The 113,186-nt window shown below is 62.7% G+C and carries 110 protein-coding genes, 1 tRNA gene and 1 pseudogene (1 of these 112 running past the window's edge); 53 read left to right on the top strand and 59 right to left on the bottom strand.

The features are described 5' to 3' along the window. The 3 genes from PXK07_RS03395 to PXK07_RS03385 all read left to right on the top strand — a co-directional run. On the top strand, positions 1 to 4 hold the end of the coding sequence (locus tag PXK07_RS03395; RefSeq protein WP_274846782.1) for an enoyl-CoA hydratase/isomerase family protein. It extends 1,037 nt beyond the left edge of the window; 4 of the gene's 1,041 nt are visible here — the last part of the coding sequence; its start codon lies off the left edge, out of view; the stop codon is at positions 2 to 4. A 4-nt stretch (positions 5 to 8) separates the two neighbouring features. Further along, the gene (gene mmsB, locus PXK07_RS03390; protein ID WP_274846781.1) at positions 9 to 881 is read left to right on the top strand and encodes a 3-hydroxyisobutyrate dehydrogenase; all 873 of its coding nucleotides are present in this window, start codon (positions 9 to 11) and stop codon (positions 879 to 881) included. Positions 882 to 1,013: 132 nt separating this feature from the next. Beyond that, positions 1,014 to 1,205 carry a YgaP family membrane protein gene (locus PXK07_RS03385; RefSeq protein ID WP_274846780.1) on the top strand — a complete coding sequence of 64 codons (192 nt, stop codon included), beginning with the start codon at positions 1,014 to 1,016 and terminating at the stop codon, positions 1,203 to 1,205. Positions 1,206 to 1,254: 49 nt separating this feature from the next. On the opposite strand, the gene uvrA is transcribed toward PXK07_RS03385, so the two are convergent. The 7 genes from uvrA to PXK07_RS03350 form a co-directional block, all read right to left on the bottom strand. Beyond that, entirely contained in the window at positions 1,255 to 4,113 is a 2,859-nt protein-coding gene (gene uvrA, locus PXK07_RS03380; protein ID WP_274846779.1) for an excinuclease ABC subunit UvrA, read from the bottom strand. A 95-nt stretch (positions 4,114 to 4,208) separates the two neighbouring features. Continuing rightward, positions 4,209 to 5,384 (bottom strand): MFS transporter, encoded by a 1,176-nt coding sequence (locus PXK07_RS03375; RefSeq protein ID WP_274846778.1) that lies wholly within the window; start codon positions 5,382 to 5,384, stop codon positions 4,209 to 4,211. Between the two features lie 144 nt (positions 5,385 to 5,528). Then, on the bottom strand, positions 5,529 to 6,923 hold the full coding sequence (gene lpdA, locus PXK07_RS03370) for a dihydrolipoyl dehydrogenase (protein ID WP_274846777.1): 1,395 nt from the start codon (positions 6,921 to 6,923) through the stop codon (positions 5,529 to 5,531). A 127-nt stretch (positions 6,924 to 7,050) separates the two neighbouring features. Further along, positions 7,051 to 7,629: a DUF924 family protein gene (locus PXK07_RS03365; RefSeq protein WP_274846776.1), complete on the bottom strand. Its 579-nt coding sequence runs from the start codon at positions 7,627 to 7,629 to the stop codon at positions 7,051 to 7,053. Between the two features lie 139 nt (positions 7,630 to 7,768). Beyond that, positions 7,769 to 9,043 carry an MFS transporter gene (locus tag PXK07_RS03360; RefSeq protein WP_274846775.1) on the bottom strand — a complete coding sequence of 425 codons (1,275 nt, stop codon included), beginning with the start codon at positions 9,041 to 9,043 and terminating at the stop codon, positions 7,769 to 7,771. 213 nt (positions 9,044 to 9,256) lie between these two features. Further along, positions 9,257 to 10,327, bottom strand: coding sequence for a tRNA preQ1(34) S-adenosylmethionine ribosyltransferase-isomerase QueA (gene queA / locus PXK07_RS03355; RefSeq protein ID WP_274846888.1), 1,071 nt, complete (start codon positions 10,325 to 10,327; stop codon positions 9,257 to 9,259). 44 nt (positions 10,328 to 10,371) lie between these two features. Next, positions 10,372 to 13,857, bottom strand: a complete 3,486-nt coding sequence (locus PXK07_RS03350; protein ID WP_274846774.1) for a YhdP family protein — start codon at positions 13,855 to 13,857, stop codon at positions 10,372 to 10,374. A 46-nt stretch (positions 13,858 to 13,903) separates the two neighbouring features. Between PXK07_RS03350 and PXK07_RS03345 the strand changes: the two genes are divergently transcribed. The 6 genes from PXK07_RS03345 (at position 13,904) to PXK07_RS03320 (ending at position 21,034) form a co-directional block, all read left to right on the top strand. Beyond that, entirely contained in the window at positions 13,904 to 14,380 is a 477-nt protein-coding gene (locus tag PXK07_RS03345; RefSeq protein WP_274846773.1) for a peroxiredoxin, read from the top strand. A 283-nt stretch (positions 14,381 to 14,663) separates the two neighbouring features. Then, on the top strand, positions 14,664 to 15,506 hold the full coding sequence (locus PXK07_RS03340; RefSeq protein WP_274846772.1) for a ferritin-like domain-containing protein: 843 nt from the start codon (positions 14,664 to 14,666) through the stop codon (positions 15,504 to 15,506). Positions 15,507 to 15,679: 173 nt separating this feature from the next. Next, complete coding sequence (locus PXK07_RS03335) at positions 15,680 to 17,011, top strand: DUF5930 domain-containing protein (RefSeq protein WP_274846771.1); 1,332 nt, start codon at positions 15,680 to 15,682, stop codon at positions 17,009 to 17,011. Next, a complete protein-coding gene (locus PXK07_RS03330) occupies positions 17,001 to 17,519 on the top strand; it encodes a bactofilin family protein (protein ID WP_274846770.1) in 519 nt (172 codons plus the stop codon). Before PXK07_RS03335 ends, PXK07_RS03330 begins: the two co-directional genes overlap by 11 nt. Before the next feature lie 453 nt (positions 17,520 to 17,972). Continuing rightward, positions 17,973 to 19,514 carry a calcium-binding protein gene (locus PXK07_RS03325; protein WP_274846769.1) on the top strand — a complete coding sequence of 514 codons (1,542 nt, stop codon included), beginning with the start codon at positions 17,973 to 17,975 and terminating at the stop codon, positions 19,512 to 19,514. Between the two features lie 326 nt (positions 19,515 to 19,840). Then, on the top strand, positions 19,841 to 21,034 hold the full coding sequence (locus tag PXK07_RS03320) for a calcium-binding protein (RefSeq protein ID WP_274846768.1): 1,194 nt from the start codon (positions 19,841 to 19,843) through the stop codon (positions 21,032 to 21,034). An 87-nt stretch (positions 21,035 to 21,121) separates the two neighbouring features. Here the strand turns inward: PXK07_RS03320 and PXK07_RS03315 are convergent, their stop codons facing one another. Continuing rightward, positions 21,122 to 21,670 (bottom strand): peptidylprolyl isomerase, encoded by a 549-nt coding sequence (locus PXK07_RS03315; protein ID WP_274846767.1) that lies wholly within the window; start codon positions 21,668 to 21,670, stop codon positions 21,122 to 21,124. Beyond that, the gene (locus PXK07_RS03310) at positions 21,663 to 22,169 is read right to left on the bottom strand and encodes a peptidylprolyl isomerase (RefSeq protein WP_274846766.1); all 507 of its coding nucleotides are present in this window, start codon (positions 22,167 to 22,169) and stop codon (positions 21,663 to 21,665) included. The genes PXK07_RS03315 and PXK07_RS03310 overlap by 8 nt, the downstream gene beginning before the upstream one ends. Before the next feature lie 138 nt (positions 22,170 to 22,307). On the opposite strand from PXK07_RS03310, the gene PXK07_RS03305 reads away from it, so the two are divergent. After that, the gene (locus PXK07_RS03305) at positions 22,308 to 23,501 is read left to right on the top strand and encodes a phosphoglycerate kinase (RefSeq protein WP_274846765.1); all 1,194 of its coding nucleotides are present in this window, start codon (positions 22,308 to 22,310) and stop codon (positions 23,499 to 23,501) included. A 53-nt stretch (positions 23,502 to 23,554) separates the two neighbouring features. Here the strand turns inward: PXK07_RS03305 and PXK07_RS03300 are convergent, their stop codons facing one another. Next, complete coding sequence (locus PXK07_RS03300; protein WP_274846764.1) at positions 23,555 to 25,216, bottom strand: acyl-CoA dehydrogenase family protein; 1,662 nt, start codon at positions 25,214 to 25,216, stop codon at positions 23,555 to 23,557. Between the two features lie 253 nt (positions 25,217 to 25,469). On the opposite strand from PXK07_RS03300, the gene PXK07_RS03295 reads away from it, so the two are divergent. From PXK07_RS03295 to PXK07_RS03275, 5 genes are all read left to right on the top strand, one after another. Continuing rightward, positions 25,470 to 25,769, top strand: coding sequence for an FtsB family cell division protein (locus tag PXK07_RS03295; RefSeq protein ID WP_274846763.1), 300 nt, complete (start codon positions 25,470 to 25,472; stop codon positions 25,767 to 25,769). 199 nt (positions 25,770 to 25,968) lie between these two features. Further along, entirely contained in the window at positions 25,969 to 26,982 is a 1,014-nt protein-coding gene (gene pdhA, locus PXK07_RS03290; RefSeq protein WP_274846762.1) for a pyruvate dehydrogenase (acetyl-transferring) E1 component subunit alpha, read from the top strand. A gap of 14 nt (positions 26,983 to 26,996) precedes the next feature. After that, positions 26,997 to 28,376, top strand: a complete 1,380-nt coding sequence (locus PXK07_RS03285) for a pyruvate dehydrogenase complex E1 component subunit beta (RefSeq protein ID WP_274846761.1) — start codon at positions 26,997 to 26,999, stop codon at positions 28,374 to 28,376. 12 nt (positions 28,377 to 28,388) lie between these two features. Continuing rightward, positions 28,389 to 29,726 carry a pyruvate dehydrogenase complex dihydrolipoamide acetyltransferase gene (locus tag PXK07_RS03280; protein ID WP_274846760.1) on the top strand — a complete coding sequence of 446 codons (1,338 nt, stop codon included), beginning with the start codon at positions 28,389 to 28,391 and terminating at the stop codon, positions 29,724 to 29,726. Between the two features lie 324 nt (positions 29,727 to 30,050). Then, complete coding sequence (locus tag PXK07_RS03275; protein ID WP_274846759.1) at positions 30,051 to 31,769, top strand: methyl-accepting chemotaxis protein; 1,719 nt, start codon at positions 30,051 to 30,053, stop codon at positions 31,767 to 31,769. Between the two features lie 143 nt (positions 31,770 to 31,912). Here PXK07_RS03275 and cysE read toward each other — a convergent pair whose 3' ends face one another. From cysE to PXK07_RS03165, 22 genes are all read right to left on the bottom strand, one after another. After that, a complete protein-coding gene (gene cysE, locus PXK07_RS03270) occupies positions 31,913 to 32,722 on the bottom strand; it encodes a serine O-acetyltransferase (RefSeq protein WP_274846758.1) in 810 nt (269 codons plus the stop codon). A 206-nt stretch (positions 32,723 to 32,928) separates the two neighbouring features. Then, entirely contained in the window at positions 32,929 to 33,216 is a 288-nt protein-coding gene (locus tag PXK07_RS03265) for a DUF7742 family protein (RefSeq protein ID WP_274846757.1), read from the bottom strand. After that, the gene (locus PXK07_RS03260) at positions 33,213 to 37,166 is read right to left on the bottom strand and encodes a baseplate multidomain protein megatron (RefSeq protein WP_274846756.1); all 3,954 of its coding nucleotides are present in this window, start codon (positions 37,164 to 37,166) and stop codon (positions 33,213 to 33,215) included. Before PXK07_RS03260 ends, PXK07_RS03265 begins: the two co-directional genes overlap by 4 nt. Then, positions 37,166 to 37,627 (bottom strand): peptidase, encoded by a 462-nt coding sequence (locus tag PXK07_RS03255; protein ID WP_274846755.1) that lies wholly within the window; start codon positions 37,625 to 37,627, stop codon positions 37,166 to 37,168. The genes PXK07_RS03260 and PXK07_RS03255 overlap by 1 nt, the downstream gene beginning before the upstream one ends. Continuing rightward, the gene (locus tag PXK07_RS03250) at positions 37,624 to 38,511 is read right to left on the bottom strand and encodes a DUF2163 domain-containing protein (RefSeq protein ID WP_274846754.1); all 888 of its coding nucleotides are present in this window, start codon (positions 38,509 to 38,511) and stop codon (positions 37,624 to 37,626) included. Before PXK07_RS03250 ends, PXK07_RS03255 begins: the two co-directional genes overlap by 4 nt. Further along, positions 38,511 to 39,143 carry a DUF2460 domain-containing protein gene (locus PXK07_RS03245; protein ID WP_274846753.1) on the bottom strand — a complete coding sequence of 211 codons (633 nt, stop codon included), beginning with the start codon at positions 39,141 to 39,143 and terminating at the stop codon, positions 38,511 to 38,513. The genes PXK07_RS03250 and PXK07_RS03245 overlap by 1 nt, the downstream gene beginning before the upstream one ends. 35 nt (positions 39,144 to 39,178) lie before the next feature. After that, on the bottom strand, positions 39,179 to 39,835 hold the full coding sequence (locus PXK07_RS03240; protein ID WP_274846752.1) for a phage tail tape measure protein: 657 nt from the start codon (positions 39,833 to 39,835) through the stop codon (positions 39,179 to 39,181). Then, complete coding sequence (locus tag PXK07_RS03235) at positions 39,822 to 40,034, bottom strand: rcc01693 family protein (RefSeq protein WP_274846751.1); 213 nt, start codon at positions 40,032 to 40,034, stop codon at positions 39,822 to 39,824. Before PXK07_RS03235 ends, PXK07_RS03240 begins: the two co-directional genes overlap by 14 nt. Continuing rightward, positions 40,031 to 40,354, bottom strand: coding sequence for a gene transfer agent family protein (locus tag PXK07_RS03230; RefSeq protein ID WP_274846750.1), 324 nt, complete (start codon positions 40,352 to 40,354; stop codon positions 40,031 to 40,033). Before PXK07_RS03230 ends, PXK07_RS03235 begins: the two co-directional genes overlap by 4 nt. Positions 40,355 to 40,357: 3 nt before the next feature. After that, on the bottom strand, positions 40,358 to 40,771 hold the full coding sequence (locus PXK07_RS03225) for a phage major tail protein, TP901-1 family (RefSeq protein WP_274846749.1): 414 nt from the start codon (positions 40,769 to 40,771) through the stop codon (positions 40,358 to 40,360). Between the two features lie 56 nt (positions 40,772 to 40,827). Next, positions 40,828 to 41,235 carry a DUF3168 domain-containing protein gene (locus tag PXK07_RS03220; RefSeq protein WP_274846748.1) on the bottom strand — a complete coding sequence of 136 codons (408 nt, stop codon included), beginning with the start codon at positions 41,233 to 41,235 and terminating at the stop codon, positions 40,828 to 40,830. Further along, the gene (locus PXK07_RS03215; RefSeq protein ID WP_274846747.1) at positions 41,232 to 41,582 is read right to left on the bottom strand and encodes a head-tail adaptor protein; all 351 of its coding nucleotides are present in this window, start codon (positions 41,580 to 41,582) and stop codon (positions 41,232 to 41,234) included. Before PXK07_RS03215 ends, PXK07_RS03220 begins: the two co-directional genes overlap by 4 nt. Then, a complete protein-coding gene (locus PXK07_RS03210) occupies positions 41,579 to 42,178 on the bottom strand; it encodes a head-tail connector protein (protein WP_274846746.1) in 600 nt (199 codons plus the stop codon). The genes PXK07_RS03215 and PXK07_RS03210 overlap by 4 nt, the downstream gene beginning before the upstream one ends. A gap of 187 nt (positions 42,179 to 42,365) precedes the next feature. Then, positions 42,366 to 43,547, bottom strand: coding sequence for a phage major capsid protein (locus PXK07_RS03205; protein ID WP_274846745.1), 1,182 nt, complete (start codon positions 43,545 to 43,547; stop codon positions 42,366 to 42,368). A 25-nt stretch (positions 43,548 to 43,572) separates the two neighbouring features. Next, positions 43,573 to 44,133 carry an HK97 family phage prohead protease gene (locus PXK07_RS03200; RefSeq protein ID WP_274846744.1) on the bottom strand — a complete coding sequence of 187 codons (561 nt, stop codon included), beginning with the start codon at positions 44,131 to 44,133 and terminating at the stop codon, positions 43,573 to 43,575. A gap of 34 nt (positions 44,134 to 44,167) precedes the next feature. Next, on the bottom strand, positions 44,168 to 44,386 hold the full coding sequence (locus PXK07_RS03195; protein WP_274846743.1) for a GTA head formation protein, RCAP_rcc01685 family: 219 nt from the start codon (positions 44,384 to 44,386) through the stop codon (positions 44,168 to 44,170). Continuing rightward, a complete protein-coding gene (locus PXK07_RS03190) occupies positions 44,379 to 45,584 on the bottom strand; it encodes a phage portal protein (RefSeq protein ID WP_274846742.1) in 1,206 nt (401 codons plus the stop codon). Before PXK07_RS03190 ends, PXK07_RS03195 begins: the two co-directional genes overlap by 8 nt. A 117-nt stretch (positions 45,585 to 45,701) precedes the next feature. Next, complete coding sequence (locus tag PXK07_RS03185; protein ID WP_446728350.1) at positions 45,702 to 47,024, bottom strand: DNA-packaging protein; 1,323 nt, start codon at positions 47,022 to 47,024, stop codon at positions 45,702 to 45,704. Next, positions 46,972 to 47,400, bottom strand: a complete 429-nt coding sequence (locus PXK07_RS03180; RefSeq protein ID WP_274846741.1) for a recombinase — start codon at positions 47,398 to 47,400, stop codon at positions 46,972 to 46,974. Before PXK07_RS03180 ends, PXK07_RS03185 begins: the two co-directional genes overlap by 53 nt. A gap of 200 nt (positions 47,401 to 47,600) precedes the next feature. Beyond that, the gene (mltG, locus tag PXK07_RS03175; RefSeq protein WP_274846740.1) at positions 47,601 to 48,755 is read right to left on the bottom strand and encodes an endolytic transglycosylase MltG; all 1,155 of its coding nucleotides are present in this window, start codon (positions 48,753 to 48,755) and stop codon (positions 47,601 to 47,603) included. Then, a complete protein-coding gene (fabF, locus tag PXK07_RS03170) occupies positions 48,756 to 50,021 on the bottom strand; it encodes a beta-ketoacyl-ACP synthase II (protein ID WP_274846739.1) in 1,266 nt (421 codons plus the stop codon). Between the two features lie 396 nt (positions 50,022 to 50,417). Then, positions 50,418 to 50,651: an acyl carrier protein gene (locus PXK07_RS03165; RefSeq protein ID WP_065273474.1), complete on the bottom strand. Its 234-nt coding sequence runs from the start codon at positions 50,649 to 50,651 to the stop codon at positions 50,418 to 50,420. 248 nt (positions 50,652 to 50,899) lie between these two features. On the opposite strand from PXK07_RS03165, the gene PXK07_RS03160 reads away from it, so the two are divergent. Both PXK07_RS03160 and PXK07_RS03155 read left to right on the top strand, forming a co-directional pair. After that, positions 50,900 to 51,157 (top strand): hypothetical protein, encoded by a 258-nt coding sequence (locus PXK07_RS03160; protein ID WP_274846738.1) that lies wholly within the window; start codon positions 50,900 to 50,902, stop codon positions 51,155 to 51,157. Between the two features lie 239 nt (positions 51,158 to 51,396). Further along, positions 51,397 to 54,186, top strand: a complete 2,790-nt coding sequence (locus PXK07_RS03155; protein WP_274846737.1) for a bifunctional aconitate hydratase 2/2-methylisocitrate dehydratase — start codon at positions 51,397 to 51,399, stop codon at positions 54,184 to 54,186. 138 nt (positions 54,187 to 54,324) lie between these two features. Here PXK07_RS03155 and fabG read toward each other — a convergent pair whose 3' ends face one another. Continuing rightward, entirely contained in the window at positions 54,325 to 55,062 is a 738-nt protein-coding gene (gene fabG / locus PXK07_RS03150; protein ID WP_274846736.1) for a 3-oxoacyl-[acyl-carrier-protein] reductase, read from the bottom strand. Positions 55,063 to 55,130: 68 nt separating this feature from the next. Next, on the bottom strand, positions 55,131 to 56,063 hold the full coding sequence (gene fabD, locus PXK07_RS03145; RefSeq protein WP_274846735.1) for an ACP S-malonyltransferase: 933 nt from the start codon (positions 56,061 to 56,063) through the stop codon (positions 55,131 to 55,133). 197 nt (positions 56,064 to 56,260) lie between these two features. Between fabD and PXK07_RS03140 the strand changes: the two genes are divergently transcribed. Beyond that, positions 56,261 to 57,517, top strand: a complete 1,257-nt coding sequence (locus PXK07_RS03140) for a cytochrome b/b6 domain-containing protein (protein ID WP_274846734.1) — start codon at positions 56,261 to 56,263, stop codon at positions 57,515 to 57,517. Between the two features lie 171 nt (positions 57,518 to 57,688). Here the strand turns inward: PXK07_RS03140 and PXK07_RS03135 are convergent, their stop codons facing one another. After that, entirely contained in the window at positions 57,689 to 58,264 is a 576-nt protein-coding gene (locus tag PXK07_RS03135) for a YceI family protein (protein ID WP_274846733.1), read from the bottom strand. A gap of 325 nt (positions 58,265 to 58,589) precedes the next feature. Between PXK07_RS03135 and rpsF the strand changes: the two genes are divergently transcribed. The 4 genes from rpsF (at position 58,590) to PXK07_RS03115 (ending at position 60,412) form a co-directional block, all read left to right on the top strand. Next, positions 58,590 to 58,943, top strand: a complete 354-nt coding sequence (gene rpsF, locus PXK07_RS03130; RefSeq protein WP_274846732.1) for a 30S ribosomal protein S6 — start codon at positions 58,590 to 58,592, stop codon at positions 58,941 to 58,943. A 28-nt stretch (positions 58,944 to 58,971) separates the two neighbouring features. After that, positions 58,972 to 59,199 carry a 30S ribosomal protein S18 gene (gene rpsR, locus PXK07_RS03125; RefSeq protein WP_005982441.1) on the top strand — a complete coding sequence of 76 codons (228 nt, stop codon included), beginning with the start codon at positions 58,972 to 58,974 and terminating at the stop codon, positions 59,197 to 59,199. 12 nt (positions 59,200 to 59,211) lie between these two features. After that, a complete protein-coding gene (rplI, locus tag PXK07_RS03120) occupies positions 59,212 to 59,832 on the top strand; it encodes a 50S ribosomal protein L9 (RefSeq protein WP_274846731.1) in 621 nt (206 codons plus the stop codon). A 217-nt stretch (positions 59,833 to 60,049) separates the two neighbouring features. After that, positions 60,050 to 60,412 (top strand): hypothetical protein, encoded by a 363-nt coding sequence (locus tag PXK07_RS03115; protein ID WP_274846730.1) that lies wholly within the window; start codon positions 60,050 to 60,052, stop codon positions 60,410 to 60,412. On the opposite strand, the gene PXK07_RS03110 is transcribed toward PXK07_RS03115, so the two are convergent. Then, complete coding sequence (locus PXK07_RS03110) at positions 60,409 to 60,624, bottom strand: helix-turn-helix domain-containing protein (RefSeq protein ID WP_342455853.1); 216 nt, start codon at positions 60,622 to 60,624, stop codon at positions 60,409 to 60,411. The genes PXK07_RS03115 and PXK07_RS03110 overlap by 4 nt on opposite strands. Before the next feature lie 11 nt (positions 60,625 to 60,635). Then, entirely contained in the window at positions 60,636 to 61,145 is a 510-nt protein-coding gene (locus tag PXK07_RS03105) for a hypothetical protein (RefSeq protein ID WP_274846729.1), read from the bottom strand. Positions 61,146 to 61,331: 186 nt separating this feature from the next. On the opposite strand from PXK07_RS03105, the gene PXK07_RS03100 reads away from it, so the two are divergent. Beyond that, positions 61,332 to 61,700, top strand: a complete 369-nt coding sequence (locus tag PXK07_RS03100; protein ID WP_274846728.1) for a glycine zipper domain-containing protein — start codon at positions 61,332 to 61,334, stop codon at positions 61,698 to 61,700. Between the two features lie 404 nt (positions 61,701 to 62,104). Continuing rightward, positions 62,105 to 62,569 (top strand): transglycosylase SLT domain-containing protein, encoded by a 465-nt coding sequence (locus tag PXK07_RS03095; protein WP_446728347.1) that lies wholly within the window; start codon positions 62,105 to 62,107, stop codon positions 62,567 to 62,569. A gap of 111 nt (positions 62,570 to 62,680) precedes the next feature. Here PXK07_RS03095 and tig read toward each other — a convergent pair whose 3' ends face one another. From tig to PXK07_RS03075, 4 genes are all read right to left on the bottom strand, one after another. After that, positions 62,681 to 64,012 carry a trigger factor gene (tig, locus tag PXK07_RS03090; RefSeq protein WP_274846727.1) on the bottom strand — a complete coding sequence of 444 codons (1,332 nt, stop codon included), beginning with the start codon at positions 64,010 to 64,012 and terminating at the stop codon, positions 62,681 to 62,683. A gap of 205 nt (positions 64,013 to 64,217) precedes the next feature. After that, positions 64,218 to 65,333 (bottom strand): porin, encoded by a 1,116-nt coding sequence (locus tag PXK07_RS03085; protein WP_274846726.1) that lies wholly within the window; start codon positions 65,331 to 65,333, stop codon positions 64,218 to 64,220. A 407-nt stretch (positions 65,334 to 65,740) separates the two neighbouring features. Next, positions 65,741 to 66,277 carry a hypothetical protein gene (locus PXK07_RS03080; protein WP_274846725.1) on the bottom strand — a complete coding sequence of 179 codons (537 nt, stop codon included), beginning with the start codon at positions 66,275 to 66,277 and terminating at the stop codon, positions 65,741 to 65,743. 100 nt (positions 66,278 to 66,377) lie between these two features. Further along, positions 66,378 to 67,253 carry a LysR family transcriptional regulator gene (locus tag PXK07_RS03075; RefSeq protein ID WP_274846724.1) on the bottom strand — a complete coding sequence of 292 codons (876 nt, stop codon included), beginning with the start codon at positions 67,251 to 67,253 and terminating at the stop codon, positions 66,378 to 66,380. A 144-nt stretch (positions 67,254 to 67,397) separates the two neighbouring features. On the opposite strand from PXK07_RS03075, the gene PXK07_RS03070 reads away from it, so the two are divergent. From PXK07_RS03070 to PXK07_RS03055, 4 genes are all read left to right on the top strand, one after another. Beyond that, on the top strand, positions 67,398 to 68,831 hold the full coding sequence (locus PXK07_RS03070) for a form I ribulose bisphosphate carboxylase large subunit (RefSeq protein ID WP_274846723.1): 1,434 nt from the start codon (positions 67,398 to 67,400) through the stop codon (positions 68,829 to 68,831). 42 nt (positions 68,832 to 68,873) lie between these two features. After that, a complete protein-coding gene (locus tag PXK07_RS03065) occupies positions 68,874 to 69,230 on the top strand; it encodes a ribulose bisphosphate carboxylase small subunit (RefSeq protein ID WP_274846722.1) in 357 nt (118 codons plus the stop codon). Between the two features lie 85 nt (positions 69,231 to 69,315). Then, entirely contained in the window at positions 69,316 to 70,119 is an 804-nt protein-coding gene (locus PXK07_RS03060; protein WP_274846721.1) for a CbbQ/NirQ/NorQ/GpvN family protein, read from the top strand. After that, positions 70,085 to 72,400 carry a nitric oxide reductase activation protein NorD gene (locus PXK07_RS03055; RefSeq protein WP_274846720.1) on the top strand — a complete coding sequence of 772 codons (2,316 nt, stop codon included), beginning with the start codon at positions 70,085 to 70,087 and terminating at the stop codon, positions 72,398 to 72,400. The genes PXK07_RS03060 and PXK07_RS03055 overlap by 35 nt, the downstream gene beginning before the upstream one ends. 2 nt (positions 72,401 to 72,402) lie before the next feature. On the opposite strand, the gene PXK07_RS03050 is transcribed toward PXK07_RS03055, so the two are convergent. Continuing rightward, positions 72,403 to 73,338, bottom strand: coding sequence for a LysR family transcriptional regulator (locus tag PXK07_RS03050; RefSeq protein ID WP_274846719.1), 936 nt, complete (start codon positions 73,336 to 73,338; stop codon positions 72,403 to 72,405). A gap of 91 nt (positions 73,339 to 73,429) precedes the next feature. Here PXK07_RS03050 and PXK07_RS03045 point away from each other — a divergent pair, with 91 nt between their 5' ends. The 10 genes from PXK07_RS03045 to gph all read left to right on the top strand — a co-directional run bounded on the left by PXK07_RS03045 (position 73,430) and on the right by gph (position 83,299). Continuing rightward, a complete protein-coding gene (locus PXK07_RS03045; RefSeq protein WP_274846718.1) occupies positions 73,430 to 74,431 on the top strand; it encodes a class 1 fructose-bisphosphatase in 1,002 nt (333 codons plus the stop codon). Between the two features lie 24 nt (positions 74,432 to 74,455). Then, positions 74,456 to 75,328, top strand: a complete 873-nt coding sequence (locus PXK07_RS03040; RefSeq protein WP_274846717.1) for a phosphoribulokinase — start codon at positions 74,456 to 74,458, stop codon at positions 75,326 to 75,328. An 11-nt stretch (positions 75,329 to 75,339) separates the two neighbouring features. Then, positions 75,340 to 77,340: a transketolase gene (tkt, locus tag PXK07_RS03035; RefSeq protein ID WP_274846716.1), complete on the top strand. Its 2,001-nt coding sequence runs from the start codon at positions 75,340 to 75,342 to the stop codon at positions 77,338 to 77,340. Further along, positions 77,337 to 78,338: a type I glyceraldehyde-3-phosphate dehydrogenase gene (gene gap / locus PXK07_RS03030; RefSeq protein ID WP_274846715.1), complete on the top strand. Its 1,002-nt coding sequence runs from the start codon at positions 77,337 to 77,339 to the stop codon at positions 78,336 to 78,338. Before tkt ends, gap begins: the two co-directional genes overlap by 4 nt. Then, positions 78,338 to 79,549, top strand: coding sequence for a phosphoglycerate kinase (locus PXK07_RS03025; RefSeq protein WP_274846714.1), 1,212 nt, complete (start codon positions 78,338 to 78,340; stop codon positions 79,547 to 79,549). The genes gap and PXK07_RS03025 overlap by 1 nt, the downstream gene beginning before the upstream one ends. A 9-nt stretch (positions 79,550 to 79,558) precedes the next feature. Then, positions 79,559 to 80,614 carry a class II fructose-bisphosphate aldolase gene (gene fba / locus PXK07_RS03020; RefSeq protein ID WP_274846713.1) on the top strand — a complete coding sequence of 352 codons (1,056 nt, stop codon included), beginning with the start codon at positions 79,559 to 79,561 and terminating at the stop codon, positions 80,612 to 80,614. A 72-nt stretch (positions 80,615 to 80,686) separates the two neighbouring features. Then, entirely contained in the window at positions 80,687 to 81,370 is a 684-nt protein-coding gene (gene rpe, locus PXK07_RS03015; protein WP_274846712.1) for a ribulose-phosphate 3-epimerase, read from the top strand. Beyond that, on the top strand, positions 81,360 to 82,064 hold the full coding sequence (locus PXK07_RS03010) for an HAD family hydrolase (protein WP_274846711.1): 705 nt from the start codon (positions 81,360 to 81,362) through the stop codon (positions 82,062 to 82,064). Before rpe ends, PXK07_RS03010 begins: the two co-directional genes overlap by 11 nt. Before the next feature lie 15 nt (positions 82,065 to 82,079). Beyond that, a complete protein-coding gene (locus PXK07_RS03005) occupies positions 82,080 to 82,637 on the top strand; it encodes a thioredoxin family protein (RefSeq protein ID WP_274846710.1) in 558 nt (185 codons plus the stop codon). Further along, positions 82,634 to 83,299 (top strand): phosphoglycolate phosphatase, encoded by a 666-nt coding sequence (gene gph / locus PXK07_RS03000; protein ID WP_274846709.1) that lies wholly within the window; start codon positions 82,634 to 82,636, stop codon positions 83,297 to 83,299. Before PXK07_RS03005 ends, gph begins: the two co-directional genes overlap by 4 nt. Positions 83,300 to 83,311: 12 nt before the next feature. On the opposite strand, the gene PXK07_RS02995 is transcribed toward gph, so the two are convergent. Together PXK07_RS02995 and PXK07_RS02990 are read right to left on the bottom strand one after the other, a co-directional pair. Further along, positions 83,312 to 83,815, bottom strand: coding sequence for a hypothetical protein (locus tag PXK07_RS02995; protein ID WP_274846708.1), 504 nt, complete (start codon positions 83,813 to 83,815; stop codon positions 83,312 to 83,314). Between the two features lie 199 nt (positions 83,816 to 84,014). Beyond that, a tRNA-Leu gene (locus PXK07_RS02990) sits at positions 84,015 to 84,099 on the bottom strand. Positions 84,100 to 84,324: 225 nt separating this feature from the next. Between PXK07_RS02990 and PXK07_RS02985 the strand changes: the two genes are divergently transcribed. Further along, a complete protein-coding gene (locus PXK07_RS02985) occupies positions 84,325 to 84,858 on the top strand; it encodes a Hint domain-containing protein (RefSeq protein WP_274846707.1) in 534 nt (177 codons plus the stop codon). Here PXK07_RS02985 and PXK07_RS02980 read toward each other — a convergent pair. Then, positions 84,855 to 86,491 (bottom strand): annotated as a pseudogene (locus tag PXK07_RS02980) (NAD(P)H-hydrate dehydratase). The gene PXK07_RS02985 and the pseudogene PXK07_RS02980 sit on opposite strands and share 4 nt — an antisense overlap. A 172-nt stretch (positions 86,492 to 86,663) precedes the next feature. Between PXK07_RS02980 and PXK07_RS02975 the strand changes: the two are divergent. The 5 genes from PXK07_RS02975 (at position 86,664) to PXK07_RS02955 (ending at position 92,069) form a co-directional block, all read left to right on the top strand. Then, positions 86,664 to 87,002 (top strand): P-II family nitrogen regulator, encoded by a 339-nt coding sequence (locus tag PXK07_RS02975; protein WP_274846706.1) that lies wholly within the window; start codon positions 86,664 to 86,666, stop codon positions 87,000 to 87,002. Between the two features lie 92 nt (positions 87,003 to 87,094). Beyond that, a complete protein-coding gene (glnA, locus tag PXK07_RS02970) occupies positions 87,095 to 88,501 on the top strand; it encodes a type I glutamate--ammonia ligase (RefSeq protein ID WP_274846705.1) in 1,407 nt (468 codons plus the stop codon). Positions 88,502 to 88,634: 133 nt separating this feature from the next. Further along, a complete protein-coding gene (locus tag PXK07_RS02965) occupies positions 88,635 to 89,885 on the top strand; it encodes an Hsp70 family protein (RefSeq protein WP_274846704.1) in 1,251 nt (416 codons plus the stop codon). Between the two features lie 96 nt (positions 89,886 to 89,981). Continuing rightward, positions 89,982 to 90,779 carry a lytic murein transglycosylase gene (locus PXK07_RS02960; RefSeq protein WP_274846703.1) on the top strand — a complete coding sequence of 266 codons (798 nt, stop codon included), beginning with the start codon at positions 89,982 to 89,984 and terminating at the stop codon, positions 90,777 to 90,779. Positions 90,780 to 91,073: 294 nt separating this feature from the next. Beyond that, positions 91,074 to 92,069, top strand: a complete 996-nt coding sequence (locus PXK07_RS02955) for a hypothetical protein (RefSeq protein ID WP_274846702.1) — start codon at positions 91,074 to 91,076, stop codon at positions 92,067 to 92,069. 39 nt (positions 92,070 to 92,108) lie between these two features. On the opposite strand, the gene PXK07_RS02950 is transcribed toward PXK07_RS02955, so the two are convergent. Both PXK07_RS02950 and PXK07_RS02945 read right to left on the bottom strand, forming a co-directional pair. Further along, the gene (locus PXK07_RS02950; protein WP_274846701.1) at positions 92,109 to 92,888 is read right to left on the bottom strand and encodes a heme-dependent oxidative N-demethylase family protein; all 780 of its coding nucleotides are present in this window, start codon (positions 92,886 to 92,888) and stop codon (positions 92,109 to 92,111) included. A gap of 90 nt (positions 92,889 to 92,978) precedes the next feature. Next, a complete protein-coding gene (locus tag PXK07_RS02945) occupies positions 92,979 to 93,521 on the bottom strand; it encodes an NUDIX hydrolase (RefSeq protein ID WP_274846700.1) in 543 nt (180 codons plus the stop codon). A gap of 102 nt (positions 93,522 to 93,623) precedes the next feature. Between PXK07_RS02945 and PXK07_RS02940 the strand changes: the two genes are divergently transcribed. The 6 genes from PXK07_RS02940 to PXK07_RS02915 all read left to right on the top strand — a co-directional run bounded on the left by PXK07_RS02940 (position 93,624) and on the right by PXK07_RS02915 (position 99,668). Beyond that, entirely contained in the window at positions 93,624 to 94,844 is a 1,221-nt protein-coding gene (locus PXK07_RS02940) for a bifunctional alpha/beta hydrolase/OsmC family protein (protein WP_274846699.1), read from the top strand. A 116-nt stretch (positions 94,845 to 94,960) separates the two neighbouring features. Then, the gene (locus PXK07_RS02935; protein ID WP_274846698.1) at positions 94,961 to 95,218 is read left to right on the top strand and encodes a DUF6455 family protein; all 258 of its coding nucleotides are present in this window, start codon (positions 94,961 to 94,963) and stop codon (positions 95,216 to 95,218) included. A gap of 154 nt (positions 95,219 to 95,372) precedes the next feature. Continuing rightward, positions 95,373 to 96,677 carry an adenylosuccinate lyase gene (gene purB / locus PXK07_RS02930; protein ID WP_274846697.1) on the top strand — a complete coding sequence of 435 codons (1,305 nt, stop codon included), beginning with the start codon at positions 95,373 to 95,375 and terminating at the stop codon, positions 96,675 to 96,677. Positions 96,678 to 96,851: 174 nt separating this feature from the next. Continuing rightward, on the top strand, positions 96,852 to 97,385 hold the full coding sequence (locus PXK07_RS02925) for a tetratricopeptide repeat protein (protein WP_274846696.1): 534 nt from the start codon (positions 96,852 to 96,854) through the stop codon (positions 97,383 to 97,385). A 76-nt stretch (positions 97,386 to 97,461) separates the two neighbouring features. Beyond that, positions 97,462 to 98,595: a flagellar motor switch protein FliG gene (locus PXK07_RS02920; RefSeq protein WP_274846695.1), complete on the top strand. Its 1,134-nt coding sequence runs from the start codon at positions 97,462 to 97,464 to the stop codon at positions 98,593 to 98,595. 131 nt (positions 98,596 to 98,726) lie between these two features. Next, complete coding sequence (locus PXK07_RS02915) at positions 98,727 to 99,668, top strand: lysophospholipid acyltransferase family protein (protein WP_274846694.1); 942 nt, start codon at positions 98,727 to 98,729, stop codon at positions 99,666 to 99,668. A gap of 3 nt (positions 99,669 to 99,671) precedes the next feature. On the opposite strand, the gene PXK07_RS02910 is transcribed toward PXK07_RS02915, so the two are convergent. Continuing rightward, positions 99,672 to 100,379: a DUF1223 domain-containing protein gene (locus tag PXK07_RS02910; protein WP_274846693.1), complete on the bottom strand. Its 708-nt coding sequence runs from the start codon at positions 100,377 to 100,379 to the stop codon at positions 99,672 to 99,674. A 275-nt stretch (positions 100,380 to 100,654) separates the two neighbouring features. Between PXK07_RS02910 and acnA the strand changes: the two genes are divergently transcribed. After that, on the top strand, positions 100,655 to 103,342 hold the full coding sequence (gene acnA / locus PXK07_RS02905; protein ID WP_274846692.1) for an aconitate hydratase AcnA: 2,688 nt from the start codon (positions 100,655 to 100,657) through the stop codon (positions 103,340 to 103,342). A gap of 81 nt (positions 103,343 to 103,423) precedes the next feature. After that, entirely contained in the window at positions 103,424 to 103,771 is a 348-nt protein-coding gene (locus tag PXK07_RS02900; protein ID WP_274846691.1) for a DOPA 4,5-dioxygenase family protein, read from the top strand. 60 nt (positions 103,772 to 103,831) lie between these two features. On the opposite strand, the gene PXK07_RS02895 is transcribed toward PXK07_RS02900, so the two are convergent. From PXK07_RS02895 to yajC, 10 genes are all read right to left on the bottom strand, one after another. Further along, the gene (locus PXK07_RS02895) at positions 103,832 to 104,371 is read right to left on the bottom strand and encodes a DsbE family thiol:disulfide interchange protein (RefSeq protein ID WP_274846690.1); all 540 of its coding nucleotides are present in this window, start codon (positions 104,369 to 104,371) and stop codon (positions 103,832 to 103,834) included. Beyond that, the gene (ccmD, locus tag PXK07_RS02890; protein ID WP_274846689.1) at positions 104,364 to 104,525 is read right to left on the bottom strand and encodes a heme exporter protein CcmD; all 162 of its coding nucleotides are present in this window, start codon (positions 104,523 to 104,525) and stop codon (positions 104,364 to 104,366) included. The genes PXK07_RS02895 and ccmD overlap by 8 nt, the downstream gene beginning before the upstream one ends. Further along, positions 104,522 to 105,253, bottom strand: coding sequence for a heme ABC transporter permease (locus PXK07_RS02885; protein WP_274846688.1), 732 nt, complete (start codon positions 105,251 to 105,253; stop codon positions 104,522 to 104,524). The genes ccmD and PXK07_RS02885 overlap by 4 nt, the downstream gene beginning before the upstream one ends. 70 nt (positions 105,254 to 105,323) lie before the next feature. After that, positions 105,324 to 105,980, bottom strand: coding sequence for a heme exporter protein CcmB (gene ccmB, locus PXK07_RS02880; RefSeq protein WP_274846687.1), 657 nt, complete (start codon positions 105,978 to 105,980; stop codon positions 105,324 to 105,326). Next, positions 105,977 to 106,594: a heme ABC exporter ATP-binding protein CcmA gene (gene ccmA, locus PXK07_RS02875; protein WP_274846686.1), complete on the bottom strand. Its 618-nt coding sequence runs from the start codon at positions 106,592 to 106,594 to the stop codon at positions 105,977 to 105,979. Before ccmA ends, ccmB begins: the two co-directional genes overlap by 4 nt. A gap of 64 nt (positions 106,595 to 106,658) precedes the next feature. Continuing rightward, positions 106,659 to 107,012, bottom strand: coding sequence for an Mth938-like domain-containing protein (locus tag PXK07_RS02870; RefSeq protein ID WP_274846685.1), 354 nt, complete (start codon positions 107,010 to 107,012; stop codon positions 106,659 to 106,661). A gap of 60 nt (positions 107,013 to 107,072) precedes the next feature. Continuing rightward, entirely contained in the window at positions 107,073 to 107,828 is a 756-nt protein-coding gene (locus PXK07_RS02865) for a sulfite exporter TauE/SafE family protein (RefSeq protein ID WP_274846684.1), read from the bottom strand. Continuing rightward, positions 107,829 to 108,797: a protein translocase subunit SecF gene (gene secF / locus PXK07_RS02860; protein ID WP_274846683.1), complete on the bottom strand. Its 969-nt coding sequence runs from the start codon at positions 108,795 to 108,797 to the stop codon at positions 107,829 to 107,831. It lies immediately after the preceding gene. A 1-nt stretch (position 108,798) separates the two neighbouring features. Further along, positions 108,799 to 110,460, bottom strand: coding sequence for a protein translocase subunit SecD (gene secD, locus PXK07_RS02855; protein WP_274846682.1), 1,662 nt, complete (start codon positions 110,458 to 110,460; stop codon positions 108,799 to 108,801). Positions 110,461 to 110,494: 34 nt separating this feature from the next. Continuing rightward, entirely contained in the window at positions 110,495 to 110,779 is a 285-nt protein-coding gene (gene yajC, locus PXK07_RS02850) for a preprotein translocase subunit YajC (protein WP_274846681.1), read from the bottom strand. A 227-nt stretch (positions 110,780 to 111,006) separates the two neighbouring features. On the opposite strand from yajC, the gene serS reads away from it, so the two are divergent. After that, entirely contained in the window at positions 111,007 to 112,299 is a 1,293-nt protein-coding gene (gene serS, locus PXK07_RS02845; RefSeq protein ID WP_274846680.1) for a serine--tRNA ligase, read from the top strand. 95 nt (positions 112,300 to 112,394) lie between these two features. Here the strand turns inward: serS and PXK07_RS02840 are convergent, their stop codons facing one another. Further along, positions 112,395 to 113,048: a helix-hairpin-helix domain-containing protein gene (locus PXK07_RS02840; protein WP_274846679.1), complete on the bottom strand. Its 654-nt coding sequence runs from the start codon at positions 113,046 to 113,048 to the stop codon at positions 112,395 to 112,397. Positions 113,049 to 113,186: the final 138 nt, after the last annotated feature.

The raw sequence follows: 113,186 nt of genomic DNA, 5'->3' as shown, positions 1-113,186 counted from the left end.
GTAACCCCATGAAGATCGGATTTATCGGCCTTGGCAACATGGGTGGCCCGATGGCCGCCAACCTGGCCGCCGCAGGTCATGACGTGACCGGCTTTGACATGGCGAAGGTCACTGTCGAGGGCGTCACCCTGGCGGCCTCTGGCGCCGAGGCCGCTGCGGGTGCCGATGTGGTCATCACCATGCTGCCCAATGGCCAGATCCTGCGTAGCGTCGCGGATGAGATCATCCCGGCGATGCAAGCGGGCGCAGCTTTCGTGGATTGCTCCACCGTCGATGTGGATTCGGCCCGCGCGGTTGCCGAGAAAGCCTCTGCCGCTGGCCTGTTGCCGGTGGATGCGCCGGTTTCGGGCGGTATCGGCGGCGCCGCGGGCGGCACGCTCACCTTCATGGCGGGCGGCTCTGCCGAGGCGTTCGAGAAGGCCAAGCCGCTGTTTGACATCATGGGCCAGAAGGCCGTGCATTGCGGTGATGCGGGTGCGGGGCAAGCGGCCAAGATCTGCAACAACATGATCCTTGGCGTCACCATGATCGCCACCTGCGAGGCCTTTGCCCTTGCCGACAAGCTGGGCCTGGACCGGCAGAAGATGTTCGACGTGGTCTCCACCTCCTCGGGCTATAGCTGGACCATGAACGCCTATTGCCCGGCGCCGGGTGTCGGCCCGCAATCGCCCGCCGACAACGATTACAAGCCCGGTTTCGCAGCCGAGCTGATGCTGAAGGATCTGCGCCTGTCGCAACAGGCCGCAGGCAGCGCCGATGCCGACACCCCCATGGGACAACTGGCCGAGGCGCTCTACACTCAGTTCGTCGAGAACGAAGACGGCATGGGCATGGATTTCTCTGCCATGCTGCCGCGTTTCGAGAAACGCAGCCGCGACTGAGCCTCAGCTACACCAAGACCGATCAGATAATGGGGGCGGGCCAAATGGCGCCGCCCCTTTTCCTTGACCCAAATCATGTTTTCCCAGCCAGCCAGACGCTAGCCTGCCGCCATAACGAGGAAAGGAATTACCATGTTTGCAAACAACGTTGGGGGTCTGGACAAGATCCTGCGGATCGTCGTCGGAGCGCTACTGATCGTCGGCGCGCTGATGGGCTACGGCTGGTGGATGTGGATCGGCGTGGTGCCGCTGGCAACCGGCCTGCTGGGCACCTGCCCGCTCTATTCGATCCTGGGTTTCAACACCTGCCCGATGAAGAAGTAAGGAAGGCCCCCACTGTATCAATGGGGGCCAGCCCACCTAGTCAGTTTAGCTACTCCGCCGCGACCTTCTGCGCCTCAAGCATCGGCTTGAGGTAGCGCCCGGTGTGGCTGCGCGGTTCTTTCGCGACGTCCTCGGGCGTGCCGGTCGCGACGATCTCGCCGCCGCCATCGCCGCCTTCGGGGCCGATGTCGATGATCCAGTCGGCGGTCTTGATCACATCGAGGTTATGCTCGATCACCACCACGGAATTGCCCTGCTCCACCAATTCGTGCAGCACCTCCAAGAGCTTCTTCACATCCTCGAAATGCAGGCCGGTGGTGGGTTCATCGAGGATATAGAGCGTGCGCCCGGTGGAGCGTTTCGACAGTTCCTTCGACAGCTTCACCCGCTGTGCCTCACCGCCCGACAGGGTCGTCGCCTGCTGGCCCACCTTGATATAACCAAGGCCCACCCGCATCAGCGCATCCATCTTGTCGCGGATCGAAGGCACGGCGGCAAAGAAGCCCTGCGCCTCTTCCACTGTCATATCAAGCACATCGGCGATGCTCTTACCCTTGAAGGTGACCTCCAGCGTTTCGCGGTTATAGCGCTTTCCCTTGCAGGTCTCGCATTCCACGTAGACATCCGGCAGGAAGTGCATCTCGATCTTGATGACGCCATCACCCTGGCAGGCCTCGCAGCGCCCGCCCTTGACGTTGAAGGAGAACCGCCCTGGTTTGTAGCCGCGCGTCTTGGCCTCGGGCAGGCCTGCGAACCAATCGCGGATCGGGGTAAAGGCGCCGGTATAGGTCGCGGGGTTCGACCGCGGCGTGCGCCCGATGGGGCGCTGGTCGATGTCGATCACCTTGTCCAGATGCTCCAGCCCCTTGATGGTCTCACAGGGTGCCGGTGTCTGGCGCGCGCCGTTGAGGCGCATGGACGCCGTCTTGAACAGGGTCTCAATCGTCAGGGTGGATTTGCCGCCGCCCGACACGCCGGTGACGCAGACGAATTTACCCAAGGGGAATTCCGCGGTCACATCCTTCAGGTTGTTGCCGGTCGCCTTGACGACCTTGATCTTCTTCTTGTTGCCCTTGCGCCGGGTGGCGGGAATTTCGATCTGGCGCGTGCCTGACAGATACTGCCCGGTGATCGAGGCCGGATCGGCAGCGATATGCTCTGGCGTGCCGTGGCTGACCACCTGGCCACCATGCACCCCCGCGCCGGGGCCGATATCGAAAACGTAATCGGACTGGCGGATCATATCCTCGTCATGTTCCACCACGATCACCGTATTGCCCTGATCGCGCAGGTTCTTCAGCGTGGTGATCAGCCGGTCGTTGTCGCGTTGGTGCAGGCCGATCGAGGGCTCGTCCAGCACGTATAGCACGCCGGTCAGCCCCGAGCCGATCTGGCTGGCCAGCCGGATCCGCTGGCTTTCGCCACCCGAAAGGGTGCCCGAATTGCGGCTGAGGGTCAGGTACTCAAGCCCCACATTGTTGAGGAAGCCCAGACGTTCGCGGATTTCCTTGACGATGGCACGGGCGATTTCCTGTTTCTGGACGCTCAGGTGGTTCGGCACATCCTCGATCCAGGCCAGCGCCTCGCGGATGGATTTCTGCACCACCTGCCCCACGTGGACATCGGCAATCCGCACCGCCAGCGCCTCTTCCCGCAGGCGGAAACCGCCGCAGGCCCCGCAGGGGCGGTTGTTCTGGTAGCGTTCGAATTCCTCGCGGATCCAGTTGCTGTCGGTCTCGCGGTAGCGCCGCTCCATGTTGGGAATGACGCCTTCAAAGACGCGGGTGACATTGTAGACCCGCCCGCCTTCATCATAGCGGAAGGCGATCTCCTCGTCGCCCGAACCGTATAGGAAGACCTGCTTCACATGGGCAGGCAGATCCTTCCAGGGCGTGTTCTTGTCGAACTCGTAATGGTTGGCGATGGCCTCGATGGTCTGCAGGAAATAGGGCGACTTGCCCTTGCGCCAGGGCGCCAGCGCCCCGTCATAGACCTTGAGGCTCTGGTCCGGAACCACCAGCCGTTCGTCAAAGAACAGCTCCATTCCCAACCCGTCACATTCCGGGCAGGCCCCGAAGGGCGCGTTGAAGGAAAACAGCCGCGGCTCGATCTCGGGGATGGTGAAGCCACTGACGGGACAGGCGAAGTTTTCGGAGAAGGTGATGCGTTCGGGATCGCCTTCGCGCGGGGCGGTTTCAAGGATCGCAATGCCATCCGCCAGATCCAGCGCGGTGCGCAGACTGTCCGCCAGCCGGGTTTCCAGCCCTTCACGGACCACGATCCGGTCCACCACCACGTCGATGTCATGGCGGAACTTCTTGTCCAGCGTCGGCGGCTCGTCCAGCTCGTAGAATTCACCATCCACCTTGACCCGCTGAAAGCCCTGCTTCCTGAGTTCGAGGAATTCCTTTTTGTACTCCCCCTTGCGGTCGCGCACGATGGGGGCCAGCAGGTAGCCGCGGGTGCCCTCCTCCAGCGCCATGATGCGGTCGACCATGTCCTGAACCTGCTGCGCCTCGATCGGCAGGCCGGTTGCGGGGCTATAGGGGGTGCCTGCGCGCGCAAACAGCAGGCGCAGGTAGTCGTAGATCTCGGTCACAGTGCCGACGGTCGAGCGCGGGTTCTTCGAGGTGGTCTTCTGCTCGATGGAAATCGCAGGGCTAAGGCCGCTGATGTGATCCACATCGGGCTTTTCCATCATGTCGAGGAACTGGCGCGCATAGGCGCTCAAGGACTCCACATAGCGGCGCTGCCCTTCGGCATAGATGGTATCAAAGGCCAGCGAGGATTTGCCCGAGCCCGAAAGACCGGTGATAACCACCAGTTCATCGCGCGGAATATCCACGTCGATGCTTTTCAGGTTGTGTTCGCGCGCGCCGCGCACCTCGATGGTCTTCAGCTCAGCCATGAAAGCCCCCAATACCCGCATCCGGCCTGGACGCCGGTGCTTGCCCCTAGAGATAGGCAAAGCTGGCCGAGTCTCCAACCCAAAATCAAGAACGTTCAGCGAACATCTGATTTTCTGCGCTGAGCGGCCAACAGGCCATGCACAACGCAGCCAGAGGCAAAGACAATCGCCGCCACCAGCAGCATGGCGTTATAGCCGCCCGCGCCCAGGACCCAGACCATCAGCGGCGTCCCGATGGTATTGCCCAGGTTGCCCGCCATGGCCATGGCGCCATTGGAAGCCGCCTGATCGGCGGCGCGGGTATTGAGCTGCGCGACCGAGGCAAAGCTTGGCCCCTGCACCAACCCCAGCGCCCCCGCCAGCGCCAGGCAACCCAGCGGCGCGCCCGGCTCCAGCCACAGCCAGAGCAGCGACAGGGCACTCAAGGCAAATCCAACCTGCACCAGGGTCACGGCGCTGAAACGGCGCAGCAGAACCACGCCAAGGGTCATGGAGACCGCGATGGAGGTGAGCGGCATCGCCCCCATCACAAAACCCCGCCAGGCCGGATCCAGATAGGGGGGCAGAACGGTCAGGATTGCGACGAAGCAGATGGTGTAGAACAGCCAGCCCGCCGCCGGGGCCACCAGCCAGGGGGAGCGGAAGATCTCCAGATGCAGGCGGGGCATGGCAGAGAGTTTCGGCATCGGCTGGCGCTCTGGCACCGGCACCGCGTGCAAGGCTCGGGCCAGGACCAGCGCCAGCCCAGCCATGATCACAGCATGGGCGCCAAACAGCGCCTGAACGCCCCAGGCTCGCGCCAGCGGCACGCCAAGCCAGGACAACAGCGCGTATGACACCGCAAAAAAGGTGCTCCACAGGGTCAGCGCAGCGCCACGATGGCGGTTCGCGCTGAGCTGCGCAATCAAGGTCGGGGCAGCCACCACAACGCCCAGATGCGACAGGCCTTCGATCACGCGGGTCGCCAGAAAGATGCCGAATGGCAGATCCAGCACCTGCAGTGCCGACATCAGCGCCCCACCTGCGAGGCAGACCACCAGTGTCCGGCGAAATCCGAAGGCCGAAACCACCATACCCGCGATGACGCCCAGAAGGATGCCAAGGAAGCCGACCAGCGACACGGTGAACCCGATGGCGCTGCCTGTGCCCGAAAACAGCGCTGACATCTGGTCGAAGACCACGCTGACCTTGCCGTATTGCGCGGCAGCCCCCAGGCCCGCGCCCCAGATCAGCAGGATCAGCCCCCAGCGAGTGTGTTCGCGCGTCGCCATAGCGGTTTCCCAATACTCAGTTCAATCAAACCGCGCCAAAGACGGTATCGGCCCGTTGCCAGAACGGAATGGCACGTCCAGCGGAAACAGAAAAGGCCCAAGGCCCTGCAGGCCTCGGGCGTTCAGCACCCCATGCGGATGGGGCTAGAAGTGAATGGTGCGATCAAAGGCGTTCAAGACGCTTTCGTGCATCATCTCGCTGAGGGTCGGATGCGGGAAGACCGTGTTCATCAGATCCTCTTCGGTGGTTTCCAGCTGGCGCCCCACCACATAGCCCTGGATCAGCTCGGTCACCTCGGCGCCGATCATATGCGCGCCCAAAAGCTCTCCGGTCTTGGCGTCAAAGATCGTCTTGATCATGCCTTCAGGTTCACCCAGGGCGATGGCCTTGCCATTGCCGACAAAGGGGAAGCGACCAACCTTGATCTCATATCCCAGCTCCTTGGCCTTGGCCTCGGTATAGCCGACGCTTGCGACCTGAGGATGGCAATAGGTGCAGCCTGCGATGCTTTCGGGTTTCACCGGATGCGCATGCTGACCTGCGATCAGTTCCGCCACCATGACGCCCTCATGGCTGGCCTTATGGGCAAGCCAGGGCGCGCCCGCGATATCGCCGATGGCATAAAGCCCCTCGACGCCGGTACGGCAGAAGGCATCGGTAACCACATGGGTTCGGTCAATCTGGACGCCAAGCGCCTCCAGCCCCAGACCTTCGACATTGCCGACGATCCCCACGGCCGAGATCACCGTGTCGAATTCCATCTTCTCGACCTTGCCGCCGGTTTCGATATGGGCGGTGACCTTGCCCTTTGCACGATCCAGCTGCTTCACCATGGATTTCTCCATGATTTTCATGCCCTGCTTTTCAAAGGCTTTCTTCGCCATGCCGGAAATCTCGGCATCCTCGACCGGCAGCACCCGGTCCATCACCTCAACCACGGTGGTATCGGCGCCCAGCGTGTTGAAGAAGCTAGCAAATTCGATTCCGATGGCGCCGGATCCGATGACCAGCAATTTCTTCGGCATCCGCGGTGCCGTCAGCGCATGGCGATAGGTCCAGACCAGATCGCCGTCCGCCTCAAGCCCCGGCAGTTCACGCGCACGGGCGCCGGTGGCCAGGATGATGTTCTTGGCGGTCAGTTCCTCTGTGCCCTTGTCGGTCTTCACGGTGACCTTGCCCTTGGCGGGGATGGTCGCCTCGCCCATGATCACGGTAACCTTGTTCTTCTTCAGAAGATGCGCCACGCCCGAGGACAGTTGCTTGGCCACCCCGCGCGAGCGTTTGACCACTGCATCCAGATCATAGCCGATGCCATCCGCCTTGAGACCAAACTCCTTGGCGCGATGCATCAGGTGGAACACTTCGGACGAGCGCAGCATCGCCTTGGTCGGGATACAGCCCCAGTTGAGGCAGATGCCACCGAGATTTTCGCGCTCGATCACGGCGGTCTTCAGGCCCAGTTGTGCAGCGCGGATTGCGGCCACATAGCCACCGGGGCCTGCGCCAATTACGATCACGTCAAAACTCTGTGCGGCCATGGTATCCCTCACCCAGCTCGATCAAAACTAGTTTACCGTTAAACTAGTTTGCGGGACACCGCAATCTCGCTTTCGTTAAACCTGCGATGAACATTTCGGGAGCAGGGCCTTCGGAAGGGCGGGCAGATCAGCCCGCCGCCTGCAGCATGCGCACGGTTTCGCCGTAGCCGCCGCCTGCGACATAGGCCCGTTCCGGAGAGGTGCTGTGCCGCATCAGCGCCGCGTTGCGATAGGGGAAGCGGCCAAACTTGCGGATCACGTCGCGATGCGCCCGGGCATGCAGCAGGTTCGAGTCGCCCCGTTCAGGCATCCGCTCCTTCAGCAGGCGCACGCAACGCTCCTGATCACAAAGGTTTTCCGAATGCATCAGCGGCAGGTAGAAGAACTGCCGTGCCGGTTCATCGATCTTCAGGTCCCATTTGCGGTGAACGGCATTCTTCGCCGCCGCAAGGGCAATCCCGTCAGAGGCAAAGGCCTGCCCAGAGCCACGGAACATGTTGCGCGGGAACTGATCGGTCAGGATGATATAGGCCAGCGTGCCGCTGGGATAGGTCAGCCAAAGCGAAAACCGCCCCTCGCAGGCCGCCTCCCAGGTGGTTTGGAACTTGCTCCGGATGGTCTCATCCAGGGGTTCATCCTGCAGGTACCATCCTTTTTCTCCGACCTCGTCCAGCCAGAATTCCAGGATCTCTTCGGGGCCTACCATCTTGCCTACTCCACTTACATGACCATAGGGCAAGTTCAGCGGAATTAGCCGTGGCATTTCAAGTCACCACAGCGTCACGTTTTGCAACAGGACCGACAATTGGTGAAATATTGCTCACGAATTCCGAAGGTTAGCGCAATCATCCATGCTCTTGCGCGGCTTCTTGCTCTTCCAATTCGGTTTCGATCACATATTCCTGCGCAAATTCTACCGCAACCGGCGACCCGGTCGGCGCCATCGGCGCGAAGGAGCCTGATTCATCTGCGGCAATGGAGGCACGCTGCGTCATCCGGTAGGCCGCATAGGCTGCCAGGGCAAAGGTCAGCACCGCCATGATCAGGAAGAAGCCCGGCGGGCCAAAGACGTTCTCCCCCATCAACCAGCCGGTGATCAGCGGTCCGGTGATGGCGCCCAGGCCGTTGATGAAGACCAGCCCGCCCGAGGCCGCAGCCATGTCGTCGTAGTCGAGGTAATCATTGGTATGGGCGATCAGCAGCGAATAGAGCGGGTTGGTCATACCGCCGATCAGGAAGGCCGCCGCCAACAGGAATACAAAGTTCCCGCCCAGGGCCATGCCCAAAACCGCCGCTGCGCCGCTGAAGGCCGCAGCAAACAGGATCACGACACGGCGATCGACGCGGTCCGAGATCCAGCCCAGCGGATATTGCAGCACCAATGCGCCAACGTAAAAGGTGGCGACAAACAGTGAAATCTGCGGCAGCGGCAGCCCGGCGGATGCGGCGTAGACCGCGCTCATCCCGAACTGCGCCGAAAAGACCCCCCCCAGCAGGAACATGCCGACGCAGCCCAGCGGAGAGGCCTGCATCAGCTCGCGCAGGCTCATCGGTTTCGTGGTGTCAAAGGCCGGTGTCGGCGAAATCGACAACAGGATCGGCGCAAAGGAAACGGAAACCACCACCGAGGCGATCACGAATGTCTCGTAGCCCGAGGGGTTACCCACCAGCATCAGCGCCTGGGCCGAGACGATCCCCAGCATCTGCACCAGCATGTAAAGCGACAGCGCCTTGCCCCGGTTGGCATTGTCGGCGGCATTGTTCAGCCAGCTTTCCGCGGTGACATACACGCCGGAAAAGCAAAAGCCGATCAGGACGCGCCCAGCCATCCAGGCAAAGGGGTTGGTGATCGCAGGATATAGAATCATCACCGCCGAGATCAGCGAAGCCAGTGCCGCAAAGACCCGCACATGGCCGACCCGCCGGATCATCTCGGGCGCCATGCGCGATCCGCCAAGGAAGCCAACGAAATAGGCCGACATCACAAAGGACATCTCAAGCGTGGAAAACCCTTCCAGATCGCCGCGCACGCCCAGGATGGTGCCCTGAAGACCGTTGCCGATCATCAGCATACCCATGCCCAACAGCAGCGCCCATGCGCTCGACAGCACCTGCCACATTGCTCGTATTCCTTTCCAGCCGCGCGCCACCCTGTCCACCCGGACAGAAGGAACGCCGCGCCATGCATTCCTGTGCCCCTTAGCCTCGCATTGAAACCGGGGAAAGGGCAATCTTGCAAGGCACGACCATGGCGCACAGATTCATGGCCCGGCACCGGTGTTTCAGTGCCCGCCCGCTGCAGCTCCTTTCGACACCCTGCCGCGGCAGGCAGGTCAGGTCTGATCCGCCGCCGCCGTAGGGGGGATCAAAAGCGACGCATCGCCATAGGAAAAGAAGCGATAGCGGTTCTCGACCGCATGGGAATAGATCTCTCGGATAGTCTGCTGCCCCATCAGGGCCGAGACCAGCATCATCAGGGTCGACCGCGGCAGGTGGAAGTTGGTCATCAGCGCATCGGCCACGTGAAAGGTGAAACCGGGGTAGATGAAGATGTCTGTCTCTCCCTCCCAAGGGGCGATCTCACCGCTGCGGGCGGCGCTTTCGATCAGCCGCAGGGCGGTTGTCCCCACCGGGATGACCCGTCCCCCCGCCGCCTTGGTCGCAGAGATTTCGGCGGCGGCCTCGGGGCTGACGCAGCCCCATTCCGCGTGCATCTTGTGGGTGGTCACATCCTCGACCTTGACCGGCAGAAAGGTGCCAGCCCCCACGTGCAGGGTCACATAGGTGAAGCTGACGCCCTTTGCCGCCAGGGCTTTCAGCAGCGGCTCGTCGAAATGCAGCGATGCGGTCGGCGCCGCCACGGCACCGGAATTCTTGGCCCAGACGGTCTGATAGTCGGTCTTGTCCTGGTCATCCGCTGCGCGTTTGGCCGCGATATAAGGTGGCAGGGGCATGGCGCCCGCCTCTGACAGCGCCGCCTCAAAGGCATCGCCCTCTAGGTTGAAACGCAGCGCGCCCTGCCCGTCCGTCACTGCATCCAGAACCGCCTCGAACCCTTCGGCAAAACGGATCGTCTCGCCGATCTTCACCTTTTTCAGAGGTTTCAACAGCGCGGTCCAGGTGCCATCCGCACCCGGTTCCAGCAAGGTGACCTCGATCCGGGCGGCGGTCTGCCCCTGGGCACCGCTGCGATGGCGCAGGCCCGACAGGCGCGCCGGGATCACCCTGGTATCGTTCAGGACCAGCCGGTCACCGGGCTGCAGCCAGTCCGGCAGGTCATAGACATGGGCATCGGTGATCTCTGCCCCCTGTGCGACCAGCAAACGCGCCGCACTGCGGGGGCTTGCGGGACGGGTTGCAATCAGATCCTCGGGCAGGTCGAAATCAAAGTCGCTCAGTTTCATGGCGGCCATATAGGGGCTTTGCCTCCGCTTTACCACGGAAATTGTCAGCGTTCGCCCCCCTGGGCGGAGGCGGGCGCAGTCGGCTTCTTTTCCGGCGCCAGGGGGCCGCTGGTGGGCGGCGCGGCCGCCGGTTCCTGCCCCGGCACCTGCGGTGCGCGACCGCGGAACAGCTCTCTTAATATGCCCGGAGCCAGACCCGACAACGGGTTAACCTGCACCTTCGGATCATCCGAGCTGCCGCGCAACCGGAAGGCAAACCCGATCAATCCCTCGCCCTTGCGGGTCAGCACGCTGCCAATGGCATTGACCATGTAGATCGGCGAGATCACCCCGCGCATATCCAGCTCCGAGGTGTTCAGATCGTAGTTCCCATCCATGGAGAGGCCGATCGAGGGGCCGACCGCGCTGCTTTCATGCACGATCAGATGGGTGGCGCCGAGCCGGAAGCTGGCCTCCACCTCTGAGAACAAAATACCCTGTCCGGAGAGTTCGTTGACCAGGCCCACCAGGCTCAGCGCATTGACAAGGGCCGCCATCGAGGGCGCATCCTTGACGCGGGTGTTCTGCACGGTCATGCGCCCGTCGTATTCGCCGGGCCGGGCGGCGGGCACCAGGGTCATGTCGAATGTCCCGCCCTGCCCGTGCCGCAACACGCCGGCGGCACGAAAGATCCCCCCGGCGTCCTCCGATTTGATCCGCGTTGCCGTGCCGCCCTGTTCCGGCAGCACGATCCCGGTCAGCGGCGTCTGCCCGTTCAGCCGCGCCGCAAATTCGCCGCGAAACCCACCCCGGGTGACAAAGGCGCCGTTGAAGCCATTGAGCGCGATACTATCGGTCACCTGGAGCCGCTCCAGGGCCAGCGTGATCGGCCCCGAGGCGCCGCTGTCAGCGGAACCGGTGCTGCCGCTGGAACTGGTGAAGGGGGCCCGGCGCATGTCGATCATGCCGCCCTCGATCCGGATGGCCGGGGCGGCAGTACCGCGCCCGACAATGGCAACGGGAGCCCGCAACCAGTCGCCAAGGGAGACCGCGCTGAACAGCGCCCGGTCCAGGCTGCCGTCCTCGCGGGTGGTCACGGTGCCTTCGGCCTTCAGCCCCGCCGCCTCAAGGCGCAGACGGTCCACCGAAGGCTCACTGCGCAGCGTCACGATCATATCCAGCAGGCCGCTGCTGGCTTCCGGCTTGCGCCAGCTCAAGGATGGGATCTGCAGGCCGATGCCCTCCAGCGCCGAGGTCAGGCTCAGCTCGGGCGGCGCCCCCGGTGTCAGGCGCAGGTCGTACCGGGCCTGCCCCTCCCCAAAGACCGAGCCGCTTGGCAGGCCGATGTTGAAGGCCTCCAGCACAGCGTCCGAGAGGGTGACTTCGCCATTCACATAGCTGGTTGTATCGGCATCGCGGCCAATCTCCTGCCGCCAGGTCGCCTGCAGCGGGATACCGGACAGGGTGCCGTCGCCCGAGAGGGTGACATGGCCCTGATCGCCGCTCAGCTGCAAGCGATCCGCTGCAACCTCCTGCCCCGGCACCAGCACCGCGCTGTGCACATCCGTGACCTCCCCTGTGTAGTGATAGAGAATCTCCTCGGGTGTCACCCCCTGGCGCAGGGGCAAGGACAGGGTCCCGGTGACATGGGCCTGCCCCTCTGCCAGGGTCACCGGCAGACCAGCCTTGGACATCACCGCAAGCGGCGGCCGATTCAGCAGCGACAGGCCTGCCGTCACCGACCCGGAGGCCTGCACCCGAACAATCCCCGGTGCGCCGCCTTTGACCGAGGTATCTGGGATGATGAAGGAGGTGCCGGTGACGTCGACCGCACCGCCTTCCTCGGCCATGACAGTCCCCGCGCTTGCCGTGACCACCAGCCGCGTGCCATGCAGGCTGAACTGGCCCGCGGCCTCCTGCACGGGCGGCATGTGTTTCTGAAACCGGGCCTCGACCCCGGCAAAACTGGTATCCACATGCAGGAACGGTTTTTCCAGCCCCGCCCCACGCAACGCAACATGGCCATCGACGACACGACCACGATACAGGTTCTCCCGGACCCATTGGCGTGGTTTCGGAGGCGCGGCGGAGGGCCACAGTTCCTTGATCCGGTCAACCGACATCTGGTCCACACGACCGTTGAGCGCATAGGTCCAGCCTTCGGGCCGGGCAGCGACGGAGCCATCCAGCAGAATGCGTGACTTCCCGTCGCGCACCAGTATTTCCCCCAGCTGCAGGCGGAAGGGATCCGGCTCCAGCCGGAAATCGGCGCGCAGGCCCGCCAGTTCGAGCGGCCTGTCGTAAAGGTAATTCGGGTTCAAAAGGAGATTGGTAAACCGCAATTGCCCGACCAGTTCGGTCAGGCGGCCGTTTTCGATCCCGCTCAGATTGGCCCGGCCTTCCATCGTTCCCGAAACCCAGCCACTTTTGACCTGCAACTCATCGAACCGCAGCGCCTGCTCGGCGGGGAAATAGGTGAAATAGCTATGTGCGCTTTCGATCGGAACCGGCCGGGTTTCCTGCGACGGCTGGATCACCCCCTTGCCGATCTGCAGGCTGGCGGACAGGGTCAACAGCTCGCCCTCTTTGCCCAGGCCGCCCCGCAAGGACCCGGAGATCGGTGCCCTCAGCGCCTGCAGCCAGCCAAGGGCCGGCGCCTGCACCGCAATGTCCTCGCTGGCGATCTCACTGATCAGGAACCCAAAATCCGCCGATGCATCGCCAATATCCGACTTGTAGTTGGCCTCAACCGTACCGACATATTGCCGACCGCTGAGCACCGAAAAGCCTCCCGAAAGCGCAAGGCTCTTGCCCTCGCGCGCCAAGCGTACAGAGCCGCCATCCAGGGTCCAGACCCGATTGAGACGGCCATCCTCATAGCGCAGAGTCAGCGCTTCGGTCGCAACCTCGGTCAAGGCAGCCAGCTCAGGCCGTTCAAACTGCGCATCCCAGTGCTCGATCAGCTGTGGCAGGTCCGAGGCCGACCGCAAGGGCGATCCCGCCTCGGAGAAGCTCAGTTGGAAATTGCCGTCAGCCCCCCGCCGCAAAGAGGCAAAGAGCCCGCTCAGCCAGATCTTCTTGGGCTGGATCTGCCCTTTCAGCAAAGGACGCATGGCCAGAGAGACCTCTGCATCCGCCAGCCGTGCGACCGGAGTTCCATCAGCCTGGATCAGGGCGACATCCCGCAGGCCGATCCGAGGCCGCCAGCCGCGGTTCACCACCATGTGGATCTGACCGAATTCGATCTTCAAGCCGCCCAGGTTCTGTTCCAGCCGCGCCTCCACCCGCTGACGCAGCCATTGCGGCGCATCAAGCCGGGTCCCGATACCGAAATAGAGGGCTCCCGCGGCGATCAGGCACAGCACTGCGACAAGGCGCACCATCCGTTTGAGCGCCCGCAGCCGCCAGGGCACGGCGGCGCGCAAGTCCTGCGCCTGCTCGGCCACGGCATCAGCAGGCCCCGGCACGGGTTCGGCACGCGCGGCCTCTGGCCCGTCGGACTCGCGATGATGCGCCAAAGGTTCGATCTGTTCTTTTCCTTTGCCTACCATAGGCTATCTATGGCGCCCGAAACTGTGAAACGAAGCGGAGACCACAATGTCCGAACCATCCGATCTCACCCCCTCCACTCCCGCACCTCTGTTCAACCTGCCCCGTGATGGCGGTGGCGAGGTCTCCCTCGCGGACCTCAAGGGCCAGGCGGTCGTTCTGTTCTTCTACCCGCGCGATGATACGCCGGGCTGCACCAAGGAATCCATTGGGTTTTCAGCATCTTTGCAGGCTTTTGCCGATGCCGGGGCCGCAGTGTTCGGTATTTCCAAGGATACGGTGGCAAAACACGACAAATTCGTCGCCAAACATGAGCTGACCACGCCCCTGCTGTCCGATGCGGACGGCACCACCTGCGAGGACTACGGTGTGTGGAAGGAAAAGAACATGTACGGCAAGAAACACTGGGGAATCGAACGCTCCACCTTCCTGATCGACGCCGAAGGGCGCATCGCGCGCATCTGGCGCAAGGTCAAGGTCGATGGCCATGTGGAAGAGGTTCTGGAAGCGATCAAGGCGCTCTGAGCGAACACCGCCGCCCGTATCCTTTCAACGCCAATTATTCGGTGGGGCTCCCGCGCCCGCGGAACAGGGCCTGTTTGCCCTGCCCTTGGCGGCCTTGGGCCCGGCGCCGCGCGATGCGCGGCGCCGGGCCCAACGGGAGGAGATCATTTCCTCAAATGATCGACGACGGGCGGGAGCCTGCCCGAGGAGTTCCCATTCCGCCCCCATTGCCAAAGACCGACCGAAGGTGCAGGAACCGGGGACAGCACAGATCAGCCAGAGGCACAATTCAGGTAGAGGCACTATGAGCGACACCCCCCTTTCCCTTGCACAGATGGCCACAGAGGTTCTCACCACTGCCGATGGCCGCGAGAAGACCGCCCTGTCGCGCCGCCACGCCGCCCGCTGGTTCGCTGCACGGCGTGGGGAGGCGCCGGACATCGCGATCGGCACGGCCAATCCGCCCCTGCAACCGGCACGGCCAGACCGCCCCGAACTGCTGGACCCGCGCGACGTTCCCAAACGCAAGCCCGGCTCCGAAGCGGGGCGTATCGCCCTCCTTCATGCCGTTGCCCATATCGAACTCAACGCCGTGGATCTGCACTGGGACATCATCGCCCGCTTTTCCCATGTCCCCATGCCGATGGGGTTCTTTGACGACTGGGTGAAATCGGCCGATGAGGAGTCGAAACATTTCAACCTGATGTGCGACTGCCTTGAAAGCCTTGGTAGCCATTACGGCGCCCTGCCCGCCCATGCGGGCATGTGGCGCGCGGCGGAAGACACTGCGAGCGATCTGATGGGCCGCCTGGCGGTGGTCCCTATGGTGCTGGAGGCGCGCGGGCTGGATGTCACCCCCGGCATGATCGAGATCTTCCGCAAGGCCAAGCTCACCCAGGCGGTCGAGGCGCTTGAGGTGATCTACAGCGAGGAAGTCGGCCATGTGGCCTATGGTTCAAAATGGTTTCATTTCCTCTGCGGCCGCGAGAACCTGGACCCCAAGGACGTGTTCCACGCATTGGTACGCAAGTATTTCCACAGCACGCTGAAGCCCCCGTTCAACGAGGAAAAGCGCGCCGAGGCGGGGCTGCCGCCCGATTTCTACTGGCCGCTGACCGAGACAGGGGCGCAACCCAAGCTCGACTGATCCACCGGGGGCGCCCGGCAGTATTCCGCCAATTGCCCGCCCTGACAGCAGGAATTCCCTTCAAATTGGTCAACAGACTTGCCCAAGCAGGGCGGTCTGGCTATTCAAATGGGCCATGGTCTGCGCCTTGACGGGGCACATCATGACAAATGGGATGGAACAAGGATCAGCGCGTGCCGACACGTCTGACTATCAAAATTCACGCCTTTCTGGAGCGTCACTTACCGGAACGTCGCGTTTTCCTGAAATCCGATACCGATACCCGGTTCATCCGTCTGCGACCGGAAACACAGCTGGTGGCCGTCATCGGAACAGGCCTGTTTGTCGGCTGGTCGATCATCGCCACGGCCATCGTCCTGATGGACAGTATCGGCGCCGGTAATTTTCGCGAACAGGCCAAGCGCGACCAAATGACCTACCGCAGTCGGTTGGATGCAATTGCCTCCGAACGCGACAGCCGCGCCGAAGAGGCGCTGGCGGCTCAGCGGCGCTTCAATGCCGCCCTGGCACAGATTTCGGACATGCAGTCGGAACTTCTGGCCTCTGAAACCCGGCGCCGCGAATTGGAAACCGGCATCGAGGTGATCCAGACCACCCTGCGCGAAACCATGAGCCAACGCGATAGTGCCCGCGCGACCCTGGCCGAGTTGCGCAAGGAAACCGAAGCAGACGGCAACACGCAACTGGCCGCAGCCATCGCCCCGCTGCAGATGGAGTTCCTCTCCACCGCCCTGGCCGAAACCGCCGGGGAGCGCGATCAGATCCGCTCGGATGCGCGTTCCGCGCTTCAGGAACGGGATTCGCTTGAGATGGAACTCAAGCTGATGGACGAGCGCAACAACCAGATCTTCCGCCAGCTGGAAGAGGCGGTCACCGTTTCCGTGACCCCGCTGGACAAGATGTTCCGCAAGGTGGGCATGGCGCCCGACCGCATCCTGGAACAGGTCCGGCGCGGCTATAACGGTCAGGGTGGGCCGCTGGCCCCTTTGGCGCTGTCCACGCGCGGTGAGGAACCCACGGCCGAGGAATTGCGGGCCAACCGGATCCTCAATGAGCTCAACCAGCTGAACCTCTATCGCATGGCCGCGCAGCAAGCGCCCTTTGCCACGCCGGTGAACCTGGGCCAGGTGCGCCAGACGTCAGGTTATGGCTACCGGCGCGATCCCAAGACGGGCGGACGTCGGCTGCACAAGGGATCCGATTTTGCCGGCCGCACCGGCACCGATATCTTTGCCACCGCCGACGGCGTTGTCACCCATGCGGGTTGGCAGTCCGGCTATGGCAGGCTGGTTACCATTCGCCATGCCTTTGGCATCGAAACCAGATATGCCCATAACTCCAAACTCCGCGTGAAGGTCGGTCAAAGGGTCTCGCGCGGGGATCACATTGCTGATATGGGTAACACCGGACGGTCCACCGGGACCCACCTTCATTACGAGGTGCGGGTCAACGGAACACCCGTAAACCCTATGACCTACATCAAGGCTGCACGAAATGTTTTCTAAAAGCAAAATCAACGAGCCCGGGCCCAAGCAGGCCGAAGCAACCCCAGCTGCCGCAACGCCAAGCGCGCCGCCCGCCGCTGCGCCTGCAAGCGATTTCAAGGCCAGCCCGCCCAAGGCCAAGCCGCCCGCATCGCTGCTCAGCTCTGATCTGCACATCACCGGCAACCTGAAGACCACCGGCGACATCCAGGTCGAGGGCACCGTCGAAGGCGATATCCGTGCGCACCTGCTGACCATCGGTGAAAGCGCCACCATCAAGGGTGAAGTCACCGCCGATGACGTGGTGATCAACGGTCGGATCGTGGGACGCGTGCGCGGCCTCAAGGTACGCCTGACCTCGACCGCACGGGTTGAGGGCGACATCATTCACAAGACCATCGCCATCGAGAGCGGCGCCCATTTCGAAGGCTCCGTGCAGCGTCAGGATGACCCGCTGAACCCCGGAGGCAAAAAGGCCGCACCGGCAGCTGCTGCCGCAGCACCTGCCGCCGCCAAGTCGGACAGCTGACGCCTCACTTGCCTGATCGGGCATTTCCCGGTCTGCAAACCTATGAACGCCGCAAGATCTTGCGGCGTTTTCTTTTTACCCAGCTTGAGTGTGGAGCCTGCGCTATTGCGGCGGCTGAGCTTATCCCGTGCCAGCCTTAACTTAAGCTTTTGTTAAACATGCGCCTTGAAGGCATCATTCACAGGTTGTACAAAGAGCTGAAGCGCACGCGCGGATTTCAGCCACGCTTTCCACTGCAGGGCCTTGAATGGGGATGCTGATTTGACGAGAAAACCCGTCCGGGATCAGGGCGTTACCTGTCCCCAAGCAGGATTAAACGCGGGCCCGGACAGTGCCTCTGCCCTCTCTTGCACCCGCCCCTGCAGAGCAAAGACCTGCCACTTCTGATCCTGATCTGCGGCCCCAATCCACATCCAATAATTCAGAAATCCAATACCCAAAGAAGAAGACCCAATGGCAACGTTTACAATCAACAATTCAACCGAAACCTGGTCGGTCAGAGACCTGCAAACCTATTACATAAGGAATATCACGCCGGTCACGACAAGCACATCGACGGTATCCCTAACCGGCATCAACAACCGGGGGGAATCGGTTTTCTACTCGGTCTCCGGGAGCTTTTATTCGACTGGCTATACTGTAACCGGGACCATCCGAAACATTACCCTGCAAATCGAAGGCGTCACCGCGTTTTCGGCCACGGGGCTTGATGTTCCGTTCACCAGCTATTCCAACGTTGGCTCTAACTCTTTCACCACCTACGCCACCCAGGGCAATGACACCTTCAACGTCACCTCCACGAGGGGAAACCGCTGGGAGGCAGGCGCCGGCGATGACACAATCAACCCGGGGAGCGGCGACGACACGATTGACGGCGGAAGCGGCACCGACAGGTTGATCATCAACGCCACCTTTGCCAGCGCAACCTTTGAAACCAGCACGGTCAGTGGGTTTAGAGGTATCACTGTCAGGACCCCGGACGGGACGGATACCTTCACCTCGGTTGAAAACCTTCAATTTCTGGACCGGACTCTTGCGGTCACAATTGGGGACGGAACCCGTAACCCGATATCGGGTGATCAACAGATCACGTCCACCGAGGATCTCATGGAGGGAACCATGAGTGCCGACGTGATGAATGGCTTGACCGGAAATGACACGCTGTTCGGATCGGGAGGCAATGATACGCTCAACGGTGGCTCGGGAGATGACCTGATTTTCGGCAACGATTCCGATGATCGCCTAGACGGCGCGGAGGGTCACGACAGGCTGATTGGCAATAGTGGCGACGATTCCATCATCGGTGGCACCGGTTTTGACCGCCTCAGCGGCGGCGGTGGCGACGATGTCCTTGATGGAGGCCACGGTCGGGACCGCCTTCTGGGCGGCGAGGGCCGCGATCAAATGAATGGCGGCAACCACAATGACGACCTAACGGGTGGTGACGGAAATGACATTCTGAATGGCGGTTCCGGCATCGATACGCTCGAAGGGGGAGATCACGACGATCAGATAAACGGTGGCAGGCACGCCGACCAGCTCAGTGGTGACGATGGAAACGATACGCTGAACGGCGGTTCCGGCAACGATACGTTGCAGGGCGGCAAGGGCGAGGATCAGATCAACGGCGGCAACCACGATGACCACCTGAGTGGTGACGATGGCGGCGACACGCTGAATGGCGGCTCTGGCAACGACACCCTTGAGGGCGGCCAAGGGCGCGACACCCTCATCGGTGCCAAGGGCGATGATCTGCTGACCGGCGGCGACAGGGCCGATGTCTTTGCCTTCCGCAAGGGCCATGGCAATGACACCATTTCCGATTTCACTGTCGGCGTGGATCACATCGAAATCGGCCTGGGCGCCTCCCGGTTCAGGCAGCTGGACATCAGCCAGCAGGGTGACGATGTCCTGGTCGCCTTTTCCGACGTGACCATTCTGATTGAAAACGCCCAGCTGTCGGACATTGATCAGGCTGACAACTTCCTGTTCTGATCCAGGACGAAGGACGCGACCAACATGTGCGGCCCCTCAGGTGAGGGCGTCGCACATGCACGGTTGATGCGGGTTGCAAATACACCCGCATCAACCGTGCATGTGCGCCCACTGCAGATGATCTCACCTCGCATCTCCGACCTTAGGCATTAACTATTGTTTAACCATGCTATTGCGGCGCCTCCTCACGTATTGGTAGAGTAAATCAGCAACCCAAAGCCAAATAGGACAGTCAAAACCACACGTGTATTTCTAGGTCTTCCCCATTTCTTTCCCGCCTCAAAAACTGATTTCCGGCGCTTCGCCGCCCGCCTGTTGGAGCCAATATGTCCACCATCACCATCCACGACCCAAGCGGATCACATGTATTTTCTGATCTCTTTGTTCATAGCGATCTTGTTGACGCCGTGACCGTCAGAGTTAATTCCGACACGATCGAGATTCGGGGGAGCAACGGTCATGTCTGGCGGGTCGTCGGCGACTTCCCAGAGATCGTTCCCTATGACATGAGCGTCACAAGCATCACCCTGCTGCAGAACGGAGAGCGTGTCGCCTCGGTTCAAGGTTTTTCGCTCGGGTACTTCGAACTCATTGCATATAATCCGGTTCAACTGGAAAGCTTCTTCTTCGAAAGCGACGACCGGATCGTTTCGCACAGCACCGCAGGCGAGTATTGGGAGACAAGTCTGGGCAACGACCGGATTGAGCTGAACCGCGGCAATGACACCGTAGATGGCGGCTCCGGCACCGATACCTTTATCCTGCGCAGCAGTTTTTCCGAGGTTGAGATCACGCGCAACGGTCAGGGGATTGAGGTGAGCAGCGAATGGGGCACCGATCAGCTGAGGAATGTGGAGATTCTGGCGCTGGATGATCGGGTCATCAACCTGAACGCAGATCTGCCGGGAACCGACCCTGAACCGGAAGAACCAGAGGAACCGGCCGAGCCGACACCGGGCACCACCGGCGCCGATTACTTGGAAGGTGGCGGCTCAAATGACATGTTCCTGGGATTGCAGGGCGACGATGAGATCCAGTTGCGCGGCGGCGATGACCTCGCCCGCGGCGGCGCCGGGAATGATGTGATCTTCGGCGGTGACGGGGCGGATCAGATCCTGGGCAACCGGGGACGGGACAGCCTTTATGGCGGCGATGGCGACGACCGGCTGCTGGGCCATGGCGGCGCGGACTATCTGGACGGTGGCGATGCCTCCGATACGCTGCGCGGCGGCAAGGGCAAAGACACCCTGCGCGGGAACGATGGCGATGACCGGCTCGCCGGGGGCGCCGGACGGGATGTCTTCGTGTTCCGCAGCGGCGATGGCAATGACACCATTACGGATTTCGAACTGGCACAAGACCGCATCAGCATCGAAACCGGCGCGCGGCAGATGACCGACCTGTCCTTTGAGCAGGACGGTCAGGACGTTGTCATTTCATTTGATGATGTAAGCTTGCGCATCCTGGACACGAACCAGGGCGCCCTGCTTGATGCCGAACTGTTCATCTTCGGCGGCTAGCAAGCGGGAAAAGGCGCCTCCCCGCAGCGCGATACTGCGGGGAGACCGTTTTTCTAATCAGACCGTCACGGATCAGTCTGTCACAGATCAGTCTGTCACAGTAACCTTGGTCATCACATCGGGCTGGCCGATCACGGATCCGTTCTGTCCGGCGCCGCGCTTGATGGCGTCGACCACATCCATGCCCTCGGTCACCTTGCCAACCACGGTGTACTGGCCATTCAGAAAGTGGCCCGGGGCGAACATGATGAAGAACTGCGAGTTGGCGCTATTGGGGTTCTGGCTGCGCGCCATGCCGACGACACCGCGGTCATAAGCCACGTCAGAGAACTCGGCCGGCAGATCGGGCCGGTCAGACCCACCCATGCCCGCCATGCGCATGTCAGCGCCCAGCTTGCCATATTGCACATCGCCGGTCTGCGCCATGAAGCCTTCGATCACCCGGTGAAAGACCACGCCATCATACTTGCCTTCGGCGGCCAAGGCAGTGATCTGCTCCACATGTTTGGGAGCGACATCTTCGAACAGGTCGATCTTCACGGTGCCATTGGCGCCCTCGCCCGCGATCTGGATTTCCAGACCCGAGGCAAAGGCAGAGCCCGCGATCAGGGTCAGGGCTGCGGCAAGCTTAAGCATCTGCGGCCACCTTGACGCTGATCATGCGGTCGGGCTGCGCAGGCGGCTCGCCACGGGTGATCGCATCCACATGCTCCATGCCCTCGATGACGCGACCATAGACGGTGTACTGGCCGTTCAGGAAGTGGTTGTCCTTGAAGTTGATGAAGAACTGCGAGTTGGCAGAATCCGGGTTGGCAGAGCGCGCCGCGCCCAGGGTGCCCCGGTCATGCGGCAGCTTGGAGAATTCCGCCGGAACGTTCGGCAGGTCGGAGCCACCGGTGCCCGCCATGCGCAGGTTGAACCCGTCTTCCATGTCGCCGTGCTGCACATCGCCGGTCTGCGCCATGAAGCCGTCGATCACGCGATGGAAAGCCACGTTGTCATATTCACCGGCGCGGGCCAGTTCCTTCATCCGCTCGCTGTGCTTGGGCGCCACATCCGGCAGCAGCTCAATCACCACATTGCCGTCCTTCAGCTCGATGATGATGGTGTTTTCCGGGTCCTTGATCTCGGCCATCTGGCCCTCCTGTCGTGTTTGCTTTGCCAGATACCTAAGGCCAGAGACCTTGAATGCCAAGCGTGAGCATTGACTGCAGGCGCAAAAGCTCCGAAACAGCGGCAAAGACATTTGCCAAAGACCGGAAGGAGCCTGAGGATGGGCTGGAATACCCTTGATGACATGGATCTGAGCGGCAAGCGCGTGTTGGTGCGCGTGGATATCAACGTGCCGATCGTCGATGGCGTTGTGACCGACTCGACCCGGATCCGCCGCATTGCCCCCACCGTACGCGATATCCTGGACGCAGGCGGCAAGCCGATCCTGCTGGCCCATTTTGGCCGCCCGGGCGGTGAGCGCCGCGAGAACCTGTCGCTGAACCAGCTGATCCCGACATTGGAGCGCGCCTTTGAAACCCGCGTCCTGTTCGCCGCCGATTGCGTCGGCCCCGGCGCCGAGGCGGCCGCTGCCGCCCTGCAACCGGGTGAGGTTCTCTTGCTGGAAAACACCCGTTTCCATGCGGCGGAAACCAAGAATGACCCCGAACTGGCCGCAGGCATGGCGCGCCTGGGCGATGTCTACTGCAACGATGCCTTTTCCGCCGCCCACCGTGCGCATAGTTCGACCGAAGGCATTGCCCGGCTGTTGCCCGCCTGCGCGGGCCGTCTGATGCAGGCGGAACTCTCCGCCCTCGAAAGCGCCCTTGGCGCGCCGAGCCGTCCTGTGACCGCGGTTGTGGGCGGGGCCAAGGTTTCGACCAAGCTGGAACTCCTCAGCAACCTCATCACCAAAGTCGATTATCTGGTAATCGGTGGCGGCATGGCCAATACATTCCTGGTGGCCCAGGGCATCGACGTGGGCAAATCCCTGGCCGAACGCATCATGAAGGACACCGCCGCCGAGATCCTCGCCAAGGCCGAAAGTGCCGGCTGCAAGATCGTGCTGCCCTCGGATGTGGTGGTCGCGGAAACCTTTGCGTCGCATGCGCCGCACCAGGTGCTGCCCGCCGATCAATGCCCCGCAGGCAGCATGATCCTGGATGCCGGTCCCGAAAGCGTCGCCGCCATCACCGAGATCTTCGAGCAAAGCCGCACGCTGATCTGGAACGGGCCGCTTGGCGCCTTCGAGATGGAACCCTTTGACGCCGCCACCAATGCAGCAGCCCTGAAAGCCGCAGCGCTGACCCGCGCAGGCAAGCTGACCTCGGTTGCCGGTGGCGGCGATACGGTGGCGGCGCTCAATGCCTCCGGTGCGGCGCGCGATTTCACCTATATCTCGACCGCAGGCGGCGCCTTCCTGGAATGGATGGAAGGCAAGACCCTGCCCGGCGTCGCGGCGCTGGAACAGGACTGACCGGCGTCAGATCCCTGCCCGCCAGATGCCGGGCAGGGAAAACCTTTGCAGCATCAACCGGTGAGACGTTCCAGGATCGCCCTTTCATCGAGGCCCGTGACCGATCCCGGCAAGGAACCGCGCGCGCCTGACAGGCGGCTGGTGACATAGCCTTCGGCCACCGCATTTGGTGCCGTCTCCATCAGACAGGCCGCGGTCATGAGGGTTGCCAGGCTTTCAGCAAACCAGCGCGCCTCCCCTTCTGCGGGCAGGCCGGACCAGCGGTCGCGATGCGCCGCAAGTGCTTCGTCATAGCGGCGATCCCCGCCCCGCACCCGATCCAGCAGCGCGTTCAAGGCTTCACCCGCGCGCGGCTCCCGCGCCAGGCTGCGCAGGATATCGAGGCAGATCACATTGCCGGATCCCTCCCAGATCCCATTGAGCGGCGCCTCACGATACAGCATCGGCATCGGTGTCTCCTCGATGTAGCCCATCCCGCCCAGCACCTCCATCGCCTCTCCGATCACCGGGATGCAGCGTTTGTTGCCCAGGTATTTCGCCAGCGCCACGCCGATCCGCGCCAGGGCGCGGCTTTCGTCATCCTGCCGGTCAAAGGCCGCCGCCATCGCCATGCCAGAGGCCAGCGCCCCCTCGGTATCCAGCGCCAGATCCGCCAGCACCGACCGCATCAGCGGCTGGTCGATCAGCTTCTTCTGAAAGACCGATCTGCCCTGGACCCACCAGGCCGCCTCGGCCAGGGCCGCGCGCATCAGGCCTGCCGGGGCCAGCGCCGTATCAAGGCGAGTGTGATGCACCATTTCGATGATGGTCCGCACCCCAGCGCCCTCGTCGCCCAGCCGGTAGGCCAGCGCATCGACATATTCGATCTCGGAACTGGCATTGGCGCGGTTGCCGAGCTTGTCCTTCAGACGCTGCAGGCGGATGCCATTGCGCTCTCCTTCCAGCCAGCGCGGCACCAGGAAACAGGTGAGCCCGCCGTCTGCATAGGCCAGCGTCAGGAAGCCATCCGACATCGGCGCCGAGCAGAACCATTTGTGCCCCGTCAGCCGGTAGTGATCGCCATCCCGCACCGCACGGGTGCTATTGGCGCGCACATCCGATCCGCCCTGTTTCTCGGTCATCGCCATGCCCAGGGTCACACCCGCCTTCTGATCGACCGGGCGGGTCGAGCCGTCATACTCGGGGCTGAGCAGCCGGGGAACCCAGACCTTGGCCAGATCCGCATCGGCCTGCAGCGCGGGCACGGCGGCATAGGTCATGGTCATCGGGCAGCAGACCCCCGGCTCCACCTGGTTGAGCATATAGACATGGGCCGCATGGGTCACATGGCCGCCCGGTGCCCCGCTCCAGGCGCTATGGGCGTAGCCCTGTGCCTTGGCCGCAGCCATGACCCGGTGATAGCCCGAGTTGAACTGCACCTCGTCCAGCCGATGCCCCGAGCGCGCAAAGAGGGTCAGCCGCGGCGGATCCCGGCGGGCATCCTCAGCCGCCTGCCGCAGGTCGGCGCTGCCATAGGTTGCCCCTGTCCGCTCCAGCGCCGCCGTATCACCACCGTGATGGCTCACCTGCTCTCGCAAGGCCCGGTCACCATCCCAAATCGCCCAGGCGCTCCGCGGTTGCGGCTGGTTTTCCACCGAATGGGTGCCAAGATCACTGCGGGGTGCGCTGGATCGGTGGGCGCCCGCTGCTGTGCCGGATTTGTCTTGTTCTTGCATGCTGTCTCCTCCATCCGGAGCGCAGCCTAACAAGGCCGAGGCCTGACGCCAGAGGCGTCGTTGCGTCAAACCGGATCGCAAAACCCGCAGGTCACCGCCGGTACAAACCGCAACGGCAAATTCAAAAGAAACCGGCAAAATTAACCATTTTTGGGATTCACAGAGCGATTCGCATATGGCATAGTACCTCAAGACATCGAGGCAATCGGTGCAAAAACAATATCTTGAGCAGTAGCATACAGGCAACTCCAACGTGACCCGAAGCAATACGCCATCCCTTGGCGCCTTTGTCTTTTTCTCCATCGCATTCGCGCTGAGTGCATATTTCACCTTTGCGGCGGTGCAGGGCGATTTCGGGTTGTTCAGAAGGGTCGAGATCCAGGCAGAAGCCGAAGAGCTTCGCCGGGATCTCGACCTCCTTCAATCCGACATTGCGCAGATGGAAAACAAGACCCACCGCCTGTCCGACGATTTCCTGGATCTTGACCTGCTCGACCAACAGGCCCGTTCGGTGCTTGGCCTGTTGCGCGCGGATGAGATCGTCATTCGCTGATCTCCCGGCCCCCCAACGCCCTCCCTGGTAAACAGTCTGACCCACAGTATCGGCCGCCCTGTGGCGGTCACAAAGGTTTTATGGGCTTTTTTTGCTTTGTGATAACCCCATACAACAAAACCTCTCGCCAGCCGGTGCAAAATCCAATATGAATTAGTTTAACGCTAAACTATTCAGCATTAAGGGGGAGTCCGCCACCATGGCCGCCAGGAAAAGCACAAAGAAACCAAACGTTTCTGCTGACGAGCTGAAGACATACTACCGTGAAATGCTTCTGATCCGCCGATTCGAGGAGAAGGCGGGTCAGCTTTATGGGATGGGGCTGATCGGGGGCTTCTGCCACCTTTATATCGGTCAGGAAGCCGTTGTGGTCGGTCTGGAAGCCGCCGCCGAAGAGGGCGACAAGCGGATCACCTCTTACCGTGACCACGGCCATATGCTCGCCTGCGGCATGGATCCCGATGGGGTGATGGCCGAACTGACCGGCCGCGCAGGCGGGTATTCCAAGGGCAAGGGTGGCTCCATGCATATGTTCTCGAAAGAGAAGCATTTCTATGGTGGCCACGGCATTGTCGGCGCACAGGTGCCGCTGGGAGCCGGTCTGGCTTTTGCAGACAAATACAAGGGCAACGGCCGCGTGACCTTCACCTATTTCGGGGATGGCGCCGCCAACCAGGGCCAGGTTTACGAGGCGTTCAACATGGCCGCGCTCTGGGATCTGCCGGTGATCTTTGTGATCGAGAACAACCAATACGCCATGGGCACCTCCCAGGCCCGGTCCACCTCCACCCCTGACATCTACACCCGCGGTGCGGCATTCGGCATTCCGGGCGAAGCGGTCGATGGCATGAATGTGCTTAGCGTTAAGGAAGCAGGCGAGCGCGCCGTGGCCCACTGCCGTTCGGGCAAGGGACCCTATATCCTGGAAGTGAAGACCTATCGCTATCGCGGCCACTCCATGTCGGACCCGGCGAAGTATCGCACCCGCGAAGAAGTGCAGAAGATGCGCAGCGAGCGTGACCCGATCGAACAGGTCCGCGAGATGCTGCTGACCGGCAAGCACGCCACCGAGGATGATCTGAAAGCGATCGACAAAGAGATCAAGGACATCGTCAACAAATCGGCGGAGTTCTCTAAGGAGAGCCCGGAGCCCAGCCTGGATGAGCTGTGGACCGACATCTATGCCGACGCAACCCAGCAGCAGAGCGCCTGAGGGAGACAAAGAACATGGCAAGTGAAATCCTGATGCCCGCCCTGTCGCCGACCATGGAGGAAGGCACCCTGGCCAAATGGCTGGTGAAGGAAGGCGATACCGTGAATTCCGGCGATATCCTCGCCGAGATCGAGACCGACAAGGCCACCATGGAGTTCGAGGCGGTCGACGAAGGTGTGATCGGCAAGATCCTGATCCCCGAAGGCAGCGAAGGCGTGAAGGTCAACACCGCCATCGCCGTGCTGCTGGACGAGGGCGAAAGCTATGATGCCGATACGGCATCCGCGCCTGCGGCGAGCGGAGGTGCGGCCCCGGTCGAGGCACCGGCGGCGCCCACTCCCGTGCCCGCTGCTGCCGCAGCCCCCGCAGCACCAGAGGTGGACGACAGCCCCGACTGGCCCGAAGGCACCCCGACCGTGCAGACCACAGTGCGCGAGGCCCTGCGCGATGCCATGGCCGAAGAGATGCGCAGTGATGAGAACGTCTTCCTCATGGGCGAGGAAGTGGCCGAATACCAGGGCGCCTATAAAGTCTCCCAGGGGCTGCTGGATGAGTTCGGCCCCAAGCGGGTGATCGACACCCCGATCACCGAACATGGCTTTGCGGGCATTGCCACCGGTGCAGCCTTTGGGGGCCTGCGTCCCATCGTGGAGTTCATGACCTTCAACTTCGCCATGCAGGCGATCGACCATATTATCAACTCGGCGGCCAAGACGCTCTATATGTCCGGCGGTCAGATGGGCGCGCCCATGGTGTTCCGCGGCCCCAACGGTGCCGCCGCCCGCGTTGGCGCCCAGCACAGCCAGGACTATGCCGCCTGGTACATGCAGATCCCCGGCCTGAAGGTCGCGATGCCCTATTCGGCAGCCGACGCCAAGGGTCTGATGAAAACCGCGATCCGTGACAACAACCCGGTGATCTTCCTGGAGAACGAGATCCTCTATGGCCGCTCCTTCGAGGTACCGAAACTGGATGACTTCACCGTTCCCTTCGGCAAGGCCCGGATCTGGCGCCAGGGCGAGGATGTGACCATCGTCTCCTTTGGCATCGGCATGCAGTATGCGCTGCAGGCGGCCGAGAAACTGGCGGGCGAAGGCATCAGCGCCGAGGTCATCGACCTGCGCACCCTGCGTCCGATGGACCTGCCGACGGTGATCAAATCGGTGATGAAGACCAACCGCCTGGTCACGGTGGAGGAAGGCTGGCCGCAAGGATCGGTCGGCAGCTACATCGCCTCCGAAGTGATGCAGCAGGCCTTTGACTACCTGGATGCGCCCGTGATCACCTGCACCGGCAAGGACGTGCCCATGCCCTATGCCGCCAACCTGGAAAAACACGCGCTGGTCACCACGGATGAGGTGATCGCGGCGGTGAAACAAGTGACCTACCGGTAAGGAGAGACAGCGATGCCGACAGAAATCCTGATGCCCGCCCTCTCTCCGACCATGGAGGAAGGCACGCTTGCAAAATGGCTGGTGAAGGAAGGCGACACCGTCGCCTCCGGTGATCTTCTGGCCGAGATCGAGACCGACAAGGCGACCATGGAGTTCGAAGCCGTGGACGAAGGCGTCATCGGCAAGATCCTCATCCTCGAGGGCACCGAAGGGGTGAAGGTCAATACCGCCATCGCCGTGCTGCTGGCCGATGGCGAAAGCGCCGATGATGTGGCCACAGCGCCTGCCCCGCAACCGGAAGCCGCTGTGGCGGCTGACGCGGGTGACAAGGCGGCCCCCGCAGGGGGCTCCGCGACACCCGCCGCCCCCGCGTCCCCTGCCCCGGCAGCCCCTGCCGCCGGGGATGGTAGCCGCATTTTTGCCTCCCCCCTGGCCCGTCGCATCGCGGCGGACAAGGGGCTAGATCTGGCAAGCATTGCAGGCTCCGGCCCGCGCGGGCGTATCGTCAAGGCGGATGTGGAAAACGCAACTGCGGCACCGCAACCGGCGGCGGCCTCGGCAGCTCCTGCCCCAGCTGCCAGCGCAGCCCCCGCAGCGGCCCCGGCGGCGGCGCCCACTGGCCCCTCTGCCGATATGGTCGCCAAGATGTACGACGGCCGTGCGTACGAGGAGATCAAGCTCGACGGCATGCGCAAGACCATCGCGGCGCGCCTCAGCGAGGCCAAGCAGACCATCCCGCATTTCTACCTGCGCCGGGATATCCAGCTGGACGCGCTGCTGGCCTTCCGCAGCCAGCTGAACAAGCAGCTCGAAGGGCGCGGCGTGAAGCTGTCGGTCAATGACTTCATCATCAAGGCCCTGGCCAATGCGCTGCAAACCGTGCCCGAGGCCAACGCCGTCTGGGCGGGCGACCGGGTGCTGCAGATGAAATCCTCCGATGTGGCCGTGGCCGTGGCCGTCGATGGCGGCCTCTTTACCCCGGTGCTGCAGGATGCCGACATGAAGTCCCTGTCGGCACTGTCGACCGAGATGAAGGACCTCGCCGCCCGTGCCCGCGACCGCAAGCTGGCGCCTCATGAGTACCAGGGCGGATCTTTTGCAATCTCGAATCTGGGCATGTTCGGCATCGACAATTTCGACGCCATCGTGAACCCGCCCCATGCCGGGATCCTGGCGGTGGGCGCGGGCAGCAAGAAACCGGTTGTCGGCGCGGATGGCGAGTTGAAGGTCGCAACCGTGATGAGCGTCACCATGTCGGTGGATCACCGGGTGATCGATGGCGCCCTTGGCGCCAACCTGCTGGCCGCCATCGTCGAGAACCTGGAGAACCCGATGGTCATGCTGGCCTGAGCTTCTTTTTCAGGGAATTTTCAGAAACGCGGTCGCTCACCCGGCCGCGTTTTTCTTTGCCCAGATGAGACACCTCTCTGCTCCCTTCAGGCGTCGAAGTTCACTCAAGCGAAACCACCATGACAGCCATGTAACAACGAGATGACAAACACATCATAGTTGCATGAAAACAAAGATACATTCCAATAGCGGATATAACTCCTTAACTGTAGTTCGGCAGCCAGTATCACATATGCACCTTGCAGAGACTGGATCATGCCCTCTTCTCCCTCTTCTTTCGCCCCCCCTCCTTCACCGTCAGGCCGCTCGCCACGTCTTCGATCGATGAACCTGCGTATCGCGGCCCTGGTGTCGGTGTTTTCGCTATTGGTGGCGATCCCGGTTGCAATCCTGGCCGGTCAGCGGATGCAGACCCAGGCCATCGCCGCCCTGCAGGTGCTGGAACAGGAACTGACCACCGTCGCAGCCCAGCAGATCGAACAGCCCCTGAAGCTGGGGTTCTCCGGCACGGTTGAAAAACGGCTGCAACATGTGATCGACCGCGCCGGTGACAGTTTCGTTTTTGCCAAAGTCATCAAGGCAGACGGCGTGGTCATGGCCGAGCTTGGCGCCCTGGACCAGCCCGCGCTTCAGCGCCTGCAGGACCGCGCTGCAGAGGTGCAGAACAGTTCTGAACCCTGGTCCTCGCACAGCGGGTTTGAAATCGTGTTCCCGATCCTATCGAAGAAAGGCAAGATGCGCGGCACCCTGATCATGGTCTGGGATCCCGCGCCGCGGCTGGCCGAAGTCTGGGCAGGCTTGCAGCGGGATCTGGCGATTGGCGCCGGGCTTCTGCTGGTCTCGGTCCTGATCTGCGTGGTGATCCTGAAACGCACCCTGGGGCGCCCGCTCACCGATCTTGCCGCGGCATTGGAGCGGATCGACAATGGGCTCTACCACCACCGCATCCCGGCCACCGGACGGTCGGATGAGCTGGGCCAGATCGCGCGGCGGATCGAGACGCTGCAACAGAGCTTGTCGAAGGCAGAAGAGGTCTCGAGCCAGCGGCAGGCAGAACAGCTGCAACAGGCCCGCGCCGTTGAGGAAATGCGCAAGGGGCTGGCGGCGCTGGCCCGCCGCGATCTGGCCTACCGGATGACCGCCGAGCTGGCCCCGGCTTATGAGCCGCTGCGCGTCGATTTCAACACCGCCCTGGGCAGCATATCTGACACCATGGGTGAAGTCCTTGGCACCTCCACAGCGGTCACGCTTCAGTCCTCGGGTATCGATCAGGGCTCGGGCACATTGTTTTCCCGCATTGCCGAGCAATCCCAAACCATCGGGGCGATCTCTGGCCAGATGGTCCACATCACCGACTCGGTCGTCGATGCCGCCGATCAGGCCCGTTCCGTCGAAGGTTTGGCGGCCACCGCCGTGCGGGAGGCCGAGACCAGCAGTGAGGTGGTTAGGCAGGCTGTCGCCGCCATGAGCGAATTGGAGGAGAGCGCCAGCGAGATTTCCACCATCATCGGGGTGATCGATGATATCGCCTTCCAGACCAATCTCCTGGCGCTGAACGCCGGTGTCGAGGCGGCCCGGGCCGGCACGGCGGGGGCCGGGTTTGCCGTCGTCGCCAGCGAGGTGCGCACCCTGTCGCAGCGCACCACCGAGGCCGCCACCAAGATCAAGACCCTGATCACCCAGGCCACCGGCCATATCAGCACCGGTGTTGCCGAGGTCAACAACACAGGAAACGCCCTTGGCAGCATCAAGACGAGCCTGGACACCATCGCCGAGAGGATCAGTTCCTCGGCGCAGAAGGTCAGCAGCGATTCCGAGCTGTTGCGCAACCTGTCGGCCGAGCTGAACCAGCTGGGCGCAGCGACACAGGACAACCGCAGCATCGTGTCCGACACGGTCGAAGCCGCTCAGAAATTGGGGAGCGATGCAAAGCGGCTGGATACCCTGGTCGAAGCCTTCCGCCTGCCCTCTCAATTGGCCGCCGTGATGCAGCCGATCAAGGGAGCAGTCAGCGGTTCGGCGAAACGTCCACAGGCAGCCTAACACCTGTAAGCGCAGCCACGATCAACAGCCGGGGTGAGGGCGGGCTGACATAAGGCCGCCCGCCGCCGAGGACAGATCCCTGCCAAGGATGACAGTGGTTGAGAACGCTCAGGCGTTCATACCAGGGAAGCAGTGTTGCGCTGTCAGCTCTTGCTGGCCAGCACCTGGTTCATGCTGACCGCCGGTTGATCGCAGCCCGCCTCGCCGACGATACGGGCCGGAACGCCCGCCACGGTCTTGCAGGGGGGCACGTCTTCCAGCACCACCGAGCCCGCGGCGATGCGGCTGCAATGGCCGATGCGGATATTGCCCAGCACCTTGGCCCCGGCCCCGATCAGCACACCGTCCTCGATCTTGGGGTGGCGATCCTCTTCTTCCTTGCCGGTACCGCCCAGGGTCACCGAATGCAGCATCGAGACATTGTCACCCACCACGGCAGTTTCGCCAATGACGATGGAATGGGCGTGGTCGATCATGATGCCCTGGCCGATACGGGCCGCCGGGTGAATATCGACACCGAAGATCTCTGAAATCCGCATCTGGAAGAAATAGGCCAGATCGAAATCGCCTTGTGTCCACAGCCAGTGCGCCACGCGGTAGGCCTGCACGGCCTGGTAGCCCTTGAAGTAGAGGATCGGCTGCAACAGGCGATGGCAAGCCGGATCGCGTTCATAGACCGCCATCAGGTCGGCGCGCGCCGCTGCCACCAGTGCGGGATCCGCCTCATAGGCGCTTTCGACGATCTCCCGCAGGATCACCATCGACATCTCATTCGAACACAGTTTGGCGGCGATGCGATAGGAGAGCGCCTTCTCTATGGTCGGGTGGTGCAGGATACAGGCATGGATCAGCCCTCCCATCAAGGGCTGCTTGTCAACGGCCTCCTGCGCCTCCTTGGCGATCCGGTCCCAGACAGGATCCAGCGGGGAGATGGCTTTGCGGGTCTTGATCATGGCGATACATCCTTTTCTGCCCCTTAGGATATGTATCTAACGCAGGAAAGGCCAAACGCAAATCTGTGAACATGATAATTCTTGTTCTTGATGAAACCGCAAGGCACGCGCAGCGCCGCGCGACAGCGCGGCGCCCGGCCCAACGGGTGCGTTGCTCTGTCCCAGAGCAGCCCGCACCGGGCGGGAGCCTCCCCGTTTCATGCGCTTCATCGCTGCACCCGATGCAGAACCGCCTGCAGGACCGCGATCAGGCACCTGAGGTAGTCCGGGTTGTCCAGGGTCGGCTCATCGGCCAGCACCTGTTTTCGCGCTGCCGCACTCAATGAGCCATCCCCCCAGCCCGGATGCAGCCGCCCTTCCCGATCGCTCCAGCGGCGGGCCTTGTCGGCGCCGCAGAAAATCGCCGTGCAAAGCGCCTGCCGCTGGGACCGAGGCACCGAAAGCAAGGCCCGCGCCACAGCCGTGACATCACCCGGCAGAACCGGGCGCCTCATGCCAGTTCGGCCACAGCGGCAAAGCCTGCCCCGTAGCGGTCCGACAGCTGCGCCACTTCGATCCGGTCTCCCGGCGCCGCACCATCCGCCGCCTGCATCACGGTGGTATAGGTCCATTCCGCTGTCGTGCTGATCGCCTCGCGCAACAGGGTGGCACCCGCCATGACCCTGACCCGGTATTGCTCGCTGGCTTCGCCAAGGGGCACCTCTGGTAGATCCCAGCTGTCACCCTCGATCCGGGTGCGCCGGATCCAACCCGCCTGCAGATCCGCGCCCAGCGCGCCGGAAAGGCGCAGATGCACCGGCGCATAGGGGCGCAAGCCGTTGCCATCAAAGGCCTCGATCCGATGTACGTAAGAGGGATCCTCATAGCCGCGCCGGGCCGGGCCGATCCGATAGTGGCGGGCAATCCGCCGCTGCGCCAGGGCCAGTTCCAACTGCACCTGTGTCCCGTCCAGAAGCACCACGTATGACCCTTGCGGCCAGACCTCGGGCATCAGCCCGTCACTGCCAAGCTGCCCGCGCAATCTCCCGCGCAGGAAATAGGTATTCGGCGCCACCAGCTCTGCCTCGCGGAACTGGAACACTTCCCAGTTGCCATTGCTGCCGTCCCCGATGGCCGCCACATTGGCGCCATTGAGCACCGCCAGCGCCTCGCGCGTCTCCAGCTGGCCGGAAATCAGCCGCAGCTGCAGATCCGCTCCTAGGTCCCAGCGCCCCACCGGCCCCGCCGCCAGCGGCGTCTCGGTGACACCGACCACTGAACGGGCCGCAATGATCTCTTCCAAAACATAGCCTTCATCCGCCTGCGCGCCATAGACGGCGACGGTCCCCGGCCAGGGCTGGGCGGTAAGAGCCAGATGCGGCGCATGGGGCACCTCTTCACCGGTCATCAGGGGAAGATCCATGAACAGGGGCAGCACCGGCGTCGGGGCCACGAATTCATTCACCCCGGGAAGATCCTCCGGCACATCCGCCGGGAGATAGACGCCAGGATCAATCCGCACCGCTTCCACCAGTTGCGCCTCTGCCATCTCGATCCGATCCAGACGAAAGAGCGCAGTCCCGGTCTGATCCGCATGTACCGTACTTGGGTCCGGCATGGAGCCCGGCAGTTCCACCACATCACCAACCGCCAGCCCGAGCAGCGAGGGCGGCAGGACAAACCGCGCGCTGTCGCGCGATATGCGCGCCTCGACCAGCCAGCGTTCCACCGTCTGACGTGCCTCGGCCCGGGTCATGACAAGCGGGAGGTCACTCTGGCTCACTGCGTGGGTAGCGTCATCGGGCAGCACCGCCTCCTCGGAGGCGAGATCGAAATTCGCCCCCCATTGGGCAAAGCGCAGCCGAACCCGCCCTGCCAGTTCCGCCTCTCCACTGCGGTGATGGGCGATGCCCCCCTCCACCTCGGCGCTGTCCACCACCAGATCCGGGGACAGGCTGCGCACATCCGTTCCCGTCCGCAGACGGAACCGCAGCAGCCCGTCCTGTTCGATCGCATCAAAGCCATGGCGCAGCATCAGGGGCTGCAGCGCCGCGCGGGCCTCTTGCGTGCCCTCCAGGCTATAGCCATGCACGATACCGTAGAGCGCGCTGATATCCGTCCCGGTGACATCCGAAGCTTCGCAGAGTTCCCGCACCACCGAGGCAAGCGTGCGCTGCCCCGCACGCCCATTCAGCCAATGGCCCCGCAGGTAGTTCTCGCCATCACTCCAGATCTCGACCGCATTGGGAAAGGCCGGAAAGGGGCGTGCATCCCAGGCCCAGACATAGGCGTTGGCCATATCCAGCATCGGCCCGCCGTATTCAGAAGAGATCGGGTTGTGGGCCGGATCGCTCCAATAGCCCAGCATGGCGCGCAGATAGTGCAGCTGGATCAGATCATCACGCTGCCCGTTGGAGAATTTCGGCAATTTGGATTCCGAGCTTTTCGGATCCAGGAACTTGTTGGGCTGATTGGTGCCCCTGTCGATGGCCGCGCAGCCCAGTTCGGTGAACCAGATCGGTTTGCTCTGCGGCTCCCATGCGGTGGGAAAGGGCTGACGGACCCCATTGATCCTCTCATGATGGGTGTTTTCCCACCAGTTGCGAATGTCCTTGTAGCGCCAGATCCAGGGTTCACCATGGGCGCCATCGGTGATCGGCGTGCGGATCTGCGCCGCTTCGGCCTCGGGCGAGTGGTAGAACCAGTCATATCCCTCGCCCCCCTCGATATTGCCGCGCAGGTAGTCTAGGTCATAGATCGCGGGCACACCCGCCGCTGCGTCCAGATGATCTTCTCCCTGGCGCCAATCCGACAGCGGCATGTAGTTGTCGATCCCGATGAAATCGATCTGCGGATCCGCCCAGAGGGGATCGAGGTGAAAATACCGGTTCCCGTCGGGGCTGGTGTAGCCCCAGTATTCCGACCAATCCGCCGCATAGCCGATCTTGACCTCGGCCCCGAGGATCTGGCGTACCTCACTTGCAAGATCTCGCAGAGCCTCCACCGCAGGGAAACCACTGGCGCCGCGGATCTGGGTGAGGCCGCGCATTTCGGAACTGATACAAAAGGCCTCGACCCCGCCCGCCGCCGCACAGAGGGCCGCGTTATGCAGGATGAAGCGCCTCAGCCCCCAATCCTCTGGTCCTGTATAGGTGACAGCGCCATCTGTGACCGTGAAATCCGCCGCCACAGCCTGCCCCATGAAGGTGGCAACCTCGGCATCGGCTGCGGCTGTGCGATCGGGGCTGCCGTCGCGCCCCGGCGCAACCGACAGGGTGATGCGCCCGCGCCAGGGCAGGTGCGGCTGGTCGCTATTGTCGCTCCAGGGATCGGGCAAACCGTTACCCGCGGGCTGGTCCATCAGGATGAACGGGTAGAACATCACCCGCCGCCCCTGATCCCGCAGGGTCTGGATCGCCTCGATCACCGCAGCATCCGCCGGGGTGCCGCCATAGACCGGGTTCTCCTCTTCGTCCTTCAGCACCTCGTCGGCGCTGGCGCGGGGCACGCCAGAGACCACCCAGGGCATGGTAACCCCATCGGCCTGCTTCTGTTCGACTTTCGGTTTGATCCGGCATGCGCCGCAGCGCAGGTCATCCCCGAACCACGAAACGATCAGCGAGGCGGCATCGCAGGCGGGCAACTCGTCCTCCAATGCCGCCAGTGACGTCACAAGATCTGTCTGCCCCGAGGGCGTATGGGTATTGGCCGCGCGCATGTCGCCGGGACCACCCGAGTAATTCACCGGGCTGGCCGCGAGCGCATATTCGCCGGTGCCGGGCATCAGCGCCACGCCGCGCAGCAGTTGGGCCGGGTCGTGGGCGTAGTCGGGGCTACCCGGCTGTTCTCCCCGGATCACCTCGAAGGAAAACTGCGGCACCCGGTTGCCGAAGCGCTCAAGCTGCACATTCTCCATCACCACATAGGCGGTGCCGCGATAGGCGGGCACCTGGCCTGCGCCTTCCACCGCCTCCATCAGCAGATCGGGCGCCTGGTCGGGCGTGCCCCGGTAGACGGTCATGTTGAGATCCAGCGGCGAGACCTCCTCTCCGTCGGCCCAGACCCGGGCAACCGAGGTGATCTCCCCTTCGCATAGGGCAATGGCCAGCGAGACCGAATGGCTGTAGCGCGTCACGCTGGGCTGGCGCGGCGCGCCCTTGCCGCCACCGCCGCTGGTTTCACTGCTTTCCAGAAATTTGGTGGCCCAGATCACCTGCCCGCCCACGCGGGTGCGGCCAAAAACCTTGGCGATGGGTTCCCCTTCGCTGGCCTGGGTCAGGCGGAATTGGTTGATCCGACCGGTTTCAATCGGATCGGACCCAGCGCCAAACAGGCGTTCATCGATGGCGCGGCCCAGAGTGGCGCCAATGGCCCGCCCGATCGCCACCGAAGACAGCCCGGCCACGGAGCCGCCCACCGCCCCGCCGATTGCGGCGCCTGCCGCCGAAAGAAGAATGGTCGCCATCAGAGAACCTCTTGCGGATATGCAAAGCGCGCCACGATGCGGCGCTGCCAGGGGGCACTGAGCGCGCATTCCACCACGCCGCGCCCCGAATACGCGTGAATGAAGCGAGGCACGGAAACCGCCCGCTTGCCCGTGTCGCCAAGCTCTGACTGAATGCCGAGATGTTTCGCAACGGATCCCGTCCGCATGCGAAACAGCAGGACATCTCCCAAGGCGGCCCCTTCCAATGGCTTGGGGGTCAGGTACGAGTGAGCCGCCTGCCACAGGCGTTCCTGCCCCTGGGGTTCGGACCAATCCATCGTGTAGGGCGGCAAGGGGGCGGGTTCCGCACCAAGCGCCTCGCGCCAGATCCCCCGGATCAACCCGAGGCAATCACAGCCTGCCTCCCGGCGGCTTGCCTGATGTACATAGGGTGTACCCAGCCAGCCCCGCGCAAGGGCGGCGATCCCGGCGCCGCTCATCTGCGGCTGCCCCCGGTGTTGACGCCGGTGGATTTTGGTACCGACATCACCCAGTCCTCTCCGGGGATATCGGGAAAGCCCCGGTAGTTCAGCAGGTTGTTGAACTTGAGCCGACAAGTCTCCATGCGCTTGTCGCAGCCCGCCTCCAGTCGGACCAGATCACCGGCGGCGATAGCTGCGCGCAAAGGCTCCCAGAGTTCGATCCGGCGCCCGCTTGCATCGCTGCGGTCCTGCTTGATCGCGCTCCACAGCCCCTGCGCCGCCCCGCTCAGCACCGTCAGGCGGCCGCGCGTGAACCATTCCGGTTCAAATCCCGCCAGATCCGACCAGAAGAATACGCGCCCCTCTTCGCTCTGCTCCACCACACGCTCTGCCGCATATCCGGGCGTATCCAGATCGAAACCACAGCTCCGATCCCCCAGAACGGCCGTACAGGGTTTCTGGTAAATCCGCCCCAGAGGCCGGTTCAGCCCCTCGCTGAGACCGCGCAACTCGGCCTCAAAGGCGCCCCCGGCCCGGCGCAGCTCTCCGATGGAGCCGCGAAACTGCAGCCACCGCACCGCGACATCCTGCCAATTGACCAGCCAGCAGCGCACATCGGCGCCGTCAAACCGCCCCGCTTCGATGTCGTCCTCGCGCAACCCCGCATCCGAGAGCGCCCCCAGTGCCTCGGTATTGTCCACCGACAGCCCCGTGGCCTGTTGCAGCGCGCGGGCCGTCATGCCGCAGTTTGCTTTGAACAGCATGGTGTCAAAGACAAGATCGCGGTCGTGATCGGTGAACCCGTAGAAGGTGCCATCGGCACGGGTCAGCGCCCAGGCCCGGCACAGGCTGGTGTTGCCAGTGGCAACGTGATCCAGGAAGGCTTGCGACGGTCCCGCCATCAGATGCGCACCTCCACGATCGGCACGGACGGCACATCGCCCGCCTTGAAGGAGGCAACGCTGGTCAGGATCTGATCGGTGTCAAAGCGCACCGGCACGTCAAATTCAAATCCCGCCACCACCTGCAGGCCAACCTCGGGCGGGTGCGACAGGGTGATCATCCCGGTGGTCGTGTCCAGATCATAGTCGACGCTTTCGCGCAGCTCCTCCTGCTCGATCCCCAGCCTCACCGAACCCGAGACCGGTTTTGCGATGGGTCTTTGATAGATCACATCGCCCGAGCGGTAGGATTTCACCAGCTGAAACTCCACCGTGGCCCCATCACCAAGGCCAATCACCTCGTCGCGGAAATCCACTTCGGCGGTGGCGCGGGCGGATTTGTAATCGGACCAATCCTTCCAGCGAAAGCCGTACAGCTGCCCCTGGCGCGCCTCGAAAAAGGCAATCAGCAGCTCCACATCATCGAGCGAGCGCAGCCCCAGCCCGGCATCATAACGCCGCCGCGAATGGGCCCAGGGGGTGTTGCGCTCCTCATGGCCATTGGTCAGCGTCACGATATCGGTGCGCCGCTGCGGCCCGCCGACCGAGCCAAAGCTGAGCGAGGCCGGAAATCGGACATCGTGAAAATTCATCGTGGGATCTCCTGTTTCGGATCAGCGGGTGTTTTTCAGCGGTTGCGGGCGCCATGGCCCAGGGCGCGGGACAGCCGCGCGGCGATCTGGCCCTGGCTGCGCTGGAACCCCTGTACGTCGGGCGTGGTGATATTCATCACCACCTGCATGGGGCGCCCGCCGGAACTGCTGACCCCAAGCGAGCCATCGGCGGCGCGGCGCAGGGGCAGGATCGCCTCGGGGCCTGCCTCCCCCATCAGGCCGGTGCCGCCGCGCATCGGAAACAGGGTGGCGCCGCTGACCACACCGCCACGGGCAAAGGGCATCACCCGGCCTTCGGAAAAGGCAGCGCCCTCGGCAAAGGGCAGAAGGCCGCTGACAAGGTTCCCCACGCCCGTTGCCAGCAGGCCACCCACATGATCGGTCACCGGGCGAATGGCCGCATTATAGGTGGTGCGCAGCATCGAGCGCGCAACCGTATCCAGCGCATCCGACAGGCTGCGCCCATCAAAGACCACGCCTTCAAAGGCGCGCCGCAAGCCCCGCGACATGCCCCGTTCCAGCGTCTGCACATCCTTGCCGGTGGCGGCAAAGGCATCGCGCACCCGGCGCAATTCGGTGTCGAAACTGGCGGCCATGCCGGCAGCCTCGCCCAGGGCATCCCCCAGCGCCTCGCTGCGCAGTTCCAATTCTGCGATCTCACTCTCGGCCATCCAAAGCCTCCTTCGTCTTCGGCGTATCGGGAAAGGCTCGCATCAGGTCCTGCAGCCCGGCGCGATCCATCGTCCCTGGCGCCTGCTGGCCCAGCATCAGGCGCAGCTCCGCAGGCGTCAGGCGCCAAAAGGTGTCGGGCGTGAGCCGCAGCCCCGACAGGCCAAGCCGCATCAGCGCGGGCCAGTCAAAGCCGCTCATTCCTGTTCCTCTGGCAGGGAGAAACTTCGTGCCAAGAGCTGCGCCGCGATCCGCGCCGCCGCCATCGGCCCGCCGTCAATCTGGGCCCGCGCCAAGTCTGCCGCCTTCAGATCATGGCCGCCGCCCTCAAGTCCCGCCGCAATCAGCGACAGGATATCGCGGGCGGAAAACCGTCCTTCCTCAAACCGTTTCACCAGGTCCACCAGCGATCCCTCGGCGAGGCTCTGCTCCAGGCTGGCAAGCGCACCAAGCGTAAGCTTCAACGCATAAGCCTTTCGATCGATGACGATTTCTACCTCGCCTGCGAAGGGGTTCGCCATGGGTCAGACCGCCGTGAAGGCCAGCACACCGGCACTGGCAAGGGCCAGCTCATAGGTGGCCTCGCCATTGTGGGTGCCGGAGTATTCCAGCGCGGTCACTTGAAACGGGCCTTCGATGATGCCGAAATCGGGGACAACCACCTGGAAGTCCGGGGTGATCCCGTCAAAGAACAACTGCCGTGCGCGCTCATCCGTGCCCTCATCGCGAAACACGCCAGAGCCCGAGATATTGGCCGATCGCACCCCGGCGCCGGACAGAAGCTCGCGCCAGCCGCCCTGGCTTTCGAGGCTGGTGACATCAACGCTTTCGGCGTTGAAACTGATCCGCGTGGCTCGCAGCCCCGCGATGGTTTCGAACTGACCATCGCCGGTCATATCCACCTTGATCAGCAGATCCTTGCCATTCTGTGCACCCATGGGGTCACTCCACTTCCTACATGATTACAGAGGTTTGCGACCAATTTCCAACAAGATCAGCCATCCTCGACCCGTGCCGCAAAGCGCAGGATGATGCTGCGCCCGCCATCTGTCAGGCGCTCGGCTGCGGCGCGTTCGAACCACAGGCCCACCAGTCGACCGCGCGACAGGGTCAGCGGCGCATCGATCAGCGCATCGCAGACCGCCGCCGCAACCGCCTTGGCCGCCGAAAACCCGGCGGTGTCGGAAAAGACGCTGACGGTAAAGCGATGGCGCGCACCGGCGCCGGTGATGTCGGACCGGTCCTCCACCTCCTCCGGGCCAAGGGCCACATAGGTCTGCGGCAGGGTGCCGGAGGGCAGCGCATCATAGAGATCGGAGCCGATCAGGGCCGTTAGCCCGGCATCCGCTGCGAGATGCTGATACACGGCCGATTGCAGCGCGTCGGACAGGGCATAGGTCATGCAGCCACCTCCTCGAGAGCGAAACAGGTGAGGTAGCGCCCGCGCGCGTCCGCCTCGCTGACCGCATCGATGCGAAACAGCCGGACGCCATCGCGAAACCGCTGATCCGGGCGCGGGCGCGAGGTGGCCCCGGTCGGCGCCGCCCGCACCGTGATCCGATAGCGCTGCAATGACAGGCTGCCGCCCTCCAGGTCCGCGTTGCGCCCGCTCAGCGCCGTCACCTCGGCCCAGAGCGTGCCAAGCGCTGTCCAGCTTTCCACATAGCCCCCCGCTCCATCAGGCAGACGCTGAGGGTCTTCCAGAACCAAGGGCCGGTTCAATCGCGGCGCAGGGGCAAGATCGGTCATTGTACCATCCCCAGCGACAGCCGCGGCGCGCGGTAGCGTTCGATCAGGCTGGTCACGCCAAAGGGCATGCAGCCACCGTGCAATCCGGTATCCTCGCGGTATTCGTAGTAGTGTGCGGCCAGCATCAGCACCGCCTGTGCCAGATCGGCAGGCAGATCCCCCCAAGTGGCGCCCAAACCGGCCAGGAAGGTGATGCGCACCAAGCCGGACCCCGACACCAGAGGCAAATGCGTGCTCACCGGGCAGAGTTTGGGATGGTGGGTGTCCTGTTCCAGATGGTAAAGCGCAGGATCCAGCGGGGTCTCGTTGCCATCGGCATCGACAAAGATCACCGAAGAGACCGACACCACCGGCGCAACCGGCAGGACCGCAGCGCGCGCATCGCGCCAGCGGGACAGCTGCCATTGGAATGAGCGCTGGATCAGGGCCTTGCCGGTGCGCGTCTCGATCGCTGAGATCGCCGCACGCAGAAAGCCGTTCAGCACGCTGTCCTGCAGGCTGTCTTCGATAAACCCCGTGCCCAGTCGCAGATGCGCCTTGAAGGCCACGAGCGGCAGGGCGCTATCGGGCACGGGCGTCCCTTCGGTCAAAATCATCTCATCTCTCCGCACTTCCCCGCGTTGTCCGGGCCTGGCGCCGGTATCCCCCAAGGCTGATCCGGTGCAGCGGGCGCAGATCCTCCCTGCCGCTCGGACGGAGGGGGAGCAGCTGGACGACAGGGAATATGTGATATGCGCCCGCCGACGGGTCCGGGCTGCCGGTCCCGTCATCGGTCCAAAGCGGTTAGCTCAGGCCGAATTTCAGCAGCTTGATGGCGGCGAAATCGCTGACATCGCCGCCAATGCGTTTGGTGGCATAGAACAGCACATGGGGTTTGACACTGAAGGGATCCCGCAGCACCCGCAGATCCGGACGTTCGGCAATGGTGTAGCCTGCAGCAAAGTCGCCAAAGGCCACGGAATAGCTGTCGGAGGCGACATCCGGCATGTCCTCGGCCACCAGCACCGGATAGCCCATCAGCCGCGCAGGTTCCCCCGCGGCCAGCCCATCGGACCACAGGAATCGGCCATCGGCATCCTTCAACTTCCGGATCACCCCGGCGGTCTTGGAATTCATCACGAAAGAGGCGCCAGCGCGATACTGCGCACCCAGCGCATAGACCAGATCGATGATCGCATCGCCATTGCCGATATCCCCATCAACGCCGGTCGGAACATAGCCAAGGCTGCCCCAGGCCCAGACATCATTGTCCACGGTCGGATGGGTCAGGATGCCGGTGGGTTTGTCCACCCCGTCACCGGTCAGGAAGGTCGCCGCCTCGGCACGGGCGAACTTGTCGGCAATCCGCCCCGCCAGCCAGCCCTCGATATCAAAGGCACTGTCATCCAACAGCCGCTGCGAGGCCTTGGGAAGCGCGCTCAGTTCATGCAAGGGAATGGTGATCCGGTCGATCGACGGGGTCCCGGTTTCCGCCGTGGGGTCGGTTTCTGTTGCCCAGCCAGCCCCCACATCAGTGTGATCGATCAGCACGTCGTATGACGTCGCCTCCACATTCACGACCGAGGCAACGGCACGGATCGAGGCGGTCGATTGAAGCACCGATTTCACCGTCTCGGCGGTTTGCGGATCCACCAGATAGCCGCCATCGCTATTGACCGCCGTCGACATGGATTTGGCATCCAGGTCAAGGCCGCGCAATGCCCCTTCGTCGCCAGAGCGCAGATAGGTGCCAAAGGCCTTTTGGTGTGGGGCACCGATATCGTCGCCGGCGGCAAGATGGGGGCGCGCCACCACATGGTTTTTGTGATCCAGCATTGTCATTCGCTCTTCCGTCTGTTTCAGTTTCGCCTGCACTTCACCCTGGAACCCCCTGAAGTCCCTGATAAAGCCGGAAACGGCCTGACGGACTTCCTGCACCAGTGGCACCGCATCTCCGGCCACGGCCGGGATTTCCTGTTTGCTCATCTACCTGTCCTGTTCCTGTTCCACTTCATCCAGCCTGCGCTCCCTGACCCGAGGTCGCAGCGCGCAATTCCCTGGCAAGGGCGCGCAGGGCCGTTTCCGTGTCGGGCTTCGATTTCGCCGCCACCCGCGCGGTGGCCAGCATCGGGAAGGTCACCAACGAGACCTCCCAGAGATCCAATTCGGTCAGCCTGCGCCCGCCACCCTTGTTATGGGCCGCTTTCACCGTCCGGTAGCCGATCGACAGCCCATCCAGAGCTCCGGCTGCAATCAGGGATACCGCCTCGGCGCCGCGCCGCGTTTCGGTCAGGATCCGCCCCTTGACCCAAAGCCCGCGTGCGTCCTCGCGCACATCGTCCCAGACCCCGATGGGCTGGCTCGGATCATGCTGCCACAGCATCTTGACCTTGCAATCCCGCGCCGCCAGTGCCCGCAAGGAGGCCAGATAGGCGCCGGGCATCACCACATCGCCGCCCTGGTCAACCTCGCCAAACAGGCTGGCATAGCCCTGGATGATGTTGTCCTTGTCAAGTTTCAAACCCGTCTCGCAGCGGGCGAACTTCTGTTCCAATTGCATCTGAGGCTGCATGAGCATCTCTCGCTATCCACCTGTTATGTTGCGATTATTGAGTCACCAGGAAGGACTGGAACGCCTGCGCCAGGATCACAGCCGCGACGCCGTAGACCGTCAGCCACAGCCGTTTCTCCAGCCGCTCGATCAGCTGCTCGATCCGGTCCAGCCGCCGGTTGATTGCCTGGTTCTGGATTTCCGTCACACGCTCATGCGCCGAGAGCCGCAAGCCGGGGGAACAATCGAATGGGGGAATGGGCATCTCAGTCATCGTCACCGCTCACCTGCAGGGGCGGCAGCCCAAGAAGGCGGCGCTTTTCATCCTGGCTCAGGAAATCCGCCTGCGACACCCGCCGCCATTGCGCCTCCCGCTCAGCCGAGAGCGCCGTGACCTGATCCATGTCGGCGCGCAGCTCCAGCGCTTCGCCGGTGAAGCCCGACAGCCAATCGGACAGTACCGCCGCCACCCGGCAGGCCAGCGGCAACACGGTGAGCCGGTAAAAGGCGCGGTTGGCTTCCTGATAGTTGGCATAGGCTGCATCGCCGGGCAGACCCAGCAGCATCGGCGGCACCCCAAAGGCCAGGGCGATTTCCCGCGCGGCGGCTTCCTTGGTCTTCTGGAACTCCATGTCGGATGGGGAGAACCCCATCGGTTTCCAATCCAGCCCGCCTTCCAGAACCATCGGACGACCGGCGTTCCGCGCACCCTGAAAATTGTTTTCGATTTCGTCACTTAGGCGGCGAAACTGATCCTCTGACATCATGCCCTGCCCATCGCTGCCGGACCAGACCAAGGCTCCAGACGGTCGCGCCGCATTGTCCAAGAGCGCCTTGGACCAGCGCGAGGCTGCATTATGCACATCCACCGCCGTAGCAGCCGCCTGCAAGGGGGCAAGCCCGTAGTGATCGTCCTGCGGGTGAAAGCTGCGGATATGGCAGATCGTACGCCGTGGCCCGCCGAGGTTGAAGCGATGCTTGCGCCCCGACACCGAATAGTCGTAGGCCACCGGCCAGCCATCGCCCCCCGGCACCACGCTCATCCGATCCGGGCGCAGCACATGCAGTTCGGTTGGCAGGCCTTCCTCTGCAGCGACTGCCTCCACATAGGCATTGCCAGAGAGCAGGATATGCCCGACCAGTGCCTCCATCAGATCCGAGCGCGACTGCGCCGGGTTCGGCCGCGCCAGCAGCGACAACAGCGGATGGCTGTCGTAGCGCTGGTCGGCGTCCTGCAGGACCAGGGGCAGCGCCGCTGCCGCCTCTGCAATCAGCTTGACCGCGCGAAAGCCAACCGGGTTTCCGGCAAAACCGCTGCGGGTCAGGGAGACCGTATCGCGCGGGCTCCAGGTCGCACCGGCCAGGCCATGCCAGTTCACCACCCGCGCCGCCGCGCTTGCCTTGCGTTCTTGCGGGGGCTGTGTCGGCGTTGTCGCTGGCTCAATCTTGCGCCGCAGGCGGTCAAAGACCATGCTGCACTCCTCACTCCTGATCGGCCATTGCGGCCCTTTGCTGAGACCTGTTGTGCCAGCTGCCGGTGAAGATCCCGACAGCCGCCCGCCCGCAGCTGCTGCAACACCCCCCTGTGATCAGAGCATCCGCGCCCGGGGCATCCGCACACCGGCGGCGGGGCGGATCATCAGCTCATGCAAGGCCCAGACCAGCGCATCCAACCGGTCCGGCGACCCCTGCCCCCGATACCCCTGGGCGGTCATCTGGCACATCTGATCCTCTAGCCGCGACAAGCCAGCCATGTGCGACACCCGCCCCTGCTCATAAAGTGCTGCCACCGGTTCGGCGCGGGCGCCCTTGCCCCGTGCGGCGTGAAGAGCGCGAAATGGCACCATGGGATCCACCTGGCGCAACAGGTTTTCCACCAGGGCGCCGCCCTGATTGACCTCTGCCACCAGCCGGTCCGCGGCAAAGTCATCCCGCGCCTTGATCGCGGCCCGCGCCCAGGCCAGAGGCTGCGCGCCCTGCACCGTGCGATCTGCCAGAACGCAGGCCCGCCAGGTTTGGGGTGGCCCCTCTGTCTGGGCGCCGACCACGATTATGCCGCAAGCGTCCGAGGATTTTCCGGCGCTGACCGCCGGATCCACGGCGACCACCACCCGGGACATCTGCGGCGCGGAATCGACGCGCAGCCGGTCCAGCTGATTGACGGTCCACAGGGCACCTTCCACATCCTCCAGCAGCAGACCGTCCAGCTCCTGCCGCCCCAGGCGCGATCCGGCATAGCGCGCCCGCATCTCTGCGATGAAGGAGGGCGCCAAGTTGGCCCGGTTGGCCTCGGTCGCGGCATGTGTCTGCACGGTGGAGGGCAGTGCCAGGATCCGACGCAGGAGCGGTGTGTTTCTTGGTGTCGTGGTCACGCAGACCTGCGGATGCGGCCCCAGGCGCAGGGCAAACTGCAACATGTCCCAGCAGGCCACTCCCTTTTTCCACTTGGCCAGCTCGTCCGCCCAGGCAGCATCGAATTGTGGGCCCCGCAGGGCTTCGGGGTCGCTGGCGGAAAAGGCCTGCGCCATCGCGCCATTGGCCCAAAACAACTTACGCTCGCTGGCCTTCCACGCAGGGCGGCGATCGGGCGGCGCGCAGGCAAGGATGCCGCTATCGCCCTGGATCATCACATCCCGCACCTGGTCATAGGTCTCTCCGATCAGGGCCAGCCGTTCAGCGCGCCCGGAAGCCATCGGGGTGGCGCCTTCCGCCTGGGAGCGCAGCCATTCCGCCCCGGCGCGGGTCTTGCCCGCCCCGCGCCCGCCAAGGATCACCCAGGCGCGCCAGTCCCCTTCGGGCGGCAATTGATGCGCAAGCGCCCAGAACTCGAACAGATAGGGGAGCGCCCGCAGGCTGTCGTCACTCAGGTTGTCCAGCAGGCTCCGTCGTGTGTCCGGCGGCGCGCAGGCGATCCAGGCGGCGGGTGATTTCAGCCCGCGCCCGTTCAAGGTCAAGTCCGGTGTCGTCCGCGGTGGCGCTTTGTGTTTGCTCGGCAAGCGTCTTCTCCACTTTCTGGCAATCCCTGATCAGGCTGTCGAGCTTGGCGACCTGCTGTTTGTCGCGGCCCTCAAGCACTTCGGGGCCGTTTTCCTCCAGCTCGTGTCGCAGATATTCCGCATGATTACGCAGGCGCAGCATCGACTCCTGCAGGGAGCGCAACAGATCAAGGGAATGCCGCGCCCGATCATCGGCGCTGTGATGTGTCATGGAATGTCGAGCCTCATACGGATCGCGCTCCGGATGAGAGAAAGAAAAGGCGGCCACCGACATCACATGCGGGACCGCCAAGTGTTCCTTCCAACTGCAACACAACCTATACGGTCTTTGGGCAGTTTAGTCAAGGAGTTATAGGCCCCTGGAGGCCGCTGTCCGAAGGGTTTGTTAGGGTTTGGTGTCCTTTCCCCGGCCATTTCCCTGCCGCAAAAGAAAAAGGGCGCCAGGGCGCCCTAAATTTCTCGGTGCAGAGCCGGTTGTGGCCGTTTCGGCCCCTAGTTGTTATCGCGCTCCGCTTCGATCTGGCGCCATTTCGCGACGTTGGCGTTATGTTCGGCCAGGGTTTCGGCAAAGGCATGACCGCCGGTGCCATCAGCCACGAAGAACAGATAGTCCGTCTGGTCCGGGTTCACCGCAGCGGTCAGGCTTGCAAGACCGGGATTGGCAATCGGCGTTGGCGGCAGCCCTTCGATCACATAGGTATTCCAAGGCGTTACCCGGCGCAGCTCGCTTTGACGCAGGCCGCGCCCCAATACGCCTTCGCCCTTGGTCACACCATAGATCACGGTCGGGTCGGTCTGAAGGCGCATGCCGCGCTTCAGACGGTTGGTGAACACGCTTGCCACCTGACCGCGTTCCTCGGCCACCCCGGTTTCCTTCTCGATGATCGAGGCCAGGATCAGCATGTCTTCCGGGCTTTGCACGGCCGCATCCGCAGAGCGGGCTTCCCAGGCGGCATTGATCCGCCGGATCTGGCGCTCCTGCATCTGCGCCAGGATCGCGGCGCGCTGATCGCCCGGCACGATTTCATAGCTGTCCGGTGCCAGCATGCCCTCGGGCGGACGCGGCCCCGGCTCGCCTTGCAGGACGTCCATTGCCTTCAGCGCTTCAACCACCTGCCAGCTGGTCACCCCTTCGGCCAGCGCAATGCGATAGCGGGTATCAGGCTCTGCCTTCTTTGCAAGATATTCGGCAGGGGCTTCCTCTTCTGCCGGATTGAACTCGGCCCGTTCCACAAAGCGGTTGCTGGCGGGATCCAGCTCTCGCACCTCGGCCAGAACCCGCGTCACGCCAACACGGTAGACGATCTCGGTGCCGCAGGTGCTGGCGCCGCCGCGGGTGATCTGATCGACGATCTCCTCCATCGAGGCACCGGGCCGCACCAGATAGCTGCCTGCCTTCAACAGCGACGCCTTTTCATCGTATTTCACGCCGATCCGGAACAGGGCGCCGGATGTGACGGCCCCCTGCGCGTCCAGATCGCGGGACACCCGTGTCATGTTGGAGCCCCGCTCCACCCGCAGGCAGATGGCCTGATCCAGCGGACCTTCGGCGGTGTACTGCGATTTGCCCCACATGATGACGCCGCCCAGAAGGAACAGCGCCACGATGAGGATCGTCAGCATGTTGGAGGCAAGTGCACGCCACATTTACTTGGGCTTTCCGAAAACCACCGAGGCGTTGGTACCGCCAAAGCCGAAGGAGTTGGACAGGGCCACGTCGATCTTGCGCTCGCGCTTGGCATTGGGCGCCAGATCCACCGCACTTTCGACCGCCGGATTGTCCAGGTTGATCGTGGGCGGAGCCACCTGATCGCGGATCGCCAGGATCGAGAAGATCGCCTCGATCGCGCCCGCCGCGCCCAACAGGTGCCCGGTCGAGGATTTGGTGGAGGACATGGTCACATTGCCCGCGTGATCGCCCAGCATCCGCTCCACGGCGCCCAGTTCGATGGTATCGGCCATGGTCGAGGTACCGTGGGCATTGATGTAATCCACGTCGCTCGGCTTCAGCCCGGCATTGGCCAGGGCCGCGCGCATGGAGCGCTCGCCACCCTCGCCCGCCTCGGAGGGGGCGGTGATGTGATAGGCGTCGCCCGACATGCCGTAACCCAGCACCTCGGCATAGATCTTGGCGCCGCGTGCCTTGGCGTGTTCGTATTCTTCGAGGATGACCACGCCGGCGCCTTCGCCCATGACAAACCCGTCGCGGTTCTCGTCATAGGGGCGGCTCGCGGATTTCGGATCATTGCCGAATTTCGTGCTGAGCGCCTTGCAGGCGTTGAACCCGGCGATACCGATTTCACAGATCGCCGCCTCTGCGCCGCCTGCGACCATCACGTCGGCGTCGCCCGCGCGGATGATGCGGCTGGCATCGCCAATGGCGTGGGCGCCGGTGGAACAGGCAGTCACGACCGAATGGTTCGGCCCCTTGAAGCCGTAACGGATCGACACCTGACCGGAGGCCAGGTTGATCAGCGACCCGGGGATAAAGAAGGGGGAGACCCGGCGCACACCGCGTTCCTTGATCAGCACGGCTGTATCGGCGATCGAGCTGAGCCCGCCAATGCCGGAGCCAATCATCACCCCGGTGCGCAGGCGGCTTTCTTCATCCTCGGGAGTCCAGCCCGCATCCTTGACCGCCATATCCGCAGCAGCCAGCCCGTAGAGGATGAAATCATCCACCTTGCGCTGTTCCTTGGGCGCAAGATAGGCGTCCGGGTTAAAGGTGCCGTCCGAACCATCGCCCCGCGGGACTTCGCAGGCATAGGTGGTGGCAACGCCGCTCTCCACAGCATCAAACAGGGTGATCGGCCCGGCGCCGGACTGTCCGTCCAGAAGACGCGACCATGTTTCTTCGACCCCACTGGCCAAAGGGGTAACCAGGCCAAGTCCGGTGACAACTACTCGACGCATTCCTTGCTCTCCTCTGCCTCGGCATTTCGCCCATCCAGATACCTTGGATTACCCAAAGGGTGCAAGTGGGCCGATGCGGGCGAGGCAACCTCCCGCAACGGAAGGAGAATTTATGCACCAGAACAGTTCCCATCCGGCGCAGGCGGGGTTTGAACGGGTGATTTTCGGGTGATTTCAGCATCCTGCAGCGCTTGCCCATTGTGCCTGGCCGTTTGCCAACGGAACACTGTGGGCAGCTTTGCGTCTGAAATCTCTACCTTTTGATATGGGCGCAAGAGAAATTCCGCCACCGCCCGGCGCCGCAAAGCCCCGGCTCAGGCGTAACTCAAATGCAAAGCGGCGCCTTCCATCCGGAAAGCGCCGCCACATCATTCACATCTGTGTGAATGAAATCTATCAGGAAGCTTCGGTGATGAATTTCACCGCGTCGCCGAAGGTCTGGATGGTCTCGGCTGCGTCGTCCGGGATCTCGATGCCGAACTCTTCTTCAAAAGCCATGACCAGTTCGACCGTGTCCAGGCTGTCGGCACCCAGGTCGTCGATGAACGAGGCGTTCTCGGTCACTTTGGCTTCTTCAACACCCAGGTGCTCTACAACGATCTTTTTCACGCGGTCTGCGACGTCGCTCATATCCATTCCTCGTTTCTTCAGGGCAAATCTGCCCGGTTTTGCCCTTACCCGCACGGGCTGGCTTGGTTTTGCCCGTTTCGGGCGGTTGTACCTCCGCCGAACCGAAGCCGGGCGGGAGCTGGTCAACGCCGGGACAACCCCAGCATCAGCCAAATATGGGCCGCCTATAGCACAGACACGCCCAGAGGCAAACGTTTTCGCATCCACCGAATCCGGGTCGGCTGTTGGTCGGCGCGGTGCGCTTTCGCATGCTGACCAAGCAAATGGTCGCTGTTGCCGCACACCACAAGCCCCGCGACGAAAGCTTTCTCGAATTTCTCCATGCCAATCAAGATAAAGCTTGTCTGCATGCGACATCGAAACGACATGGCGACAAGTCACTTCATGCTGTCACCGACGATCACTTTGCCTTGACGGGAAACAGCGTCAATCCGCCTGCGCCCCACGCCCGCTCTGGCAGGTCAGCCAAGGTCCGCAGAACGGGATTCTCGTCGCAATTTCCCTAAACTGCCACTATTTGAGGCTCGACTGACCCATGTCTTGCGCGTATCTGCATCTGTAAAGAGAGAGGATGCTGTGGCGTCCAGCCAAGCGACAAGACTCATCCACTCTTCGCAGGTCTGAGATCTTGCACCCCGAACCACGATGGTATACATCGGCATACAAATGAGATCGGCCGGTTTGGACAAGGCGTCATTGCCCTGACATCGCGGCCTCTTTGGAACACTCAATCGTAGGGATCGTCATGAGCTTGTACAAAGACTACCTAACCGAAATCGAAACCCGCAAAGCCCAGGGCCTGCACCCCAAGCCCATCGACGACGGCGCGCTGGTGGCGGAGATCATCGCGCAGATCAAGGATGCCGGAAACGAGCATCGGGACGCGTCTTTGAACTTCTTCATCTACAACACCCTGCCCGGCACCACGAGCGCGGCCGGGGTGAAGGCGGCCTTCCTGAAAGAGATCATCCTGGGCGCAGAGGTGGTTGCTGAAATCACGCCTGAATTCGCCTTCGAACTGCTGTCGCACATGAAGGGCGGTCCCTCGGTTGCGGTTCTGCTGGACCTGGCCCTGGGTGATGATGCCGCTATCGCAGCGCAGGCGGCTGAGGTTCTGAAGACCCAGGTGTTCCTCTATGAGGCCGACACCGAGCGTCTGGAAGAGGCCTATAAGGCTGGCAATGCCGTGGCCAAGGAGCTACTGGAAAGCTACGCCAAGGCCGAATTCTTCACCAACCTGCCCGAGATCGAGGAAGAGATCAAAGTCGTGACCTATATCGCCGCCGAAGGCGATATCTCGACCGATCTTCTGTCCCCCGGTGCCGAGGCGCACTCTCGCGCCGACCGCGAGCTGCACGGCAAGTGCATGATCACCCCCGAGGCCCAGGCCGAGATCCAGGCCCTGCAGGCCCAGCACCCCGACGCCCGCGTCATGCTGATCGCCGAAAAAGGCACCATGGGTGTGGGCTCGTCGCGCATGTCTGGCGTCAACAACGTCGCGCTGTGGACCGGCAAGCAGGCATCGCCCTATGTGCCCTTCGTCAACATCGCTCCGGTCGTTGCAGGCACCAACGGCATTTCGCCGATCTTCCTGACCACCGTTGGCGTGACCGGCGGCATCGGCCTGGACCTGAAGAACTGGGTCAAGAAGACCGACGCAGACGGCAACACCGTGCTGGACGACAATGGAGATCCGGTGCTGGAGCAGGCCTATTCGGTGGAAACCGGCAAGGTGCTGACCATCAACACCAAGACCAAGAAGCTTTTTGATGCCGACGGCACCGAGCTGGTGGATGTCTCCTCGGCCTTCACCCCGCAGAAGGTGGAGTTCATGAAGGCTGGCGGCTCTTATGCCGTGGTCTTTGGCAAGAAGCTGCAGACATTCGCCGCCGAAGCCCTGGGTCAGACGCTCGAAAGCGCCTATGCGCCGTCGAAAGAGGTATCGGCCGACGATCAGGGCCTGACCGCGGTTGAAAAGATCTTCAACAAGAACGCCCGCGGCACCACGCCGGGCAAGGTCCTGCACGCCGGCTCCGACGTGCGCGTCAAGGTGAACGTTGTCGGCTCGCAGGATACCACCGGTCCGATGACCGCGCAGGAACTGGAAGCCATGGCCGCCACGGTGATCTCGCCGTCGCTGGATGCGGGCTATCAGTCGGGCTGTCACACCGCGTCGGTCTGGGATGCCAAGGCACAGGCCAACATCCCGAAACTGATGGCCTTCATGAACAAGTTCGGCCTGATCACCGCGCGTGACCCCAAGGGCGAATACCACGCCATGACCGACGTGATCCACAAGGTGCTGAACGACATCACCGTGGATGACTGGGACATCATCATCGGCGGCGACAGCCACACTCGCATGTCCAAGGGCGTCGCCTTTGGCGCCGACTCGGGCACCGTTGCGCTGGCGCTGGCGACCGGTGAGGCCACCATGCCGATCCCGGAATCCGTGAAGGTCACCTTCAAGGGCAAGATGGCCGATCACCTGGACTTCCGTGACGTGGTGCATGCCACCCAGGCGCAGATGCTGAAGCAGCATGGCGACAACGTCTTCCAGGGTCGTGTCATCGAAGTGCATATCGGCACCCTCCTGGCCGATCAGGCCTTCACCTTCACCGACTGGACCGCCGAGATGAAGGCCAAGGCCTCCATATGCATCTCCAACGATGATACCCTGATCGGCTCGCTCGAGCTGGCCAAGTCGCGCATCCAGATCATGATCGACAAGGGCATGGACAACGCGACGCAAACGCTGCAGGGCCTGATCGACAAGGCCGATGCACGCATTGCCGAGATCAAATCCGGTGAAAAACCGGCACTGACCCCGGATGACAACGCCAAGTATTTCGCCGAGGTGGTGGTGGATCTGGACGAGATCGTCGAGCCGATGATCGCCGACCCGGATGTGAACAACGCCGATGTCTCCAAGCGCTACACCCATGACACCATCCGCCCCGTCTCCTACTATCATGCAGACAAGAAGGTGGACCTGGGTTTCGTCGGCTCCTGCATGGTGCACAAGGGCGACATGAAGATCGTGGCCCAGATGCTGAAGAACCTGGAAAAGGAACAGGGCAAGGTCGAATTCAACGCGCCGCTGGTTGTGGCCGCTCCGACCTACAACATCATCGACGAACTGAAGGCAGAGGGCGACTGGGAAATCCTCGAACGCTACTCGGGCTTTGAATTCGACGACATGTTCCCCAAGCAGAAGGCGCGTACCGAGTACGAGAATATCCTCTACCTCGAACGCCCCGGCTGTAACCTGTGCATGGGCAACCAGGAGAAGGCGGCCAAGGGTGACACCGTTCTGGCCACCTCGACCCGCCTGTTCCAGGGCCGCGTCGTTGCCGACGCTCCGGAAAAGAAAGGCGAATCCCTCCTGGCCTCGACCCCGGTTGTGGTTCTGTCCGCGATCCTGGGCCGCACCCCGACCCTGGAAGAGTACAAGAAAGCTGTCGAAGGTATCGATCTGACCAAGTTCGCACCGCCCTTGGAAAAGCCCGCGGGCGCCCGTTCGGCGCATTTCTAAGGCCACCAATAAAAAATGGATTGGGGGGACATCCCCCCAATCCATCTCATGAGAAAGGCCAGGCGATCAATCACCCGGCCATTCAGAGTAAGATCTCTTGCAGCGCCCCCCCCGTAGGGCGACGCTGCAGAGCAGGCGTTACAGCATCGCCATGCCGCCATTCACATGCAGCGTGCTGCCGGTGACATAGGCGGCTTCCGCGCTGGCCAGATACAGCACAGCCGCGGCGATCTCGTTGGACTCTCCCATACGGCCGGCTGGCACCTGCCCCAGGATATTCGCCTTCTGATCATCGGTCAGCTTGTCAGTCATGGCGGTTGCGATGAAGCCCGGCGCAATGGCGTTCACGGTGATGCCACGGTTCGCCACCTCATAGGCCAGCGATTTCGACATGCCGACCATGCCCGCCTTGGAGGCCGCATAGTTCGCCTGGCCCGGGTTGCCGGTGGCGCCCACGATCGACGAGATATTGATGATGCGGCCCCAGCGTGCCTTCATCATGCCGCGCAGCACGCCGCGGCACAGGCGCATGGTCGAGGTCAGGTTCACGTCCAGTACGCTTTGCCACTCTTCGTCCTTCATCCGCATGAAGAGATTGTCGCGGGTGATGCCCGCGTTATTGACCAGGATATCAACCGATCCCATCGCCTCGGCCGCCTGTTTCGGCAGCGCCTCGACCGCTTCCGGATCGCTCAGGTTGCAGGGCAGCACAAAGGCGCGCTCGCCCAGCTCCGCGGCCAGCGCCTGCAGCGGCTCTTCGCGGGTGCCCGAAAGCGCCACGCTGGCGCCTGCGGCATGCAATGCACGGGCGATATCACCACCGATACCGCCAGAAGCGCCGGTGATCAGGGCGTTCTTGCCTGTCAGATCAAACATGTCATTTCCTCATTTTCTATCTGCGCCGGATGATCGGGTCAGCCGCGCACATCTTTCTCAAATCCGGTTCAGGCGTCCAATGCCGCCTTGACGCCATCGGGCGAGCCCACCTGACGGCAAGCCAGTTCACGGTCGATCTTGCGGATCATGCCCGACAGGGCCTTGCCCGCGCCGATCTCCCAGAATTCGGTGACACCCTTGGCCGCCATGGCCTGCACGCTTTCGCGCCAGCGCACGGATCCCGTCACCTGCTCCACCAGAAGGGCGCGGATCATGTCCGGATCGGTCACTTCATCGGCGCGCACATTTGCGATCAGCGGTACAGCGGGAGATTTGATTTCAACGCCCGCCAGCGCTTCGGCCATCACATCGGCGGCGGGCTGCATCAGGGCGCAGTGGAACGGTGCGCTCACCGGCAGCATCACGGCCCGTTTGGCGCCCTTTTCCTTGGCGATTTCTGCGGCGCGTTCAACCGCGGCCTTGGAACCCGAGACCACGACCTGGGTCGGATCATTGTCGTTGGCGGCCTGGCAGACCTCGCCCTGTGCGGCCTCTGCCGCGACGGCGCGTACCGCTTCAAGGTCCAGTCCCAGAATGGCGGCCATGGCGCCCTCGCCCACCGGCACTGCATCCTGCATCGCGGCCCCACGGGTGCGCAGCAGCCTTGCGGTATCTGCAAGGGAAATCGCCCCGGCCGCGGCCAGCGCGGAATACTCGCCCAGCGAATGCCCGGCCACAAAGGCGGCCCTGTCGATGGCGATGCCTTCCGCCTCCAGCGCGCGCATTGCCGCCATGGAGGTTGCCATCAGCGCCGGCTGGGCATTGCGGGTCAGGGTCAGGGTTTCGATGTCGCCCTCCCAAATGAGACCGCTCAGGGATTCTCCAAGCGCCTCGTCCACCTCATCGAAAACCGCCTTGGCGGCCGGATAGGCCTCGGCCAGCTCCTTGCCCATGCCGATGGTCTGGGCGCCCTGCCCGGGAAACACGAATGCGACAGTCATCAAAGACCTCATCATTATTTTGCCATTTCAGCCGGTTTAGACGCAGCTGACCCTACGTACAAGTGATCTGCGCAAGGACGCGCATTGCGGTTCTCCCTGCGCGCACCCAACCTGTGCGCAGGCTGACAGGACAAATCATTGCCTGCACGGCCCCGGCCGATAGGGTGGAGGTGACCCAAATCAAGGGAGCCCGCCCCATGCCCGCCCGCAATACATTCTCCACCTATGGCAGCGTCACCAAAGCGTTTCACTGGCTGACCGCGCTGCTGATTTTTTCGGCCTTCCCGCTTGGCTATTTCGCCAATGAGCTGGCCCACCACATCCAAAGCCCCGATTTTGACGGGGCGCAAAGCACGCTCGCCCGCGCCGCCCTACTGTTTTCCCTGCATAAAACCGTGGGCGTCGCGGTCTTCTTCACCGCCCTGTTGCGCATCCTCTGGGCCGTCACCCAGGAAAAGCCCGGACTTCTGCATCCCGACAACCGGCCTGAGGCGCTGGCAGCCGAAACCGTTCACTGGGCTCTTTACATCTCCCTGGTTGCCGTGCCGCTCAGCGGTTGGATCCACCATGCAGCCACCACCGGATTCGCGCCGATCCTGTGGCCCTTTGGGCAGTCCCTGCCCTTCGTGCCGAAATCCGACGCGGTCGCAGCCCTGTTTGGCGGTCTCCATGAGATCCTGATCTGGGCACTTGCCGTGGCCCTTGCCCTGCATATCGCCGGAGCCCTGAAACACCATGTGATCGACCGGGATTCAACCCTGCGCCGCATGTTGCCCGGATCCGGGCAGATGCCAGAGCCCCCCGCACAACATCACAGCCCCCTGCCCGCCTTTGCCGCCATCGCAGGTTTTGTCGCCATTCTGGGAGCCGGAACCCTGCTCGGCCTGACCGAGGATCACAGCGATCGCGTTTCCACCCAGGCGGCTGAAGCTCCCAGCGAGGCCACGGTTGCCACGGCACCCGCCAGCTCCGGTGGCTGGACTGTCGAAGAGGGAACCCTCTCCATCTCGATCCTCCAGATGGGCAGCGAGGTCACCGGCCAGTTTGCCGACTGGAGCGCCGTGATCGATTTCGAGGATCCCGCCGCGCCTGGCCCTGCCGGAGAGGTCGATGTCACCATCGCCATCCCCTCCCTTTCCCTGGGATCGGTCACCGACCAGGCCATGGGGGCTGATTACTTTGACAGCGCCACCTATCCGACCGCCCGTTTCAAGGCCATGATCGAGAAAACCGCAGATGGCTATCAGGCGACCGGTCCGCTGACGATCCGCGATCAAAGCGTTGCGCTCACCCTGCCCTTTGATCTGACGCTTGACGGCGACCGCGCCAGCATGTCGGGGCGCACCACGGTGAACCGGCTCGATTTCAACATCGGCCAAGGCACGCAGGACGAAGGCACGCTCGCCTTCGCGGTGGAGATCGCGGTGGAGCTGACGGCCAAGCAAAACAAGTAACCCGCAGACACGCAGCCGCGCAGCCAAAGAAGCACGGCCATCCAACGAAAGAGAAACGCGGGCCCGCACAGGGTCCGCGTTTTTTTGCTCCGCCCCCCGATCAGGGCCACGAAAAACCGCCGGTCCCATCTGGAACCGGCGGCAAATTCGTTCTGGAAGGATCTGCCGACCTTATTCGGCCTTCATCGCCTCGACCGAGATCTGCAGCTGGACTTCGTCGCTGACATAGGGCGCGAATTTGCCCAGGCCAAAGTCGCTGCGCACCAGGGTGGTGGTGGCGTCGAAACCGGCCCAGGGCTTGCCCGCCATCGGGTGATCGCCGGTCTGGTTCAGCTTGGCATCCAGCACCACTGCCTTGGTCACACCGTTAAGGGTCAGATCGCCGGTGATCTTGGCGGTCTTGTCACCGGTGACCTCGATGCCGGTGGAGGTGAAGCTGACCATCTCCGCCTCGGAGGCCTCAAAGAAATCCTTGGACATGAAGTGATTGAAACGCGCCTCCCAACCGGTCAGCATCGACATCACCGGCATGGAGACCGATACGCTGGAGGCTGCGGGATCCTCCTGATCGAACATGATCTCGCCCTCAAAACCCGAGAACATGCCCCAGGTGGTCGAGAAGCCAAGGTGATTGTAGCTGAACACGATCTGGCTGTGGCTGGCATCCAGAACGTATTTTTCAGGGGCCGCAACGGCGGCAGTGGCGGCGGCGCCCGACAGGGCAGCGGCAAGCAAGAGGTTTTTCATCGTCAAAGACTCCATTGAGACACAAGCGTTGCAGGGTTAAACGTGATCCAGCCGCGCCTGAAATGATACGGGCAAATCTCCACATAACGTGTTCTTGATCGAACACTGGAACACAGACAAAGCCCTCAGCCGAACCTTTGCCCGCAAATGGCTCAGCACAGCGGCTGCGATGCGGCCCGCTTTATCGCTTGCCCTTCACGACAAAGCCTGTATACGGAGGCCTCCTTCCGCACGATTTTCGATCCGCGCAGCCTCTCGTGACCAGGCAGCGGAAGGCACAACCGCCCGGTCTATGAAATGCGCCTAGACAGAAACAGGAGTTCGCATGCCCCTCTATGAGCATGTAATGATTGCGCGTCAGGACCTGTCCAACTCGCAAGCTGAAGGCCTCATCGAACATTTTGGTGCCGTACTGGCTGACAACGACGGCAAGCTCGTCGACAGCGAGTACTGGGGCGTCAAGACGATGGCCTACAAGATCAACAAGAACCGCAAAGGCCACTATGCCTTCCTGCGCACCGATGCCCCCGCATCCGCCGTGCAGGAAATGGAACGCCTGATGCGCCTGCACGAAGACGTGATGCGCGTTCTGACCATCAAGGTCGACGAACACGCCGAAGGCCCCTCGGTTCAGATGCAGAAGCGTGACGACCGTGAAGGTCGCCGTGAACGCCGCTGATCAACGCTTGAGAAAAGGACGCTAAACCATGGCAGCCAAACCGTTTTTCCGCCGCCGCAAAGTCTGCCCCTTCTCGGGCGACAACGCGCCGAAGATCGATTACAAAGACACCCGTCTTCTGCAGCGCTACATCTCTGAGCGCGGCAAGATCGTTCCCTCCCGTATCACCGCCGTTTCGGCCAAGAAGCAGCGTGAACTGGCCCGCGCCATCAAACGCGCCCGCTTCCTCGCCCTGCTGCCCTACGCCGTGAAGTAAGGAGACCTCGAGATGCAAGTTATCCTTCTTGAACGTGTGGCCAAGCTGGGCCAGATGGGCGACGTCGTAGACGTCAAGCCCGGTTACGCACGCAACTTCCTCCTGCCCCAGGGCAAGGCGAAGACCGCATCCGAAGCCAATATCGCGGCTTTCGAATCCCAGAAGGCGCAGCTTGAAGCGCGCAACCTGGAGACCAAGAAAGAAGCCGAGGCTCTGGGCGAAAAGCTCGACGGTCAGCAGTTCATCGTGATTCGCTCCGCATCGGACGCCGGCGCGCTTTATGGTTCCGTCACCCCGCGTGACGCCGCCGAAGCCGCAACCGCCGATGGGTTCTCGGTCGACAAGAAACAGGTCGCCCTGATCGCTCCGATCAAGGAACTGGGCCTGCACGCCGTCGCCGTGAAACTGCACCCGGAAGTCGAAGTTCAGATCCAGCTGAACGTCGCGCGCTCGCAGGAAGAAGCCGAGCTGCAAGCCTCCGGCAAGTCGATCCAGGAGCTGGCCGCCGAAGAGGAAGCCGCTGCGGAATTCGAAATCTCCGAACTGTTTGACGACATCGGCTCCGCCGCGTCTGACGACGACGAAGGCGAAGCTGCTCCGGCAGCAGCAGGCGAAGAAGACACCAACGCCTGATCCCAATCGGATCTTTGCAACAGACAGAAAGGCCGCGCCCGATCGGGTGCGGCCTTTTCATGTGCAACGCTCGGCATGGCGTAACCGATGAACGCCCCTGCCCTGGCAGGCGCATTTCTGCCCAGCCCCTGACGCCGTCCTCTTCGCTCTGGCATGGCAACCGCGCGGGGCGTAGCATTCACTGCAAGGACGCGCGTTTGAACAAAGGAATTGGACGATGATGCTGAGAATTCTTGCCATTGCAGGCCTCTGCACCGCGGCGCTAAGCGGTTGCGACACGCCCTCAGTCGATGCGCCTCTGTCGGTGGCAGGCAGCCCAAAGCCCGGCTATCAGGCGGATCTGGCGCAATGCCAGGCCGAAGCGCAGCAGATTGGCCAGGGTCATATCGGCAAAAGCGCCGCCCTTGGCGGCGCCGGTGGCGCATTGGTCGGCGCCACGGAAAACAGCGACAAGGCGCTGGCCGGGGCCATTTTCGGCGCCATGGCAGGTGCAGCGGTTGGTGATGTGCAGGTCAAGCAGGCGCAGCGGGATTACCTGATCCGCTGCATGCAGGCCCGTGGTCACGCGGTGATCAACTAATCCTCAGCCTCCGGGCGGTATTCCAGGATATCGCCCGGCTGGCAGTCCAGATAGCGGCAGATCGCCTCCAGGGTGGCAAAACGCACGCCCTTGACCTTGCCGGATTTCAGCAAGGACAGGTTCGCCTCGGTAATACCGACCTCGGCTGCCAGCGCCCGCGAGGTCACCTTGCGCCGGACCAGCATCAGGTCCAGGTTCACGACAATCGGCACGGCCCCCTCCCCTATAGAAACTGGTTGTTCTCGTCTTCGATCTCGGCGGCGCGGATCAGCACGTCCGCAAGCGCAACCATCACCGTGGCCAAGACCAGGAATACCGATTCGATCTCAAAGGGCAGCCAGGAAATATCCATCTCCGCCATCGGGATGCGCCCATCGGCCATGGTGATCGGCACCACGTTCATGAAGGCATAAAGCCCCAGCCACATCATGCCCAGACCGATACCACTGCGCCTCAGACCGGTGGCCAGCGCACGAAACATATGCGCGCGCCCCAGCTTGAGCAGCAGATGCGCCTGCCAGAAGGTCAGCAGGATGCCGAGCAGAAATGTGACCGCAAAGACCAGCGCCAGGCCCAGCCCAAGCGGTGCAGGTGCAAAGGGCTGGGGATCAAAATCGGCCAGATCCCAGAGCTCCTCATGCTCTCCCATCGCTGTCAGCACGATGACCGACAGCACGTAAAAGGTCATCAATGCCCCGGTGATGACCATAAGACCCCGCGCAATCAACGCCATATCACCCTCCTCTTTCGGCTCTCCCCTGTGATGTCAGCCTTTCCTTGCAAGAGCAAGTTCTTTCCCTAAATCGATACTGATTTATTGTTTTACAGAAATTTCTTGTTGCACAGGAAAAATTCTTATCTATGGTCCGCCGCATATCCGGCCCTCTCCCCGGGCCGGGCAAAATTCAAAGGACATAGTATGACCACCAAGATTACCCTGACCGCCGCTTCCATTGTGACTGGACTGCTTGTTTCCGCCTGCGACATGGCACCAACGGCACAGCCCCTGCGGTTGAGCGGGCCTGTGGGCGCGCGGTTTGCTCAGGATGAAGCTGAATGTAGATCTATCGCCATGCGCTATGATCAGAACCTTGCGTCAGAGGGGGCCGTTGCAGGGGCGCTGATCGGCGCCGCCATCGGTGCAGGCGAATCCCACGAAGACGCCCTGGCTGGTGCCGCAATCGGCGGCCTGATCGGCGCTGCCGAGGGCACGGTCGACAAGGAGGAAAGCCAGCGCAACATGGTGATCCGCTGCATGCAGAACCGCGGGCATCCGGTGATCGGCTGACCTCCAGCAGTGGCGCGACAGAGGGCTGTACTGGCCTGACGAACACGCCAAATACAGAGGTGGGGCCGCGATTTGTGGGAAACAGGCGCGGCCCCTTACTGCTCTGGTTTCGGGTCGGTCCGCAGGCGAAAGCGAAGCGACCCTTTCTGAGGGATTTCTGCCTCAACATGCAGGCTCAGTGTGACATTTCCGTCGAAAGTAAACAAATCCTTAGAAATTCGAATTGTTTGCATTTTGCGCGATCCGCCGCAGCGACGCGCCAGGGCAAGAGACTTTCCGCCGATCATCGGTAAGGTTTTGCCGATGTGGTGCCGGGATGAAGCAGAGCAATTGTCTGACCCGCCCGTGCTGACTACCGTCCGATTGGACATGGATCCGTCACGGCTCGCAAAGGATGGGCATTTATGAAACGGCGTGAATTTCTGACTGTACTGCTTCTTCCCATGGTTTCAGCGGCCTGCAGCCGCCCCACGCCATCCGTGAGCCGGGCGGAACCGCCGCTTTTCCCCAACGAAACGCCCGAGCTGCGCCAGAAGATCAATCACTGGTCGGACCATTACGCCGTGCCCCGCAGCCTGGTCCATCGTCTGGCCGTGCGGGAGAGCACCCATCGCCCCCATGCGCTCAATCGGCCCTATTACGGGCTATTGCAGATCCTGCCTGCCACGGCGCGCACCATGGGCTTTCGCGGGGCGCCGCCAGAGCTACTGGATGCCGATACCAACCTGAAATACGCGGTCAAATACCTGCGCGGCGCCTGGCTCTTGGCGGATGGCAGCCAAGATGTCGCAATCCAGCACTACGCCCGAGGCTATTATTACGAGGCGAAACGGCGGGGCATGCTGACGGAAACCGGCCTGCGCAGTTGATCCCCGCAGCCATCGGCCCCCAGCCGCGCCACAATCCGCACTGCACCCTTGCACGAAAAAGGCCGCCTCAACCGGGCGGCCTTCTCGTTATCCACGGTAAGAGCGGAGGACTTATTCGTCGTCCAGCGCCTCAACAGCCTTCTGCAGGTCTTCTTTGGAGACCTCTTTCTCGGCAACGGTGGCCTGTTCAAAGACGTGGTCAATGACCTTGTCTTCGAAGATCGGCGCACGCAGCTGCTGCTGCATCTGGGCGTTCTGCTGGATGAACTCGAAGAACTGACGTTCTTGGCCCGGGTACTGACGCGCCTGCGCCATGATCGCCTGGGTCATTTCCGCGTCGGTCACTTCCACTTCGGCTTTCTGGCCCAGCTCGGCCAGCAGCAGGCCCAGACGCACGCGGCGTTCGGCCAGCTTGGTGTGCTCTTCGGTCGCTTCGATTTCACCGTGGTTGTGATCGTGCACCTCGGGGTTATCCTCGTGCCACAGCTGATGCGCGATCTGCTTGGCTTCGGCGTCCACCAGCGACGGCGGCAGGTCGAAGGAGACCAGTTCGTCCAGCTTGTCCAGGGTCGCGCGCTTCATCACGGCACGGGCGGCACCGGCGTATTCGGCTTCCAGACGCTCGCGGATCTGACCCTTCAGGGCCTCCAGATCTTCGGCGCCGAATTTCTTGGCCAGTTCGTCGTCGATCTCGGCCGCCTTCGGCGCCTTCACTTCCTTGACGGTGCAGGTAAATACGGCTTCCTTACCGGCCAGGTTTTCCGCCTGGTAGTCTTCGGGGAAGGTGACGGTCACGTCTTTTTCTTCACCGGCCTTCACGCCAACCAGCTGCTCTTCGAAGCCGGGGATGAAGGAGTTGGAGCCCAGCACCAGCGGGTAATCTTCGGCGGAACCGCCGTCGAAGGCTTCGCCATCGACCTTGCCGACGAAATCGATCACGACCTGGTCGCCATCTTCCGAGGCAGCACCTTCGTCGCGGGCGTCAAAATCCTTGGCGGTTTCGGCCAGGTTCCCCAGCGCTTCATCAACGGCTTCGTCTTCGGCTTTCACCACAAGTTTCTCAACCGAGATCACGGAGAGGTCGACCTCGGGGATCGCGGGCAGCGCCTCGTAGGACATCTCGACGTTGACGTCGTCGCCTTCTTTCCAGTCCTCGTTGGTCATCTTGACCTCGGGCTGCATTGCAGGGCGATCGCCGCTGTCTTCGAAGTGCTTGTTCATGGCGCCATCGATGGCTTCCTGCATCACTTCGCCCAGCAGGCGCTGACCAAATTGCTTGCGCAGCAGCGCCATCGGCACCTTACCCTTGCGGAAGCCCTTCATTTCGACTTCGGGCTGCGCTTCGACCAGCTTTTCGCTCACCTTCTCGTCCAGCTCGGCAGCTGTGACGGTGATGGCGTAGCCGCGTTTCAGACCTTCGTTCAGCGTCTCGGTGACCTGCATCCTATACCCCATAGAGATTCGGGGCGCGCGCGCAGGCTCCGCCCCCAGACAATTTGTGGCCTTCTATTGGCATGGGGGCTTCGGCGCAAGAGGCATTGCCGCTCTCGATGTGACATTGCGCAGGTTTCTTGAGGTTTCACGGCCCCACAACGGCAAAACACGCCCCGAAGGGCGTGCTGCAATCGCAAATCTCGCAGCGTGCTGCTCAGAACTTCCAGCGTGCACCGGCCAGGATCACGTTGCTGTCCTGATAGGCGGTCGCGGAGGTATCCGAGTAGGAATAGTCGCGATAGGCGAGATAGGCTTCGACATTGTACTTGTCGATCTTCTGAACCGCGGCCACGCCCCAGGATTGCGCCGAGTCGCCCACGCTGACCATGTCGGAACCATCGTAGTAATCGAGCGACAGCGAGGTGGTGCCCGCAGCGATCCAGTTGGCGCTGTAGCCCAGCTTGGCATAGGCGTAGCTGCCCGCGATATCGCGCTCTCCGGCGGCAACCGACAGCGACAGGCCGGTGGGTTTATGGGCCACCGCAACCGAGCCTACGACATCGCGAATATCGGCCCGGCCGGTCTGTTCGGTCCAGGCCGCACCCAGGGCGGCATCAACGGCGAAGTCACCGAATTCATTGCCGTAGCGCACTGCGATATCATAGGTTTCCCGGTCGTTGTTGGTGCGCAGGATATCGGTACCGTAGGAGGCGGAGAAGGTGAAACCACCAAAATTGGCCGAGTCATAACGGATACGGCCCAGGCGGCCGCCGTCATAGTCGCTGAAGGCATCGCCCACGGAAACCCCGCTCAGGGCGCCGCCCGCGGTGCGGAAGGCATAGCCACCGGCCGCGTCGCTGACCGAGACACCCGCAGCCACGCCGGTGCCCGAGGCATCGCTGCCCGCGATCCCGTCAGAGGCCATGGAGCCCTGACCGGCGGAGAACTTGCCATACCGCGCGGTGTCATACTGGAAATCCACGTGGCGGATACGGGTGCGGTTCCAGGTCAGGGTGTCTCCCTTGGAGGTCTGGCTGACCCCATCCGAGGCGCGCAGGCCAAAGGCGGTTTCGAACCGGAAGGTCAGCGTATTGTCGCCATAGGCCTGCTTCAGCCAGAAACCGATGCGCGAATTCGAGCCGGTGTTGTCGACCAGGCGATCGTAGGTCTCGGCGCCATCATCGTAATATTGGAAGGCCGGGTTGAACTGGCCATACCAACTGAAGGACCCGCCGGTGCTGTTTTCATAGGTCGGCCCTGCAAAGGCGGGCGCTGCAAGGGTCGCGGCAACGGAAGCTGCCAAGGCTCTGGTTGCAAATTTCGGTGTCATTAGATGTCTCCTGACGTTGTCATACGGCACGGCGGCCCCAATCCCCGGCGGCTGCACCTTCAGGAGAGGTAACAACGGCGCAATTGCCGCAGCACCCTTGAAAACGCCAGCGCGCTGACAGCTAGGACCCACTGCCATGGCTGGGCGGAATGTTGCCAATTCCCCCCAATCATTGGCAGGTTTACGCCAGAAAATCAGGTGTTTATGTAATGCAATTCACATATCGCATGCAGTACTCACAGGGCAGCAATGCCCCGCACGCAACACTCTTGAACACTTCTCAAATGTGCGTGAGCGCACACAAATTTGTTATCGGGATTTAGGCGCCCCTGCCGTCACATTGCGGTGAGTGCAAGAGCAACAGCACAATCAACACATGCGCGACCCTGTGGGTGCGCGGTCTCGGCTCACACCCGTCGTGCCTGGGTCAGCACCAGAATATCCTGAGCTGCCCTCGGCGCGGGAGGGACCGGTGCCGCAGGTTGCCGCCCGAACTCCAGACGCTCCACCTCCGCCATGAAGGCCTCCAGCTCCTGTGTCGGCTCGCCGAAGAATTCCGCGAGCTTCACCTGCTCCCGGCTCACCTGCCGCAGGTCCAGTCGTTCCTCGGCATCGAACATGGAGACCTGATAGCCGATCTTGGCAAAGCCTTGCCGGGACTGCGCCAGCGCTGCCGCCCCGCGCCGGGACAGCATCCGGAGAAAACTCGCATCGCGATACCCCGCAGCCGATAGTTCGGCCGTCAGCGCGTCGATCTCGCGGGGGGAAATATCTGTCAGGTCATAGCGATCAAAGACAGCATCGATTTCCGTCTTTCTGGGCTGCCCCCAGCGGATGAAGCGCACCACCTTGTCTGCGGCAACAGCGGGGATGGCACGCAGCGCATGGGTGCTCCCGGTCAATGCGTTGGACGCTTGCGAGATGGCGGCGTTGGCTTGTGTCATCGGGGGAACCTGCTTCTTTCTGAACCATCCCCATGGTGACCAAATATGGTAAATACAGCGCTAAGAAGACCAGACAATTGCCCGGAATGTGCGGGCGGCGTCAGCCCTTCCTCTCCTCTGCCTGCCTGAGCTCCGTCAGAAAGGCCTCTGCCGCCAGGGAGAGCTGCCGCGCCCGAGGCCAGGCCACGTGCCAATGACGGATGATTGGAAAGGGGGCTACCTCCAGTTCGACCAGATACCCGTGACGCAGTTCCAGCGCGACGGTGGAACGGCTGAGCACCGACAGGCCCAGCCCGGCGATCACCCCCTGTTTCACCGCCTCATTGGCCCCCAGTTCCAGTTTCACGCGCGGGGTGGCACCCGCCTCTTCGAAACAGCGCTCTGCCGCCAGCCGCGTGCCGGATCCGCTTTCCCGGGTCAGGAACGGGTATTCGGCCAGATCCCTCATGGTGAGACCGGGACGCCTGGCCAGCGGGTGATCCGGCGGCGCGATGGCTACCAGGGGGTTTTCCGCGAACCGCTCGATCTCGGCCTCCAGGCTTTCGGGCGGGGTGCCAAGAATGTATAGATCATCCGCGTTTTGGGCAAAGCGCGCCAGGATTTCCTCGCGGTTGCAGACGGTCAGCGCCACCTCGATTCCCGGATAGGAGCGATTGTAAGCCCCGATCCGGGCCGGGATGTCGTATTTCGCGGTGGAGACCACCGCCAGGCGCAACCGCCCGCGCGCAAGCCCGCGCAATTCGGCAAGGCGCATATCCAGATCCTCGGCCTCTGCCAGGATGCGCTGTGCCGACAGCAACACCACCTCTCCGGCCTCGGTCAGGAACAGGGTCTTTCCCATCCGCTCGATCAGCTTGTGACCGGTCTGTTCCTCCAGTTGGCGCACCTGGGCAAAGACGGCCGGCTGGGTCAGATGCAGCACCTCGGCCGCGCGGGTGTAGGAAAGCTGCTGCGCAACCTCCTGAAAAATCTGCAATTGTCGGAGTGAGTATCGCATGAATAAATAATAATATATTCTGAAACTAAAAACTATTCATTTTTATATATTCATTAACTATGGCTTCCTGTCCCCGATGAAGTGGCCCGCCCATATGGGTCGCCACGCGGAGGAGACACACCCATGAATATGCATGCACCAGCCAAGAAATACGACGCCGGCGTCAAGGACTACCGCTCCACCTATTGGGATCCCGCATATAGCCCCAAGGACACCGATGTTCTGGCGGTCTTCAAGGTGATCCCTCAGGACGGCGTGCCGCGCGAGGAGGCCGCCGCTGCCGTGGCCGCCGAAAGCTCCACCGGCACCTGGACCACGGTCTGGACCGACCTTCTGACCGATCTCGACCACTACAAGGGCCGCGCCTACCGGATCGAGGATGTGCCGGGCCAGGACGAAGCCTTCTATGCCTTCATCGCCTACCCCGCGGATCTGTTCGAGGAAGGCTCGGTCGTCAATGTCTTCACCTCGATCGTCGGCAATGTCTTTGGCTTCAAGGCCGTGCGCTCTTTGCGCCTTGAGGACGTGCGCTTCCCGATCTGGTTCGTCAAAACCTGTTTCGGCCCGCCCCATGGCATCCAGGTCGAGCGCGACAAGATGGACAAATACGGCCGTCCCCTGCTCGGCTGCACCATCAAGCCGAAGCTGGGCCTCTCGGCCAAGAACTATGGCCGCGCCGTATACGAGGTGCTGCGCGGGGGGCTCGATTTCTCGAAAGACGACGAGAACGTCAACTCCCAGCCCTTCATGCGCTGGCGGGATCGTTTCCTGTTCTGCCAGGAGGCCATCGACAAGGCCCAGGCCGAAACCGGCGAGCGCAAGGGTCACTACATGAACGTCACCGCCCCCACGGTGGAAGAGATGTTCAAACGCGCCGAATTCGCCAAGGAAATCGGCACCCCGATCATCATGTCCGACTATCTGACCATCGGCTGGGCGGCGCATAACTCCCTGTCGAAATGGTGCCGCGACAACGGCATGCTCTTGCACGTGCACCGCGCCATGCACGCGGTGATGGACCGCAACCCCAACCACGGCATCAACTTCCGGGTGCTGACCAAACTTTTGCGGCTTCTGGGCGGCGATCACCTGCATTCGGGCACCGTTGTGGGCAAGCTGGAAGGCGACCGCAACGCGACCTTGGGCTGGATCAACCTGATGCGCGACAAATTCGTCAAGGAGGACCGCGAGATGGGCGTCTTCTTCGATCAGGACTGGGGCAGCATGCCGGGCGTCTTCCCTGTCGCCTCGGGCGGGATCCACGTCTGGCACATGCCCGCGCTGGTGTCGATCTTCGGCAATGATAGCGTCCTGCAATTTGGCGGCGGCACCCTGGGCCACCCCTGGGGCAATGCGGCGGGCGCTGCGGCCAACCGTGTGGCGCTAGAGGCCTGCGTGCAGGCCCGCAACGAAGGGCGCGAGCTGGAAAAGGACGGCAAGGACATCCTGATGGCGGCGGCGAAACATTCGCCCGAGCTGAAATCCGCGATGGAGACCTGGAAGGAAATCAAGTTCGAGTTCGACACCGTCGACAAGCTGGACGTGCAGCACCGCTAAGCCCTGCTCAGCCCTCGAACACATATCAAAAGGACCAAACCCATGAGCACCATTCAGGACTACCCCTCCCGCCTGTCGGATCCCGCCTCGCGCAAGATGGAGACCTTCTCCTACCTGCCGGAAATGACCAAGGACCAGATCCGCAAACAGGTGGAATGGATCGTCACCAACGGCTGGAACCCGGCAATCGAACATACCGAGCCGACCAATGCCTCGGGCTATTACTGGTACATGTGGAAGCTGCCGATGTTCGGCGAAACCGACGTGGACGCGATCCTGGCCGAGCTGGACGAATGCCACGCCGCCAACCCCAAGCACCACGTTCGTCTGCTAGGTTATGACAATTTCACCCAAAGCCAGGGCGCCAATATGGTCGTCTACCGCGGCGAGATGATCTGATGCCCCTGCTGCCCGGCGCTCCCTCGTGCCGGGCAGCACATCCCAAGCCCAGACCAGATTGCCCGGCCAAGAGGAGGAGCCCGCCATGAAAGACATGCTTGACGACTTCCGCGTCACCGATGCGCCCTTCTGGCGGCAGACCGGCGATGAGGTGGAGCTGTTCACCGCCGCCTGGGATGCCCGCATTCCCGTCATGCTGAAAGGCCCGACCGGCTGCGGCAAGACCCGCTTTGTGGAGCACATGGCCTGGAAACTGGGCCGCCCGCTGGTCACCGTCGCCTGCAACGAGGATATGACCGCCTCGGATCTGGTGGGGCGCTACCTGCTGGATGCGGACGGCACCCGTTGGCAGGACGGCCCGCTGACCTTTGCCGCCCGTCACGGCGCGATCTGTTACCTTGATGAAGTCGTCGAGGCCCGCCAGGACACCACCGTCGCCATCCATCCGCTGACCGATGACCGCCGGGTTCTGCCCCTGGAAAAGAAGGGCGAGCTCTTACAGGCGCATCCCGATTTCCTGATCGTGATCAGCTACAACCCCGGCTATCAGTCCCTGATGAAGGATCTGAAACAATCGACAAAACAACGCTTTGCGGCGATGAACTTCACCTGGCCCGAGGGCGAGACCGAGGTCGAGATCCTGGCCCATGAAGCGGGCATCGACAGTGAAACCGCAGGCAAGCTGGTGGAGATCGGCGCGCGCTCCCGCAACCTAAAAGGGCACGGGCTGGACGAAGGCGTGTCCACCCGGATGCTGATCCACGCCGGCCGGTTGATCAAGGGCGGGATCGCGCCGCGCGCCGCCTGTTCCATGGCGCTGGTCAACTCCATCACCGATGATCCGGATATGCGCGATGCTCTCGATGCCGCAGTCGCAACCTGGTTCTGAGGCGCTGCCCGCCGATCACACGGGCCTGCTGGACAGCCTGCCGGGTGAGGTTGCCGAAGTTCTGCTTTCCGCCCTGCCCGATGCCCGGCGCAAGCTGTCGCCCCGCGCTTTGGACACTTGGCTGCGCGGCGCTGAGGCCCTGATGCAACTGGGCCGCGGCACGGATCCGGTCATCGCCTGGATCGAGGCGGCACCTGCCCTTGCCCGGGATCTGGGCGAAGACGTTCTTGGCGATCTCTTGCCGCTGCTGCTGGGCTTTGCCTCGCGCACCTCGGGCGCGGTGATTGCCCGACTGCTGGAGACCGCACCGCAGGCCGCGATGCGTCTTGGCGATGCAACGCTTTTCATGGCCTACCTGCGCTTCCTGGAGCACCTTCTGGCCCGCGCACCCCGTGCCGTTCGGTCCATGCTTGACCACCTTGGCGATCTTCTGGAGATTCTGACCCTTGGAGGCTTACGCCGCTGGGCCGATTGGGGGGTGGAAGCGCACAGGACGAACTTCAAGGAACTGCTCGCCTATTTCTCGCTGGAAACCGAGGAAAGCCGCGCCGTCATTCAGCGCGAGCGCAAGGGCACGCTTCTGGTAGATGTGCAGCGGCGGCTGATGATCTACCTGCGCGCCCTTTGGGGGCGGGATTTCATGCTGACACCCACCGCGGGCGATTTCGAAGACCGCGCGGGCCTGCGCCCCTATTACGAGGGCTACAGCCTACACCTGCCCGACGCGTTGGATGACTGGCAGGATCAGCCTGCGCTGGATCTCTACCGGGCGCAGGCCGCCCATCTGGCCGCGCATCTCGCCTGCCTGCGCAAGCCCATTCAGGGCGAAGGGTTGAACGCGCTGCAATCGGCCATGATCGGCCTCATTGAGGACGCCCGCGCCGAGGCGCTCGCCATTGCCCGCCTGCCCCGGTTGCGCGATCTCTGGGCGCCATTTCACCAAGGCACCGCGCCGGGCATCGCCGGAGAGTTCGACCGCATCGCCCGCGCGCTCTTGCTGCCGGATCAGGCGCCCGAAAGCGATCTTGCGTCCTGGGTTCGGGGCGAATTGGTGCAGCTGGATCTGATGGACAACGAAGCCGCCCGCACCCTGGGCCTGCGCCTGGCCGAACGCCTGCGCGGCCAGCCCTATTCGGCCTATTCCGATCACCCCTCCTGCCCCTATCGCTGCGACAACCGGCTCTTGTGGGCGTTCGAGGAGCTGGAATTCAACACCGAATACGCCCCGCCGCCGCAGGTTCGCAAATATGTCTCGGTCAGTGAAATGGTGAACGAGGTCGAGGTCGAAACCGCAGGCGAGGACGCGCAGGAAATCTGGGTGCAATCGGCGGAGTTCTTCGACGACGACGGCCAGAGCTATAATGAGAAGGAAGGCCGCGAGCCGCTGGCGCCGCCGGTGACCTATGATGAGTTCGACCATACAATCCAGATGATGCGCCCGGCCTGGGCCACGGTGCTGGAGCGCCGCCCGCGTCTGGGGGATCCATCCGAGGCCGAGGCGATCCTAGCCGAACATCGCCCGGTGATGGAGCGGCTGAAGCACCGGCTGGACGCCATGCGCCCGCAAGGCATGCAGCGCATCCGCAAGCTGGAGGATGGCGATGTGATCGACATCGGCGCCGCCATAACCGCCGCCATCGACATTCGCATGGGTCGCCAGCCCGACCCGCGGGTGATGATGCGCCAGGTGCACAAGACCCGCGACACCGCCGTGATGGTGCTGCTGGATCTGTCGGAATCGACGAACGATCCCGTGGGCGATGGCTCCACCGTGATGGACCTGACGAAATCGGCCTGCGTCCTGCTGTCAGAGGCGATTAACCGCGTCGGCGATGCCTTTGCAATCCATGGATTTTGTTCCGATGGGCGCGCTCAGGTCTATTACGAGAGGTTCAAGGATTTCGACCAGCCCTGGGAAGACTTGGCAACCGCCCGCCTGATGGGCGCCGAAGGACGCCTGTCAACGCGCATGGGGACCGCCATTCGCCATGCCACGGCGCAGATGAAGCGGGTGAAGGCCACGCGCAAGCTGATGTTGGTTCTGACCGACGGTGCGCCTGCCGATATCGACGTGCGCGATCCGCAATACCTGCGCGCCGACACCCGCCGCGCGGTGGAGGAAGCCACGCAAAGCGGTATCACCCCCTTCTGCCTGACCCTGGATCCAGGTGCCGATACCTATGTGCAGCGCATCTTCGGCCCGCGCGGCGCGATGATCCTCGACCGGGTGGAGCGCCTGCCGGAACGGCTGCCGCAGCTCTATGCGGCGCTCACCCGCTGAGACTATGTCTTGAACTGAGGAAGATAAGCGCCTGACAAGGCATCTATTTCCCTGGCGCAAAGCTGGGTTGCCGGAGGCACTTCTTCACCATCGGCGGCGCCGGTGATCAGATACCAATGGCGCATCACCGGCAGATCCCGCCCCCGCAGCAGCGCCAGGCGCCCCGCTTCCAACTCGTCATGCACCGTGTGCAGCGACAGGAAGGCAATCCCCAATCCGGCCAGAACCGCCTGCTTGATGGTCTCGTTGGAAGGCATCTCCACCTTCTTCGGGCTTTGCCCCTCTCCCAACCGTTCGATGAACCGTTCCATCAGGATCCGGGTACCCGAGCCTTCCTCGCGGCTGAGAAAGGTCTCCTGCAGCAACCGGTGCGGCGCATAACCATCCTCCTGTGCCAGCGGATGATCCGGCGGCAGGACAATCCCATGCGGATGCGGCCCCAAGGGAATCGCCCGATGAATGACGCTGCGCGGCGGACGCCCCATGATCGCCAGGTCGTATTCTCCCCGGCCAAGCGCCTGGATCACCTCGGACCGGTTGGCCACCCGCAAAGATATCTCCACATCCGGAATCCGATCCTGCAGCAGCCGCACCAGACGGGGCACGAAATACTTCGCGGTGGAGACTGTTCCCAACACCACATGGCCCCGCCGCCCCTCTGCCAGGGCCAGGATCTGGCGCTCTGCATGCGACAAATTCGCCTCGATCCGATGGGCAGCAGCCAGCATCTCCTGCCCGGCGGCGGTCGGAGAAAACCCGGTGCCATCCTTCGCACGTTCCAGCAGAGCCTCTCCAACTGCGCCTTCCAGGTTCTTGATTTGGCTGTGAATTGTCGGCGGCGTCTGATGCAGAAGATCCGCTGCCCCCGTCAGGCTGCCGGTTTCCGCGACCGCCAGAAGCGCACGCAACTGCTTGAGCGTGATGGCATCAACTCGCATATTCGAAACCTTCTAATCCAAGTTCACATTTTTTAAATTCCTTAAAAATTCATTTTTTTACAAGTTTTCCGTCGTGAGGGAGGAGGACAGCATGAAAACTCTAGATCAGGTCCCAAAAGACAGTGATCCTGCGCTGGTTGCGGAGCTCGACCGGCTGGCCGGTGTGGCCGCATCCCTGGCGCGGCGTATTGCACGCGGAGGCATCGACGAAAACCTCGGCGGCGCGGCTGGCACCAATACCGACGGCGATGCCCAAAAGGCGCTGGATGTGATCGCGGACGAGGCCTTCATGGAGGCGCTCGCCCAGGGCAATACCCGCCACTATGCCTCCGAAGAGCAGGACAGCGTGGTCACCATGAACCCCGAAGGCCTGTTCGCAATCGCGATCGATCCGTTGGATGGCTCCTCCAATATCGACACCAATGTTTCGATCGGGACGATCTTCGGGATCTACCCGGCGATGGACACGCCCGAGGCCTCCTTCCTGCGTCCGGGCCGCGATCTGCTGGCGGCGGGCTATGCGATCTACGGGCCGCAATGCGCGCTGATCCTGACATTGGGTGACGGCGTGTTGAAATACGTTCTGGACCCGGAGGTCGGACAGTTCCGCCTGATTGGAAAGCTGGGACGGATCGCGCCGGATTCAAAGGAATACGCCATCAACACCTCCAACTACCGCCACTGGGGCACGGCGATCCGCGCCTATATCGACGATCGCGTTGCCGGCAGCGAAGGGCCTGCGGGCAGCGATTTCAATATGCGCTGGATCGCATCGCTGGTGGCGGAAACCCATCGCATCCTGACCCGTGGGGGTATCTTCCTGTATCCCGCCGACGACCGGCAGGGCTACGGCCAGGGCCGCCTTCGCTATGTCTACGAATGCGCCCCCATCGCCATGCTGATCGAACAGGCGGGCGGACGTGCCACCGACGGCCAAGAGCCGATCCTGGATGCGGTGCCGCATACTCTGCACATGCGCACGCCCTTTGTCTTCGGCTCGGCCAACAAGGTGGCGCGGGTCGCCACCTACCACGATCTGCCGGAAGAAGAGACTTCATCGCTATTTGGAACGCGCGGATTGTTCCGCGCTTGATCCCAACACCTTCAGGACATCGACATGAGCATCAAACACCCGATCATCAGTGTCACGGGATCCTCCGGGGCTGGCACCTCGACCGTGAAAAAGACCTTCGACCAGATCTTTCGCCGTGAAGGCATTCAATCGGTCTCGATCGAAGGCGATGCCTTTCATCGCTACAACCGCGCCGATATGCGCGCCGAGCTGGAGCGGCGGCAGGCGGCAGGCGATCACACGTTCTCGCATTTCTCCTATGACGCCAACGAGCTGGGAGAGCTGGAGCGAGTCTTTCGCGAATATGCCGAGACCGGCAAGGGTCGCACCCGCACCTATGTGCATGACGCCGAGGAAGCCGAGAAAACCGGGGTGCCGCCGGGGGAATTCACCGCCTGGGCGCCCTTCGCGGACGGGTCCGACCTGTTGTTCTATGAAGGCCTGCACGGCTCGGTGGTGAATGACGAGGTGAACCTTGCCGCCCTGGCGGACCTCAAGATCGGGGTGGTGCCGGTGATCAACCTCGAATGGATCCAGAAGATCCACCGCGACCGGGAATCGCGCGGCTATTCGACCGAGGCCGTGACCGAAACCATCCTGCGGCGGATGCAGGACTATGTGCATTGCATCTGCCCGCAGTTTTCCGAGACCGACATCAATTTCCAGCGCGTGCCGGTGGTGGATACGTCGAACCCCTTCATCGCGCGCTGGATCCCCACCCCGGACGAGAGCCTGGTGGTGATCCGCTTCAAGAACCCGCGCGGCATCGATTTCCCCTATCTGATGTCGATGATCCACGACAGCTGGATGACCCGCGCCAACAGCCTGGTCATTCCGGGCGGCAAGATGGACCTCGCCATGCAGCTGATCTTCACCCCGATGGTGAACCGGCTGGTCCATGACGCAAAACGGGCCTGAGGAGACCTGCCATGACCATTCAAACCCCCGTTGTTTCGACTGAAACCCTGATGGCCAATGCCATTCGCGCGCTCACCATGGATGCGGTGCAGGCGGCCAATTCGGGCCATCCCGGCGCTCCCATGGGGCTGGCGGATGTGGCAACCGTGCTGTTCAACCGGTTTATCAAGATCGACCCCAGTCGCCCCGACTGGCCCGACCGGGACCGTTTCGTGATGAGCGCAGGCCACGGCTCCATGCTGGTATATGCGATCCATCACCTTCTGGGTTATGCGGACATGGACGCCGACCAGCTGCGCAATTTCCGCCAGATGGGCGCGCGCACCGCAGGCCATCCCGAATACGGCCATGCAGCCGGGATCGAGACCACCACCGGCCCGCTCGGTCAGGGGATCTCCACCGCCGTTGGCATGGCCATGGCCGAACGCATGATGCAGGCGCGGTTCGGTGACGATCTGGTTGACCACTACACCTATGTGCTGGCCGGGGATGGCTGCCTGATGGAAGGCATCAGCCACGAGGCCATCGATCTGGCCGGTCACCTGGGCCTTGGTCGGCTGATCGTCCTGTGGGATGACAACCGCATCACCATCGACGGGCCGACAGATCTGTCCACCTCGATGGATCAGAAGAAACGGTTCGAGGCCGCAGGCTGGCATGTCCAGGCCGTGGACGGCCACGCGCCCGAGGCCATCGCCGCCGCCATCGCCGCCGCCCGCGCTGATGAGCGCCCCTCGATGATTGCCTGCCGCACGGTGATCGGCAAGGGCGCCCCCAATATGGGTGGCAGCCACAAGGTGCATGGCGCGCCTTTGGGCGCGGAGGAGATCGCCGCCACCCGGGCAGCAATCGACTGGCCGTATGCGCCCTTCGTTGTCCCGGATACTGTCAGCCAGGCCTGGCGCGAGGTGGCTAAGCGTGGCGAGAAGGCCCGCAAGGATTGGGAGGCCCGCAAGAGCGCCTCAATGAAGGCGTCTGAGTTTGACACCTCCATGGCCCCGCCGGATGCAGATGCTCTGCGCGAAGCCATCAGCGCCTACAAGGCCCGCCTCACTGCCGATGCGCCAAAGGTCGCGACCCGCAAGGCATCCGAAATGGCGCTGGAGGTGGTGAATGCCACCCTGCCCAACAGCGTCGGCGGCTCGGCGGATCTGACAGGATCGAACAACACCCGCAGCAGCGCCATGCGGCCCGTCACGGCACAGGATTTCAGCGGTGACTACATCCATTACGGCATCCGCGAACACGCCATGGCCGCCGCCATGAACGGCATCGCGCTTCACGGTGGGTTCAGAACCTATGGCGGCACCTTCCTGGCATTCGCCGACTATTGCCGTCCCGCCATGCGCCTCTCGGCCCTGATGGGGGTTCCGGTCACCTATGTGATGACGCATGATTCCATCGGCCTTGGCGAGGATGGCCCGACACATCAGCCGGTGGAAACCATCGCCTCGCTGCGCGCGATGCCGAACATGGACGTGATCCGCCCCGCCGATGCGGTGGAAACGGCGGAAGCCTGGGAAATGGCGGCCACTTCGGCCACCACCCCCACGGTCCTGTGCCTGTCTCGCCAGGGCCTGCCGACCCTGCGCCGCAATCACAGCGCCGAAAATCTGACCGCCCGCGGCGCCTATGTTCTGCGCGGCAGCGCGGTGCGCGACGTGACCCTGATCGCCACCGGATCGGAGGTGGAGATCGCCATGAAGGCCGCCGATCTTCTGGCACAGGACGGGATCCGGGCTGCCGTGGTCTCTGCCCCCTGTTTCGAGGCCTTTGCCGCGCAGTCGCCGGACTATCGCGCCGCCGTGCGCGGCAGCGCCCCCCGCATCGGTGTCGAGGCCGCCATACGCCAGGGCTGGGAGCTGTTCCTGGAACGCGGCGACGGCTTCATCGGGATGAGCACCTTCGGCGCCTCCGCCCCCGCCCAGGAGCTGTACCGTCATTTCAACATCACGGCCGAGGCCATCGCCGCCACAGCCCGCCGCCATATCGAGAAGAGGACGAAGGCATGACCACGAAAGTCGCCATCAACGGTTTTGGCCGCATCGGACGCTGCACCCTGGCCCATATCATCGAAAGTGGGCGCAACGACATCGAGGTGGTGAAGATCAACGCCACCGGCCCGATTGAAACCAACGCGCATCTTCTGCGTTATGACAGCGTGCACGGGCGGTTCCCGCACGCCGTTGCCGTCAACGACGATACGCTCGATCTGGGCCGCGGGCCGATCAAGGTCTTCTCCACCTACAACCCCGAGGAACTCGATTGGGACGGCGTGGACGTGGTGCTGGAATGTTCCGGCGTGTTCAATTCCAAGGAACAATCCGCGGTCCACCTGCGCCAGGGCGCGCGCAAGGTGCTGATCTCGGCCCCCGCCAAGAACGCCGACCGTACCGTGGTTTATGGGGTCAACCACCGCGATCTGCGCAGCGATGAGCTGGTGGTCTCCAACGGCTCCTGCACCACCAATTGCCTCGCGCCGCTGGCCAAGGTGCTGAATGACGCCATCGGCATCGACAGTGGCATCGTCACCACGGTGCATTCCTACACCGGCGATCAGCCCACCCTGGACCGCCGCCACAAGGACCTCTACCGCGCCCGCGCCGCCGCCCTGTCGATGATCCCCACCTCCACCGGAGCAGCCAAGGCGATCGGAGAGGTCCTGCCGGAACTCTCGGGTCGTCTGGATGGATCCGCGATCCGGGTGCCGACCCCGAATGTATCAGCCGTGGATCTGACCTTCATGGCCGCCCGCGATGTGACGGAGAATGATGTGAACGCGATCATGGCCGAGGCCGCGCAAGGCCACATGCAACAGATCATCAGCTATGAGACCGAACCCAAGGTCTCCATCGATTACAACCACGACAGCCATTCCTGCAATTTCGCCGCCGACCAGACCAAGGTGATGGGCGCGCGGCTGGTGCGGGTGATGGCCTGGTATGACAACGAATGGGGCTTTTCCTGCCGCATGGCGGATACGGCCAATGCCATGGGGAGACTTCAGTGATGGACCTGCCGCAGATTGATCTTGCCTCCGTCAAGGGCCGCCGCATCCTGGTGCGCGCCGACCTCAACGTGCCGATGAAAGAGAACGGCACGGTCAGCGACGACACCCGGATCCGCCGCTTTGCCGATGGAATGAAGCCCCTGCTGGCCGCAGGCGCGCGGTTGGTGATCCTGACCCATTTCGGCCGCCCCGAACCGGGCACGGATGCCGGGGAGTATTCCGTTGAACCGCTCATCCCATCCCTTGCCGCTGCCTTGGGGCGTCCAGTGCGGTTTTGCCCGGAGCTGATCGGGGAAGAAGCCGTCGCCCGCAGCCGGGGTCTGAGCGATGGCACGGTCATGCTCTGTGAAAACCTGCGCCTATCGGCAGGGGAGACCGCCAATGACCTCGCCTTCGCCGCACAACTGGCAAAGCTTGGCGATATCTACATGAACGATGCGTTTTCCTGCGCGCATCGTGCCCATGCCTCGACCGAAGCCTTGGCGCACCTGCTGCCCGCCGTGGCCGGCCCCTTGATGGTTGAGGAGATCGAGGCGCTGTCGGCCGCTCTGGAATGCCCCAAACGCCCGGCGGTGGCGGTGGTGGGCGGCGCCAAGGTTTCCAGCAAGATCGCGGTACTGAAGAACCTGGTGCAGAAAGTAGATCACATCATTATCGGCGGCGGCATGGCCAATACCTTTCTCTATGCCGATGGCGCGCCGATGGGCCGCTCGCTGCACGAGGCCGACCAGATCGAAACGGTGCGGGAAATCCGCGCGCTGGCGCAGGCCGCAGGCTGTAGCCTGCACCTGCCCGAAGATGTGGTCGCCGCCTATGATTGTGCCGCCGGTGCAGCCCATGACATCACCCCCGCCGCTGCCTGCCCAAAGGAGGCCATGATCCTGGATGCAGGGCCGCGCGCGCTGAAACGGTTCCAGTCGGTACTGACCTCCTGTAAAACGATCCTGTGGAACGGGCCGCTGGGGGCCTTTGAACTCTCCCCCTTTGACCTCGCGACCAGGCACCTGGCTGAGACAGCCGCCGATGTGACCCGGCAGGGCCTTGCGGTTTCTGTCGCAGGGGGCGGCGATACGGTTGCGGCCCTCAACATGGCCGGTGTATCTGGCGATTTCACATATGTCTCCTCCGCCGGGGGGGCTTTCCTGGAATGGCTGGAGGGTAAGACGCTCCCCGGCATTGCGGCGCTGCAAGGCGCAGCAGAAGCGGCCTAAGAGGTTTTCATGGCACTTATCACTCTTCGTCAACTGCTGGATCACGCCGCCGAACACGGCTATGGCGTGCCGGCCTTCAACATCAACAACATGGAGCAGGGTCTGGCGATCCTGAAGGCCGCCGCGAAATGCGACAGCCCTGTGATCCTTCAGGCCAGCCGGGGCGCGCGCTCCTATGCGGGCGACATCATGCTGCGGCACCTGATCCAGGCGCTGGTGGAAATGTATCCCCATATTCCGATCTGCATGCATCAGGACCATGGCAACAACGAACAGACCTGCCTGTCGGCGATCCGCCACGGGTTTACCAGCGTGATGATGGACGGCTCGCTTGAAGCCGACATGAAAACGCCCGCGTCTTATGAATACAACGTCGAGATCACCGAGCGCGTGTCGCGCATGGCCCATTGGGTCGGTGCCTCGGTCGAGGGCGAGCTGGGCGTTCTCGGCTCGCTGGAAACCGGCGAGGCCGGCGAAGAGGATGGATCGGGCGCCGTGGGCAAGCTCACGCAGGAGCAGCTTCTGACCGACCCGGATCAGGCCAAGGATTTCGTGGCAAAAACCCAGGTCGATGCGCTCGCCATCGCCTGCGGCACCAGCCACGGCGCCTATAAATTCAGCCGCAAGCCCACGGGCGACATCCTGGCGATCAGCCAGATCGAGGCAATCCACGCCAAGATCCCCAATGTCCACCTGGTGATGCACGGCTCGTCGTCTGTTCCGCAGTATCTGCAGGACCTGATCAACGAGTTCGGCGGCGAGATGCCCCAGACCTATGGCGTGCCGGTCGAAGAGATCGAGCGCGGCATCAAATCGGGCGTGCGCAAGGTCAATATCGACACCGACAACCGCATGGCCATCACCGGCCAGTTCCGCAAGGTGGCGCAAGAGAAACCGACCGAGTTCGACCCGCGCAAGTTCACCATCCCCGCGATGGAAGAGATGGAAAAACTCTGCCTTGACCGGTTCGAGCGTTTCGGCACCGCGGGCAATGCCTCCAGGATCACCCCGATTGATCTGGATGAAATGGCGAAACGCTACAGCAGCGGTGCGCTGGCGGTCTGATCGCCCTTTCCCGAGCAAATAGCGGGGGGCGTTTCGCGCCCCCCGCCCCTCCCCCACATAACGAGGCCCCCGATGCCCTTTGACCGCAGCGTGAAGATCGCGCCCTCTATCCTCTCTGCCGATTTCGCCAACTTCGGCCAGGAAATCCGGGCCATCGAGGCCGAAGGCGCCGACTGGGTGCATGTGGACGTGATGGACGGTCACTTCGTCCCCAACCTCACCTTCGGGCCGATGGCGGTGAAAGCCTTCCGCCCGCATGTAAAAACCGTGATGGACGTGCACCTGATGATCGCGCCGGTCGATCCCTACATCGAGGCCTATGCCGATGCGGGCGCCGATGTGCTGACCGCCCATATCGAGGCTGGCCCGCATATCCACCGCACCCTGCAGGCCATTCGCGGCGCGGGCATGAAGGCGGGTGTGGCGCTCAATCCCGGCACCCCGGCCGAGGCGGTGGCGCATCTTCTAGACCTCACCGATCTCATCTGCGTGATGACGGTGAACCCCGGCTTCGGCGGGCAGAAGTTCATCGACATGACCGGCAAGATCGCCACCCTGCGCCAGATGATCGGCGACCGCCCCGTGCATATCGAGATCGACGGCGGCGTCGATCCCACAACCGCGCCCAAGGTGCGCGCGGCCGGCGCCGATGTGCTGGTGGCGGGCTCGGCTGTCTTCAAGGGCGGCTCGGTCGACAATCGGTCGGTCTACGGCACCAACATCCGCGCCATCCGCGAAGCCGCCAATGCCGCTTGAGGCGCTCATATTCGATGTGGACGGCACCCTGGCCGAAACCGAGGAACTCCACCGGCGCGCCTTCAACGAGACATTCGCAGTGGACGGCCTTGATTGGTACTGGAGCCGGGACGCCTACCGCCACCTGCTGCAGACCACCGGCGGCAAGGAACGTATCGCCCGCTACATGGCTGAGATCGGGCTGCCACAGGATGCCATCGACATTGCCAGCCTTCACCAGAGCAAAACCGATCGCTATCTGCGCCTGATGGGCGACCGCGGGCTGGAGCTACGCCCCGGCATTGCAGACTTGATCGCTCAGGCCAAGGCCGCCGGGCTGAGCGTGGCCATCGCGACAACGACCAGCCGCCCCAATGTGGATGCGCTTTGCGCTGCCTGTTTCGGAGCACCTGCCGAGAGTGTTTTCCCGGTCATTGCCTGCGGCGACGAGGTCTCGGCCAAGAAACCCGCGCCAGACGTCTATAACCTGGCCTTGCACCGCCTTGATCTGCCCCCAGAAAATGCCCTCGCCTTCGAGGACAGCAGCAACGGGCTGCGCAGCGCAGAAGCTGCCGGGGTCGCTACGGTCGTGACGCCCTCGATCTACACCGAGGACGACGATTTCACCGGCGCCCGCTCTGTGATCAAGGGTGTCACCGCGCTTGGCGGTATCGCCACCCTGACCCGCCTCTGGCCCCAGCCCGAAACCGCGTAACGAAAGGAGCCTGTCATGGCCGTTTCCCCTCCTATCTGCGATTTCGGCTGGCGCGCGCCGGAGTTCCGCCTGCCCGCCACCGATGGCCGGACCTACAGCCTGACGGATATCGCAGGCCCGAAAGGCACGCTCGTAATGTTCATCTGCAATCACTGCCCCTATGTGATCGCGGTTCTGGACCGGATCCAGCGCGATGCCTGTGACCTGCAAGAGCTGGGCATCGGGGTGGCCGCGATCTGTTCCAACGACGCCACCGCCTACCCGCAGGACGGTTTTGACAAGATGGTGGACCTGGCCCGCGACCGCGCCTTTTCCTTCCCCTATCTGCATGACGAAGACCAGAATGTCGCCCGCGCCTGGAATGCCGCCTGCACGCCGGATTTCTTCGGCTTCAACTCCGCCGGAGAATTGCAATACCGCGGGCGGCTGGATGCCTCAGGGCGCAACCCGGCTCCACCCGATGCCCCGCGCGAATTGTTCGAGGCCATGCGCCAGATTGCCGAAACCGGCCAGGGACCGAAAGACCAGATCCCCTCGATGGGGTGTTCGATCAAATGGAAGGAGCCCGCATGAGCCAGGCCATCGTATTCGACCTTGACGGAACGCTGATCGACAGTGCCCCCGACATTCACGCCGCCGCCAACCGGATGCTCCAGGATTTCGAGCACGGCCCCCTCACCCTGGAGCGCGTGACCAGCTTCATCGGCAACGGCATTCCCAATCTGGTCCGCCTGGTCATGCAGGAGCGCGGCATTCCCGCGTCCGACGAAGACACCATGCAAGCGCGGATGCTGCTCCACTACATGGCACATCCGGCGGATCTGTCGCAGCCCTATCCGGGTGTCGTCGATTGCCTTCAGGCACTGCGGGATCAAGGATACCGGCTGGGGGTCTGCACCAACAAGTTGCGCGCGCCCTCCATCCAGATCCTTGATGCGCTGGATCTGTCACGGTTTTTCGACGTGGTCGTAGGCGGTGACACCCTGCCGGTGAAGAAACCTGACCCGGCCCCCTTGCATGCAGCCTTCCAGGCCCTCGGCGGCAATGCCCTGCTTTACGTCGGCGACAGCGAAGTGGATGCAGCCACGGCCCAGGCCGCCAAGATACCCTTCGCGCTCTTCACCAAAGGTTACAGGAAGACCCCAGTCGAGGATCTGCCAAGCAGCGTCACTTTCGATGATTTCACCAAACTGACCGCAATTGCAGGCCAAGAGAGCGGCGTATCCGCCGTCTGACGCGGCATGGGGTCAACCTGCGCGCCGGACCATCCCAGACTGCACCGCCTGCGCCGCGCGCGCCCGCTGTTCAAGCATTTGCTGTGACACGACCGGCGGGAAGCCGAAACTGACCGGTTCGCCCTCATCGTCCAGATAGGCCCACTGCGCCGCCAGGAGTTGATAGCTTTTGACTTCCCAGCCCTCCCAATCCGGGCGGAAGCGCAGGCGCCAGTTCCCCCGGATATTGAGCTGGAACCGGGCTCGCGGCCCCCGTGCCTGGCCCAAATCCTTCATCCGCTCATAGAGATCTGCGGCCTCCGGCAGGCGGCGCCCAGGAAAGATGACCTCGACCTCCTTCTCCGGCCGCGCGATGCCGCGGACCACAAGATCCCCGCGACTGTTGCGATCAAATACGGGGAGCAGCTCCACCGAGACATCCTGCAACGCGTGCTTGAACAGACCTGCATCTTCGATCGCAGGCGTGATCTGAGACCGTGCCCTGCGACGGTTGGGAATATCTGGCTCCTTTTGCATGCGGTTCCCCTCCTGAATACAGTCCTGCCTGACAAGCGCTCTCCAGCACGGCATTGCCAGCCACTGTTCGCATTTCGCTCTATGTATCCGGCACCCGGTTAAGAAGGCGTTGATCCACCAATGCGTGTACCGACGGCGCAAGTCATCCAGAGACGCGCGTGGTGCATCCCGCAATTCGCAGTATTTTCTGAAAAGAAAGTGGTGCGGGTGAAGGGACTTGAACCCCCACGCCTTGCGGCGCCAGAACCTAAATCTGGTGCGTCTACCAATTCCGCCACACCCGCACGACACATGCCCCAGCGGGGCTTGTGTGGGCCGCTCAATAGCAAAGCCCGCAACCGGATGCGAGAGGAAATCGCACCTCGGGGGAACTTATCCAATGCGGCAAGAATGACACATCGATTTCAAGCCTTTGCAGCACGCATGCAAAAACCCGCAGACCTCTGCGCCCGGATGCGCCTAATATGGTGAAAAACAAAAAGCACACTGAGGCAGAGCGAGTAACTCACATGAAAACGCAAGCGAATCCGCCTGCGCAGCAAATTCTTGCGCGCATCATGCAAAGCCGCCGGGAGCGGACCAACAGCCCCGTGGCACAGACCTCGGTCACCTTGATCAAGGGCACGCTGATCCAGACCCGTGAGGGTGAGACGGCCGTCGAAAACCTGCAAGCGGGCGATCACCTCATCACCCGAACGCAGGGGTATTCTCCCCTGTCGGGTATCCGCCAGTCCCGCGCCATGATGCATGCGGTGCGCTTCATGGCCGGCTCCCTGGGCAATACCCGCCCCGACAGCGACCTGCTGTTGCCGCTCAATCAGAAGATCCTGCTGCGCGATTGGCGCGCCAAGGCGATGTATGGCCAGCCCCAGGCCGCCGTTCCCGCCTTCGAGTTGATCGATGGGGAGTTCATCCGGGATGAGGGCCTGCAGATGCTGGATCTCTGCACCTTGAGCTTTGATCGCCCCCATGTGATCTATGCGGACGGTATGGAGATCGCGACCTCGCAAGCCGCCAGCAAGGATCTGCGGCCCGCGGCCTAAAGGCCGAGTTTTCGGAACACGGCGGGGATCAGTTCCGGCAGGTCCTCGGCGATCAGCCCGGGGCCGAATTCCAATGCGCAGTCCACATGCAGCCATGCGGCGCTTGCCGCCGCCTGCATCGGGCTGAACCCCCGTGCCATCAGGCCGGTGATAAAGCCCGCCAAGACATCCCCCGAGCCAGCAGTCGCCAGCCAGGGTGCGGCGCGATCATAGTGGGCGGAGTTCACCGAGCAGCGCCCATCCGGCGCGGCGATCACCGAATCGGCGCCCTTGAACAGCACCACACAGCCCGCCCGCGCGGCGGCCTCGCGGGTGGCATCCACCTTGGAATAGGCGGGGCCTTTGGCGGCAGGCGCCTTCAGCTTTTCTGAGATGTCCGGGAACAGCCGCGCAAATTCGCCGCCATGGGGCGTCAGCACGCAGCTTTCATGCAGCATGGAGAACAGCGTTTCCGGCGCATCGCCAAAGGCCGAAAGCGCATCGGCGTCCAGCACCGTGGCCCGTTTGGCAGCCAGGGCCGCAGGGACAAGATCCCGCGCCCGATCAAGGCCCATTCCGGGGCCAAGGCAGAGGGCATTGAGGCGGGGATCTTCCAGCGCCTCCGCCAAGGCTTCTGCATCTGCCACCCGCTGCAGCATCAGCGCGGTGATCTGGCAGGCGACTTCCTGCTGGGCGCTAGGTGGCACGCCGAGCGTCACCACCCCCGCCCCGATCCGAAGCGCACCCCGCGCCGAAAGCCGCGCGGCACCGGTCTTGCCAGCGCCGCCCGTCAGGATCAGGGCGTGACCGTGGGAGAATTTGTGGCCGCAAACCTTTCTTAGATCTGGCAGGTCATCAAGAGAGTATGGTTCGAGGTTGGAAGCTAGTGGCGCTTTCAAATTTTTGTTGTTCATAGCCCTATGCTCTTTACCACTAGCTTTCCGCAGGCCTTCACACCATCCCTCATCACCTGTCCGCGTTTTGGAAGATGGAATGTAACCGTAAGATTTGCCTCGATTGGAACGAACTCCACTGCTTCCCACATCTCGTCCAACTCGCAAGGCGCGAAGTCAACAAACACACCGGTATCAGAATGTAACCCGCTCGGCACATCAATCGCCACGCGCCTTTCTGCGCCTGATAGCAGTTCGATGTCCCTGATGACCTCTCTAAGCTCTTCTTCTATCGGACGACTAACTCCAGTCCCGAACAGGGCATCAATCAACACCACGTCATCCCATTGCGCCAATGGCAGTTCGGACCAAACCCGGGTCGTATTGCTGTGTCCACCGAGCAGTTTGACCTCTCTAACGCGAAGAATGTCACCTACCTCCCCCAACTCCACCCACCGCTCATAATTCACCTTCGCATCCGGCGGCAGTTCGGTCGGGTCTCCATACAGAAACACCTCCACCTCCCAGCCGCGGCCTTTTAGCAACCGCGCCACAACGAACCCGTCGCCGCCGTTATTGCCGGGACCGCACAGGACCACGGCGCGTTTGCCGCTTGTGTCCAGCTCGGGCCATTCCTCGAAAATGGCCTCAACCACGCCCTGCCCGGCCCGCTCCATCAGCTCCAGGCCGGTCACCTCGCCTGACTCGATGGCAGCCTGTTCGATGGCGCGCATCTGGGCGGCGGTCAGCAATTCGGTCATTCCAAAGGCTCCCGCGATTCAAAATCGCTTACTTTTTGTGCGCATAGACTGTTTTTTAATCACACCTGCCCGTTTTGCAGGCTGATTTCCCGGCAAGTTGAGCAGTATCCATTGTCCACGGCATTTAGAAATGATCTGACCACCTTCGACAAGGTTGTGAGGAGCCCCCGAGATGAAAAAGATCGAAGCCATCATCAAACCGTTCAAACTGGACGAGGTGAAAGAGGCATTGCAGGACGTCGGCGTTCAGGGCCTCTCGGTGATCGAGGTCAAGGGCTTTGGCCGCCAGAAGGGTCATACCGAACTCTATCGCGGCGCCGAATATGTGGTGGATTTCCTGCCCAAGGTGAAGATCGAGGTGGTTCTGGATGACGATCAGGTCGACGCGGCCATCGAGGCCATCGTGAGCGCCGCCAAGACCGACAAGATCGGCGACGGCAAGATCTTCGTCAGCCCGGTCGAGCAGGCCATCCGCATCCGCACCGGCGAAAGCGGACCCGACGCGCTTTAATATCAAACACCGCCTGCCATCTGCACCATGCAAGGCACAGCAGATCGCAGCGCACAGAAGACACAGAATTTTCTTACGGAGAGGAAATCAAAATGAGCAAGGACGCAGTTCTTCAGCTGATCAAGGACGAAGATGTCGCCTATGTGGACATCCGGTTCACCGACGTACGCGGCAAGCTGCAGCACGTCACGGTTGACGTCGATATGGTTGACGAGGATTTCCTCGAAGAGGGTTTCATGTTCGACGGCTCCTCGATCGCGGGCTGGAAGTCGATCGAAGCTTCGGACATGAAGCTGATCCCGGACACCAACAGCGCCTATGTCGATCCCTTCTACGCGGAAAAGACCGTCTGCATCCACTGCTCGGTTGTTGAACCCGACACCGGCGAAGCCTACGAGCGTGACCCGCGCGGCACCGCCCAGAAGGCAGAAGCCTACCTGAAATCTTCCGGCATCGGCGATGTGGCCTACATGGGCCCCGAAGCGGAATTCTTCCTGTTTGACGACGTTCGCTTCTCGAACACCATCAACAAGGTCTCCTATGAGGTCGACGCCACCGACGCCTCCTGGAACACCGACACCGAGTACGAGATGGGCAACATGGGCCACCGTCCCGGCGTCAAGGGCGGCTACTTCCCGGTCAACCCGATCGACGAAGCGCAGGACCTGCGTTCGGAAATGCTGTCCACCATGAAGCGCCTGGGCATGAAGGTGGACAAGCACCACCACGAGGTTGCCTCCTGCCAGCACGAACTGGGCCTGATCTTCGACAGCCTGACCAAACAGGCGGACGAGCTGCAGAAGTACAAATACGTGATCCACAACGTGGCGCACGCCTACGGCAAATCGGCAACCTTCATGCCGAAGCCGATCGCAGGCGACAACGGCACCGGCATGCACGTGAACATGTCCATCTGGAAAGACGGCAAGCCGCTGTTTGCTGGCGACAAATACGCTGATCTGTCGGATGAGGCGCTGTACTTCATCGGCGGCATCCTGAAGCACGCGAAGACGCTGAACGCCTTCACCAACCCGTCCACCAACTCCTACAAGCGTCTGATCCCGGGCTTCGAGGCCCCCGTTCTGCGCGCGTATTCGGCACGTAACCGTTCTGGCTGCGTCCGTATTCCGTGGACCGAAAGCCCGAAAGCCAAGCGCGTCGAGGCCCGCTTCCCCGATCCGGCCGCGAACCCCTACCTGGCCTTTGCAGCCCTGCTGATGGCCGGCCTGGACGGTATCAAGAACAAGATCGATCCCGGCGAAGCCATGGACAAGAACCTCTATGATCTGCCCGCAGAAGAGCTGGCCGACATCCCGACCGTCTGCGGCTCCCTGCGTGAAGCGCTGGAATGCCTGGCGGCCGATCACGAGTTCCTGCTGCAGGGCGATGTGTTCACCAAAGACCAGATCGAGGGCTACATCGCGCTCAAGATGGAAGAGGTGGAAACCTACGAGCACACCCCGCACCCGGTCGAATACGGCATGTACTACAGCTGCTAAGACCGACAGTCGGAAAACAATTGAAAGGAGCGTCCATTCGGGCGCTCCTTTTTCTTTGTCCGATGTTTTCCTTGCGCCCTGGCTGAGCTGTCTTTATGTCCGGCGCCTCTCTTCTCTTTGAAAGAATGATCCGATGACGGCTCCTGCAACCCTTGGCATCGACTTTGGCACTTCCAATTCCGCCGCAGGGCTTGCGGTGGAAGGGCAGCCTTACCTGATCGAACTCGAGCCGGGCGAGGGCTCCCTGCCCACAGCGGTCTTTTTCGATGCCCAAACCGGGCGCATGCGGATCGGCAACAGCGCCATTCGCGCGCTCACAGCGGGTGAGGAGGGTCGTTTCATGCGCGCGCTCAAAAGCCTCTTAGGCACACCCCTACTACATGAAGAGCGGCGCCTTGGCGGCGAACGCCTGACCTTTGCCGATGTGATCGCGCGCTTCCTGGCCGAACTGAAGAGGCTCGCCGAGACGCAGACCCGGATGACATTCACCCATGCGCTATCGGGCCGCCCGGTCAGATTTCACAGCAAGGACGAAGACCGCAACCTGCGCGCCGAAAAGGATCTGCGCGCCTGCTACCAGAAGGCCGGCTTCGAGGAGGTGTGTTTCATGCTGGAGCCCGAGGCCGCATTGCGCGCAACCAGTCCCCGCGAGGGCCTCGGGTTGATCGTCGATATCGGCGGCGGCACCTCGGACTTTACCGCCTTCCGGCAGGAGGCTGACGGGGCGACCCGGATCCTTGCCTCACACGGTATCCGTCTTGGCGGCACCGATTTCGACCAATGCATCAGCCTTGCCAAGGTCATGCCGCTCTTGGGCCGCGGCAGCCAGATCCGCGACAGTTTCGGCCCCGGCACCCTGCCCGCCCCGAACCGCATCTTCAACGATCTGTCCAGCTGGCAGATGATTCCCTTCCTCTACACCCCGGAAGAGCTGCGTGCCGCCCGCGACCTGATGCGCCATGCGGTAGAGCCCGAAAGGTTCGCGCGCCTGGTTTCAACCCTTGAAGATCAGCTTGGCCACGATCTTGCCTTTGCGGTCGAGGCCGCAAAGATCGCGGTCAATCAGCCGAATGCCGATACGGCCACGGTCAACCTGGGCCTGCTGGAGCGGGGACTGCAGGCGCCGCTTGCAAGCCGCGACTTGAACGCCCTGCTTGAGGCACAGATGCAGGAGCTGCTCCAGGCCGCACAGGACACCCTGCGCCAGGCCGATGTTGCGCCCAAGGACATCGGCCGGATCGTGCTGGTCGGCGGCTCTGCGCTGCTCTCCTGCCTGCAAGACCGCATGGTGGAGCTTTGCCCGGCGGCCGAGACCGAAAGCGATCATGCCTTGAGTGCCGTGGCCGATGGGCTGGCGCTGGCCGCGGCGGATGCCTTTGCATGATCCTGGTCAGCGGGGCCAAATGGCGCCGCTTTCCCATGCAATTTCGCCCCTTCCACGCTAGGCTGACGGTGTTCCAGCATTAAGAAAGCCACAGCCATGCGTATTTTGCCCGTTCTCTGCCTCTCTTTGACCACCCTGCTGCCCATCGCCGCTACTGCAGCGCCCTGCGGCAACACCTCGGCAGGGTTCAACGACTGGAAAGCAGACTTTGCAGCGGAAGCAAAACGCGCGGGCGTGCGCGACAAAGGACTGAAAGCACTGCGGAGCGCGCAATACGCCAGCCGCACCATTGCCGCCGACCGCAACCAGAAGAGTTTTCGCTACAGTCTTGAGAAATTCATGCAGCTGCGCGGCTCGGCCACCATCGTCGCGCAGGGGCGCAAGCGCAAGGCGCGCAACCCGGCCTTCTATGCAGCCCTTGAAAAGAAATACGGCGTGCCTGCCGGTGTGCTGATCGCCATCCACGGCATGGAAACCGCCTTTGGACATTTCATGGGCGACAGCGAGGTGGTTTCCGCCATCGTGACCCTGACCTATGATTGCCGCCGCTCCGACTTCTTCCAGCCCCATGCCATCGGTGCCCTGAAGCTGGTCGATCAGGGCGCCATCACATCGCAGACGCTGGGGGCCAAACATGGCGAGCTGGGCCACACCCAGTTCCTGCCCGGCAATGCGCTGCGCTACGGGGTGGATTGGGGTGGCGATGGCCGTGTCGATTTCTACGACCTGCAGGATGCGCTGGCCTCTACCGCCAATTACCTGCGCAAGAAGGGCTGGAAACGCGGCAAGGGCTATCAGCCGGGAGAGCCAAACTACAAGGTGCTGAAGGAATGGAACGCCGCAACCGTCTATCAGCAGTCGCTGGCCATCATGGGCCGTCAGATCGACGGCTGAGCGGGTCTTCCCACGCCGCTTCCCCGGCTGCAGGAACAGTCCGGCCAAATCGGCGCGATTGTAATCTATATGGCATCAACATGGCCGAGACCCGCCCGGTTTCGGCCTCATTCGTTCAGAACTGATTTACAGACCTGCCAATACTCAATTGATTTTATTTAATTAAAATTACCCCAACCTGCATAGGCAGCTATTGGGGCCGATCCCGAAACAATCCTCAGTCAACGCCTCACTTTGTACCATTTCCCTTTGTACTCTTGGTCTCAAGGCACCCCGACTGAAGGAGGCTTGGGAATGATACAGGCAGAACGGTTCAAAGGCAGGCTTGGCTTCAAGACCCGCAGCGACACGCTGCTCAATCAGGGGCTGGTGCAGGCGGTCGATATGCTGGACGACTACGGTCACCCCCCGGCGCAGATCAACACCCGCGCCACGGGCCGGATCGAGCTGGAAAGCGATCAGTATCGCGTCGTGCTGCGCTTGCGGCGGCTGCCGCTGCGCATGGGCTTCCAGATCCCGGCGGGGATCCCGGCTCCGGCGATCTTCCTGGATGTCACCATCGAACGTCTATTCCCCGCAGCCAGCGACAAGGAGATCACCGAACTCCTGCTTGCGGTTCTGCTGAGACGGCTGAGCGAAGCGCTGTCACCGCTTCTGATCTTTTGGCAGGATGCCCCCAAGGCCATGAGCCGCGAAACCTTCCTGGCTGTCTTCGAACACCACGACACAGCGCAACAAGAGGCTTCGGATACGGCTGCAAGTGTCGCACGGCTGAGCCGCCCGGTTGCACCTGCCAAACGCCAGCGCAAGCCGGGGTCTCATGCTCGTCCGGCGGTGCGCAAACCGCTGCGGGTGCCTTCGCCCTTTGAAGCGCCGTCTCGGCCGCGTCTGTCGCAGAAACTGTTCTCAAGCGAGACCGTCGCCCCCAGAAAGCCCCGCGTCCATGTCGGCTTTACTCCCGTAGAGGCCATGGCGGACGATCTGGAGCGGCAATGTGATCGCCGCGCGGCCATCGCGACCGTGCCTGCCGATCAGGTGATCGATCTGACCGGCCTGCGCTCAACGGATCACAAGGGGGCGCGGCAGAACATCATGACCTGGGCAGCCACCGGGTTGATCGCCATGCTGTCGGCGCCGATCGCGGTGCTGGTGTTGATGGTGGAACTGATGCGCGGCAGTCAGCTGCAACCGCGCAGCCAGATCCTTACCATCGCCGTCTTTGTGGGCCTGTTGCAGGGCACGGGGATGGTGCAGGCGGCCGCGAAGGTGCTGATGCTGCCTGCCCCTTGAACCCTGCCGCCTGAACGCAGTTGGCGATACCCTGCGCGCCTATACCGTGTGCAGGGTCTGATCACTCTCTGCGTGATCGCCCCATTGTTCCAGCACATCGGCGCGCCGCAGCACGAAGGTATGAATGCCAAAGATCACCGCCCCGGTGCGCGGAAGGCGCAGGATGGTCTGCTTTTCACTGCGCAGATACCCGGCCTCGCCGCTGGGCGGCTGTTGCCGGGGCGCAGCCGCGCTGCGGGGCTGGTGCAAGGCCGCATCGTGATACCACAGCGCGTTGAAGCGCCACAGCGGCCTGCCCAGCTGCACGCCGTCGAACAGGCGCTGCACGCGGGCGGCGATATTGGCGTCATAGCTGTCCACCGGCACATGGATTGCCGTCAGGGGACGCATGACTTTCTCTGCCAAGGTCCAGCTGGCCGGAAAACACAAGACGGCTCCGGTCAGGATGTGTTCTTCCGATCCTTCGGGCTTTTCCAGGATACAGAAATCCTGCTGGGTGATCCGGCCGAGGCTGCCTAAGGGATCGCTCCGGTCAATCCTTACCTTCACCCCATCGGGCCGCGTCACCTCTTCCTCTGCATCCGGATAAAGCTGCGCCAGAACCTGTTCCAGCAATTCCTCTGCGGCGGCGCGCCCGCTCTCATCCAGCATCAAGACGCGATCGCGCGCGCTGTCCAGCAGGCGTTCGCGTTCGGCCATCTGCCCGGCAAAGGCATCATCCGGCGTCAGCCAGTCGGCAACAGCCAGCGGGGCGATACCCGGCAGGCGCTTTGGCTCTAGCGGGTTATGGGGGATCCGGGTCTGAAGAATCTCTGTCATGATCCCCTGCTAACACGAATTTGATCAAAAAAGCGAATGGCATTGTGACGCGATCAAAACCACCGTTCAAGCAAAGCACAACCGGCGGGGTCAGTACCGATTGTTCAGCACTGCGGGCAGCTTGTCGCGCAGCACCAGGACGCTGGCGGCATCGGTTTTCTCATGCAGCCGCTGCAGCGGCACCCATTCCAGGGCATGGGATTCGTCGCTGACGGAAATCTCTCCGGCCACCGCGCGAAACAGGTAGCGCACATCGTAATGCAGATGCGCGCATTCCTTTGAATTCTCCGGGATTTCATGAATATCCACGTCGAAAACCTGTGCCGACAGCGGCGCGATCCGTGCCAAACCGCTTTCCTCATAGGCCTCTTTCAAGGCTACGAAGCCCGCATCGGCAATGCCATCGCAATGGCCACCCAATTGCAGCCAGCGATCCAGCTTGCGGTGGTGGGTCAGAAGCACCGATTGCAGATCCTGCGACAGCACAAAGGCCGACCCCGTGACATGGCTGGTCAGCGGGTCGCGGCCAAAGGCCTGCGGCTCATGCGCACAGAATTCGCACAATCGTTCCCACATCTGGCGATCGCGCGCGGTCTGCGGCTTGTACTGCCCGATCCCTTCGATCCGTTCCATGATCCCGCAGCTTCACCTTCGCGTGTGATCCGGCGGCGGCGCCTTGCCGAAGCCTGTCCTTGGGCGCAGTTTAGGCGGGAGAAAACCAAAGGCCAATCATCAATGCCCACAGAACGCATCAGTTTTCCCGGACATGCCGGGAGCCCGCTTGCCGCGCGCCTGGACCTGCCCGATGGGCCGGTGCTGGCAACAGCCCTATTTGCCCATTGTTTCACCTGTTCCAAGGATATCCCCGCAGCCCGGCGCATTGCCGGGCGCTTGGCCTCCATGGGCATTGCGGTGCTGCGGTTTGATTTCACCGGGCTTGGCCATTCGGAGGGAGAGTTCGAGAACACCAGTTTTTCCTCCAATGTCGCCGACCTGATTGCCGCCGCGCAGTACCTGGCAAGCCGCGATATGGCCCCTGCCCTGCTGATCGGCCATTCCCTGGGCGGGGCGGCGGTGCTGCGGGCGCGGGCGGGCATCCCCTCGGCGCGCGGTGTCGTGACCCTGGGGGCGCCCTTTGATCCGGAACATGTGGCCCATAACTTCAGCGATGCGCTGCCCCAGATCGAAGCAGCAGGCGCCGCCGAGGTCTGCCTTGGCGGGCGTCCCTTCACCATTCGCCGCCAGTTCCTGGAGGATATCCGCAAAAGCGCCCTCGGCCCGTCCGTGGCGGAGCTGGACGCCGCCCTTCTGGTCATGCATGCGCCGCGCGATGAAACCGTTGGCATCGACAATGCCGCCGAGATCTTTGCCGTCGCCAAACACCCCAAGAGCTTTGTCACGCTGGACGATGCGGACCACCTGATTTCCCGCCCCGAGGATGCCGAATATGCCGCCGAGGTGATCGCCGCCTGGGCGCGCCGCTATATCGAGATGACGCCGCCTGCCCCGCCCCCCGGCGCCCCCGAAGGCGTGGTGCGCGTGGCAGAGGCGGATCCGAACGGGTTCCTGCAAGACGTGCAATCCGGCCCGCATCACCACGCGCTGGCGGATGAGCCGCTCGCCTATGGCGGCACCAATCGCGGCATGTCGCCCTATGGATTCGTGGCAGCGGGACTTGGTGCCTGCACATCGATGACCATCCGCATGTATGCCCGGCGCAAGGGCTGGCCGCTGGAAACCGTGGCGGTGGATGTCTGCCACGACAAGGTTCACGCCCAGGATGCCGCGCCCTCGGGGCCTGCAAAGATCGACCAGTTCACCCGCAAGATCTGTCTCAGCGGCGGCCTCAGTTCCGAGCAACGCACCCGGCTTCTGGAAATCGCCGACAAATGCCCGGTGCATCGCACATTGGAAAGCGGCGCCCGGGTGATCACCATCGACAAGTCCCCGCTTTGACACGCTGCCATCGCAAATCCGGCGCCGCTTGATCGATATCAAGGCCGGTCCCCGCTTCATCGTCATGATCGGCGCGAGTGAAATCGCACCCGAACAGGCACGATAGGAGACGCATAATGGGACTGGTGAAGACTCTGGAGCAAAGCACGGATCTGGTAAACGGCATGGCAGATCGTCTGGGCATCGACATGGGCGAGATCATCGCGCGCGACCCGGAACATGAAGGCCCCAAGCTGATGCGCGCCATCATGCGCTGCAGCCATTGCGAGGATCAGGGCGGCTGTACCAGCCTGCAGGCCGCCAACGACCATCTGGACGCGGCTCCGGCCTATTGCCAGAACAAGGATGTCTTCGATCGCATCAGCAAGGGCTGAGACCGGCCCGCGCCGCAACGACCGACACGACCCTAGGGACAGCTGTTGGGGCGGACAATAGGTCTCGGCCCGGCCGTGGTCCCTTGTTCCTTTGGACGGAGCGGTCTATGACCCGGCGCAAGTGTTCCCGCAATTGCGAAAGGTCCTTCTGCCGATGATCCCCCGCTACGCCCGCCCCGACATGGTCGCCATCTGGTCGCCCGAGACCAAGTTCCGCATCTGGTACGAGATCGAGGCCCACGCCTGCGATGCCATGGCCGACCTGGGGGTGATCCCGCGCGAAAACGCCGAGGCCGTCTGGAAGGCCAAGGACGTGGAATTCGACGTCGCCCGCATCGACGAGATCGAAGCCGTCACCAAACATGACGTCATCGCCTTCCTCACCCACTTGGCCGAACATGTGGGTTCGGAAGAGGCCCGTTTCGTGCACCAGGGCATGACCTCCTCGGACGTGCTGGACACCTGCCTCAACGTGCAGCTGGTGCGCGCCGCCGATATCCTGCTGGCCGATATGGACAACCTGCTGGCCGCCCTGAAAAAGCGCGCGATGGAGCATAAGGATACCGTGCGCGTCGGCCGCTCCCACGGGATCCATGCCGAGCCCACCACCATGGGCCTGACCTTTGCCCGCTTCTACGCCGAAATGGACCGCAACAAGAAACGTCTGGAACAGGCCCGCGAGGAAATCGCAACCGGCGCCATCTCGGGCGCTGTCGGCACATTCGCCAATATCGACCCGCGCGTCGAAGAACATGTCTGCGCGCAGCTGGGCCTCAGCCCCGAGCCGATCTCGACCCAGGTGATCCCGCGCGACCGCCACGCGATGTTCTTTGCCGTGCTCGGCGTCATTGCCTCTTCGATCGAGAACGTCGCCATCGAGATCCGCCACATGCAGCGCACCGAGGTTCTGGAAGGCGCGGAATTCTTCTCGATGGGCCAGAAAGGCTCTTCGGCGATGCCGCACAAGAAGAACCCCGTGCTGACCGAGAACCTGACCGGTCTGGCCCGCCTCGTGCGCATGACCGTGATCCCGGCGATGGAGAATGTGGCGCTCTGGCACGAACGCGACATCTCGCACTCCTCGGTGGAGCGCGGCATTGGCCCCGACGCCACCGTGACCTTGGACTTTGCGCTGAACCGTCTGACCGGCGTGATCGACAAGATGCTGATCTTCCCCGAGAACATGCTGGAAAACATGAACAAGTTCCCCGGCCTCGTGATGTCGCAGCGGGTTCTGCTGGCGCTGACCCAGGCAGGCGTGTCGCGCGAGGATGCCTATTCCATGGTGCAGCGCAACGCCCTGAAGGTCTGGGAAGAGCGCCTCGATTTCCAGGACCTGCTCCTGGCCGATGCCGAAGTGGTTGCCGCCCTCGGCGAAGATGGCATCAAGGAAAAGTTCGACATGGGCTATCACACCAAACATGTGGACACGATCTTCAAGCGAGTCTTCGGCGCATAAGACCGCTCCGGTTTCCGCGACAGAACGCCCTGCCAATTTGGTGGGGCGTTTTCTTTGGTATCCGCTGCCTGTCCTGACATGGGCGACCGGGCGCCTGTTCAAGAAAACGTGTTCCCCGCCGACCGCGATTGCGGATAGGCTGGCCGCAGACTGTTTTTTACAAGGATCTCTTTTATGCGCACAACGCTCTTTGCCGCCTTGATCACGCTCCCTGCCACAACATTCGCAGCAGGCGGAGATGACTGGTCAGCCCCCAAACCCACGCAAACCACCAAAGAGTGCAAGGGCGCCAAGGTCTGGGACCAGAAATCCGGCAAATGCGTGGATCCAAAAAGATCGTCGCTGGATGCCGACACCCTTTACGGCGCGGTACGCGAACTGGCCTATGCTGGGCGGTTACGCGAGGCCCAGGAGGTGCTAGCCATCATGCCGGATCAGGCATCGCCGCGCGTTCTGACCTACTGGGGTTTCACCCATCGCAAGCTGGGGCATCTGGACCTTGCAAACCAGTATTATGAGCGTGCAATCGCCAAGGACCCCGACAATCACCTGGCGCGTTCCTACATGGGGCAAGGCTTTGTCGAGGAAGGAAAACTTGGCCTGGCCCTGACCCAGTGGAAGGAAATCCGCAAACGTGGCGGAACCGGGAGCTGGCCCGAAGAAGCCTTGCACCAGGCGCTACTGACCGGGCAAACATCAAGCTACTGAGCTTCAGGCTTTCTTTACCGCTGCTGTCCTAATGTGACCCCCACAGAAAGAGAATCTTTTTGGCAAGGGTCCTAGAATGCAAGACGACCAGATGTTGGCGCTTCCGATGGCGACAGGCGGAAATGACTTTGGTGATTTTTCCGCGCCTGCCCCTATGGGCGGAATGGGCGGTATGGGAATGGATAGCCCGATGGGCGGATCTCCGGTCAAACTCAGCGGCAAGGCAAAAGCGGCGATCGTGGTGCGGTTGCTGCTGAACGAAGGCGCCGACATCCCGATTGAAGAGCTTCCCGACGAATTGCAGATGGAACTGACCCAGCAGATGGGCAAGATGCGTCTGGTCGACCGCGAAACCCTCTATGCCGTTGCCAGCGAATTTGCCGAGATGCTCGACAATGTCGGCCTGACCTTCCCCAATGGGTTGGCCGGTGCCCTGACCGCCATGGACGGCAAGATCAGCCGGTTGACCGCCAGCCGCCTGCGCAAGGAGGCCGGCGTGCGCCAGTTCGGCAACCCCTGGGATCGCCTGAAACAGCTGCCGCCGGAAGACCTTGCCTCGCTCGCCGAAGCCGAAAGCACCGAGGTTGCCGCCGTCCTTCTGTCCAAACTGGAAACCGCCAAGGCGGCCCAGATGCTGGCCGCCCTGCCCGGCCCGGTGGCGCGCAGGATCGCCTATGCGGTCAGCCACACGGGCAATGTGACCCCGGAAACCGTGGACCGGATCGGCCTGTCTCTGGCCGCCCAGGTCGAGGCCCGCCCGGACCTTGCCTTCGACAGCAGCCCCGGCCAGCGCGTCGGTGCCATCCTCACAGAAGCCGCCGCCGCCAAGCGGGACGAAGTGCTGACCGCGCTGGAGGAAGAGGATCAAGAATTCGCCACCGATGTCCGCAAGGCCATCTACACCTACAGCCTGATCGCACAGCGTATGCAGCCGCTGGATGTTCCGAAACTGATGCGTGTTCTGGCGCAACCCGATCTGGTCACCGCCATCGCCTTTGCCACCGACGAAGATGACGTGGCCACCAGCGAATTCCTGCTCGACAATATGTCGAACCGCATGGCGACCAATATCCGCGAGGAAGTCGCCGAACGGGGCAAGGTCAAGAAATCGGACGGCGAAGCCGCCTTTGGCCTGATCGTCAGCGCCATGCGCGATCTGGTGACCAGCGGCGAAATCGAACTCAAGACCGACGACGACGAAGATGAATAACGGGGCGCCAACAGGCGCGCCCTGGCCCCGGCGGCTATGATCGCTAGGCCGCGACAGCTTGCGCCAGGGCTGGGCCAGGATTAAAGTGCAAGGCTCTGTCCCGACCTCAGCCCAACAGGCCTGTCACCGCAATGCCTCTCGCCGCATCCGAACTCTCCATCGCAGCCAAATCCAAGTATTTCGTCAGCAACCTGTTTCTGCGGGGCCTGATCGGGACCCTCAGGCTGATTCCCTATCGCCTGCGCCTGGCCACCATGGGGCGTCTGATCCAAGGCCTGTCCGGCATGGTGGGGTTTGAGCGCCGCATTCGCGACAATCTGGACCTGACCTGCCCGGAGCTGTCAAAGGCCGAGGTGGACCGGCTCTGCCGTGAGGTTTGCGACAATGTCGGCCGTACCCTGGCCGAGCTTTATGCCGGGGCGCCCTTCTTGCGCCGGGCGCAGGCGGCACCGATTACCGGCGCGGGCCTTGCCGCACTGGAACAGGCACAGGCCGAGGGCCGCCCTGTCATTCTGGTGACCGGCCATTTCGGCAACTATGATGCCGCCCGCGCCGGGCTGATTGCCCGCGGGTTTTCCATGGGAGCCCTCTATCGGCGCATGGCAAACCCCTATTTCAACAGCCACTACGTGCGCGCCATCGAAGGCAACGGCAAGCCGATGTTCGAACAGGGCAAGCGCGGCATGGTCGAAATGGTGCGCCATCTGAAAAAGGGCGGCAATATCGCCATCGTGGCCGATCTCCATGCCCATGGCGGCACCGAGATCGATTTCTTTGGCAAACCGGCGGTGACCTCGACGGTTCCGGCCGAACTGGCGTTGAAATACGGGGCGGCGCTGATCCCGGTCTACGGCATCCGCAAGGACAACGGCGTGGATTTCGAGATCCTTCTCAACCCCGAGATCCCCCCATCGGATCCGCTGACCATGACCCGTGCGATCTGTGATGATCTGGAGGGCGTCATCCGCCAGCATATGGGGCAGTGGTTCTGGATCCACCGGCGCTGGAAACCCTATGTCGTCACGCCGAAGGACGCGCCGACCGTCTCTGCTGCGGCTTCGGATCCCACCTAGGCGCTACTCCAGACGCCCCGCTGCAAGGATGGGACCGTTTCCCGCCTGCTGGACAAGAACCGCCAGCGACTGATTACCGGGCAGCGGCACGCGCACCTGCAGCGGGGCGTCTCCGCTCCATTCGGCAACCTGCTGCCAGTCTTCAACGACATTGGCATAATCCAGCGTCCGCCCCGCCAACTCTCCACGGGTGATCTCGACCCGGCTCAAGGGGGTGTAGCGGATCACATCCACCACCATGGCGCCCGATGGCAGCGCCCCGACGGCCTGCAGCGAAACCGTAACATCTGACGGCCCGGCAACCAGGGACAGAGACACCGGAGAAGCCAGCGCCTGATGCCGCTCCACCGCATCCGCCAGTTTCAACGGATCGGCCCCCTCGATATCATCCTGCCCCATCACGATCATCTGGGGCGTATGCACCATCCGCCGCCCCATGGCGCGGGCATAGGCCTTTTGCCGTTGGGTATAGGCGGGATCGGCAAACACATCCTTCCACCCGATGTAGTCCCAGTAGTCCACATGGAACGCCAGGGCGAGAACATCCGGTCGTTTTGCCAGCTTGTGCATCTGGGCATCCGCAGGCGGACAGGAGGCACAGCCCTGCGAGGTGAACAATTCCACCACCACGGGATTTTTCACCGGCTCAGCCAGGATATCGGCTGGCATGGCGAAGCACAGGAGACTGGTCAAAGCTGCGATACGCATCATGGTGTGCTAGGTCCCTTTGGTCGTCATCATCGGCGCAATCCCTGCAGGATTTCCACCGCTCCCCTGATGTAGCCCAGCCACGGGCGATTGACCAATCAATCATAGGTGAGAGCTGTGTCAAAACCGATGGCGCCCCCGTTCCACGGCCCAGGCAGGCATGAACATCGCCGCAGAGACAACCCTTGCCTGCTCCGTTTCCTCTATTGAAACAGTCCCGGTCCTGTTGCAGAACTTTCTCAGCGAGTTCCCACTATCACATCCAGAGGGAGGCCAAGATGCCCATCACCGTCGGACAGGACAGTGCCAAGGCCCGCCGCACGCTCAGCCTCGGCGGCAAGACGATTTCCTACTATTCGATCCCCGCCGCCACCGAGGCCGGGCTGGGAGATTTTTCGAAACTGCCTGCCGCGCTCAAGGTGGTTCTGGAAAACATGCTGCGGTTCGAGGACGGTGGCTTTTCGGTCTCCACGGATGACATCAGGGCCTTTGCGGACTGGGGTGCCAACGGCGGCCGGAACCCGCGCGAGATCGCCTATCGTCCGGCCCGCGTGCTGATGCAGGATTTCACGGGCGTGCCCGCCGTGGTGGACCTTGCCGCGATGCGCGACGGCATCAAGGCACTGGGCGGCGATGCGCAGAAGATCAATCCGCTGAACCCGGTGGATCTGGTCATCGACCATTCGGTGATGATCGATGAATTCGGCAACCCGCGCGCCTTCCAGATGAACGTGGACCGGGAATATGAGCGCAATATGGAGCGCTACCAATTCCTGAAATGGGGTCAGGGCGCCTTCAACAACTTCCGCGTTGTGCCCCCCGGAACCGGCATCTGCCATCAGGTGAACCTGGAATACCTGGCCCAGACCATCTGGACCGACGTGGATCAGCACGGCAACGAAGTCGCCTACCCCGACACGCTGGTCGGCACCGACAGCCACACCACCATGGTCAACGGTGTTGCCGTTCTGGGCTGGGGCGTCGGCGGGATCGAGGCCGAGGCCGCGATGCTGGGGCAGCCGATCTCGATGCTGATCCCCGAGGTGATCGGGTTTGAGCTGACCGGCGATCTGGTCGAGGGCACCACTGGCACCGATCTGGTTCTGAAGGTGGTCGAGATGCTGCGGGCCAAGGGCGTCGTGGGAAAATTCGTCGAATTCTACGGCGAAGGTCTAGACCGTCTGCCGCTGGCCGACCGCGCCACCATCGCCAATATGGCGCCGGAATATGGCGCCACCTGCGGCTTCTTCCCCATTGATGGGGAAACCCTCCGTTACCTGCGCAACACCGGCCGCGACGAAGACCGTATCGCGCTGGTCGAAGCCTATGCCAAGGAAAACGGACTGTGGCGCGATGCGGATTACGCACCGGTCTACACCGACACGCTGTCGCTCGACATGAGCAGCATCGTGCCGGCCATTTCAGGCCCCAAGCGTCCGCAGGACTATGTGCCGCTGACCAACGCCAAGGCCGCCTTCCGCCAGGAGATGGAAAAGACCTTCAAACGCCCCCTGGACAAGGAGGTGCCGGTCAAGGGCGAAGACTACAGCCTGTCCTCTGGCGATGTGGTGATTGCCTCGATCACCTCCTGCACCAATACTTCGAACCCCTATGTGATGATCGGCGCCGGGCTGGTTGCGAAAAAGGCGCATGAGCTGGGCCTCACCCGCAAGCCCTGGGTGAAGACCTCGCTGGCGCCGGGATCGCAGGTGGTCTCCGAATATCTTGAGGCCGCGGGCCTGCAGGAGCATCTCGATGCCGTAGGTTTCAATCTTGTCGGCTATGGCTGCACCACCTGTATCGGCAACTCCGGCCCGATCCAGCCGGAACTGTCGGACGCCATCGCCCAAGGAGATCTCGTGGCGACCTCGGTGCTGTCCGGCAACCGCAACTTCGAAGGCCGTATCAGCCCCGATGTGCGCGCCAATTACCTGGCCTCGCCGCCGCTGGTGGTCGCCTATGCGTTGGCGGGCACCATGGATATCGACCTGGCCAATGACCCGATTGCCCAGACCCCGGACGGCAAAGACGTCTACCTCAAGGACATCTGGCCCTCGACCCGGGAAATCGCGGATCTGGTACAGGACACCGTGACCCGCGAGGCGTTTCTGTCGAAATACGCCGATGTGTTCAAAGGCGATGCAAAATGGCAGGCGGTGGAAACCACCGATGCGGAGACCTACGACTGGCCGCCACAGTCCACCTACATCCAGAACCCGCCCTATTTCCAGGGCATGGGGCCGGAACCCGGCACCATCTCCAATATCGAAGGTGCCAGGCCGCTGTTGATCCTGGGCGACATGGTCACCACCGACCATATCTCTCCGGCGGGCTCCTTCGCGACCACCACCCCGGCCGGCCAGTATCTGATCGACCATCAGGTGGCCCCGCGCGAGTTCAACTCCTATGGCTCGCGCCGCGGCAACCACGAGGTGATGATGCGCGGCACATTCGCCAACATCCGCATCAAGAACGAGATGCTGGATGGCGTCGAAGGTGGTTACACCAAGGGCCCTGATGGGCAGCAGACCTCGGTCTATGAGGCATCGATGGCCTATCAGCAGGCCGGTGTTCCGCTGGTGGTCTTTGGCGGGGAGCAATATGGCGCGGGCTCCTCGCGCGACTGGGCTGCAAAGGGCACAGCACTTCTGGGCGTCAAGGCAGTGATTGCGGAATCCTTTGAACGCATCCACCGCTCCAACCTGGTTGGAATGGGGGTGATCCCCTTCGAGTTCACCGCAGGCGACACCCGCAAATCGCTAAATCTGACCGGGGATGAGACCGTCTCGATCCGTGGCCTTGATACCATCGAGCCCCAGCAGGAAGTGCCTTGCGACATCACCTACGCCGATGGCAGCACCAAGACCATCACGCTCAAGTGCCGCATCGATACCGCGCCCGAGATCGAATATGTCGAACACGGCGGCGTCTTGCACTACGTGCTACGCAATCTGGCGAAATCGTAACAGCGACGCCACGAAATATGCGGGAAGGCGGCCCGATGGGTCGCCTTTTCATTGGATGGATGACGAGCAGGACTTTCGAAAATGAACGAGACCAAGGATACGGGCCAGATCACCGGCTATCACGCCCATGTCTATTTCGACGCGGAAACGGTGGAGCAGGCGCTGGTACTGTGCCAGCGCGCGGCGGAGACATTCGGCGTCAAGATGGGCCGTGTCCATGACAAGCTGGTCGGCCCGCACCCGATGTGGTCCTGCCAGCTGGCAGCAACGCCTCAGCAGTTTGCAGACCTCCTTCCCTGGCTGGCACTGAACCGCGATGGGCTGATTGTCTTTGCCCATCCCGAAACCGGCGACGAACTGGCCGATCACCGCGATCACGGCATCTGGCTAGGCACCGGGATGGATCTGGACCTATCGCTGTTTGAGTGATGCGCAAATGCAAAACGCCCGCCAATGGCGGGCGCTTTCTCTGATACTCAAGTGGTCCGCTTACTGACCCGCCGCCTTTTCCATCGCCGGGCGCAGGGTCTTTTCCAGCACCGCATTGGTCAGTGGCCCGGCAAAGCGCAGCATGATCTTGCCCTGGCCATCGATCACATAGGTTTCGGGCACGCCATAGAGGCCCCAATCGATGGCCATGCGGCCCTTTTCGTCCCGCCCGATGGCGGTATAAGGATCGCCCAGCTCCTCAAGGAAGGAGGCCGCGTTGTCCGCCTGGTCCTTGTAGTTGACGCCATAGATCGGCACACCCTCGGCGGCGAGCTGTTCCAGCATCGGATGCTCGGCCCGGCAGGGCGCGCACCAGCTGGCCCAGTAGTTCACCAGTTTCACGGTCCCGTCGCGCAGGGTCGCATCGTCGAACCCCTCCTTGCCGGGGAAGGCCTCCAGCACCACCGGCGGCGCGGGCTGGCCTTCGCGCGCGGAGGGCAGGCTTTCGGGATCCTCGCGGAACATGCCCACCAGCGCCAGGCCGACAAAGCCCGCAAAGACCACGACGGGCACAGCCATCAAGGGAGAGATCTTAGCCATTGCGCTTCATCCGCTCCTGTTCCAGCCGTTCCATCTCGGTGCGCACCCGGCGACCACGCCAGAGCGTCATCACCACCAAAAGCACCAAGAGCAGGATCGAAGCGGCATAGGACGACAGCACCGCCTCTGCATATTTTCCAAGATCGGGCATCATGCCTCCAGCCTTTCACGCGCCAAGAGCGCCTTGATCCGGCGCGCGCGAATTTCGGTTCCGGTGCGGTAGAACACCATTGCGATGAAGAAGACGCCAAAGCCAATCATGCAGACATAAAGCGGGTTGGAGAAGGCATCCGCCACGTTCTCTTTCTTGTCGAGGCTCAGCGAGGCGCCCTGATGCAGCCCCTGGTTCCAGAAGTTCACCGCATAGCGGCTGAGCACTGCAAAGACAGATCCCACCAGGCACAGGATAGATGTGAGATCGGCCGCGGTATCCGGGTTATCGATTGCCTCCCACAGGGCGATATAGCCAAGGTAGAACAGGAACAGCACCAGGAAGGAGGTCAGGCGCGGATCCCAGGCCCACCAGGTGCCCCACATCGGCTGGCCCCAGATGGCACCGGTCGCCAGGGCAATCAGCGTCATCACCACCCCCACGGGGGCGGCCGCCCGGGCGGCCAGGGCACTGACGTGGTGGCGGCGCACCAGCCACACCAGAGAGGCCACCAGCATCATGAACCAGGCATTGATCGCCAGCAGGGCCGCTGGCACATGCAGGAAGATGATCTTGACCGTGGAGCCCTGCCGATAGTCATCGGGGGTGAAGAAGAAGCCCCAGACCAGACCCACGACCATCAATAGACCCGAAAGGATCCACAAGGCAGGCATCACCCTTTCCGTGGTGGAGAGGAATTTCTTCGGATTGGCATATTCCCAGATCGACATGGTGGCTATCTTGTTCCCCGCTCCCGGTGTTTCAAGTGGTGGCTCTCATTCAAGGTCATCCTGCCCTCACTCAGCGTAGATTGATACGCAAGACGGCGGCGCTGGCAAAGGGCAATAGCGCGATCACCGCCGCCGAAATTCCCGCCAGCATCAACAGCGGCGTCTGCACCGCCATGTCTTCGGCGCCGCGCCGGGCCACCTCGGCGCCAAAGATCAGTGTCGGCACGTAAAGCGGCATCACCAGAAGCGACAACAGCAGCCCGCCGCGCTTCAAACCTACGGTCAGCGCCGCGCCGAAGGTGCCGATCACCGACAGCGCGGGCGTGCCCAGAAACAGGGAAATCACCAGCCAGAAAAATCCCGGGGTCGGCAGGTTCAGCAGAACGCCCAGCACCGGCGCGGCCAGAACCAGCGGCAGGCCGGTGGTGATCCAATGCGCCAGGGCCTTGATGGTGACCACCCCCTCCAGCGGCAGGGGCGCGGTGGCCAGAAGATCCAGCGAGCCATCCTCCCAGTCCAGCGCCAGCAGGCGATCGAGCGACAACAGGCACGAGAGCAGCGCCCCCAGCCACAACACGCCGGGCGCAATGCGGGTCAACAGCTCGGAATTCGGCCCCACCGAGAAGGGCACCATCACGGTGACGATCAGGAAAAACGCAAGGCCCAGGCCAAAGCCGCCGCCCGCACGCACCGCAAGGCGCAGATCCCGCATCAAGAGAGCGATCATAAAAAGCCCTCGTCGAAATCGTCCAATGCGGGCAGGCGCGCCTTGAAGACGCCCACGTCCAGCACCTCTGCCTCGTCCAGGCCCAGGTCGATATGAGTGGCGATCAGCGCCGATCCCCCCTGCCCCAGATGCGCGCGCACCGCATCGGCAAACATGGCCACCGCGCCTGTGTCGAGGCTCACCGTGGGTTCATCCATGATCCAGATGGGTCGCCCCGTCACCAACATCCGCGACAGGCCCAAACGCCGTTTCTGCCCCGCCGACAGCGCCCCTGCGGGCCGATCGCGCAAGGCGACCAGTTGAAAGGCATCCAGCGCCGGTTCGATGGAAGAGGCGCCAAAGACGCTAGCCCAGAAGGTGAGGTTTTCCGTCACGGTCAGGGCCGGTTTCAACCCGTCGGAATGCGCCGCATAGGCGATCTGATCCTCAGCCCCGGTGATGTGGCCCGACAGCGGCGGCTGCAGCCCGGCAATGGTGCGCAGGAGCGTCGTCTTGCCGATCCCGTTCGGCCCGCGCAGGATCAGGGCCCGGCCCGGCTCAAGCGTGAAACCCAGGCCCTCCAGCACAGGCAGGCCACCGCGCGCGATTGAGAGATCGGTTACATTCAATGTCATGAATGACTGACTATCCCATTGTGGGTTCTTACAAAAGACGAAATCGCCCGACGTTTTCCTCGCATCAGACCGGCAGCACGGCCAAGGCGATCCGGCGCCCTTCGGACAGAAGCACATTATAGGTGCGACAGGCGGCGGGGGAGTTCATCGTCTCGACCCCCATTCCGGCCGTCTCAAGGACCTGGCGCAAATCGGCGGGGATATGAGCCACCTCGGCGCCAGTGCCGATAAATAGAACATCGATCTCGTCAGCCAGCGCCAGCAAGGCCGCGTGATCGCCATAGCCGCCCCAAGCGCTGGTGCCCCGTGCTCCGGTGACAACGGCGCCATGGTGTACCTCGCCGCCGATGCGAAAGAACCCCTCTCCATAGCCGTCTACCGGCAGGGCGTCGGAATAGGTGACTTCATTCAGGCGCATGGATCTGTCTCTCCTGCTGGCTCCAGAATTCTCGACGACGGTTGCCGCCCGGCAAGGATATCATCCCCAAACCGGCAGGCCACCAACAATTGCAGCGGCGATAACACTATAGGCGACAAGACGATAGAGACGTTCTTTTTCCGGGTCAAAAAGCGCCTGCCCGACAAGGCTGCCCAACCCATAGGGCGGGATCAGCAAGACCCCCAGCCAAAGCGCATTTTCAGTGAGGATCCCCTGCCCCCACATCAGCGGCAGGGTGAGCAGAGATGTCAGTGTCAGAAAGACGATGGTATTGGCCCGCCCCCGCTCTGGCCCATCGGTCGAAGACAGTTGGAACAATACCGCGATTGGCCCGACAAGCCCGGTCGCCCCTCCGACCAGCCCGGATGCACCGCCAATGCCAAACCGTGCCCGCCACCCCGTGCCTGCCTTGCGGCGCCAGCCAAAGACCAGCGATGTCAAAGTCCCCGCAGCCACCAGCAAGACCAGCCAGCGCAGCAGGGTGATCTCCCAAGTGGATAGCGCATAAAGCCCCAAGGGCATCATGACGACAGCCGCCAGTACCAACTGCCCCACGTGTATCCGATTGCAGTGTCGAACAGCCTTGGGGACAACCGTGACCAGCGAGATCAGTGCCGAAACGGAAAAGGCTCCGACCGCAAGGGTCGGAGCCAAAAATGCAGTGGCAACAGGCATGAAGATCAGCGCCGCGCCAAACCCGGCAAAGCCGTAGACGATCCCCGCCACGAAGGTGACCGAGAGGACCCAAACCACGCCCGGCAGTGCAAGCGCAGTGCTGAGCCCCTCTGCCATCATCTAGGCGTCAACATTGGCAAATTGATTGCCGGTCGGCGTCGAGGGTTTGGACCAGTCGCGCTTGACCCCCAGCCACAGCAGGATGGTCGAGGCCACAAAGACCGAGGAATAGGTCCCGACAATGACACCCCAGATCATCGCAAAGACGAAGCCGCGGATCACATCACCGCCCAGCACATAGAGCGAGATCAGCGCAATCAGCGTGGTCACGGAGGTCATCATGGTGCGGCTCAGGGTTTCGTTGATCGAGAGATTCAGCACCTCGGCCAGCGACTTTTTCTTGTAGCGGCGCAGGTTCTCGCGCACCCGGTCAAAGACCACCACGGTGTCGTTCAGCGAATAGCCCACAATGGTCAGCAGCGCCGCGATGATCGCCAGGTCGAACTTGATCTGCAGCTCCGAGAAGATGCCGATGGTCAGCACCACGTCATGCACCAGGGCGGCCACGGCCCCCAGAGCGAACTGCCATTCAAAGCGCAGCCAGATGTAGACCAGTACCGCGCCAATCGCCAGCACCACCGCGATGACCGCCGTCTGCACCAATTCGCCCGAAACCTTGGGGCCGACGGATTCGACCGAGACGAACTTGATATCCGGGGCAACGGTCGCAAGGGCCGCGTTCAGCTGTTCGATCACCTCGCCGGAAATCGACTCGCCATCGTCCTGCGCCTGGATCCGGATCATCGCCACATGCTGGTCTTCCTCGAAGGTCGGATCGAACACCTCGGTGATGGAGATATCGCCAAGGCCCAGCGGGCTCATCGCGTCACGATAGGCCCCGACATCGATGGCTTGGGTGCTTTCGGTGCGGATGGTGGTACCGCCGCGAAAATCGATGCCGAAGTTCAGCCCTTGCAGCATGAAGGAGGCAAACCCGACCACCATCATCAAGGCCGACAGGCCCAGCCAGAGCTTCCAGCGTTTGAAAAAGTCGAAAGAGGTACTTTCGGGAACAAGTCTCAGCCGCATATCACACCTCAATCGTTTTCGGACGGCGCCGTTCGAACCACATGACGATCATCACCCGCGTTACAAAGATCGCGGTGAAGACCGAGGTCATGATGCCAAGGCCCAGGGTAATGGCAAATCCACGCACCGGGCCCGAGCCCATGGCAAAGAGGATCACCGCAGTGATGAAGGTGGTGACGTTCGCATCCAGAATGGCGCTCAGCGCCTTGGAATAGCCCTCGTCGATGGCCCGCGCCGGACCACGCCCCGCCTTCAATTCTTCGCGGATACGCTCGAACACCAGCACGTTGGCGTCCACCGCCATGCCGACGGTCAGCACGATCCCGGCGATGCCCGGCAGGGTCAATGTGCCGCCGATCAGGCTGAGCGCGCCAAAGATCAGCGCCACGTTCAGCATCAGCGCGACGTTGGCAAAGATACCGAACAGACCATAAGACAGCGTCATGAAGACCAGCACGGCGATGAAGGCCACGATGGTCGCGATCTTGCCCGCGTCGATACTGTCCTGCCCCAGCTCCGGGCCGATGGTGCGCTCTTCCAGGAACTCCAGCCCGGCAGGCAGGGCGCCTGCGCGCAGGAGAACCGCCAGGTTGGTGCTTTCCTCGATGGAGAAGTTGCCGGTGATGATCCCCGATCCGCCGGGAATATGCGCCTGGATCACCGGCGCCGAAACCACCTCGTCATCCAACACGATGGCGAAGGGAGATCCGATGTTTTCCGCCGTATAATCGCCAAAGCGACGCGCACCGGAGGTGTTGAAACGGAAGGTCACCGCCGGACGGCCGTTCTGATCAAAGGAGGGCTGCGCATCCACCAGGTCTTCGCCGGTTACAACAGGAGCAGCTTCAACGGTGTAGAATGTGCCCGCCTCGTCCAGCGAGGGGATCACCTTGTTGCCGGTTCCGGCACGGGCGTCCGGGTCGCTGCCACGCCCCACCACCGGGTTGAAGGTCAGCTGCGCGGTGGTGCCGATGATCGCCTTCAGTTCCGACGCCGAGCCAATGCCCGGAACCTGGATCAGGATGCGGTCGGCGCCCTGTCGCTGAATGGTGGGTTCGCGGGTGCCGACCTCGTCGATCCGGCGGCGCACGATCTCCAGCGACTGGCGCACGGTACGATCGTCCGAGGCAAGGCGCTCGGCCTCGCTCAACTCGACCGTCAGAACATCACCATCGCCCGACACGATGATATCCGTCGCCCCGGCCCCGGTCAGGCTGGTGACCGGATTGGCAAGCCCGCGCACCACTTCCAAGGCCCGCGCCATACCGTCCGGTTTGGACAGCTTCACGCGAATCTGCCCATCGGGCGCCGGTTGCAGGCGGAAGGTACCGATCGCGTCGCGTTCGGGGCGCAGGGCATTGCGCACCTCGGGCCAGAGCGCATCCATCCGCGCGGCATAGACGTCTTCGACCTGAACCTCGGCCAGAAGATGGGCGCCACCGCGCAGATCGAGGCCAAGGTTGACCAGCCCCGAGGGCATCCATTCCGGCCACTGCGCCGCCATCTCAAGACGCTCGGGCGTTTCGCCCTTCATCTCGATCGCGGTGACGGCGTCATTGGCCTGTTCGACGCGGGTGTAGAACGCATTTGGCAGGGCCAGCACAAGGCCAGCCACACAGACCAGCCAGATCAGCACCCTCTTCCAGAGATCAATTTGCAGCATTGCCCTGCCTTTTCAGATAGTTGGGACAGGAGCCTTAGGCTGCCGGCTCGGTCTTCGAAAGCACCTGAGCAATGGTGGAGCGCACAACGCGCACCTTGACGCCTTCGGCCAGCTCGACCTCGACCTCATTGTCGTCCTTCACCTTGGCCACCTTGCCAATCAGCCCGCCCTGGGTCACCACCTGATCGCCACGGCGCAGGTCAGAGACCATTTTCTGGTGTTCTTTCATCTTCTTCTGCTGCGGGCGGATCAGCAGGAAGTACATGATCGCAAAGATCAGAATAAGCGGGAGAAACTGGCCAATCGCATTTGCGTCCAAGGGGATATTCCTTCTGTCTGGGAGGGCCCACAGCGGGCGCCCCGATTTTGCAGGCGAACCTATGCGCTGGCATGGGCAGTTGCAAGGCAAAGGCAGCGCGATGATGTGCAGATTCCGCCCTGCAACACCTTGGCAGGAACCCCGCTCTGCCCTCTTCCTCTTTGGCTGCGGCTGGGGCATAGGTTTGGCACTGATTCAAAATCGTCTCTCAGACAGGAGCCACCCTCATGCATGACATCCGCGCGATCCGCGAAAATCCTGCCGCTTTTGACGCCGCTCTGGCGCGGCGTGGGGATGCGGCTGTCTCTTCTGACGTGCTGGCCCTTGACGAGGCGCGCCGCGCCAAGATCCAGGCCGCCGAAGAAGCCCAGGCCGCTCAGAACAAGGCCGCCAAGGCGATTGGCGCGGCCAAGGCCAAGGGCGACAATGACGAATTCGAACGCCTGCGCAGTGAAGTGGCAGGCAAGAAGGCCGAAGTCGCCGCCCTGCAGGCAGAGGCCAAGGAGCTGGATGCCAAGCTCACTGACATGCTGGCCCGCCTGCCCAACAGCCCGGCCGCGGATGTGCCCGATGGCGCCGACGAGAACGACAATGTGGAGGTGAACCGCTGGGGCACGCCCGCAGAACTGGATTTCACCCCCAAGGAGCATTTTGAAATCGCAGGCGTTGCCGCCGCGATGGATTTCGAGACCGCCGCCAAGGTTTCCGGCTCCCGCTTTGTCTTCCTGAAAGGCGCCGTTGCCCGCATCCACCGCGCCCTGGCACAATTCATGGTGGACACCCATGTGGATGAGAACGGCCTGACCGAGGTGAACTCGCCCGTGCTGGTGCGGGATGAGGCCATGTATGGCACAGATAAGCTGCCCAAATTCGGCGAGGACAGCTATCAGACCACCAATGGCTGGTGGCTGGTGCCCACTTCCGAAGTGCCGCTGACCTATTCGGTCGCCGAAGAGATCCTGGAGGCCAGCGCCCTGCCCATCCGCATGACCTCGCACACGCTGTGCTTCCGCTCCGAAGCCGGATCGGCCGGGCGCGATACATCGGGCATGCTGCGTCAGCACCAGTTCGAAAAGGTGGAGATGGTCTCGATCACCCATCCGGACGCTTCCGACGACGAACAAAAGCGCATGCTGCGTTGCGCCGAAGGGATCCTGGAGAAACTGGGCGTACCCTACCGGACCGTGGTGCTTTGCACCGGCGACATGGGGTTCGGCGCGCGCCGCACCTTTGACATTGAAGCCTGGCTGCCGGGCCAGGATGCCTATCGCGAGATTTCCTCGGTGTCCACCACCGGCGACTTCCAGGCCCGCCGCATGAACGCCCGTTTCCGTCCCGAGGGCGGCGGCAAGCCCGAGTTTGTGCACACGCTGAACGGATCCGGCCTCGCCGTCGGGCGCTGCCTGATCGCGGTGCTGGAGAACGGTCAGCAGGCCGATGGGTCGGTCAAGCTGCCAGAGGCGCTGGCCCCCTATCTCGGCGGCAAGCTGACCCTGACGGCAGAGGGCACCCTGGCCTGAGTCGGCCCCCGGTCGCAAAGACAAAAGAACCGGCCCCAAGGATGAGGGCCGGTTTTTTTATTGTCCGATCTGTGATCGCGGATCAGACGCCGGGCTCAGCCCTTTGCCTTTTTCGATTTTTTCGCCTTTGCCGGTTTGTCCTTGGCAGGCTTGGCCTTGGCGGATTTCTCCTTGGCTTGCTTCTTCTTCTCCGGCTTGGCGTCGCTGTCCGCTCTGCCATCGGCCGTCTTGCGGGCCAGGATGGCCTCGGCCTTAGCCTTTTCCCGCTCGATCGCCTTGCGCGCCTTGGCCTTCACCCGCTTGGCCTTTTCCTTGGCCTTCACCCGTGCCTCAGACATTTCCAGAGCCAGTGCTTCGGCCTTTTTCGCGGCCTTGCGCGCCTTGATCTTAGCCTTGGCGGCTTTTTCCTCGGCCGCAAGACGCGCCGCTTCGGAGGCGGCAAGGGCGGCATTCAGTTGCGCTTCACTCTCGCCGGGTGCGGGCCTGTCCGCGCCGGTCTCGGCAGCCGACGCCCGCGGTTTTGGCGCCTTCTTCCTCGGTGTGGCCGCCCCAGTCTTCTTCGCTGTGCCTGCCAGATGATCCTGTGCCGCCTGCTGCAGCCGCGCGGCCCGCGCCGCGCCGATGCCCTTCACCTGGCCCAATGCTTCGGCACTGAGTGCGGCAAGCGCTTCGACCGATGTCACGCCATTGGCTTTCAGTGCTTTTTCCAGAACGGGACCAACCCCCGCAAGCTCACGAATAGCAGTCATATCTACCTTTCTGTCTCAATCCTGTCGTCCCCCGACTGAACGAAGAGTGCCACAGGCGCGCTAGGGTCAGGACTCATAGCCAGTAAATGACGAGCGCTGCGAGTGCGATGGCTGACAGGAAGACCTTTGGGCACCTGT

The sequence above is a fragment of the Phaeobacter sp. QD34_24 genome (genome assembly GCF_028890115.1).
Taxonomy (GTDB): Bacteria; Pseudomonadota; Alphaproteobacteria; order Rhodobacterales; family Rhodobacteraceae; genus Phycobacter.
The sequence above is the reverse complement of the archived record's forward strand: the minus strand, read 5'-3'. Positions and strand labels throughout refer to the sequence as shown.

Bases quoted from the DNA above. Each gene is read 5' to 3' on its own strand.
- rpsF (WP_274846732.1), top strand. From the start codon at position 58,590: ATGCCCCTCTATGAGCATGTAATGATTGCGCGTCAGGACCTGTCCAAC.
- PXK07_RS03240 (WP_274846752.1), bottom strand. From the start codon at position 39,835: ATGGCCGAGAGTGAGATCGCAGAATTGGAACTGCGCAGCGAGGCGCTG.
- ccmB (WP_274846687.1), bottom strand. From the start codon at position 105,980: ATGATCGCTCTCTTGATGCGGGATCTGCGCCTTGCGGTGCGTGCGGGC.
- PXK07_RS03190 (WP_274846742.1), bottom strand. From the start codon at position 45,584: ATGGTCTTTGACCGCCTGCGGCGCAAGATTGAGCCAGCGACAACGCCG.
- PXK07_RS03265 (WP_274846757.1), bottom strand. From the start codon at position 33,216: ATGAGGCGCCCGGTTCTGCCGGGTGATGTCACGGCTGTGGCGCGGGCC.
- PXK07_RS03095 (WP_446728347.1), top strand. From the start codon at position 62,105: ATGAAACGGCGTGAATTTCTGACTGTACTGCTTCTTCCCATGGTTTCA.
- PXK07_RS03115 (WP_274846730.1), top strand. From the start codon at position 60,050: ATGATGCTGAGAATTCTTGCCATTGCAGGCCTCTGCACCGCGGCGCTA.
- pdhA (WP_274846762.1), top strand. From the start codon at position 25,969: ATGGCCGCCAGGAAAAGCACAAAGAAACCAAACGTTTCTGCTGACGAG.
- PXK07_RS03070 (WP_274846723.1), top strand. From the start codon at position 67,398: ATGAATATGCATGCACCAGCCAAGAAATACGACGCCGGCGTCAAGGAC.
- ccmA (WP_274846686.1), bottom strand. From the start codon at position 106,594: ATGACATTGAATGTAACCGATCTCTCAATCGCGCGCGGTGGCCTGCCT.
- serS (WP_274846680.1), top strand. From the start codon at position 111,007: ATGCATGACATCCGCGCGATCCGCGAAAATCCTGCCGCTTTTGACGCC.
- mmsB (WP_274846781.1), top strand. From the start codon at position 9: ATGAAGATCGGATTTATCGGCCTTGGCAACATGGGTGGCCCGATGGCC.
- PXK07_RS03160 (WP_274846738.1), top strand. From the start codon at position 50,900: ATGCTGACCAAGCAAATGGTCGCTGTTGCCGCACACCACAAGCCCCGC.
- PXK07_RS02915 (WP_274846694.1), top strand. From the start codon at position 98,727: ATGCCTCTCGCCGCATCCGAACTCTCCATCGCAGCCAAATCCAAGTAT.
- PXK07_RS03140 (WP_274846734.1), top strand. From the start codon at position 56,261: ATGCCCGCCCGCAATACATTCTCCACCTATGGCAGCGTCACCAAAGCG.
- PXK07_RS03280 (WP_274846760.1), top strand. From the start codon at position 28,389: ATGCCGACAGAAATCCTGATGCCCGCCCTCTCTCCGACCATGGAGGAA.
- PXK07_RS02900 (WP_274846691.1), top strand. From the start codon at position 103,424: ATGAACGAGACCAAGGATACGGGCCAGATCACCGGCTATCACGCCCAT.
- PXK07_RS02925 (WP_274846696.1), top strand. From the start codon at position 96,852: ATGCGCACAACGCTCTTTGCCGCCTTGATCACGCTCCCTGCCACAACA.
- PXK07_RS03080 (WP_274846725.1), bottom strand. From the start codon at position 66,277: ATGACACAAGCCAACGCCGCCATCTCGCAAGCGTCCAACGCATTGACC.
- PXK07_RS02935 (WP_274846698.1), top strand. From the start codon at position 94,961: ATGGGACTGGTGAAGACTCTGGAGCAAAGCACGGATCTGGTAAACGGC.
- purB (WP_274846697.1), top strand. From the start codon at position 95,373: ATGATCCCCCGCTACGCCCGCCCCGACATGGTCGCCATCTGGTCGCCC.
- secD (WP_274846682.1), bottom strand. From the start codon at position 110,460: ATGCTGCAAATTGATCTCTGGAAGAGGGTGCTGATCTGGCTGGTCTGT.
- PXK07_RS03220 (WP_274846748.1), bottom strand. From the start codon at position 41,235: ATGACCTATGCCCTGTCCGACGCGCTGCAATCGGCCGTGTATCAGCAT.
- PXK07_RS03230 (WP_274846750.1), bottom strand. From the start codon at position 40,354: ATGGCGAACCCCTTCGCAGGCGAGGTAGAAATCGTCATCGATCGAAAG.
- PXK07_RS03375 (WP_274846778.1), bottom strand. From the start codon at position 5,384: ATGGCGACGCGCGAACACACTCGCTGGGGGCTGATCCTGCTGATCTGG.
- cysE (WP_274846758.1), bottom strand. From the start codon at position 32,722: ATGATCAAGACCCGCAAAGCCATCTCCCCGCTGGATCCTGTCTGGGAC.
- PXK07_RS03100 (WP_274846728.1), top strand. From the start codon at position 61,332: ATGACCACCAAGATTACCCTGACCGCCGCTTCCATTGTGACTGGACTG.
- fba (WP_274846713.1), top strand. From the start codon at position 79,559: ATGGCACTTATCACTCTTCGTCAACTGCTGGATCACGCCGCCGAACAC.
- queA (WP_274846888.1), bottom strand. From the start codon at position 10,327: ATGAAACTGAGCGACTTTGATTTCGACCTGCCCGAGGATCTGATTGCA.
- PXK07_RS02940 (WP_274846699.1), top strand. From the start codon at position 93,624: ATGCCCACAGAACGCATCAGTTTTCCCGGACATGCCGGGAGCCCGCTT.
- PXK07_RS03205 (WP_274846745.1), bottom strand. From the start codon at position 43,547: ATGAGCAAACAGGAAATCCCGGCCGTGGCCGGAGATGCGGTGCCACTG.
- rpe (WP_274846712.1), top strand. From the start codon at position 80,687: ATGCCCTTTGACCGCAGCGTGAAGATCGCGCCCTCTATCCTCTCTGCC.
- tkt (WP_274846716.1), top strand. From the start codon at position 75,340: ATGACCATTCAAACCCCCGTTGTTTCGACTGAAACCCTGATGGCCAAT.
- PXK07_RS03045 (WP_274846718.1), top strand. From the start codon at position 73,430: ATGAAAACTCTAGATCAGGTCCCAAAAGACAGTGATCCTGCGCTGGTT.
- fabF (WP_274846739.1), bottom strand. From the start codon at position 50,021: ATGCGTCGAGTAGTTGTCACCGGACTTGGCCTGGTTACCCCTTTGGCC.
- PXK07_RS03225 (WP_274846749.1), bottom strand. From the start codon at position 40,771: ATGGGTGCACAGAATGGCAAGGATCTGCTGATCAAGGTGGATATGACC.
- PXK07_RS02870 (WP_274846685.1), bottom strand. From the start codon at position 107,012: ATGCGCCTGAATGAAGTCACCTATTCCGACGCCCTGCCGGTAGACGGC.
- rplI (WP_274846731.1), top strand. From the start codon at position 59,212: ATGCAAGTTATCCTTCTTGAACGTGTGGCCAAGCTGGGCCAGATGGGC.
- PXK07_RS02955 (WP_274846702.1), top strand. From the start codon at position 91,074: ATGATACAGGCAGAACGGTTCAAAGGCAGGCTTGGCTTCAAGACCCGC.
- PXK07_RS03385 (WP_274846780.1), top strand. From the start codon at position 1,014: ATGTTTGCAAACAACGTTGGGGGTCTGGACAAGATCCTGCGGATCGTC.
- rpsR (WP_005982441.1), top strand. From the start codon at position 58,972: ATGGCAGCCAAACCGTTTTTCCGCCGCCGCAAAGTCTGCCCCTTCTCG.
- mltG (WP_274846740.1), bottom strand. From the start codon at position 48,755: ATGTGGCGTGCACTTGCCTCCAACATGCTGACGATCCTCATCGTGGCG.
- PXK07_RS03260 (WP_274846756.1), bottom strand. From the start codon at position 37,166: ATGGCGACCATTCTTCTTTCGGCGGCAGGCGCCGCAATCGGCGGGGCG.
- gph (WP_274846709.1), top strand. From the start codon at position 82,634: ATGAGCCAGGCCATCGTATTCGACCTTGACGGAACGCTGATCGACAGT.
- PXK07_RS03305 (WP_274846765.1), top strand. From the start codon at position 22,308: ATGGGCTGGAATACCCTTGATGACATGGATCTGAGCGGCAAGCGCGTG.
- PXK07_RS03200 (WP_274846744.1), bottom strand. From the start codon at position 44,133: ATGCAGCCTCAGATGCAATTGGAACAGAAGTTCGCCCGCTGCGAGACG.
- PXK07_RS03255 (WP_274846755.1), bottom strand. From the start codon at position 37,627: ATGAGCGGCGCCGGGATCGCCGCCCTTGCGCGGGGCTGGCTGGGTACA.
- PXK07_RS02840 (WP_274846679.1), bottom strand. From the start codon at position 113,048: ATGACTGCTATTCGTGAGCTTGCGGGGGTTGGTCCCGTTCTGGAAAAA.
- PXK07_RS03245 (WP_274846753.1), bottom strand. From the start codon at position 39,143: ATGAATTTTCACGATGTCCGATTTCCGGCCTCGCTCAGCTTTGGCTCG.
- PXK07_RS03155 (WP_274846737.1), top strand. From the start codon at position 51,397: ATGAGCTTGTACAAAGACTACCTAACCGAAATCGAAACCCGCAAAGCC.
- PXK07_RS02995 (WP_274846708.1), bottom strand. From the start codon at position 83,815: ATGCAAAAGGAGCCAGATATTCCCAACCGTCGCAGGGCACGGTCTCAG.
- fabG (WP_274846736.1), bottom strand. From the start codon at position 55,062: ATGTTTGATCTGACAGGCAAGAACGCCCTGATCACCGGCGCTTCTGGC.
- PXK07_RS03055 (WP_274846720.1), top strand. From the start codon at position 70,085: ATGCTCTCGATGCCGCAGTCGCAACCTGGTTCTGAGGCGCTGCCCGCC.
- PXK07_RS03235 (WP_274846751.1), bottom strand. From the start codon at position 40,034: ATGAGCGGCTTTGACTGGCCCGCGCTGATGCGGCTTGGCCTGTCGGGG.
- PXK07_RS02885 (WP_274846688.1), bottom strand. From the start codon at position 105,253: ATGTCGATCTGGGAATATGCCAATCCGAAGAAATTCCTCTCCACCACG.
- uvrA (WP_274846779.1), bottom strand. From the start codon at position 4,113: ATGGCTGAGCTGAAGACCATCGAGGTGCGCGGCGCGCGCGAACACAAC.
- PXK07_RS02920 (WP_274846695.1), top strand. From the start codon at position 97,462: ATGCAAGACGACCAGATGTTGGCGCTTCCGATGGCGACAGGCGGAAAT.
- secF (WP_274846683.1), bottom strand. From the start codon at position 108,797: ATGCGGCTGAGACTTGTTCCCGAAAGTACCTCTTTCGACTTTTTCAAA.
- PXK07_RS03105 (WP_274846729.1), bottom strand. From the start codon at position 61,145: ATGGCGTTGATTGCGCGGGGTCTTATGGTCATCACCGGGGCATTGATG.
- ccmD (WP_274846689.1), bottom strand. From the start codon at position 104,525: ATGATGCCCGATCTTGGAAAATATGCAGAGGCGGTGCTGTCGTCCTAT.
- PXK07_RS03195 (WP_274846743.1), bottom strand. From the start codon at position 44,386: ATGACTGAGATGCCCATTCCCCCATTCGATTGTTCCCCCGGCTTGCGG.
- PXK07_RS03085 (WP_274846726.1), bottom strand. From the start codon at position 65,333: ATGACACCGAAATTTGCAACCAGAGCCTTGGCAGCTTCCGTTGCCGCG.
- PXK07_RS03135 (WP_274846733.1), bottom strand. From the start codon at position 58,264: ATGAAAAACCTCTTGCTTGCCGCTGCCCTGTCGGGCGCCGCCGCCACT.
- PXK07_RS02985 (WP_274846707.1), top strand. From the start codon at position 84,325: ATGAAAACGCAAGCGAATCCGCCTGCGCAGCAAATTCTTGCGCGCATC.
- PXK07_RS03250 (WP_274846754.1), bottom strand. From the start codon at position 38,511: ATGGCGGGACCGTCGCAAGCCTTCCTGGATCACGTTGCCACTGGCAAC.
- PXK07_RS03350 (WP_274846774.1), bottom strand. From the start codon at position 13,857: ATGGTAGGCAAAGGAAAAGAACAGATCGAACCTTTGGCGCATCATCGC.
- PXK07_RS02945 (WP_274846700.1), bottom strand. From the start codon at position 93,521: ATGGAACGGATCGAAGGGATCGGGCAGTACAAGCCGCAGACCGCGCGC.
- glnA (WP_274846705.1), top strand. From the start codon at position 87,095: ATGAGCAAGGACGCAGTTCTTCAGCTGATCAAGGACGAAGATGTCGCC.
- PXK07_RS03275 (WP_274846759.1), top strand. From the start codon at position 30,051: ATGAACCTGCGTATCGCGGCCCTGGTGTCGGTGTTTTCGCTATTGGTG.
- PXK07_RS03315 (WP_274846767.1), bottom strand. From the start codon at position 21,670: ATGCTTAAGCTTGCCGCAGCCCTGACCCTGATCGCGGGCTCTGCCTTT.
- PXK07_RS02965 (WP_274846704.1), top strand. From the start codon at position 88,635: ATGACGGCTCCTGCAACCCTTGGCATCGACTTTGGCACTTCCAATTCC.
- PXK07_RS03340 (WP_274846772.1), top strand. From the start codon at position 14,664: ATGAGCGACACCCCCCTTTCCCTTGCACAGATGGCCACAGAGGTTCTC.
- PXK07_RS02950 (WP_274846701.1), bottom strand. From the start codon at position 92,888: ATGACAGAGATTCTTCAGACCCGGATCCCCCATAACCCGCTAGAGCCA.
- fabD (WP_274846735.1), bottom strand. From the start codon at position 56,063: ATGACTGTCGCATTCGTGTTTCCCGGGCAGGGCGCCCAGACCATCGGC.
- gap (WP_274846715.1), top strand. From the start codon at position 77,337: ATGACCACGAAAGTCGCCATCAACGGTTTTGGCCGCATCGGACGCTGC.
- PXK07_RS03320 (WP_274846768.1), top strand. From the start codon at position 19,841: ATGTCCACCATCACCATCCACGACCCAAGCGGATCACATGTATTTTCT.
- PXK07_RS03215 (WP_274846747.1), bottom strand. From the start codon at position 41,582: ATGACCGATCTTGCCCCTGCGCCGCGATTGAACCGGCCCTTGGTTCTG.
- PXK07_RS03025 (WP_274846714.1), top strand. From the start codon at position 78,338: ATGGACCTGCCGCAGATTGATCTTGCCTCCGTCAAGGGCCGCCGCATC.
- PXK07_RS03050 (WP_274846719.1), bottom strand. From the start codon at position 73,338: ATGCGAGTTGATGCCATCACGCTCAAGCAGTTGCGTGCGCTTCTGGCG.
- PXK07_RS03210 (WP_274846746.1), bottom strand. From the start codon at position 42,178: ATGATTTTGACCGAAGGGACGCCCGTGCCCGATAGCGCCCTGCCGCTC.
- PXK07_RS03365 (WP_274846776.1), bottom strand. From the start codon at position 7,629: ATGGTAGGCCCCGAAGAGATCCTGGAATTCTGGCTGGACGAGGTCGGA.
- PXK07_RS03010 (WP_274846711.1), top strand. From the start codon at position 81,360: ATGCCGCTTGAGGCGCTCATATTCGATGTGGACGGCACCCTGGCCGAA.
- PXK07_RS03040 (WP_274846717.1), top strand. From the start codon at position 74,456: ATGAGCATCAAACACCCGATCATCAGTGTCACGGGATCCTCCGGGGCT.
- PXK07_RS02910 (WP_274846693.1), bottom strand. From the start codon at position 100,379: ATGATGCGTATCGCAGCTTTGACCAGTCTCCTGTGCTTCGCCATGCCA.
- PXK07_RS03330 (WP_274846770.1), top strand. From the start codon at position 17,001: ATGTTTTCTAAAAGCAAAATCAACGAGCCCGGGCCCAAGCAGGCCGAA.
- tig (WP_274846727.1), bottom strand. From the start codon at position 64,012: ATGCAGGTCACCGAGACGCTGAACGAAGGTCTGAAACGCGGCTACGCC.
- PXK07_RS03060 (WP_274846721.1), top strand. From the start codon at position 69,316: ATGAAAGACATGCTTGACGACTTCCGCGTCACCGATGCGCCCTTCTGG.
- PXK07_RS03065 (WP_274846722.1), top strand. From the start codon at position 68,874: ATGAGCACCATTCAGGACTACCCCTCCCGCCTGTCGGATCCCGCCTCG.
- lpdA (WP_274846777.1), bottom strand. From the start codon at position 6,923: ATGGCCGCACAGAGTTTTGACGTGATCGTAATTGGCGCAGGCCCCGGT.
- PXK07_RS02895 (WP_274846690.1), bottom strand. From the start codon at position 104,371: ATGGCTAAGATCTCTCCCTTGATGGCTGTGCCCGTCGTGGTCTTTGCG.
- PXK07_RS03345 (WP_274846773.1), top strand. From the start codon at position 13,904: ATGTCCGAACCATCCGATCTCACCCCCTCCACTCCCGCACCTCTGTTC.
- PXK07_RS03005 (WP_274846710.1), top strand. From the start codon at position 82,080: ATGGCCGTTTCCCCTCCTATCTGCGATTTCGGCTGGCGCGCGCCGGAG.
- PXK07_RS02865 (WP_274846684.1), bottom strand. From the start codon at position 107,828: ATGATGGCAGAGGGGCTCAGCACTGCGCTTGCACTGCCGGGCGTGGTT.
- PXK07_RS03325 (WP_274846769.1), top strand. From the start codon at position 17,973: ATGGCAACGTTTACAATCAACAATTCAACCGAAACCTGGTCGGTCAGA.
- PXK07_RS03310 (WP_274846766.1), bottom strand. From the start codon at position 22,169: ATGGCCGAGATCAAGGACCCGGAAAACACCATCATCATCGAGCTGAAG.
- PXK07_RS02975 (WP_274846706.1), top strand. From the start codon at position 86,664: ATGAAAAAGATCGAAGCCATCATCAAACCGTTCAAACTGGACGAGGTG.
- PXK07_RS03285 (WP_274846761.1), top strand. From the start codon at position 26,997: ATGGCAAGTGAAATCCTGATGCCCGCCCTGTCGCCGACCATGGAGGAA.
- PXK07_RS03165 (WP_065273474.1), bottom strand. From the start codon at position 50,651: ATGAGCGACGTCGCAGACCGCGTGAAAAAGATCGTTGTAGAGCACCTG.
- PXK07_RS03300 (WP_274846764.1), bottom strand. From the start codon at position 25,216: ATGCAAGAACAAGACAAATCCGGCACAGCAGCGGGCGCCCACCGATCC.
- PXK07_RS03360 (WP_274846775.1), bottom strand. From the start codon at position 9,043: ATGTGGCAGGTGCTGTCGAGCGCATGGGCGCTGCTGTTGGGCATGGGT.
- acnA (WP_274846692.1), top strand. From the start codon at position 100,655: ATGCCCATCACCGTCGGACAGGACAGTGCCAAGGCCCGCCGCACGCTC.
- PXK07_RS02960 (WP_274846703.1), top strand. From the start codon at position 89,982: ATGCGTATTTTGCCCGTTCTCTGCCTCTCTTTGACCACCCTGCTGCCC.